Genomic DNA, 111,024 nt, shown 5'->3' on the forward strand with positions numbered 1-111,024 from the left:
GAACAGGGCCGAATAGGAATCGATGCCGGGGCGAAAGCCCTTGCGCACCACCAGGCTTGCCCGGGTGATCTCGAGCGCCTGGTGGAATTCGGCGCCGGACGTGCCCTGCACGCAATGGGATGGCCAGAGCACCTGGGGACCATAATCGAGCTCGATGGTCTGGAATGGCTGCCGCCCCGCATGGTTCGCCGCAAACGAGACATGGTCGCGCGGATGCCAGTCCTGGGTCAGCACCACATTGGCGAAATTTTGGGCGATACGGTTGATGGTCGGCACGACTCGCTCGCCGCCGGGGACGGCGAGCGCGCCGCCCGTGCAGAAGTCGTTCTGCACGTCGATCACGAGGAGCACGTCACGGTCGGACGCCTTCATCGCAGGCTCCATTGCATCGGCCCGGCGCAACGGGCGCCGGCCGCTTGCATGAATGTCGATCTTCCCGGGCTGCTTCGCAACCACCGACACTGCAGGGATGTCGCGCAAATCGTCCGACCTTCGTCCCCAGCATGCAACGCTTTGGCGCGGTCCGTGTTGACTAGCCTCATCCAAGGGCGGATTCTGCCATGTCCGCGACATGCGGATCGAAGGAGCGGAGGAAAAAGGCTCGCGCAGCCGGCAAGGCCGCGGTAGCCAGATGAGCATGAGTATCGGCAAGCCAGGAACGATTCTTCTCGCCGATATCGGCGGCACCAATGCGCGCTTCGCGCTGAGTGAGAGCGACCAGATCGGAGCAATCGACTATGTGAAGGTCGCCGACCACCTGACGGTCCAGGAAGCCATCACCGATGTGCTGCGACGGACCGCCGGCGAAAAGCCGGCCAGAGCCGTGCTGGCCGTCGCCGGTCCGGTCACGAACAATCGCTGCGTCATGACCAACAGCCCGTGGATCATCGACGGCAACGAGCTCCAGCCGGCGCTCGGCTTCGACAGCGTCCATGTGCTCAATGATTTCGAGGTGGTGGCCTGGTCCCTACCCGCCTTGCAGCCAAGCGACCTCATTCCGCTCGGCGGACAGGATGGCTTGCCGGGAGAGCCGTTGCTGGTGATCGGCCCCGGGACGGGCTTCGGGGTATCCTGCCTGGTCGAGCGCCATGGTGCGCGGCTGGCCGTCGTCACCGAGGCCGGCCACGCGACCCTGCCGGCGGAGAACGAACGCGAGGAACGCGTCATCGCCTGCCTGCGTCGGCGCCAGGGTCACGTCTCGATCGAGCGCGGCGCGCTGTCCGGCTCCGGCCTGCAAAGCCTTTACGAGGCGCTGGCGGAGGTCGATGGCGTGCAGATGCCGCAGCGCGACGCCGCCGGCATCACCAGAGCCGCGCTGGACGGCAGCTGCGAGCTCAGCCGCGCGACGCTCAGTATGTTTTGCGCGATCCTCGGCTCCGTCGCGGGCAATCTCGCGGTGACCTTTGGGGCCCGAGGCGGCGTTTACATCGGCGGCGGGATCGCCCCGCGCTTTCCCGACTTCCTCGCGGCCTCCGCGTTCCGGGCGCGCTTCGAGGCGAAGGGGCGTTTCCAGGACTATCTGCGCAACATCCCGACCCGACTGATCACCAAACCCGATGCCAGCTTCGTCGGCCTGAAGATGTTCGCCGACCACAATCTGGGTTGAAGCCCGCGCGCTTCTCGCGCGCCGCGGTTGAGCAATTCACAGCTGATTGCATCGAATGCACGTTTCCGCGCAGGATCGCGCTTGCCGGTTCGTGTGAGATGGGAAACAATCCAGCCGTGTGTACGGGGGCGTGACATGCGTAAACCAGATCTCGGCTTCGACTATCACCGCTACCACCGGCTGCTGACCGAGGCAGATGACGACGACAAGCGGCAGGCCTTGATCGAGCTCTTGATCGAGGAAAAAGCCAGGGAGCGGCTGGCTGCGCAACGCGCGTCGGATCGCGCCGCCATGACGGCCCATACCATTGCCAACGTGCTGAAGGCCGGCGCCCGCAACTGAGACTTGCAGAGCGTACGCTACTCACGCGATCGCGCGAGCGCTTGCGAGTCCGTTAACGATCCCTGGCAATCTCGCGTCAAACTTTGTGCTGTAGGAGTTCCCCATCACCTGATGCAATTCAGGGGTCAACAGGGGGAATGAACATGAGCATGATTTCACTCGCCGCGGTTCCGGCTGGCGTCGAAAGCCAATCCAGCGACTACTCCTTCAAGACCATTGTCGTGTTCTGCTGCACGGGTCTCTTCGCCTCGTTCAGCCTGATGGCGCACGGCATCGACCTCAGCGCCGGCCTGATGTGAGACGACCCGGACTTTGGATTGAGACGGCCGCCCCTTGGGCGGCCGTTTTCGTTACGCTATGGCAGAATGCCTGACCTAACGATTTACCTGCCCGATCAGTGCGGAACCTTGAGGGTGGCTTCCGGAAACAGCGACTCGATCATGGCCTTGAGGTCGTCGAGGGCGATCGGCTTGCGCAGGATCGGTCTCCGCCGGAGCAAGGACGGCAGCAGTTCCGGCCCGTAGCCCGTGGCGAACATGAACGGCTTTCCACGGCGCTCGATCAGGTCGGCGACGGGATCGACATAGAGGCCCATCAGATTGATATCGAGAATGGCGAGGTCGTACTGCGCGGTCATCGCGAAGGCGCTGGCGTCCCGCACATTGTCGGCTTCCGCGACGACGTGGTGGCCAAGCTCCTCCACCATGTCGGCGATCATCATTCGGATCAACGCCTCGTCTTCGACCAGGAAAACGGAGAGTCCGCCCGTCATGTCAACCCCGCAGCCAACGCACTAACCTAATCATACTCGAAGCTGCGGGAGGGGTCACGAATTCGTGGCGGGCGATGTTAATTCGGCTGCGCTCGTTCTGCTTCAACTTGATCAATCCAGGCCGCGCTCGTGGCTCAGGTGAACCATCTCCTGAATGAAGACCTGCTTCTGCTTGTCGTCCAGACTCGAATACAAGGGCTCGGCGGCGTCGGCGACATTGCGCTGATCGGCGGCGCGGTCGATCAGGAACTGCGCCTCGTTGCGCATCTGCTCGATGATGTCGTCGGGCGGATCCCGCTTGGCGCGCTCGACCCGAAGATTGAGCCGTTCCGCGCCATTGTGCCCCAGATAGTGCATCGAACTGGAGAAGCCGAACCAGTGCTTCTCCTGTTCAGGCGTGAGGTTGAGCTCGGTCTTGATGCGCTCGATATAGGCATCGCTGTTGGCGACGATCTGGTCGGGGGTCAATTGCGGCGCGCCGTTCTGGGTCAGGACCGTCACATCCTTGTCCTGCGGCTCATTCTTGGCTTCCTTGGTCGCCTTGGCGCCTTTGGCCGCCTTGGTGGTGTCCTTTGTGGTGTCCTTGGCGCTTTTGGGATCCCTGTCCTTGCCGGCGCCCTGCTGCTTTGCGTCCTTGCTCGTATCCTTGCCGGGATCCTTGCTCGCGTCCTTGGCAGCCGGCTGGCTGCCATTGTTGTTGTTGACGCCGAGCACACCGGTGAAGACACCGACCACGCCGCCGATCGCGCCGCCCAGGACGCCGCCAACGGGCCCCGCCGCCTTGTTCCCCGCCGCGGCCCCCTCCTGAACACCCTTGACCAGACCTTGTGCGTTCGCGACCGCCGCGGCGCCGAGCAGCAACGTGAGGACGGATCCGAGCGCGAGCCATCGTCGCAAGCGAAGCCGCGCAGGCGGCGCCGGGGTCATCATTCTGGTCTCCATCTCGATCTGCCAACCTTTCGAACGGCAGGCCTCCTGCCGGTTGCAACTCTATCGGTTTCCGCACGCGGAGGTCTAGGCGCGGACCGCCACCGTCCCCATGCGAAAGCTCTTTGCCGCGAAGCGGTTATGCAGGCTCATTCGGAACTGCGGCGTAATTGCGCACGGATCGTCCTTGATCCGGCCGGCTCCGTGTGTGCGTCGCAAAAAGAGCAGCCGCGGTTCATGGCCAATGCACGCGACCGCGTTTCATACGCAACGTTAGTTCTAGAGCGCGAGGCATTCGGCTTTCTCGACAGACGCAATCAATCATGATCTGATCGCGCTACCAATTTGCCGCATTTTTCGCGTGGTTTTCCAATCGGAAGGGCGGCTCCAACAAGAAACTTGCAAAGCAAAAACTGAAAAAAGCTGAACGAGGAAACTCCAACAACAAGTACCCAAGCGAGGAAACGAGATGTCACGCAAGAAACTGACGCGACGTCAATTTGTGACTGCCACTGCATTGTCCTCCGCGGCGCTGATCACGGCGCCCTATGTCCGAGGCGCCTACGCCGCCGGCAAGCTCTCGATCGGCTTCTGGGACCATTGGGTGCCCGGCGCCAACGACGCCTCCACCGCGCTCGTCAAGGAATGGGCCGACAAGGAGAAGGTCGAGGTCTCGATCGATTACATCACCAGCAACAACAAGAAGATCGAATTGACTGCCGCTGCCGAAGCGCAGGCCAAGTCCGGTCATGACATTCTTCAGATGCCGAGCTGGTGGCCGCATGCTTATTCCGAGAATCTCGAGCCGCTTAACGACGTCATGGAGCCGCTCATCAAGCAGAACGGCGAGGTGAACGGCACCGTCAAATACCTGGGACAGCTGGACGGCAAATGGCTTGCCGTGCCGGCCACGCCGGGGAGCCAGATCAAGGGACCCTGCTCCCGTATTGATCTCATGAAGAAACACGCCGGCATCGACGTTCAGGAGATGTATCCGGCCGGCAGCCCGCCGAAAGATGACAACTGGACGTTGGAGACGTTCTTGAAGGCCGCGGAAGCTTGTCAGAAGGCCGGCTTCCCCTTCGGCATCGGTCTCGGCGAGACCACCGACAGCGTCGACACGGCGGGTGCAATCTTCCAGTCGTTCGGCGCCGAGCTCGTCAATGCCAAGGGCGACGTCACCGTCAAGACCGACGCGGTGCGGCAGGCACTCGAGTTCTACAAGAAGCTGATCGCCGTATTGCCGACCGATGCGCCTTCCTGGGATGACGCCTCCAACAACAAATGGCTGATCTCGGGCCGCGGCGCGATGATCATGAACCCACCGAGCGCCTGGGCGGTCGCCAAGCGCGATGCGCCGCAGGTCGCCGAGCAATGCTGGACGCACGGCTTCCCGTCCGGTCCGAAGGGACGCTTCGCGCCGTTCCTGCCTTACTTCTGGGGCGTCTGGGCCTTTGGGAAGAACAAGGAAGCGGCCAAGAGCTTGCTCGTTCACCTGTCCTCGCCAGCTGCGATCGAGAAGTTCGTCGCGGCGAGCGGCGGGTATGATCTCCCGGCCTACGCGAATATGACGAAGTTCAAGACCTGGGCCGAGGAAGGGCCGCCGAAGGGCACGCTCTTCCACTATCCGGATCCCTACCATCGCCAAACCCTGTCGATCGCCGCGTCACCGGCGCCGCCGAAGATCGCCCAACAGATCTATTTCCAGGCGACGCTGACCAAGATGGCGTTGCGTTTTGCGCAGGGCGAGAAGCTGGACACGGCGCTCGCCTGGGCCGAGGGCGAGTGCGAGGGCTTCATGCGGACCTGAGCCGGGTGAGTGCCATGGCGGTTCACGCCTCTCGCGTGAGCCGCCGAGGCACCTCTCGATCAATCCGCGTGCCCAATGAAGCTGACCGTTGCGCCAGCTTCGCCGTTCCACATGTCCTGCAATGAGGCTAACGTCATGGCCGATGTCGTCGTTGAGCAAGGCCGTCTCGCTCGTGCTGCGAGCCCGCGCAAACGGGCGAGCCTGCGCAATGCAATGGGACGGAAATCGACCGTAGCGTTCTTCCTGACGCTGCCGCTGATCCTCCTGATCGCTCTGCTCGTGCTCTATCCAGCCTTCTATTCGGTCTACCTGGCGACGCTGAACAAGGCGATGACGAAGTTCGTCGGCCTCAGCAATTTCACCTTCCTGTTCAAGCGCGAGACGTTCTGGATGGTGGTGAGGCAGTCCTGCATTTTTGCGATTACCGCCGTGGTCTTCAAGGCTCTGATCGGCTTCATCGTCGCGCATTTCGTCCACAACATTCCCGGCAAAAAGCAACGTAAATGGCGCGGCATGCTGCTGGTGCCCTGGGTGATCCCGCCGGCGATGAGCACGCTGGCCTGGCTGTGGCTGTTCGACCCTTCCTACAGCGCCTTCAACTATACGCTCTCGTTCTTCGGGATCGGTCCGATTCCGTGGCTCGGTGATACCTTCTGGGCGCGTTTCTCCGTCATTCTCGTCAACGTCTGGTACGGCGCGCCATTCTTCCTGATCATGTACCTGGCTGCGCTGAAATCCGTGCCCGACCAGCTCTATGAAGCCGCAGCGATCGACGGCGCCAATTGGTGGCAGAAGATCTGGCACATCACCTTGCCGATGATGCGCAACATCATCGCCATCACCACGCTGTTCTCGCTGATCGTCACTTTCGCCAATTTCGACATCGTGCGCATCCTGACCTCCGGCGGTCCGCTCGACCGGACCCATCTGTTCGCCACCTGGGCGTTCCAGGTCGGCATCCAGAGCAGCGACATTCCGCTCGGCGCCTGCGTCTCACTGTTCATGGTGCCGATCCTCGCCGTCGCAGCGGTCTTCATCCTGCGTGATGTCTCCAAACGCGGGAACGAAGCCTGATGAGCACGATGGCAATCGACAAGGCGGGACCGAACCGCAAAGTCAAACTGCGCAGCATGAGTCGGGACCGCACCTGGGCGTTGCGTTGGTCCTACTTCTTCCTGGTGCTGTTTGCGATTTTCTTCCTGATACCACCGGTCTACATGCTGATCACCTCACTGAAGAGCAGCGCGGAGATTTCGGCGGCGACCAATCCGTGGTGGGTATTTCACCCGACGCTGTCGAACTATGTCGAGCTCCTGACATCGAACCAGTTCCTGCGCTTCTTCTGGAATTCCTCGATCATCTCGATCGTGGTCGTGATCGTGACGATGTTGATCAGCATCCCCGCGGCATTTGCGCTTGCGCGGATGAAGTTCTGGGGCTCGGCGACGCTCGCGACCGGCGTATTCCTCACCTATCTCATTCCGGACAGCCTTCTGTTCATTCCGCTGTTCAAGGTGCTCGCGACGGTCCAGGAGTTCACCGGCATCCCTCTGCTGAACCGGTGGTACGTGCTGGTGTTCATCTATCCGACGCTGACCGTGCCGTTCTGCACCTGGATCATGATCGGCTATTTCGCCTCGATCCCGAAGGAGCTTGACGAGGCTGCTCTCATCGACGGCGCCTCATGGCTCCAGACCCTGACACGGATATTCATCCCGGTCGCCCTGCCGGGGCTGATCGCTGCCACCATCTTCGCCTTCACCGTGTCCTGGGCCCAGTTTCTCTATCCGCTGGTCTTCACTACGTCGATCGACCAACTCGTGCTGCCCGTCGGTATTACGACGACGCTGATCAAGGGCGACGTTTTCAACTGGGGGCAGATCATGACCGGCGCGCTGCTTGGCGCCGCGCCGCCGCTGGTCATCTACGCCTTCCTGATGGACTATTACATTGCCGGCCTGACCGCCGGTGCGACAAAGGGTTGATGTCTTATGGCTGAAGTTGCATTGCGGAAGGTGGTCAAGCGTTACGACGAGGTCGAGGCGGTGCGCGGCATCGATCTCGACATCGCCGACCATGAGTTCATCGTGCTGGTGGGGCCCTCCGGCTGCGGCAAGTCGACGACGCTGCGCATGATCGCAGGGCTCGAGGACATCAGCGACGGCGACATCATGATCGGCGGCGACGTCGTCAACGACGTGCCGCCAAAGGATCGCGACATCGCGATGGTGTTCCAGAACTATGCGCTCTATCCGCACATGACGGTCGCGGAGAACATGTCGTTCGGGCTGCGGCTGAAGCACTATCCGAAGGCCGAGATCAAGGCGCGGGTGACGGAAGCCGCGCGGCTCCTCGACATCACCGACCTGATCGACCGCAAACCGAAGCAGCTGTCCGGCGGCCAGCGCCAGCGCGTCGCGATGGGCCGCGCCATCGTGCGCAATCCGAAGGTCTTCCTGTTCGACGAGCCGCTGTCCAATCTCGACGCCAAGCTGCGCGTGCAGATGCGGATCGAGATCAAGAAGGTGCACCAGAAGGTGCGCACCACGACGGTCTACGTCACCCACGACCAGGTCGAGGCGATGACGCTGGCCGATCGCGTGGTGGTGATGAACAAGGGGCGCATCGAGCAGATCGGCACGCCGAACGAGCTCTACCACAAGCCGGCGACGCGCTTCGTCGCGGGCTTCATCGGCTCGCCGGCGATGAACTTCATTCCGTGCCGGCTGGAAGAGTCAGGCGGCAAGCTCAACATCCGCCTGACCGACCGCATCGCCTTCCCGCTGCCACCGGCCCGTGCCGCCCGCTACAACGCGCTGCCGCGAACCGAAAACCTTCTGCTCGGCATTCGCCCCGAGCATCTCACGGAAGCGCATGCGCATCTGGAGCCCGGCGTCGAGACTTTCGATACCGCGCTCGACGTCACCGAGCCGATGGGGATGGAGACCCTGGTTTATTTCGGGCTCGAGGGCACGCCGATCTGCGGCCGTGTCGATCCCAATGCCGGCGCCAAGGACGGGGCACCCATGCGTTTGGCGATGGACCTCAACAATATGCACCTGCTAAACGAGGCGACCGGCGTCGTGCTGTGACCGCACGACCAGAAGCGCGAGCAGGCGGGGGACGATGGCGACCAACAAGAAGAAGATTTTCGTTACACAAACCTTGTCGCAAGGCGCGCGCGCTCTTCTCACCCAACGGGACGATATCGAGCTCGTCGAGTTTCCGAACCTGATCTCGACCAAGGACTTCGAGGCGCTGCTGAAGAGCCATGCGCCGGTCCATGGCGTGGCGCTGGGCGCCACCCCGTTCGGCGAGACCGAGCTCGAAGCCTCCAAGGACATGAAAGTGGTGACGCGGATCGGCGTCGGCTACGACGCCGTCGACGTGCCCGCCCTCTCGCGCCGCAAGGTGCCGCTGATGGTCGCAGGCAGCGCGAACTCTCCCTCCGTCGCCGAACAGGCGCTGTTCATGATGCTGACGCTAGCCAAGCGCGCGCAGGAGATGCACGCCTGCGTCAAGGATGGCAGATGGGCCGACCGCCTCGGCATGCTGCCATTCGATCTCTACGGCAAGACCGTGCTGATCGTCGGCTTCGGCCGCATCGGCACGCGCACCGCCAAGCGCTGCCTGGCGATGGAAATGAAGGTCCAGGTCTACGATCCCTACAAGGATGCCACCGAGGTCAAGGCCGCCGGCTGCGAACCCGTGGCCGACCTCGACGCCGCGCTGCCCAACGCCGATTTCGTCACCATCCATTGCCCGAAGACGCCGGAGACAATCGGGCTTTTCAACGCGGCACGTATCGGGCTGATGAAGCCGACATCCTATCTCATCAACACCGCGCGCGGCGGCATCGTGAAAGAAGCGGCGCTGTACGAAGCGCTGACCACGGGCAAGCTCGCCGGCGCCGGCATCGACGTGTTCGAGCAGGAGCCGCCGCCGGTCAGCCACGCGCTGCTCGCGCTGCCCAACGTCATCATCGCTCCGCATGTCGCCGGCGTCACCGTCGAGGCGGTGATCCGCATGAGCGAGCAGACCGCGCGCAACATCCTGAGTGTGCTCGACGGTGATCCGATCCGGCAGAACATCATCAATCAGGACGTGCTCGGCTGAAGAGAATCCAGGGCGGGTGGCCCATCCACCCGCCTTCGCAGCGCCAGAATGCGTCCCATTTTGGTGCAGATCGAGCCCCAACTCAGCCTTAATCAAACCCGCGTATAAGCCAGCCGCGCCGGCAGTGGGACCAATTTGCCGGCGGCGTCGAGCTGGAGGATGGACTCTTGTCAGAAATCGACCCGACCGACCAAGCGCTGGCGACCATCGCCAGCATTTTTGAGCACTCCGAGCCCCCGCTTGCCGTCCGGGACACCGAGTCCGAAACCGCGGTCAGCGATGAACATTCCATCGTCGACGAGCACGAGCACCCCGTGGTCGAGGAGCAGCCGCTGGTACCAGAGCCGGCCGACGCCGATGGCTACAGCAAGCTCGGCCCCGGGCCGATGGTCGCGATCCGCCTCAAATGGACGGTCCATCGCGGCGACGATGGCCAGTACTACGTGCACGAGACCATCGGCGAACAATCCGCGCCGGTGATCAGCGGCCCGATGACGAGCGAAGCCGCGGTGCATTTCGTCGATGCGCACCAGGACGAGGCGCATCGGCGCTTCGAAGAGCTGCGCAGCGAGATCGCAGGCCGCAGCTCGCTCGCAGATTACGAGCGCAAGGGCGAAGCGTAAGCTCATCGCCTCACTTCCGGGCGAGATAATCCTTCTTGACGAGCTCGACGCCTGCGTGCCGCAGCAGGTCGTAGGCCGTCGTCACGTGAAAGAAGAACTGCGGGACGCTGAACGTCAGCAGCAGCGTCCGCCCGGTGAAGGGCAGCTCGGTGCCGTTCTTCAGCCTGAAGAAGACATGCCGCTCCGCCGCCGCATCGATGTCGGCACGCGGCAGGCTTTCGATAAAATCGATCGAGGTTGCGATGCGCGCCTGAAGGCCGGCCATGTCGTGCTCCAGCGCCGGCAGCGCCACAGGCTCCTGCTGCGCCAGCAACGCCGGCGCGATCGTGGCGTGCCGGCAGGCTTCGCCGACCTGCTGCGCCAGATCGTACATGTTCGGCGACAGCCGTATCCCGAGCAGGACGGCCGGATTGAACTTGCGGGTCTCGGCATAGGCGACGCCCTTGTCGAGCAGTCCGGACAGATTGCGCAGATGCGGCACGAACAGGCCGACCGAGGCCTCGTACATCGAGATCGTCACCCTAAATTTCCTTTCGAATCCTGCTCGCTAGCAATTGCCATCTGGTCTAAATCCACATCAAGAGCGGCACAATGACAGCTCGGGGATCGGTGGAAAAGAGATGATCGTTCGAATCGTGGCGGCCCTGGCCGTGATGTTGCTGGCAAACCTTTCGGCCCAGGCGCAGCAGCCGGGACCCTCGCGCCTCGACGACATCGTCAAGCGCGGCACTTTGCGGGTCGGCATGACCGGCGACTACAAGCCCTTCACCTATCTCGACAAGGCCACGCAGCAGTTCTCTGGCTTCGATGTCGATATGGCGGAGGCATTGGGCAAGGCGCTCGGCGTCAAGGTCGAATATGTGCCAACGGCCTGGCCGAAGCTGATGAAGGATTTCGAGGCCGACCAGTTCGACATCGCGATGGGCGGCATCTCGGTCACGCTCGACCGGCAGAAGAAGGGCTACTTCTCCGTGCCGATCATGCGCGAGGGCAAGACGCCGATCGCGCGCTGCGCCGACGTCGGCAAGTACCAGACCATCGCCGATATCGACAAGAAGGGCACCCGCGTCATCGTCAATCCCGGCGGCACCAATGAGCGTTTTGCGCGCGCCAACGTCAAGGACGCGGAGATCAACGTCTTCCCGGACAACACCGTGATCTTCGACGAGATTGCCAAGGGCAATGCCGACCTGATGATGACGGACGCCTCCGAGACACGTTATCAGCAGAAGCAGCATGCCGGCGTGCTCTGCGCGGTGCACCCGGACAAGCCGTTCGACTTCTCCGAGAAAGCCTATTGGCTGCAGCGCGACATGGCGCTGAAGGCCTTCGTCGACCAGTGGCTGCACATCGCCATGGAGGACGGCAGCTACAAGAAGATCTACGCTGCCTGGTTCGACTAGCGCCCGCCCCTTTCGCTTGCCTCAGCCAAACTTTGGACCGGCTCCGCGCGTATTGAACCCGGACCGCCGGGAGGACGACTCATACCGAGAACAGTGATCTAGATCACTTTTTGCGATCGGGCCGGGGCGTAGGCGTCGGTGCGGGGACCACGTGTTTCAGGAGATTGAAATGAGGAAGCTGTTGGCGATGGCCGCATTCCTTTTGGCGAGTACCGCAGCGCAAGCGCAGTACACCTTCGATTACGGCGGGCGGACCATCCGCATCGACCCCGATCGCGGCACGGTGTCGATCCCCGGCGTCTACGACAACACCGGCCAGGGCAAGACCAAGAAGGCCAAAAAGAACGACGCGAAGCCGGAACAGGCTCCGCAACAGGCCAAGGTCGATCCGCAAGCGCCGGCCGCACCGGCCGCCGCTCCCGCCGCAGCGCCGCCCGCGGCCGAGCAGGCTCCGGCCGCGGCTCCTGCAGCTGCAGCGCCACCGCCCGCTCCGCCAGCACCTGCGTCGACAGCGACCGCCAACAATGCTCCGGCCGACACGGCCGTGCTGCCGCCGCCCGCGCCGCCGCCGGCCCCGACTGTAGCTGCCGCGCCCCCGGCGCCGCCTCCGCTCCCAGCGCCAGCGCCGGTTCAGTCGGCGGCCGTCAGCCCGGCTCCCGCCGCCGCACCGGCGCGTGATCTCAATTCACCGCTGGGCGTCTGGCTCACCGAGGAGAAGGAAGGCAAGGTCCGCATCGAACAGTGCGGCAACAATCTCTGCGGCTATTCGGTCGACAGCAAATCGAACCAGAACGGCGAGCAGGTCCTGATCAACATGAAGCCGACAAAGGACCAGAAATGGTCCGGCCGCATCCTCGATCCCAACAACGGCTCGACCTACGACTCGACGATCGCGCTGAAGGGCACCGATCGCTTGCGAGTGCAGGGCTGCGCCTTCGGCGGCATGTTCTGCGGCGGCCAGACCTGGACGCGGGTGAACTGAGCTGCGCGTACGGCGTTCCGACATCGAAAAGGGCCCCATGATGCGGGCCCTTTTTGTTTGCGCCGCGCTGCGGGGTGCGCCAGCTCACACAGCTCCCTGCGCGCGTGACTGTCATCACATCGCGTGTCCCCCGCGCCTGCCAGGATGCAAGCAGGTTCAACCACAGGGGCGTGTCATGAATTGCTTTCGCAAAGGGCTGTTCGTTTCCGTGTTCGCCTTGGTTCTGCCGGTCGCGCAAGCGAGCGCCAGCACGTTCGACGGCGCATGGAATGTTCGCATCGCGTCGTCGAGCGAGACCTGCGGCAACGGCGCAACCGTCGCGATCGGCATCAACAATGGTCAGATCGCATCGAGCAGCGCCGCCGTGACGGCCTCCGGCCATGTCGCCGACGCCGGCAGCATCAACGTCACCTTGAGCACCGGCCTCAAGCGCGCCGTTGGCTTCGGCCGGCTCAGCGGCACCTCCGGCTCCGGCACATGGCGCGGCGCCATGTGCACGGGAACGTGGACCGCTGAGCGGATATAGCTAGCCGACTGCCGCGCCGTAGTCGGCGTCGGTCACCGGCTCCAGCCAGGTCGAATAGACGCCGTCAAGCGCTTCCTGCATGGCGATGTGGGTCATCCCATTGGTCGGCGTCGCTCCGTGCCAATGCAGTTCGCCCGGCGGAATCCAGACGGTGTCGCCGGGACGGATCTCGCGGATCGGGCCGCCCTTGGCCTGGACCCGGCCGACGCCGGAGATGACGTACAGCGTCTGCCCGAGCGGATGATGATGCCAGTTGGTGCGCGCACCCGGCTCGAACGACACGCGCGAGCAGTTCAGCCGTGCCGGCGCGGGCGCCATGATCACGGGGTCCTGCAATACGGTGCCGGTGAAGTTTTCCTTGGGCGCGCGGCGGGTCGGCCGCGTGCCTGCGACAGTGATCTCCATGGTGGTACCTCGCTTGTTGTCGTTACTTCTTGCTTGCCGCGTAGCGCGCCTTGGTCTCGGCGTTCATGGGATAGAGGCCCGGCAGTACCGCGCCGTTGTTCACCTCGTTGACGATCCAGGCTTCCATGCGTTCCTGCTCGACACCTTCGGCCAGCACGTGATCGAGCATCGCCTGCGGGATCAGCACGCAGCCGTCCTGGTCGGCGACCACGATGTCGTTCGGGAACACCGCGACGCCGCCGCAGCCGATCGGCTCGCCCCAGCCGACGAAGGTGAGGCCGGCAACGGAGGGCGGCGCGGCATAGCCGTCGCACCACACCGGAAGATTGGTCCCGAGCACGCCCTCGACATCACGCACCACGCCGTCGGTGACGAGCGCGGTGACGCCGCGCTTCATCATGCGGGCGCAGAGGATGTCGCCAAAAATGCCGGCATCGGTGATGCCCATGGCATCGACCACGGCGATGCAGCCCTCGGGCATCGCCTCGATCGCGGTCCGGGTCGAGATCGGCGACGACCAGGATTCCGGCGTCGCCAGATCCTCGCGCGCCGGCACGAAGCGCAGCGTGAAGGCCGGTCCCACCAGGCGCGGCAGGCCCGGACGCAGCGGACGCGCGCCGCGCATCCAGATGTTGCGCAGGCCCTTCTTGAGCAGGACCGTGGTGATGGTGGCGGTGGTGATGCCGGCGAGGGTCTTGCGGGCTTCGGGGGATAGCGACATGGACGGCAACGAGCTCCGAAATAGGCGGGACAGGACGCCGCGCATCTTGCGAGGCGCCGCCTTCGCGTCAAGGGCCAAGAACGCAGACCCGCCGGGCTGTTATGCGCCGCGATAACAAGGCTTTATCGCTTGCCCTTGCATTAATTTATTGGACTTGCGGGCGCATTTACGCGAAGCAGGCGATGCGCAGCTCAAGGATGAGCCCGCGTTTTCCAGAAGCCCGATTTCGAGAGCCCTTCGACAGCTCATGACCGCGACGCTTCCCCCGCCCCGCCTTCTGCCCAGTGGCGACAGCGCCGTCACGGTCGAGTTCAGCCGCACCATCGACGAGACCGCCAACCAGCGCGTGCTGGCGCTCGACAAGGTGCTCGCCGCGGCGGCGATCGATGGGATCACCGAATCCGTCCCGACCTATCGCTCGCTGCTGGTCCATTACGATCCCGGCAAGATCGGCTTCGACGCCCTTGGCGACAAGCTGCTTGCGCTTGCGACCCAGCCGCTGCCGCCGGCTACGACAGCGCGGCGCTGGCGCATTCCCGTCGCCTATGGCGGCGAGCACGGCATCGACCTCGAGGATGTCGCCAAGGCGCTGAACACCACGCCCGACGACATCGTCGCCAGGCATGTCGCCGGCGACTACAAAGTCGCGATGATCGGCTTCACGCCGGGCTGGTCTTATCTCAGCGGGTTGGACAAATCCCTGCACATGTCGCGGCGGCAGAATCCGCGGTTGCTGACCCCCGCCGGCACGATTTCGATCGGGGGCATCCAGGCCGGAATCCAGTGCCTGGCTGCCCCGAGCGGCTGGCATCTGCTCGGCCGCACGCCGGTGCGGACCTATCAGCTCCACCGGAATCCGATCTTTCTGACCGAACCCGGTGATCGCGTGACGTTTTTCGCCATCGACCACAAGACCTTCGAGGAGCAGGATCGCGCCGCCGAGGCCGGCGAGATCATCGCCGAGCAGGTGGTCGCATGAGCCGACTGGTTGTCGTCAGCATCGGGCCTGCAAGCTCCGTCCAGGACGGCGGGCGTCCGGGTGCGCAGCGCTATGGCCTGACCCCAAGCGGCGCGATGGATCGCCTTGCGCTCGCGGCAGCGAATACGCTGGTCGGCAACGACCCGTTCGCCGCCGTTGTCGAGATCGGCCCGTTCGGCGCCGCCTTCACGGCGCGCGACGGCGCGGTGCGCGTCGCGGTTGCCGGCGCACCGCGCAACGCGGATATCGCCGGCCGACCGGTGGCCATGGAGACCTCGGTGACGCTGAAGGACGGTGAGACGCTGACGCTTGGTTTCGCCCGCGGCGGCGCGTTCACTTATCTCGCGATCGAAGGCGGCATCAAGGGTGAGCCAGTGTTCGGCAGTCTCGCGGTGAATGCACGCGCGGGCCTCGGCAGCCCCTACCCGCGCCCGCTGCAGTCCGGCGACGAATTCGACGTCGGTCCCGCGAGCGGCGCGCCTGAGCTGCGGATTGAATTGCCAAAGCCGATGAATGGTCCCATTCGCGTCCTGCTGGGACCACAGGACGACGAGTTCGACGACGCCAACAAGACGCTGTTCCTCAACAGTGAATGGAAGATCTCGGCGACGTCCGACCGTATGGGCTACCGGCTCGAGGGTCCCGCGATCAAGCACCTGCACGGCCACAACATCGTTTCCGACGGCACCGTCGACGGCAGCATCCAGGTGCCCGGCAACGGCGCGCCGATCGCCCTGATGATGGACCGCGGCACCTCCGGCGGTTATCCGAAGATCGCAACCGTGATCACGGCCGATGTCGGCCGCCTCGCGCAGACCTCGGCCGGCACGGTGTTCCGCTTCAAGGCCGTCAGCATGGCCGAGGCGCAGGACGAGGCCAAGACATTCGCGCAACTGATCCGCACCCTGCCCGATCGCTTGCGCGCCGCCGACGCCGTCGCGCTCAACATCGAAGCGCTCAGCGATGCCAACGTGGCGGGCTATGCTGTCAGTGCCGTCGACGCCGGGACCTGGCAAGTTGCGGCCGAGCCGTAAACGACAAGAGGACCAGAGACGGAGAGCACCCCATGAAGACGATCGATCTCAATTGCGATCTCGGTGAAGGTTTTGGCGCGTGGGAGATGGGCAACGACGCCGCGATGATCGAACTTGCGAGTTCGGTCAACGTCGCCTGTGGCTTCCATGCCGGCGATCCCGACATCATGCGCCGGACCGTCGAGCTGGCGAAGGCGCGCGGCGCCTCCGTCGGCGCGCATCCCGGCTACCGCGACCTCCACGGCTTTGGCCGCCACCCGATCGCGGGCCTGAAGGCCTCCGAGATCGAGAACCTCGTCGCCTACCAGATCGGCGCACTGCAGGCGATCGCGACCGCGGCCGGTCACAAAGTGACGCATGTGAAGGCGCATGGCGCGCTCTCCAACGTCGCCTGCGAGGACGACATGACGGCGAAGGCGATCGCCGCCGGCATCAAGGCCGTCGATCCGAGCCTGATCTTCGTCGTGCTCGCCAATTCGAAGCTGGTGAAGGCCGGCGAGGACGCCAATCTGCCGATGGTGCACGAGGTGTTCGCCGACCGCGCCTATGAGGACGACGGCAATCTCGTCTCGCGCAAGAAGCCGGGCGCGGTGTTGCACGATGCGAAAGTGATCGCCGACCGGGTGGTGCGGATGGTGCAGGATGGTGCGGTGGTCTCGGTCACCGGCAAGGTCATCAAGATGCGCACGGACACGGTCTGCATCCACGGCGATACGCCCGGTGCCGTCGAGATCGCGCGTGGCTTGCGTCAGGCGTTGAAGGATGCGGGGATCGAAGTGGCGCCGTTCAAGCGCGGGGCGTGAGGTTGGTCGTCATTCCGGGATGATGCGAAGCATCAGACCCGGAATCTCGAGGTTCCGGGTTCGGCTTCGCCGCCCCGGAACGACAACTCAGAACGGGTGCACCGAGAGCGTGCCGAACACGATGGCCGCGATGACCGCGACGGCGCTGTAGAGCCCGATGTGATGGACGCTGGCGCCGGTCCGCCGCGAGAGCGAGCGCGCGTAGAAATGCAGCCTGGCTTCCGCCGATAGCTCGCGCATTGTGGATCTCCAACGTCCCATTCCGGGGGATTATGAGGGATCAACCCCGGTGGGCCGCAAGGCGGCGACGGAAATAGCGATGCGGTTCTCCTGAAATACCGGCTTGGAGGTGCAAATTCTCCGCGGTGACCGGTTCCGAGAATCCTATTCGTTAAAATCCGCGCCGATTGGAACCGGCTCCTGTCGCGTTAGTACACATCCGCCTGGAACCTGCCCGTCTTCTTGAGCTCGGCGATAAAACTCACGGCGTCGTCGGTGGAGCGGGCACCGAACTGGGCGACGATGTCGACCAGCGCACGCTCGACGTCCTTGGCCATGCGCTTGGCATCGCCGCAGATGTAGAGATGCGCGCCTTCGGCAAGCCACGTCCACAGTTCGCGGCCGACCTCGCGCATGCGGTCCTGCACGTAAAACTTCTTCTCGCCGTCGCGCGACCACGCCAGCGACATGCGGGTCAGAAGTCCCGAGGTCTTCATCGCGTTGAGCTCGTCCTGATAAAAGAAATCGCAATCGCTGCGCTGGTGACCGAAGAACAGCCAGTTCTTGCCAGGCGCGCCGGTCGCCTTGCGATCGAGCAGGAAGGCGCGGAACGGCGCGATACCGGTGCCCGGGCCGATCATGATGATCGGCGTTTTGGGATCCTGCGGCAGGCCGAAGCCGTGCGCCTTCTGCACATAGACCTTGAGCTTCTCGCCTTCATTGATGCGCTCGCCGAGGAAGGTCGAGGCGACGCCGATACGCTTGCGCTTGCCGATGACGTAGCGCACGGAATCGACCGTCAACGACAGTTTTCCGGGGGTCGCATTGTGCGACGAGGAGATCGAATAGAGCCGCGGCTGGAGCGGCTCCAGCGCCTCGACGAAGGCCTCCGGATGCGGCCGGGTGCCGGAAAATTTCTGGAGCGCAGCCATGACGTCGAGCGTGGCGGCATCCCCATCGGGATCCTCGCCCTGTGCGAGCGCCCGCGCCTTTTCGCGCTGCGCGCCGCCGGTGATGAAGGAGAGCAATTCGAACAGCGTGTCCGGCGCCGGCGACAGCGAGACGTCCTGGATCAGCGCTTCGCGCAGCGTCTTGCCGTTGACCTTCGTGGTGTGAGAGGCGCCGAGCAGCGCGATGATCTGGTCGACCAGCCCGATATCGTTGCGCGCGAGCACGCCAAAGCTGTCGCCCACGACGTAGTCGAGCTTGCTCTCGGAGAGATCGAACTCGACGTGATAGGTTTCCTTCTCCGACTTACCCTTGTTGAGAAGGCGGCGCGACAGGAAGGTCGCTGCGATCGGGTTGTCGCGCGAGCGGCCGGGTTCGGCAATCGTGACCGTCACCGCCGGCGCCGCCACAGCATCGGCCTTGCTGGCCGCCGGCGCCTTGTCGAGCTCCTCGTACAGCGACTTCAGCATCCGCGCGGTTTCCTTGCCGCCGGGGACGCAGAGGTTGAGCCGCGCTTCGCTGCGGGTGGCGATCGCCTCCGAATAATCGTGGCAATTGTAGCCGCACTGGCCGCAATCCTGCTGCGCCATCGCCGCCATCATCTTGCGACGTAGGGGCCGGCCGTCAGCGAGCTTCATCCGGTCGGCGATCGGCATGGTCTGGTCGTGCCACGGCGCTTCGCCGTCGTCGCCGTCACCGGCTGCGCCTTGCATCACAGCCGCGCCCTGTTCAGCCGACAAAGGCGTAGCCGCATCAGGCGACAACAGTCCAGCAAAGAAGCCGTTTAGCCAAGAACGCTGCGCGTCGGAGAACGGCGCACTCGTTGGAATGATATCGAGTTTCGGCGGAGGGCTGATCTGGTTCATGCGGACACCTCTGCATCGGCAAGCTTGCGCAGCGTCTCGCCACCATGGCGGCGCGCAAACGACAGGAAGGTTTCGTCGGGAGACGAGCGATGGGCGATATAGGCTTTGAGCAGCGCCTCGACCGTCTTCGGCGCGTCCTCGGCCTTGAGGTCGTGATAGACCTCCTGCCCGACATCGGCATCGGGACCGAACCCGCCGCCGGTGAAGAGGTGATAGCCCTCGACCGTGTCCTCCTCGCCAACCGGCACGCGCGCCCCGATCAGTCCGATATCGCTGATGTAGTGCTGCGCACAGGAGTGGTGGCAGCCGGTGATATGGATGTTGACCGGCTTGTCCATCGCGATACGCGGCTCGCACCAGTCGCCGATCTCGGCGGCGTGGCGCTTGGTATTCGAAGCGGCGAAGCGGCAGCCGGCATTGCCAGTGCAGGCAATCAGGCCGGCGCGGATGTGGGAGGCCTCGACCGCCAGTCCGATCTGCTTGATCGCCGCAATCGCAAGCTCGACGCTATCGTCGCGCACGCCTGATATCAGCAAGTTCTGCCAGACGGTCAGGCGGATCTCGCCGTCGCCAAGATCCCGCGCGACCTTGGCCAGGCCCCGCATCTGTTCGCAGGTGATCTTGCCGAGCGGCACCGAGACGCCGATCCAGTTCAAGCCGTCCTGCTTCTGCTTGTGCACGCCGATATGCGCCATGCGGTCCGCCGCAGGCCGGGGCGCAAACGCCTCTTGCGGCACGCGCGCAAACGGCGTCTTCAGCCGCTCCTCGACGAGCTTGAGGAAGCCGTCATGGCCCATGGCGTCGAGCACATATTTCAGACGCGCCTTGTTGCGGTTGGTGCGGTCGCCATGCTCGATGAACACCCGCACGATGGCATCGGCGACCGCGGTCGCCTGCTCGGGCTTGACGATGATGCCGGAATATTTTGCGAAATCCTTGTGTCCGGTGATGCCGCCGAGACCAAGGCGAAACCAGATTCCGGGCTCGACGCCGAACCCGTCTTTCACCTCGAACGCCGTGAAGGCGATGTCGTTGGTCTCCTCAAGCACCGCGATCCTGCCGGCGCCGTCGAAGGCGACGTTGAACTTGCGTGGCAGGCCATAGAGCGAGCGATCGTTGAGGATATGATAGTGCCACTCGCGCGCATAGGGCCGCGTGTCGATGATCTCCTGCGGATCGATGCCGGCGGTCGGCGTTCCCGTCACGTTGCGGATGTTGTCGGCGCCGGAACCGCGCGAGCACAGGCCGAGATCCTGGATGCCCTCGATCAGCTTCACGGCGTGCTTCGGCGGGATCTCGCGAAGCTGCAGATTGGCGCGGGTCGTGACATGGCTGTAGGGCCCGCACAGATCATCAGCGAGATCGGCAAGGCCTGACAGCTGCCAGTGCTTCATGATGCCGTTGGGGATGCGCAGGCGGCACATGTAGGAGTCCTGCGTCGGCGCGACGTAGAAGATGCCGAAATAGCGCCAGCGGAAATTATCCGCGGGGCTCGGCGGCGCGTTGTCGAGCGCCTGCTGGCGCAGCCGCGGATAGGCGTCGAACGGATACTCGTCGCGCTTGAATTTTTCCTGGTCGGCGAGCTTCTTGCCCGACGCGACGACCCTGTCCTGCGCCTTGATGTGCACGGCATCGGGACCGGTGGACTCAGCGTTCGCCTTCCCGGCGGCGGCGCCGCCGCCGAGGCCGCGACCGACCCGGCTGATCTGCAGACCGGTCGTGAAGCCCTCGAGATAGCGTTTCTGGTCGTCGGTAAAGTCGACTGAGACTGTATCGATTTTCATAGTCTGTAACGAAGCTCCTGCGGCCACCTCGGTGGGATCGACGGAATGGTAAGACCGGCGAGGACCTCGGCTGGCTCTGGAGCCGGCTTTGCCACTCGACGGTCCAAGCAGCTTCGTTGCTGTGGGACTTGGCGCAGCAGGCGACTGTGACTGGCTGGCCGCACTGCAACATTCAAGTTGCGTGCCAGCTTTGCGAAAATGAAATATTGAGCCATTTCAAACAATTATGGTGAGGGTCAAGAGATCCCGGCTCCGGAACTCTCTCGAAATTCGAGCAGTCAGCTCAAAATTTGGACGATAATCCCGGCTGCCCAAGAACGCTGCAGGCCGAATCAGGCCTTCCAGCGACCGACCTCGAAGGCCTCGAGATGCCCCCGGATATTACCGGGATCGAAGGTGGGGCCGGCGAACGCGCCAAATGCCGCCGGCGCCTCTGCAGGCGGCCGCTGTCCGAGAGCCGCGTCGTAAAGATCCGGCCTGAACACGGCCATGGCCGTCTTGACGCCGTCGGGAGTCAGCGTCGCCTGACCCCAGCGCACCATCTGGGCATAGAGCCACGCCGCCTGGACCGGATCCGGGCGCCCTGCCCCTTCGCGCCCGACCAGAAGGTAGCGAGCACTTTCGCGGAAGGTATCGTCGGGCGAGATCTTCAGCCGCCCGTCGAGGGTGCGCTGGATCACTTCAGCATCGACGCCGATCCGTTCCGGCTGCGCAAGGATGCGCGCGGCCTCGGTCCGGTTTTCGGCGTGCTCGATGAACTCGGCCGCCTTCACTGCCGCGCGGGTGAGCGCGGCGACCACGTCCGGATTCTTGTCGGCCCAGACCTGGCGAACCGCCAATACCTTCTCCGCCGCGTGTACGAGAATATCGGAGACGAAGTGCAGGATATGGCCGACGCCGAGATCGACCGCGATCGAATTCCAGGGGGCGCCGACGCAGAACGCGTCGACATGGCCGCTCTTGAGACTATCTACCATGTAAGGCGGCGGCAGCACCACGAGGCGCACGTCCTCGTCGGGATCGACGCCGGCTGCCGCCATCCAGAACCGCAGCTGGTAATTGTGGGTCGAGAACGGAAAGGTCATGCCGAAGGTTAGCGGCTCGGCCCCGGCCTTGCGCCGCTTGGCGACCAGCTTCGCCAGCGCTTTTGCGGTCGCAAGCGGATCGAAACGGTCGCCGTCGATCCCTTGCATCAGCGCGGCATGCAGCGCCGGCGACACGGTGATCGCGTTGCCGTTGATGCCGAGATTGAAGGGCGCCGCGATCGGCACCTTGACATGGCCGAGCCCGAGCGAGGACGCGATCGCCACGGGCGCGAGCAGATGCGCGGCGTCGAACAGGCCGATATTGAGCTTGTCGCGGACATTGGACCAGGACACCTCCCGCACCAGCTCGACCTCGAGCCCCTCGGCGGCGGTGAACCCCTTGTCGACGGCGACGATCAGGGCGGCGGCATCGACCAGCGGGATGAAGCCGATGCGGAGCGGAGCGGTCATTTCAGCATCTCCGACGCGGTGATGATCGACTGCGCGATCTCGCCGATTTTCTTCTTCTCGCGCATGGCGGTGGAGCGCAGCAGCACATAGGCCTCGTCCTCGGTGAGGCCCTTGACCTTCATCAGGATCCCCTTGGCCTTCTCGATGACCTTGCGGTCCTCGAGCTGCGACTTGGTGCGCTCCAATTCCTCCTGAAGCTTTGCGAAGGCGTTGAAGCGGGACACGCAGAGGTCCAGGATCGGCTTGATGCGCTCCTTCTTCAAGCCGTCGACGATATAGGCGGACACGCCGGCCTCGACCGAGGCCTGGATCGAGGATGAATCGCTCTGATCGACGAACATCGCGATTGGGCGCCGCACGGCGCGGCTGACCTGGAACATCGCTTCCAGCACGTCGCGGCTGGGGTTTTCCAGATCGATCAAAATGATGTCGGGGTCGACCGCATAAATACGGGCGAGCAGGCTCTGCATCTCGCTGATATGGACGATCTGCGTGAATCCGGCCTCGCGCAACCCTTCCTCGAGGATCGCGGCCCGGATCGGGCTTTCGTCGACAATCACGATTTTAGGCGACTGTTCGGCGCTCATTGCTCACTCACGTCAGGCGATTCATCCATAGCACGCCCGAACGCCCTGCAAAGGGTTGTAATTAGTGGCAATTAGGACTAGCTCCTGCCGATCAATCAGGCAGATCTCCGGATATGGAACAGACGGCTGCGCCCAAGGTCAGCTTCGTGTCGCTCGGGTGTCCCAAGGCATTGGTGGATTCCGAACGCATCATCACGCGCCTGCGCGCCGAGGGCTACGAGCTCGCCCGCAAGCATGACGGGGCCGACATCGTCATCGTCAACACCTGCGGCTTCCTCGACAGCGCCAAGCAGGAATCGCTCTCGGCGATCGGCGAGGCCATGGCCGAGAACGGCAAGGTGATCGTGACCGGCTGCATGGGCGCCGAGCCGGAGCAGATCGAGCAGGCCTATCCCGGCGTCCTCTCCATCACCGGCCCGCAGCAATATGAGAGCGTGCTGGATGCCGTGCACCGCGCGCTGCCGCCGGCGCACAATCCGCATCTCGATCTGGTGCCGCCGCAAGGCATCAAGCTGACGCCGCGTCACTACGCCTATCTGAAGATCTCGGAAGGCTGCAACAATCGCTGCACCTTCTGCATCATCCCGAAACTGCGTGGCGACCTCGTCTCGCGCCCAGCCAATGACGTGCTGCGCGAAGCCGAGCGCCTGGTCGATGCCGGGGTCAAGGAGCTGCTGGTGATCTCGCAGGACACCTCGGCCTACGGTGTCGATCTCAAATATGCCGAGAGCCCGTGGAAGGACCGCCAGGTCCGCGCCAGATTTCTCGATCTCGCCCGCGAGCTCGGCGAGCTCGGGGCCTGGATCCGGCTGCAGTATGTTTACCCCTATCCGCATGTCGACGAAGTCATCGCGCTGATGATCCAAGGCAAGGTGCTGCCCTATCTCGACATCCCGTTTCAGCACGCGAGCCCCGAGGTGTTGAAGGCGATGAAGCGCCCGGCGGCGCAGGACAAGACGCTGGCGCGGATCAAGCGCTGGCGCGAGGAATGTCCTGATCTCACCTTGCGCTCGACCTTCATCGTCGGCTTCCCGGGCGAGACCGATGCCGACTTCGCCTATCTGCTCGACTGGCTCGATGAAGCCGAGATCGATCGCCTCGGCTGCTTCAAATACGAGCCGGTCGCCGGCGCCACGTCGAACGCGATCGCAAATCCCGTCCCCGCCGAGATCAAGCAGGAGCGCTATAACGCACTCATGGCGCGCCAGCAGAAGATCTCGGCGCGCAGGCTGAAGCGCAAGGTCGGCACGCGGCAGCAGATCATCATCGACGAGGTCGGCCCGACCGTCGCCAAAGGCCGCTCCAAGGCCGATGCGCCGGAGATCGACGGCGCGGTCTACCTCACCAGCCGCCGCCCGTTGCGCGTCGGCGAGATCGTCACGGCGAAGATCGAGCGCGCCGACCAATACGACCTGCACGGCAGCGTCGCGGGGTTTTGATCTTCCGCTGTTAGGATTGGTGCAGCCACGCAGTCGCTGCGACCTCTCCCGCTTGCGGGAGAGGTCGCGCCGAAGGCGCGGGTGAGGGCTTTCTCCTCATTGGGAGTCTCTCTGCGGAAGCACCCTCTCCCCATCCCTCTCCCGCAAGCGGGCGAGGGAGCGCATCGTCGCTTGGGGCTACAGCTCTGTTAGCCTAGCCAATTCGGCACCCAGCGCTCCGGCCTTGGCGCGCGGGCGAGATCGGCCCTGGCTTCGGAGAGCAGTGCCGACTCGCCGTCGATAGCCGGGCGCGCGTCGTAGTCGAACCGCGGCATGACCCGGCCGTCGGCATAAAGCCCAAAACTCATCGCGTACCACAGCCCGAGTTCGGGCTGTGCCCGGCGCATCTCCTCGCGCAATTCGCGCAACAGCGATTCGATCGAGGCGGCTTCCTCGAACGGCTGCGGTCCCTGCTTGAGAATCCGCGCCTGGTATTGCTTGCCCACGATCGCGACTTCGAAGCGGGTCTTATCCGAGGCCTTCTTGCCCTTGGGCAGATGCGCCGCAAGCCGCCAGCCGAGCTCGGCCATCATCCGGTGATTAGCCCAGTAGTCCTCGCGCTCGCGGCTCCACTTCTCGACGAAGCCGCGGAAGTCGGGCAGCTCCGACGATTGCTCCTCGGGCGCCATCCTTTCGCCGGGCGGCCGTCCGGCGAGCCACTGCGCAAGCTCGTCGGTCTGACACTCGACCTCGTCATCCGGCAGCAGATCGTGCCAGGCCTTGTCGAATTGCTGCGCGGTCAGCTTCGCGAGCAGACCGTCCAGCGTCGGCGCCAGCAGCTGATAGTCGCCCTCCGACCCCAGCCCCACCATCGGCGGGTCGTCGCGGTCGAGACCGGCGCCGTACCAACCACCGACGGCCGAACCGTCCGGCAAGCGCATGAACAGCGCGAAGCGGTCCCGCAACGAACTGCCGTCGAAGATCGGGGCCTGATCGGAGAACTGGCCTTGCAGCGAAAAGCAGCCGACGCTGCCCCAGGGACGCCCGTTCAGCCAACCGGCAAAATCAAGCAACAGGGGTGGCGCTTCGATGCCCGGCGGGAACGCGCCGCGAATGCTGTCGAGATCGATCGGGTAAGGCTTATCGGACAAGGCAAAAACTGTCTGGTTGATCCCGCCCCTCTTGGTCTCGCCGCTCGTGCGTCCGGTTCGAACCAATTCGCGCGGTCTGATCACAAACTCGCCAGAGGCTTGATAGTTTCGGCGTAGCAATCAATGACATACAATCACAAGATCAATATGCGGGCCGGGCTCTGCTAACTGATCGCGAGCAGTCGCTCAAGATGCGCGAGAACGATCCTTATACGCTTGATAGCCGCGCCCTCACCTACCTCAAGCTCAGCAATCTCGATGCAGCGATTGCCGACTACGGTCGCGCATTACGGCATGCCATGAGCAAGTCGCTGGACCAGACGGATGCACCCGGAGCGTGTTTTAGAAAACGCCTGCTTGACAAGCCCCGCCATTCGGCTGTACGGACCCGCCCCATGATCTCTTCCCGGACCCACCTGCGCCAAGCCATGCGTCGTCGCTCCCGCGACGATGATGGGTTGCGCCATGTCCGACGACGCCGCTGAAGCACTGAATTCAGCAGAGTTTTCGAGAAGGCCGCACCCCCAAGTGCGGCCTTCTTGCATTTCGCGTTCATTTTTCACCCCGCTCCAGAGGAGTTCGACATGCCCAACGCCACCCATCCGTATGATGCGCTGATGGACATCACAGCACGGCCCAAGGCCGTGTTCGTTCGCGGCGCCGGCTCCTACCTCTGGGACGACAGCCGCAAGCGCTATCTCGATTTCGTGCAGGGCTGGGCCGTCAATTGTCTCGGGCATTCGCCGCCCGCCATCGCCGACGCGCTGACAGCACAGGCCAAGCGGCTGCTGACACCGAGCCCGGCCTTCTACAACGAGCCGAGTCTCAAGCTTGCGCAGGCGCTGGTCGCCAACAGTGCCTTCGACCAGGTGTTCTTTGCCAATTCCGGCGCGGAGGCCAATGAGGGCGCGATCAAGCTCGCGCGCAAATATGGCAGCCTGCACAGGAACGGCGCGTTCGAGATCATCAGCTTCGAGGGCGGCTTTCACGGCCGGACGCTGGCCACGATGTCGGCCTCGGGCAAGAAAGCCTTTGAGCCGCTGTTCGAGCCGAAGATTGCCGGCTTCAAGAAGGCCAAGCTGAACGACATCGCCTCGGTCGAACAGCTCATCAACGACAACACGGTTGCAGTGATGCTCGAGCCGATCCAGGGCGAGTCCGGTGTGTGGCCGGCGAGCGACCAGTTCCTGAAGGATCTGCGCGCGCTCACGGAAGCGCACGGCCTGCTGCTGATCTTCGACGAGATCCAGACCGGCATGGGCCGGACCGGAAAGCTCTTCCACTATGAGCACACCGGGATTGCGCCTGACATCATGACGCTCGGCAAGGGCATCGGCGGCGGCGTGCCGCTGGCAGCCCTGCTTGCGACCGAACGCGCGTCCTGCTTCGAGCACGGCGACCAGGGCGGCACGTTCAACGGCAACCCGATCATGTGCGCGGCCGGCCTTGCCGTCCTGGAACAGGTCAGCAAGCCCGACTTCCTGAAGTCGGTCACCGAGACCGGCCTGCTGCTCGAAAGCGAGCTCCAGAAGGTCTCGGCCCGGCACGGGCTCGGTGAGGTGCGCGGCCGCGGCCTCTTGCTCGCGCTCGACCTGAGGCTGCCGATCGCACCTGGCATTGTCGCACAGGCGTTCGAGGCCGGCGTGCTCCTCAACGCACCGCAGGTCGACGCGTTGCGCTTCATGCCGGCGCTGAATGTCACGAAGGGAGAGATCGCGGAGATGATCGATTGTCTGGACGGGATCTTGACCAAGGCGGGTGCGGCGAGGCGCGTGGCGTAGCTGCACCGGGCAAGCTCGAGGCGGCCTGTCGTGACGGCTTTCCCCACGACGGCCCGCCCTGCGCCGGGTCGTTTCCCTACCCAAAGCGATGGTGATGATGAGGCATATCGCGAATGAGGCGAAACCGATCCCTCAGAATCCTTTCGCATTCGCAGGAATTCCGCCGCAGCCCTTCCAGATCGCGGATTCGAATGGCTCCGCGCGAACCGTCGATGACGCGCTTTGCATCGAGCTCCGAAAGCGCCTTCGAGACTCCCGGACGCCTCACGCCCAGAGCTGAGGCGATCATACTATGCGTAACAGGTACGCGGTCGCTTCCGATGCGATCTTGGGCCAGCAGAAGCCATCGGGCGACGCGTTCACCGATTTCATGCCTGCCATTGCAAAGCGCCATCTGCATATTGAGCGCCATCAGAACCTGGACGTATCTGAGCAGGTGTTCCCTGATCGTCGGGCTCCGCTGCAGGACATCCCGGAACGCATCGGCTTCGATGCGTAGTGCGCTTCCCGGCACCCGCACCACGCTTCGCTGGATCGTTTGCATCGTTCCGAGAACCAGCGACACCCCCACAAACCCGAACTTGCCGACCACCGCCACTTCGACCGGACCATCCCTGACCGTCCGAACGACCCGCGAAACCACACCGGACTCGATAAAGTAAGCCGCATCGGGGTAACGCAGCGCCTCCTGGAGAATCTCATTCCTCTTGAGCGGAACGGGCTTCAGGTGCGGTCGAAAGAGACCGAACTCGGCTTCCGGCAGCGTCGCAAGAATTGCATTCTGGACGGACGACGGCGCCTTGTCGAAGTGCTGAGTCGGATCGAATACCGCGGGATCAAGCATCGCCTTCCTTACGAGCCGCCGGGGTTCACGCGCCCACAAATGCGAACGACCGAGTGCAGTGCGAAATTAGCTCCAGAGCAAGGCGCCGTATCGTGACATATTAACGCAGTCGTGGGGTCGAGTCATGTTTTGGTCTTCGATCGGTGATCCCAGCCTGCTTGGGCAGCCCCGCGAACAGGTGGTTTGTCAAGCGACGGCATTTGTCTTGTGTTCGCTCTAACCGCCAGCAGCACCGCTGCTCGAGCGTGTCCGCCCGCTGGTCTCCGTCAAACCGAGAATCCGTTCGCGCGTTCGGCTCCGCGCTGCGTCCATCAGGATGGCTCCGGCCCAGCGATAAACGTTGTTCTCCTTCACTTGCTGGCGCATCAGCTTCATGCGTTCGACCTGCTCATCGACCGGCATCGTCATCGCAATCTCGAACGCGGCCGCCATTTCCTCCGTGTCGTAAGGATTGACGATCAGCGCTTCCGACATTTCACGCGAGGCACCCGTGAAGCTCGACAACACGAGCACGCCTGCATTGTCTTCGCGCGAACTGACAAATTCCTTGGCGACGAGATTCATCCCGTCGTGGAGGCTGCTCACGACACACACGTCGGCCGCACGAAACAGCTTGAACACGTCAGTCGGTTCGTAGTGCCGTGCAATCAGCCTGATCGGCGCCTGTTCGTCCAAATATTGCCCGTTGATCTGTGCTGCGAGCGCCTCCGCCTCTGACTGCAACTTCGAATAAGCGTCGAGCTTGCTCCGCGTCGGAGCCGCGACTTGAATGAAGACGAGCCGTCCCTTCCAGGACGGATTGCGGGTCAACAGCGCAGCCACCGCCCGCATGCGGTCGAGGATTCCCTTCGTGTAGTCGAACCGCTCCACTCCGACGATCAGCTTCGTCCCGGCCGCGAGTTCAAAGTGGGCAAAGACCTCGGCGCGGCACTTTTCACCCGCGGGCACCGTCTGGAGGGCGCTGGGAGGCCATTCGATCGAGATCGGATAGGCGCGGATTTTCGTCTCGTGGCCCGCTAGACTGACGGCCTGCACCTCGCGGTCGATCCGGCTCTCGACGAACCTGTCGACGCACTCGACGAAATTGTTGCAGTGGAACTGGGTGTGAAATCCGAGGATGGTGCTTCCGAGCATTCCCTCGATGATCTCCTCCTTCCAGGGGCAGATACTGAAGGTCTCTGCGTTCGGCCACGGGATGTGCCAGAACGAGATGATCGTCGCTTTCGGCAAGCGCTGTCGAATCATCTTTGGTGCCAGGGCAAAGTGGTAGTCCTGAACGAGGACGACAGGGTCTTCGGTGCGCGCCTCCGCCACCACCGCATCCGCGAAGCGCTGGTTGATTTCCCGATACATCCGCCAGTCACCGATCCGGAAAGCCGGGCGTACGAAGACGATGTGACACAGCGGCCAGAGCCCCTCATTGGCAAAGCCGTAGTAATAGCCATCCTGCTCATCTTCGGAGAGCCAGACGCGCCGTAGTGCATATGCAGGCGCCCCTTCTGGAACCCGGATCCTGTCATTCTCATCGACCGTGTCGCGATCCGCGCTTCCGCTGCCATGCGCGATCCAGGTGCCCCCGCAGGCGCGCATGATTGGCTCCAGCGCGGAGACAAGACCGCTCGCCGGTCTCTGCACGACGATCCCGCCGTTCGATCTGTTGTGGATGTACGGCTCGCGGTTGGAGACGACCAGCACTTCCGCACCCGGTAGTACGCCATGGAGCACTTCCTGAAGCGCCGTCGGGGTCCAGTCGATCTGTTTGGTGAGATTGAACTGTTCAGTCTGCCGCAGCAGCTTGTGAATTTCGCGGTCCATCGCCGACCCGCTCGCCGGAAGATGCGCGCCGGGGGTGCCCTTCCGGACCTCGTCAACCGCACGCCTGAGCGAATTCATCCAGTTCCGCAGCATCAGGAGTGCGAAGATGATGGTACCCACAGTCAGCACCAGCACGACGCCAGCCAGGGAAGCCAACAGATAGGCCAGCACCTGGCTTGACCGCGCGCTCGCAAAGCTCAAGTCGGTCAGGATCACGAGATACGACCGACCCTTGGTGGTGATCACCGGGAATGCGGCGACCAGAATGCGCGTGCCGGCGCTCGCAATATTTGCGAAGCTCTCGTTTTCAGACCGCGCGATCTTCTCGCAGTTGAAGCTCGCCGGCATTTCCGGGGTCGGCGCGACCAACTCGCCGGCCTGATTACAGAACCCGACGGCCAGGATCTTCTTGTCCAGCGCAACCCGCTTGAAGAGATCGGCTAGCCGATCCCAGGATTGATCTTCGACGTCGCGGTTGAGAAATGGTTGGATCGCATTGAAGACAAGCCTCGATCGGGTCTCTACGTCACTTCGGGACCATTGCTCGACGATTCCGCCCGTGAACGGCGAAATGCCGAACGCGACGATGAACGCAACAGCGAGACCGAACACCCCAAAGCGAAAGAAATCCCGAAATCTGATTGGCACCAAGTTATCCTTCGAAGATGGCCAGTTTCTCTGTGGCCAGATGCACTCCATAGGGGGCGTCAGCGCCCCCGGTTCTTCGTTGCAATTGCGGCGATGATCAGAGCAAACATCGCCAGCCTCAAGCAGTAGAAGGCCGGCTCCAATTCATTGGAGATATGCGTCAGCCCAAGCGTAAAACGCGTGACTGCGTCGATCGCAAAAGCAAGCCCGAACAGCAGGAAGAAGGTGTCCGAGGTCTGGCGCCAGAACTTGAGGAAGAACAGCGTCGCAGCGAATGACGCCATCGCCACCGCGCCTGATAAAAGCGCCGTAAGATTGGTCCCCATCATTCGGCGTCCCAGATCAATCCGTAAAGGAGAGTCACCATTGCAACCAGCGCGATCAGCAGCCGCCAAAGCGACAGGTCGACGTCGGGCAGCACGATCTTGTCGATGACGAGCACGACATTGTTCAGGGTCAGCCCCACGAAGCAGAGGCCACTCCAGAGCAACAGGCTGTACTTCTCCCGCCGATACGCGCCAAGCAGCATGCCTGCGCAGACCGCTGATGTCGCAGCACAAAGACCGTAGATGAAAGGGGACATCTTCACGAACCCTTTCGGAATTTAAAGGCATCGGCAAATGAGCCGATCCGGCGAGATTTCGAGTGAACGATGTTAGTCACCGGAATGAGGTGACGCGAGTATGCCCCCAGCAACTCTTCCAGCAACTCGAGATTCTGCGGCGGTATTCCGTCGACGCTGTAGTTTCCGTCGACGCAGATGAGAAGCTCGGTCGCGCAAAGTCGGTTCAGTGCTTCGGCCGCTTCCGATTCGGCGATGTAGAGGCGCTTCGCCAGCCCGGTCGCGTTCCAGTGAGACTGGGCGCCGGATCGAATGAGAAGAAGAGCCTCGATTTGGACCACGGAATCGATCCGCTTCAAGATGAAGCTGCGAAGCTCGTCAGAAACATACGGATCTGCCATTGCAAAGCACGAGTCACGGCGTTTGGTGACGGACGATCGCCGGCAAGGACACCGCTGCTTACCGGTCGTGGCTGCAGGTCGAACCTGCATCGCCTCCTCTGGGTCTCTCGGAGTTGCACGCAAGGCAAACGGACCGCACCACCATGCGGCCGGCAACTGCACGTCGTTCGTGTAAATGCGGCGTCCTCATCTCACAAGACTCGCAATGCGTCTGCGGATATTTGAATTCCAGCTTTTCCGTTTTCGACATCCCGCCCCCACGGTCCAACCATCAGCCGTCCCCTGCCGCAATCACGATCGAATCGTGGCGACTCTAAGAACTTGATGTGCAGCAAGCGGCGAAGCAATCGGCCTTAAGGCGCGATCTGTCCGATAGTGTACCGAGATTTTGCCGCGAACGGCATTCAGGGCTTCAGGATCGATGCGCCCGTGGTCTTGCGGCTTTCGAGATCGACGTGGGCCTTCGCGGCATCTTTCAGCGCGTAGGCGTGGTTGATCGGCACGTGCAGCTTGCCGCTGATGACCGCGGCGAACAGCGTGTCGGCACCTTCCAAGAGCTCCGAACGCTTGCCGATGTAGTCGTTGAGTTTCGGCCGCGTCGCAAACAGCGAGCCGTGATTGTTGAGCTCGGCGATCGAGAACGGCGGAACGGGACCCGATGCGTTGCCGAAAGAAACGAACATGCCGCGCGGCTTCAGGCAGGACAGCGAGCCCGGGAATGTCGCCTTGCCGACGCCGTCATAGACGACATCGCAGCCCTCGCTGCGGCTGATCTGTTTGACCCGCGCGACGAAATCCTCCTCGTTGTAGAGGATGACGTGGTCGCAGCCATTGGCCTCGGCGATCTCCGCTTTGGCGCGCGAGCCGACGGTGCCGATGACGTGAGCCCCGAGCGCCCTCGCCCACTGACATGCAAGCAGGCCGATGCCGCCGGCCGCGGCGTGGATCAGCACGCGATGATGCGGCTCGACCTTGAAGGTCTTGTGCAGGAGATACCAGACCGTCAGCCCTTTGAGCATCAGCACGGCGCCCTGCTCGTAGGTGATGTGGTCGGGCAGCTTGACCAGCTTCTCCCAGGGAATGTTGCGCTCGCCGGTATAGGCGCCGAGATTGTGGTAGTAGGCGACGCGGTCGCCGGGGTGGAAATTCGTCACGCCCGGTCCAACCGCGACAACTTCGCCCGCGGCCTCGTTGCCGGCGATGAAGGGCAGCCCCGGCGCCTTGTAGAGGCCGGTGCGGTAATAAACGTCGATGAAATTCAGCCCGACCGCATGCTGGCGGATGCGCACCTCGCCGGTCGCAGGCGCCGGCACCTCGACGCTTTCATAGACCAGCGCTTCGGGGCCTCCGACCTTGTGCACACGGACGGCTTTGGTCATCGCCTGAGCTCCTCGTCTTGCTCTCGGTCTTGTTGCGGATCAGCGAAAGACATCGCGCCCGTCTTGTCAACTCGACGCTAACCGGAACGCTTGACCGACGGCTTGCCGGTCTTCTTGCGGTTGCGCTTCGCGAGCACGTTGAAGAACTCGACCGCCGCCGAGAACGCAATTGCGAAATAGATGTAGCCGCGCGGGATGTGGAATTTGAATCCGTCCGCAACCAGCGCCACGCCGATCAGCACCAGAAATGCCAGCGCGAGCATTTTGGTGGTCGGATGCTCCGCGACGAATCGCGCCACGGGACCCGAGGAAATGTACATGATCAGGCAGGCGATCACGACGGCCGCGATCATGATCTCGATGTCCTGCGCCATGCCGATCGCGGTGATGATCGAGTCCAGCGAGAACACAATGTCGATGACGACGATCTGGGCGATCACCCAGACGAAAGCGTTACGGCCGGAGGCGCCCTCGCCGTCCGCGTTGTCCGCGTCGACTTCCGCATGAATCTCGTGGGTCGCCTTTGCGATCAGGAACAGGCCGCCGCCGATCAGGATGAGGTCGCGCCAGGAGAAGTCGTAACCCGAAAGCGAAAACACCGGCGCGGTCAGGCCGATCAGCCAGACCAGCAGGCTCAGCAGGATGATCCGGAACACCAGCGCCAGCGCCAGTCCGATCTGGCGGGCGCGCAGCGCCTGCTTCTCGGGAATGCGCGACACCATCACCGACAGGAAGATCACGTTGTCGATGCCGAGCACGATCTCGAGCGCGGTCAGGGTCAGCAGCGCGGCCCAGGCCTCGGGACTGGTCAACAGATGCATCATGCGAAGGATCTTGCCAGCCGGATCACGGCGTCGCTGAGACAGATCCAAAGCGCGATCGCGCAGAGTGCGATGGTCACGCCAGTGCCGACGTGAAAATCCATCTCCAGCGCATACAGCCCGAGCAGCGCCCAGATCACGATCAGCGACATCGTCAGCCAGCGCAGCCGCGCGACACGGACCGGATGCAGGACGTGGAACGGCACGAAGGTCAGCACCACCAGGGCTGCGACCAGCAGCGTCGACCACAGCGGCGGCCAATGCAGCAGGAACAGGTAGAACGCAGCCGCATTCCACAGCGCCGGAAAGCCGCGAAAATGATTGTCGTCGGCCTTCATGCGCAGATCGGCGAAATAGAGTGCGCTGGTGACGATGATGGCGATGCCGAGCAATGGGGCTGCCACCGGCAGCAACAGGCCGCTCGCAACGATGGCATACGCCGGCACGAACACATAGGTGACGAAGTCCACCACGAGATCGAGCACGTCGCCTGACCAGTTCGGCTGCACGTCCTTGACATTCAGCCGGCGCGCGATCGGACCGTCGATCGCATCGATGATCAGGGCTACGCCCAGCCATTGAAACATCGCCGCCCAATGCTCGCGCACGGCCTCCAGCATCGCCAGTAGCGCGATCGCCGCGCCGAAGGCGGTGAAGATGTGCACCGAGAAGGCCGCGGCACGGATCGCTGGCGTCGGCTTCAGGGATTCCTCCTGGCTGTCCATGGCTCGTGCTATCAGAATGAGAACGATTTGCACATCCGCCATTGCGGCGCTCGGTCGCACATTCGTCATAAAATCAAGGGAAATCAGCAGGAAGGCGGGTTGCGTCATTCCGGGGCAACGCGAAGCGTCGAGCCCGGAATCCATTTCACAACCAGCTCGGCGGCGCGATGGATTCCGGGTTCGCGCCAAGAGGCGCGCCACGGAACGACCGAGACGAGAGTTCGGCTTGAATTTGCCGCCGGGCATGTCAATTGTCGTTCCATGACAGACGCCTCGACACTCTTTGACGCAGCCGTGATCGGCGGCGGACCGGCAGGCCTTGCGGCGGCCATAGCACTGGCGCAAGCGGGTGCCCGAACTGCGCTGGTGGCACGGCGCGTACCCTATGCCGACAACCGCACCACCGCGCTGCTCGGCGCCTCCGTCGATCTGCTGGACGGCCTCGACGTCTGGCCACGCTGCAAGGACAAGGCCGCCGCGCTCGAAATCATGCGGCTCGTCGACGATACCGGCCGGCTGTTCCGCGCGCCGGAGGTCCGCTTCTCCTGTCACGAAATCGCCGTGGACGCCTTCGGCTACAATATCGACAACCGCTCCCTGATGCTGGCGCTGGAAGCGCGCGCGGCCGAGTTGCCCGATCTCGTCCGTTTCGATGACGAGGCCGAGAGCGTCGTCGTCGAAGCCGCCGACGTCGCGCTCCGCACCGCCTCCGCGCAATTCTTGATGGCACGGCTGGTGGTCGGCGCCGACGGCCGGCATTCGTTGTGCCGAGAGGCGGCCGGGATCGCCGTGACACGGCGCGACCTGACGCAGACCGCGCTCACCTTCAATGTCAGCCATGCGCGGCCGCATCGCAACGTCTCGACCGAGTTCCATACGCCGCACGGCCCTTGCGTGTTCGTGCCCTTGCCCGGCAACCGCTCCAGCGTCGTCTGGGTCGCAGCTCCCGCCGAAGCCGAGCGGCTTCGCGCCCTGAGCGACGACGAACTGTCCGCCGCGATCGAGAAGCAGGCGCATTCGATTTTGGGACTCATGACGGTCGAGCCCGGCCGCAACCTGTTCCCGTTGGCGATCGAGCGGCCAAAGTCCTTTGGCCGCGACCGCATCGCGCTGGTCGGCGAAGCCGCCCACGTGGTTCCTCCGATCGGCGCCCAGGGCCTCAATCTCGGCCTCAGGGATGCCGCCGATATTGCGAGGCTTGCTGGCCAAGCGATTGCGGCGGGCGACGATCCCGGGGTGCCCGAGGTGCTCAAGCGCTACGACCGCGCGCGGCGGCCGGATATCCTGAGCCGGACATTTGCGATCGACATCGCCAACCGTTCGTTGCTCAACGACTTCCTGCCGCTCCAGCCGGTCCGCGCAGTCGGGATGCACCTGCTCGGCGCCATCGGCCCGCTCAGGCGCTTCGCGATGCGCGAAGGCCTGACGCCGACCTGGCGAAAATAACGTTTTACGGAAACACCAGCCGTCCGGTCTGGAGCAGCCACATCACGCTGGTCAGCGTCACCACCGACGCAAACGTCCCGAGCAGCACCGCGACGGAGGCGGATTCGATCCAGGCATCGTTCTGCCGGGCGATGACGAACACGTTCAGCGCCGGCGGCAGCGAGGCCATCAGCACTGCCGTCGCGGCCCAGGGCTGCGCGAACGGTCCGAACGCCAGCATCAACGCGAAGGACGCGAGCGGATGCACCAGGAGTTTGACTGCGATCACGCCCGGCACCTCCCAGGGCACGCGATCGAACGGACGGAGCGCCACCGTCACGCCGAGCACGAACAGCGCCGTCGGAGCGGCTGCGTTCTGGAGAAAGGTGATGGTGCGATCGAGCGCGACCGGCAGCTCGATATGCAGCGCCGCGACCGCTGCGCCAAAGCAGGCCGACATGATCAGCGGGTTGAGAACGATCTGCTTCAGCACGACGCCAAAGGCATGCATTAGCGAGGGATGGTCCCGGTCGGAGAGTTCGATCAGCAGCGGCACGATCGAGAACAGGAAGATGCTGTCACAGCAGAAGATCAGCGCGGTCGGCGCCGACGCCTTCGGTCCCAGCACGGCAAGCGCCAGCCCCGGTCCCATATAGCCGATGTTGCCGTAGCCGCCGGACAGGCCCGCGAGCGTCGCCTCGCGCAGCGTCAGCCGTCCCAGAATCTTGCCGACGACGAGCGCGATGGTGAAGGCCGCAACCGTCGACAAGGTGGTCGCAACCAGGAACGGCGGGTTGTTCAATTCCGAGAACGGCGTCTTCGACATGATCGCGAACAGCAACGCCGGCAGCGACACGTAGAGCAGGAAGAAGTTCATCCAGGCGAGGCCCGATTCCGGCAGCGATTTGACCTTGCCGCAGGCGAAACCGACGAAGATCAAGCCAAAATATGGTAGCGCCAGATTGAGGATATTGACCATTGATGAAGTGTTTTCTGAAGATTTGGGGGCTATCCGCCCCTTACCGGCAGGTTAAATCCAGATGAGGCCACTAGCATCGGCCACAATCCTGGTCTATCGACGGAGAATGATTAAAGCGCGGACCGCCAAATTCCAGATCGGGCAGGTCGTTCGCCACCGGATCTTCTCGTTCCGGGGCGTGATTTTCGACATCGATCCGGAATTCAACAACACCGAGGAATGGTGGCAGTCGATTCCTGAAGAGGTGCGGCCTCACAAGGATCAGCCGTTCTACCATCTGCTCGCGGAGAACGCGGACTCGGAATACGTCGCCTATGTCTCCGAGCAGAACCTGTTGGCCGACGAGTCCGGCGAGCCGATCCGCCATTCCCAGGTCGCCGAGATCTTCGTCAAGGACAAGACCGGCGGCTACCGCCCGCGCAATCCATCGCTGAACTGAGTTTCGCCCGACCAAGCGGCCCAGCAAAAAAGGCGCTCGAGGTGAGCGCCTTTTTCATGTCCGGATTTGAGCCCGCTTACTTCTGTGCCGCCGGAGCCGCGCCAGGCGCAGCACCGCTCTGCTCGAGCTTCTTGCGCTGCTCGTCAGCCTTCTTCTGAAGCTCTTCCTGGAGCTTCTTCTGGGTTTCCTCAAACACCTTCGGATCGGTCGGCGGGCCGTCATAGGCCTTCTGGAATTCGCCGGCGAGCGGCAGCGGCAGGGTCAGCGGCGCGCCGTTGGCGTTGATCGCCTGAACAACGAGATTCTGGCCCTTCTTCATGTTGTTGATGAGCTCTGGCGTCGCCTCGTAGTCGGACATGCAGCCGTTCTGGAAGCAGATCACATAGGGGCTCTGCAACGGCGGATTGTTGTCCACGATGATGCGGGTGCCGTGCACGAGCTGCATGCCGAGCGGCAGCGTCACGCGCAGGATCTTCTTGGGCTCGCCTTCCGGCTCGATGATCACGGCCGCGATGACCGGCTGGCCCGATTCGATGCGGCCATCCTTGCCGGTGAAGCAGACCTGTTTGGCGTTGGCGTCCTGGCCCTTGAGGCAGAACTTGGTCCAGGGCGCGTAGATCAGCTGGATCTGCTGATCCGCCGGCTGGGCGCCCGGTTGTGCCGGAGCGCCCTGCGCGGGCGCTTGCTGGGCCTGAGGCGCAGGTGCGGGCGCCGGAGCTTTGGGGGCGGCCTTTGGCGCAGCCTTCGGAGCCGTCTTGGGCGCGGCCGGAGCGGCGGTCTGGGCTTCTGCGGCAAACGGAACGGCCAATGCCGTCGCCGTCAACAGGGCGAGTACTCGCCCGCGCGGCCGGACGGACGCGGCCAAATAACGGAAATTCATTGCGGAAAACCCTTTCTGAACGGGAAGCGCCCGAACCGCTCCGAAGCGCCGAACCGAGCCGCCAGGCGCGGCTCTCTCCCCGTCAATTGAGGCGGATAAGTGACGGGCTCGGCGCTCGTGCGCGATTGCCCGCCTTCTTAACGCGGTCGACGAAAAGATCAATGCCGACAAGCGTGTTTGACCGCGCTGGCGCCAGCGCCCCATCAAATTCCCTGTGATAAGATTGAGGCCCGGCTGTCCTCGAATCAACGTGTACCAATGTTCATGTTCCAGCACCTGCTCGAGGGCCCCGGTGTGCGCCTCTGCGTCGTCGCCTTTGCTCTGGCCGCCGGGCTCGCAGCAAGCGGCGTGCGAGCCGAGGAAGCGCATGCCATCGCGATGCACGGCAAGCCGGCACTAGCGGCCGATTTCACCCACATGCCCTATGCCAATCCGGAAGCGCCCAAGGGCGGGCGGCTGACCTGGGGGCTGCTCGGCACCTTCGACAGCCTCAATCCCTTCATTGTGCGGGGATTGGCCGTGCAGCAGATGCGGGGCTACGTGGTCGAGAGCCTGCTTGCGCGCGGGCAGGATGAGCCGTTCACGCTCTATGGCCTCCTCGCCAGAACCGTCGAAACTGACGACGAGCGGAGTTATGTCACATTCCGCCTCGATCCCCGCGCCCGCTTCTCCGACGGCAAGCAGGTCACCGCCGAGGACGTGCTGTTTTCCTGGCAGCTTCTGCGCGACCACGGCCGCCCGAACCTTCGGCAATACTATGGCAAGGTCGTCAAGGCCGACGCGCCAGATCCCCTCACCGTCCGCTTCGACCTCGCGGGCGCCAATGACCGCGAATTGCCACTGATCCTCGGCCTGATGCCGATCCTGCCGAAACATGCTGTCGACGTCGCGACGTTCGAGGAGACGACGCTGACCGGGCCGATCGGCTCGGGCCCCTACCGGGTCACGGTGGTGAAGCCCGGCGCCAGCGTCACGCTGACCCGCAATCCCGATTATTGGGGCCGCGACCTCCCAGTCAATCGCGGGCTCTACAATTTCGACGAGATCAGGCTCGACTATTTTCGCGAGGCGAACGGCCAGTTTGAAGCCTTAAAGCGCGGCCTCTATGATTTCCGTGTCGAGAACGAGCCGCTGCGATGGCACGACGGCTATGATTTTCCCGCGGCAAAGAGCGGCGATGTGATCCGCGACACCATCAAGCCCGGCGTACCGCAGCCGTCGGAATTCCTGGTGTTCAACACGCGGCGGCCGATCTTCGCCGACATCCGCGTGCGCCAGGCGCTGACGCTGCTGTTCGATTTCGAACTGGTCAACCGCAGCTATTTCTTCGGACTCTATTCGCGCGTTGCCGGCTATTTCGCCGGTTCGGAGCTGTCAGCCTACGGCCGGCCTGCGGATGCAAGCGAGCGCGAACTGCTCAAACCCTTTGCCGCGCGGATGCCGCCCGACATCATGGACGGCAGCTATCGCCTCCCCGTCACCGACGGCTCAGGGCGCGACCGCACCACGCTACGCGCCGCGCTAAAGCTGTTGTCGGAGGCCGGCTACGATCTCGAGGGCACAGTGCTGCGCAACCGCGCGACCAAAGCCCCCCTCACTTTCGAGATATTGGTGACCACCCGCGACCAGGAGCGCATCGCGCTGGCGTTCCAGCGCGACCTCAAGCGCGCCGGCATCGAGCCGAGCGTGCGATCGGTCGATCCCGTGCAGTTCGACCAGCGCCGGCTGGGTTACGAGTTCGATATGATCCAGAACCGCTGGGACCAGTCGCTCTCGCCCGGCAACGAGCAATATTTCTATTGGGGCAGCGCAGCCGCGGACAATCCGGGTACCCGCAACTACATGGGCGCCAGGGATCCCGCGGTCGATGCCATGATCGCGGCCCTCTTGGAGGCCCGTGATCATACGGACTTCGTCTCGGCGGTGCGGGCGCTCGACCGTGCCCTGATCGCAGGCTTCTACACAATCCCCCTGTTTAACGTCTCCGAGCAATGGATCGCGCGCTGGAATCGGATAGAACGACCATCGACCACCGCGCTGTCCGGGTATCTGCCGGAGACCTGGTGGTCGAAGGGTCCGTCTCCAGCGAAGTGATGCCGTGAACCAGCCAGCCGTATCGCCGACGCTCGACACGTTGTTCCAGCGCACGCTGTCCCGGCAGCCGCATGCGCCCGCCTTGTTCGATCCCCTCAACAAGGCACGCATCACCGGACACCAGCCGCGGCGGCTGACCTATGCCGAGGCCGACACGGCGATCGAGGCACTGTCGGCGCATTTCGTCGAGTCGGGCCTGCCCGCCAATTCCGTCATCGCGATCCAGTTGCCGAGCACGGTCGAGTTCGTGCTGACGGTGCTCGCCGCCCACCGCGCCGGCCTCGTCGTCGCCGTGCTGCCCCTGCTCTGGCGGCATGCGGAACTGACCGCCGCGCTCAACCGCACCGCGGCGCGCGCCATCGTCACCATGAGCAAGCTCGATGGCGTCAGCTATTCCGACCTCGCCATGCATGCCGCGGCGGAAGCCTTCTCGATCCGCCACGTGTTCGGTTTCGGCCCCGACCTGCCCGAGGGCATGGCCTCGCTCGACGACGTCCTGGCGCGCCCGCCCGGTACCACGCGCGCCGTGATCCAGGACGGCCGCAAGGCGGCGATGATCTCCTTTGATGTCACGGCAGAGGGCTTTCGCCCGGTGCCGCGGCCGCATTTCAGCCTGATCGCCGGCGGCCTCGCGATGTCGCTCGAAGCCGACATCAAGCAGGGCGCGACCGTGATGGCGGCGTTCTCGCCGATGTCGTTCGCGGGCCTCGCCTCATCGCTTGCGGTGTGGCTGCTCTGCGGCGGCACGCTGGCGCTGCATCATCCCTTCGAGAGCGAGGTGCTGGAGCAGCAGATCAACGCGCATGAATGCGACGTGCTGATCGCCCCGGCGCAGCTCGCCTTGCGGCTTGGCGATTCGGATCTTGCAGCGCGGATGCCGACCTTGCGCAACGTCGTCGGTTTGTGGCGTGCGCCCGAGCAGGTGGCGGCGAGCGAGGCATGGATCGCTCCGCATGCGCCGCTCACCGACGTTTATCTGTTCGGCGAGGCCGGATTGTTCGGCGCCCGGCGCGGCGAGGACGGCATGCCTCTGACCGTGATGCCCGGGCCGCATGGCGCCCCGCGCGAGCAGTCCGGATCCTCGATTGCAGGCGACATTCTGCTGACGCCGAAGGGCACGCTCGGGCTGCGCGGGCCGATGGTGCCGATCGCGGCCTACGCTCCGCCACAGCCGGTTGGCGATACGCTGATTGCGCAACCGCCGCGCGACTATGTCGACACCGGCTATGCCGCGCGGATCGACCGTGCCAGCGGCGCGATCTGCATCACCGCGCCGCCCTCCGGCATCATGGCGGTTGGCGGCTACCGCTTCCTCTCCAACGACCTGCAGGAATGGGCACGCCGGCTCGGCCAGGGCGCGCTCTTGACCGCGCTGCCCGACCGGCTCTCGGGGCACCGGCTGGCTGGCCGGGCCCAGGACAATGCCCGCGCCCGCGAAGCGCTCAGTGAACTCGGGCTTAACCCCCTGATGGTCGAAGCTTTTCGCGACCGCTCCGGGCCGACTTGAGCACAGTTTCGGCCCATTCGTTGACGCAGCATTAAGGCGGCCAAACTACATTGCGCAGCATCGATTGCGTGATCAGAGTTTGTGATGTCCCAGGCGGGCCCGATCCTTTTTGTGTCCAATGCCGAGCGCCCCGCCTTCATTGCGGCGCTGGACGAGGCTCGACTCTTTCCCGTCGTCGATACCGATTGGGCCAGCGCCGCGCGCGCCGTCGAGCAGATGCAGCCGGCGGCCGTCCTTGCCGCGATGCATGGCGGGCACGAACCGCATATTGCGCTGCTTGCGAAGAAGATCGCGGATCAGCCGCTCTATCTGCCACTGATCGCCCTCGATGCACGGAGTACGCTGCCTCCCAATGCCCTGCCCTTCTCCTCACGCGACAATGCCGACGCCCTGATCGCACGGCTTCGCGCCGCGATGCGCGTGCGCACGCTGCATGCCACGGTGCTGCGCCGGCTGCCGGAGCTGAGGGTCGCGCCGCCGGACGCTGATCCCGTGCGCGATGCCACCGTACTCCTGGTCGGCCGCGGCGCGGCTTACCCCGCGCTCTCCGTCGCGCTCGGCGAACGCATGGGCGTCATCGGCGCACTCTCGATCGAGGCGGCGGCAAAGCATCTCAACTCCCGCGACATCGACGGCGTCGTGCTCGCCGAAGGTTTTAGCCCGCGCGTCACCGATGCCTTCCTCACGGTGCTCGCGGAAGATACGCGCTTCCGCAACCTGCCCGTTGTCGTCACCGCGCACCAGCTCGTACAAAGCTATGATTTGCCCAATCTCGAGCTGATCTCGGGCGAGCCTTCGAAGGTCGCCGCCAATGCGCTGCCCCTGATCCGCCAGCACGCAATGGAAGCGCAACTCAGCCGCACCCTGCGCTCGATCGATGCCGGCGGTTGGCTCGACCCGCGCAGCGGCCTGCTGACGGTCGAAGCCTTCGCGCGCGATTTTTCCAGGGCGGTCGAGCAGACACTTGGCCGCGGCGGCGGCCTGTCAGTGGCGCGCTTTGCCTTCGATCCCGGCAATCCTCGCGCGCAATTGGACGCCGCGCGGATCCTGAGCCGCCTGATGCGACAGATGGATTTCGGTGCCGCCCAGAAAGACGGCTCCGTGATCGTGGTGTTCGCCGAAACCGACTTCCGCACCGCTCATATGATCGCGCGCCGCTTGTCGGCGGTGATGCGGCATACCTCGAACGGCAAGCACGAGATGCGCAGCGATCCCGTCGTCAGCGTGGATTCGCTGTCACCTTCGGATACGGCGCGATCGCTGCTCGCGCGGCTGTCGGCGGATGCATCAAGGGCTGCGTCGTAACTTTCTTCGGCAAACTGCCGCAACAAAACATCGTCATTGCGAGTGCAGCGAAGCAATCCAGAATCTCCCCGCGGGCAACAGTCTGGATTTGCTTCGCTGCGCTCGCAATGACGTGGTGAGACCTGAAGCCTTACGCCGCCTTCTTGCTCTGCGCGAGGTGTGCCAGCTGGCGCATGATCTCGGTGGTGCCGGCGAGACGCTCTTCCGGCGTCTCCCAGTCCTGGAAAAACACCACCTTCATGTCGGGCCGCACCTTGGCCGCCTGGCCGTGGCTGCGGATGAACGACACCAGGCGGTCGGGATGCGCGAATGAACTGTCGCGGAAGGCGATGACGGCGCCCTTCGGGCCGGCATCGATCTTCTCGACATTGGCCTGGCGGCAGAATGCCTTGATCGCGGCGACCTTGAACAGATAGCGCACCTCGTCCGGCAGCACGCCGAAACGATCGCGCATCTCGGCGCCAAAATTCTCGATCTCTTCCTCGGTGTCGAGGTCGGCGAGACGCCGGTAGAGCGACAGCCGCACCGAGAGATCACCGACGTAATCCTCAGGAATGAGAACCGGCATGCCGATCGTGATCGTCGGCGACCAGCGGTCGGCGGCAGGCTCGGAGACGCCGGCCTTGAGGTTGACGATCGCCTCCTCCAGCATCGACTGGTAGAGCTCGAAGCCGACCTCCTTGATGTGGCCGGACTGCTGCTCGCCCAGGATATTGCCGGCGCCGCGGATGTCGAGGTCGTGCGAGGCGAGCTGGAAGCCCGCGCCGAGCGTCTCCAGCGATTGCAGTACGGTGAGGCGGCGTTCGGCCTGCGCCGTGATCTTCTGCTGCGCCGGCAACGTGAACAGCGCATAGGCGCGCAGCTTGGAGCGACCGACCCGGCCGCGGAGCTGATAAAGCTGGGCAAGGCCAAACATGTCGGCGCGATGCACGATCAGCGTGTTGGCGTTGGGGATGTCGAGCCCCGATTCCACGATGGTGGTCGACAGCAGGATGTCGAATTTGCCGTCGTAGAACGCGGTCATGATGTCCTCGATCACGGCGGGGGGCATCTGGCCGTGGGCGACCGCGACCTTCATCTCCGGCACGTTCTTGTCGAGGAAGTCCTTGACCTCGGCGAGGTCGTCGATGCGCGGCACCACGTAGAAGGCCTGGCCGCCACGATAGCGCTCGCGCAGCAGTGCCTCGCGGATCATCAGCGGATCATGCGGAGCGACGAAGGTGCGCACCGCTAGGCGGTCGACCGGCGGCGACGCAATGATCGAGAGCTCGCGGACGCCGGTGAGTGCAAGCTGGAGCGTACGCGGGATCGGTGTCGCCGACAGCGTCAGCACATGCACCTCGGAGCGCAGTGCCTTCAGCCGCTCCTTGTGGGTGACTCCAAAATGCTGCTCCTCGTCGACGATGACCAGGCCAAGGTCGCGGAACTTGATCGCCTTGCCGAGCAGCGCATGGGTCCCGACGACGATGTCGACCGAGCCGTCGGCGATGCCCTTCTTGACTTGGTTGAGCTGCTTGGTCGGAACCAGGCGGGAAGCCTGCTCGACCTGCACCGGGAAGCCGCGGAAGCGCTCGGTGAAGGTCTTGTGGTGCTGGCGGGCGAGCAGCGTGGTCGGCACCACCACGGCGACCTGCTTGCCTTCGAGCGCGACGGCGAACGCGGCGCGCAGCGCGACCTCAGTCTTGCCGAAACCGACGTCGCCGCAGATCAGCCGGTCCATGGGACGGCCGAGTTCGAGATCCTTGAGGGTGGATTCGATCGCCCCTAACTGGTCCTCGGTCTCGTCATAGGGGAAGCGCGCGCAGAACTCGTCATAGAGGCCGGGTTGCACCGGCAGCCTGGGCGCCTCATGCAAATGACGCTCGGCCGCGATCTTGATCAGCTCGCCCGCGATCTCGCGGATGCGGTTCTTGAGTTTCGCCTTGCGGGTCTGCCAGCCAGAGCCGCCGAGGCGGTCGAGCTCGACCGTGGTCTGGTCGGAGCCGTAGCGCGACAGCAGCTCGATGTTCTCGACCGGCAGGAACAGCTTGGCGTCGGCGGCATAATGCAGCTCAAGGCAGTCATGCGGCGCGCCGGCGACGTCGAGCGTCTGCAGGCCGATGAACCGCCCGATGCCGTGGTCGGCGTGGACGACGATGTCGCCGGCGGCAAGGCTCGTGATCTCCGAGATGAAATTGTCGAGCTTGCGGCTCGCCTTACGCGGCCGCACCAGGCGGTCGCCCAGAATGTCCTGCTCGCTGATGACGGCGATCTCGTCGGTCTCGAACCCGCTTTCGAGGCCGAGCACCGCGAGAATGGTCTCGTTGCGCGGCGTTGCCTGCACCGTCCGCCAGCTATTGACGCTGGTGGTGTGGGTCAACTTGTGGTCGCGCAGCATCGAGGTCATGCGGTCGCGCGAGCCTTCGCTCCACAGCGCGATCACGACCTTCTTGCGCTGGGCCTGCAAGGCCATTACGTGGCTGACCACGGACTCGAACACGTTGACGGTGGTGTCGTTACGCTCCGGCGCGAAGTCGCGGCCCTTGCGCGCACCGGCGTCCACGACGTTGGTGCCATCGGCCGGAACGGAAAACTGCGTCAGCCGCGCCAGCGGGACATCGCCGAGACGCTTGGCCCACTCGTCCTCAGTCAGATAGAGCCGGTCCGGCGGCAATGGCTTGTAGATGGCGCCGCCGCCTGGATGCTCCATCGCATCGCGGCGGGCCTGGTAATAATCGAGGATCTGCTTGAAGCGCTCGCGCACGGCGTCCTCGGCCTGCGGCTCGATCGCGACCGCGGCGCCTTGCAGGTAATCGAACAGCGTGTCCATCCGGTCCTGGAACAGCGGCAGCCAGTGCTCCATGCCGGGATGGCGGCGGCCCTCGCTGACGGCCTCGTAGAGCGCATCGTCGCGCTCGGGCGCGCCGAATTCGGCGACATAGCCCATCCGGAAGCGCCGGATGGTGTCGGTGACGAGCTGGAATTCCGAGATGGGCACGAGATCGAGCGAGCGCATGTCGAGCATCGTGCGCTGGGTCTCGGCGTCGAAGGAGCGGATCGATTCCAGGCTGTCGCCGAAAAAGTCAAAACGGACGGGCTGGTCGAGGCCGGCCGGAAACAGGTCCAATATGCCGCCGCGAACGGCATATTCGCCGGGCTCGCGCACGGTCGAGGAGCGGTTGTAGCCGTTGTGCTCGAGCCAGGCGACAATGGTATCCATCGGCACCACATTGCCGGGTGCGACCGACAGCGCCTGCGCGGCGACGAGATCGCGCGAAGGCACGCGCTGCACGACGGCGTTCACAGTGGTCAGCACGATCAGCGGCTTGTCGCTGCCGGTCAGCGAGGCGAGCCGCGCCAGCGTGGTCAGGCGTTGCGCCAGGATACCGCCATGGGGCGAGACACGGTCATAAGGCTGGCAGTCCCAGGCCGGGAATGTCAGCACCGGCAAATCGGGCGCGAAGAATTGCAGCGCGCGTTCGAGCTGCTGCATCCGCGGCCCGTCGCGGCAGACGACCGCAAGACTGACAGCCGGCTTCTTCGGCCGCGCGGCAATGGCGCGCGCGAGGTCCGAAATGACGAGGCCTTCGGCACCTTCGGCGACATTGGCAAGCGTCAGCGCACGGCCCGGCGTCAGCAACTCGGCGGGCGATTTCGAACCCGATTTCATAAATTGCCGTCCGCGATCGGAAACGCCTTGATGCGGGCAAACAGCGCGCCGGTGACGTCAGCCGGCAGCACCTTGTCGCCGATGATGGCGGCATAGAGATCGGGATCAGACTCCTCGAGCAGGCGCTCGAGCTCCTCGAGGTCGTTTTCGGACAAATTGCCGATCTCGGCGTCGGCAAAGCGGCCGAGAATCAAATCCATCTCGCGCGTGCCGCGGTGCCAGCAGCGGAACAGAATCCGCTTGCGGCGGTCGTCCAGCCCGCCACTTGATCGTGTCGTTCCCGTCATGTCTCGATTCCAGTCAAACGCCGAAAGCCCGGACGTGCCGGGCCGGCGTGATATAGCCACTCGGACCGCCGGTGTCAGCCCTTTGTTGCGACCCTCAGGGCACTCGATTTGTCATGGCCCGCCACGCGCGCGAGGGACCGCGAAAAAAGACGTGGATGCCTGGCATAAAGCCGGGCATGACGGGTCGAAACGATCCTAGATTCACCCTGATGCGCCCCAGCCTGCTCAATCCGCTGTTTGCTCCCGTGACCAGCCTGCCCGGCGTCGGTCCGAAGCAGGACAAGCTGCTGCGCTATCTGCTCAGCCGCGATGAGACACCGCGGCTGGTCGATCTCCTGCTGCATTTGCCGAGCCAGGTCATCGACCGCCGGGCGCGGCCGAAGATCCGCGATGCCGTCCAGGGAACCTTGGTGACGCTGGAGGTCACCGTCGACCGCCACCGCCCGCCCCCGCCGCGCAATGCGCGCGCGCCGTATCTGGTCTATGCCAGCGACGAGACCGGCGACGTCGTCCTGACGTTCTTCCGGGCCAAGCCCGGCTACGTCGAAAAGCTGCTGCCGATGGGCGAGAAGCGCTACGTCTCCGGCACGCTGCAAATGTACGACGGCATCCCGCAGATCGTGCATCCCGACCGGGTGCTGGACGCGGAGGCGATTTCAAAGCTCTCGGGCATCGATCCCGTCTATCCCTTGACCGAAGGCCTTGCACTCGGCTCGCTGCGTCGCGCGGTCGCACAGGCGCTGCAAAAACTGCCGGCCCTGCCGGAATGGATCAGCCCGGAGGTGCTGCGCCGCTGCAACTTCCCGCCGGTCGCGGAGGCCCTCACCCGGGTCCACCAGCCGGTCGAGCTCACGGACATCTTGCCTGATCAACCCTTCTGGTCGCGCCTGGCCTTCGACGAACTGCTCGCGGGGCAGCTCGCGCTGGCCCTGATCCGCGCGCAGCTGCGCCGCCCGGCCGGTGTGCGCAATGCCGGCGACGGGCATTTGCGCAACAAGATCATCGATGCTCTGCCCTACGCGCTGACGTCCTCCCAGCGCGAGGCGGCGGCGGCGATCGCCAACGATCTGCAACAACCCGTGCGGATGCTGCGCCTGCTGCAGGGCGATGTCGGCTCGGGCAAGACCGTGGTGGCGCTGCTTGCCGCGGCGGCCGTGGCCGAAGTCGGCAAGCAGGCCGCGCTGATGGCCCCGACCGAAATTCTGGCGCGCCAGCACATCAAGACCATCGCGCCGCTGGCGGAACGCGCCGGGATGCGGGTCGCGATCCTCACCGGGCGCGAAAAAGGCAAGGAGCGGCGCGACATCATCGATCGGCTCGCCACGGGCGAGATCGACCTGCTGGTCGGCACCCACGCGCTGATCCAGGACGACGTGATCTTCAGCGATCTCGCGCTTGCCGTGGTCGACGAGCAGCATCGTTTTGGCGTCCGCGAACGTCTTGCGCTGACGTCAAAAGGCCAAGCGGTTGATGTTCTCGTGCTGAGCGCTACACCGATTCCGCGCACGCTGGTGCTGACCTATTTCGGCGACATGGACATTTCCGAGCTGCGCGAAAAACCCGCCGGCCGCCAGCCGATTGAAACCCGCACCGTCTCGATGAGCCGCCTCAACGAAGTCACCGAGAGCATCGGCCGCGCGCTTCAAGCGGGCAAGCTGGTCTATTGGATCTGTCCGTTGGTCGAGGAGTCCGAGGCCGAGGGTACCGAGCACCTGACCAACGCGACGACACGTTTCGGCAGCCTGCAAAAACGTTTCGGCGATCGCGTCGGCCTGGTCCACGGCCAGATGAAAGGCACCGAGAAGGACCAGGTCATGGCGCAGTTCGCGGCCCACGAGATCGGGCTCCTGGTCGCGACCACCGTGGTCGAGGTCGGTGTCGACGTGCCGGCCGCGACCATCATGGTGATCGAGAACGCCGAGCGTTTTGGCCTGGCCCAGCTGCACCAGCTGCGCGGTCGCATCGGGCGCGGCTCGGAGGCCTCGACGTGCCTGCTGCTGTACTCGGAACCGCTCGGCGAGATGTCGAAGGCGCGGCTGAAAGTGATCCGCGAGACCACCGACGGTTTTCGCATCGCCGAGGAGGATCTCAAACTGCGCGGCGAAGGCGACGTGCTCGGCGTGCGCCAGAGTGGCCTGCCCGGCTACCGCATTGCGCGCTCCGAGATCCACGGCCAGCTGATCACGCAAGCCCGTGACGAGGCGCTGCGCATCATGAAGGACGACCCCAAGCTGAAGGGCGAACGTGGCGAGGCGCTACGCTGCCTGCTGTATCTGTACGAACGGGACGAAGCGATCCCGCTGATCGGGGCGGGTTAGCCCGCAGCTCTCTGACGTCCAACCTCATAGGCCGCCACATGCGCCCGGGCGAGATCCAGCAAGGGCGTGTCGATGCCGAGTGCACGGGCGCGATTGGCCATGTCGCCGAGGATGTGCTCCGCCCCGGTGATCGAGCCGCGCTCGACGTCGCGCAGCATCGAGGCCTTGAGCGGGGAGTCCAGGGTCGTGAACACCTTCCGGTCAAACTCGATGAACGGGGCGCGCGGCTCAAAGCCCGAAGCGGTCGCAACGGAAGCTCCGTAATAGGCTCCAAGCGCTCCCGCGCCGATGACGAGTACTCTCATACGAATCCCATTGGGGAGGAATTGCTTCCGCAGAAACAATAACAGATCGGCCACGCGCCGTCTCCTCCTCGTCATTGCGAGCGCAGCGGCGCGACGAAGCATTCCAGAATCCCTCCACGGTGAGACTCTGGATTGCTTCGCTGCGCTCGCAATGACGACGCGGGAAGAGTCTGGCACATAGCGATCAGGTGGACTCGCGGCGACGCCCCTTACCTGGCATGCGCGCGCATGAACCTGCCGTGCTCGGACTCGGTCGCATCATTGGCCGGAAACATGCATTCGAGCCGCAGCTCTTCCGCCGTCACCGTTTGTGGCGTTCCGACCGTCGTGATCATGGAGAAATAGTCCAGCCTCACGCCGTCCTTGACGAAACTGAGCGGGATCATAGGCATCGCATCGGAGGCCGACGGCGCGCGCCATTCCGGCTTCACGCCGGGGTATTGCGACAGTTCCTCCAGCAGCGCCTTCGTCGTCAGATCGACGACGTGTCCGACCGCCTCGCGATGTACCCGTGCGAGCAATCCACGGGCGGTCTGCGGCCAGTTCGCGATGAAGGGACGCATGCCGTCCGGATCGAACATCAGGTGCAGCAGGTTGCGGGGAGCGGGTCGTGCCGACATGTCGATGAAACAATTGAACAGCCCCGGTGCGGCCTCGTTGGTCATCAGCACGTTCCAGTGGCGGTCCATAACGATGGCCGGAAACGGCTCGTGCTGACGCAGCATGCGGCGCAAGGCGCGATTGATGCTTGCCATGGCTGGCGTATCGAGCGCGGGATCGGAATAGGACGGCGCGTAGCCGGCGGCCAGCAGCAGCTCGTTTCGCTCGCGCAACGGGACGTCGAGGGCTTGCGCAAGGTCGAGCAGCATCTGGCGGCTCGGAACGCTGCGGCCACTCTCGACAAAACTGATGTGCTTCTGGGAGACGCCGGCATCGAACGACAGATCGAGCTGCGTCTTGGCGCGAATGTCCCGCCATTGCCGCAGCAGCGCGCCCGCAGAGCTGGCTCTCGTCTTGAGCTCACTGGCCGCAGCCTTCATCTCGACCGATCCTTGTTGTCGGAGCGCAATCTGCGCTTTTGGGCGGCGGAGGTGCCCCGGCGTCGGCGAGGCAGCTCCGCCGCCCGATGGGGGCAGAACGACGGTATCACCCGAAGGCCACCGGCCCCACGGCACCGACCCAGCGACGCACCCTCGTGTCGTCCTTCTCGTCCATGTAGAAAAAATGGGTCATCGTGGGATGCACCGTCGCCGCCGATCGGTCATCGGGGGTCATGTCGACGATGCCACAGAACACTTTGAGGGAGCCGGCATCCCAATATTCGGTGACGTGATGCAGGGCGGTGAACCCGGTATCGATGAAGGCCTTCAGATTGGCGCGGATCGCTTCGCGGCCTTTCCAGTCTGCCACGCCGAGGTTGCAGACGGCATCCTCGGCAAAACAGTCAAAGCCCTTTCCGAACGTCTTGTCGTCGATCTCTTTCCACATATCGAGAAGCCATTGCGGCGGCTCTCTCCTGGTAAACATGACTTGCATATCGCTCTCCTGATGCGGTGACACATGCGCCGGAAGGCTTCATCGAATGCTCCGCGGCGGTGGACGACCAGGACAGTAGTCGGACGGCGACTTGGCTCAATTACATCAGAGGTAATAAAGCGGGCATCGCGCCTCGACAGAGGCGGTGCCCTGATGTGGGAGCAGCTAGCCCTTCTTCTTGACGCTTTTTTCCGCAAACGCCTTCATCAGGTCGGTATCGATCCCGTCGCCCGTTGCGTGTTCAGCCAGATGCTCGAACCATCTCGCAAAACCCTCATAGATCTGGCTGGCCGGATGATCGGGCCCGAGGAAGCCGGAAATCTCCCGCATTTCCGCGACCCAGCGATAGGCCTTCGGGATCATGTCGGGCAACGCGACTTCGAGGCGCGCCAAAATTGCGGGTTGGCTCAGCGCGAGCTCGTTGCGGAGCGCGTCCGCTGCACCGGCTTTGGTGGCCGCGATCACCATCGCCGAGCCGATCCCGGCCAAGCCCTTGACGATGCCGGCGTAGGACATCTTGAGCGCGGACGCCGCGCCGACCGGACCTTCGACGATGCGTACGTCGAGGCCCAGGTCTTTCAGCACGGCAACGTCCCTGGCGTGCTCGCCGGACATATAGAATGCCGGACTCTTGCCGCCGGGCTGCGGCGGGAAGCCGATGATGCCGGCATCGACGAACGGCGCCTGCGCCGAGCCAATGATCTCCTCGATCCGCAGCACGGTGTCGACATTGACCGCGTTGCAGTCGACCACGACCGGCTTCTTCTCGCGCCGGACGATCAGGGAGGCCAGCCGCTCAGCCAGCGCAACCGCCTCGCCCGGCGGCACGATCGAAAGGATGATGTCAGCGTCTGCGATCGCCTCGTCCTCGGCGCCAATCATGCCGGCATCCGCCGCCCGTTTCAGCGTCGCCTCGCTCCGCCCCCTGAGCGACGTGAGCACGCGCGCGCCGTTCTCGTTGAGGCGGCGGGCGACCGCACTGCCCATGGCACCGGGCGCGAGGATCGCTATGGTTGGGGACATCGCAAACTCCAGTTCGAAAGCCGAGCCGTGCGCTCAGGTCGAGTGGAATCATAGCAGAGGACGGACGCGCCTGCGTGAACGCGGCCATCCCGCGGGGGAATGGCCCTACTCCGCCTTCGCAGGCTGGAGTGTAGAGGCCTGGGCAATACGCGCGGCGTTCGCCATGCCGGCGAGGGCCGCCGCCTTCTTCGGATCGGGCGCCGACCCCGGCTGCACCACGCCGGCCGACATGATCAGCGTCGCGGCGTCCTCGGTGCTCATGTCGACCTCGACGATCTTGCTCTTCGGCACGTAGAAGAAAAAGCCGGTGGTCGGGTTCGGCGAGCACGGCAGAAACACCGAGACATGCTCCTCCTGCCCCGGCAGGCTGCGCGCGACGTCCTCGTTGGGTGCCTGCGAGATCAGCACGATCGACCACATGCCCGGCGATGGAAACTCGACCAGGCCTACTCTGCGAAAGCTCGAGCCCTTGCCCGAAAACAGCGTTTCGAACACCTGCTTCAGGCCACGGTAGACGGCGCGCACCGCCGGAATACGGCCGACGAAAGTCTCGCCGAGATCGACCAAGGTGCGGCCGATCAAATTGGCGGTCAGGAAGCCCAGCAGTGTCAGCGCGAAAACTGCGACAATCAGACCCCAGCCGGGAACAACGTAGGGCATATAGGTTTCGGGCCGATAGGCCAGCGGCACGAACGGCCGCACCACGCCATCGACCCAGGTGACGAACCACCAGACCAGATACAGGGTGATCGCGATCGGCCCGGTCACCACGAGGCCAGTCAGGAAATAGTTGCGGAAACGGCCGATCAGGCCGGTATGCGGTTCCGGGGCCGCATCCACAGGCGCAGGCGTGTCGTCGCGGGTGGTCATTCGGGTTCCAGGTCGGTCGCTTCGTTCAAGCTAGGGTCTTCTAGCAGGTTTTTGAAGACCACCTAGCGTCCCGGCCCGTTCCCTTTCGCCTATTCCACCGTCACCGATTTGGCGAGATTGCGCGGCTGGTCGACATCGGTGCCCATCACCACCGCCGTATGGTAGGCGAGGAGCTGAACCGGGACGGCATAGACCATTGGGGTGAAGGCGGCCGCCATGTCGGGCATGACGATGGTGACGAGCGACTCCACCGTTGCCTCTGCCGCGCCCTTCGCGTCCGTCATCAGGATGATGTTGCCGCCGCGCGCGGCGACCTCCTGCATGTTGGACACCGTCTTCTCGAACACCTGGTCATAGGGCGCGATGACGACGACCGGCATGGTCTCGTCGATCAGCGCGATCGGCCCGTGCTTGAGCTCGCCGGCGGCATAGCCCTCGGCATGGATATAGGAGATCTCCTTCAGCTTCAGCGCGCCTTCGAGCGCAAGCGGAAAGCTGGTGCCGCGGCCGAGATAGAGCACATCGCGGGACTTGGCGATCCTGTGCGCCAGCTTTTCGATCTGGAGCTCGGTGGTCAGCGCATCGGCCATCAGACGCGGAATCTCGACCAGGCCGTGAACCAGCTTGGTCTCGTCCTCGTCGGACAATTCGCCGCGGGCCTTGCCGGCCGCGATCGCAAGGTTTGCGAGCACCATCAGCTGGCAGGTGAAGGCTTTGGTCGATGCGACGCCGATCTCCGGCCCGGCCAGCGTTGGCATCACGGTCTCGCTCTCGCGTGCGATCGTCGAAGTCGGCACGTTGACGACGGCAATGGTGTGCGCGCCCTCGGCTTTGGCATAACGCAGCGCGGCCAGGGTGTCGGCGGTCTCGCCGGATTGCGAGATGAAGATCGCCAGATCGCCCTTGCGCAACGGCGCTTCGCGGTAGCGGAATTCGGAGGCGACATCGACCTCGACCGGCACCCGCGCAAAACGCTCGAACCAGTATTTTGCGACGATGCCGGCGTAGCTGGCGGTGCCGCAGGCCGTGATATTGATGCGCTGGATGTCCTTGAAGTCGAACGGCAGCTTGACCGGCAGCGAGACGCGCTCGGTTGCCATGTCGACATAGCGCGCCAGCGTGTGGCCGACCACCTCCGGCTGCTCGTGGATTTCCTTCGCCATGAAGTGGCGATAATTGGCCTTGTCGACCAGCGAGGTCGAAGCTGCGTGCTTGATCTTGTCGCGCTGGACGGCATGGCCGTCCTTGTCGAAAATCGCAGCGCTCGTGTGGGTCAGGACGACCCAGTCGCCGTCCTCGAGATAGCTGATCGTGTCGGTAAACGGGCCGAGCGCGATGGCGTCGGAGCCGAGATACATCTCGCCGTCGCCATAGCCGATCGCGAGCGGGGGCCCATTGCGAGCGCCGATCATGAGATCGTCGTCGCCGGCGAAGATGAAGCCGAGCGCGAAGGCGCCGCGCAGCCGCGCCAGCGTGAGCTTCACCGCTTCCACCGGCTTGTTGCCGCGCGTCAAGAGATCGTCGACCAGGTGCAGAACGATTTCGGTGTCGGTCTGGGTGTGGAACACCGTGCCCTTGTGCTCGAGCTCCTCGCGCAGTTCGCGGAAATTCTCGATGATGCCGTTGTGGACGACGGCGACGCGCTCGGTTGCGTGCGGATGCGCGTTGTTGACGGTCGGCTTGCCGTGCGTGGCCCAGCGGGTGTGACCGATGCCGGTCGTGCCCTTCAGCGGCTCGGCCTCCAGCCGCTTCTCCAGATTCTTCAGCTTGCCCTCGGCACGGCGGCGCTCGATATGCCTGCCTTCGAGCGTGGCGACGCCGGCGGAATCGTAGCCGCGATACTCAAGACGTTTGAGCGAATCCACCAATTGCTCTGCAACCGGCTCGCGCCCGAGAATGCCGACAATCCCGCACATGCGGATCAATATCCCCCAAATCGTCGAAAAATCGCCTAAACGACGCGCTCGGTTTTTAGCGAAGTTCCTAAGGAACCAGATACTCAATAATTATGACGGATTACGACAGCATCGGTGACGGCACGCCTTCACGTGCGTCGATGTGGCCGGCCTTTAACCGCGCGCGTTAACTCGTTGTCAACAAGTTTGGCCAACGATTCACGCCCGGGAGATCAAGGCCATGAAAGCCTCATCCGACCGCAAAGGTCTGTCATCGATGTCCGTGCGCGCCAGCGAGACCACGGGCACGCACCTTGCACATTGGCCACCGCCGCAGCGCGGCAACGAAAGCAAGCCCGTCTTCGTCAAGCATGCGGCCGGCGAGCCCGCGAAACGTGCCAAGCCGCGCGGCTGGCGCCTCACGCGCGCGATCTTCTCCGAATTCGCCGACGACGAATAACGCCGCTCACGCCTCCGGCTTCTTTTCGCTCTTCTTGCCGCCCGTCTTCATCTCGCGGTAGCGCGCAGCGCCGCCTTCTCGGATGGTCTGCTGGTTGCGCTCCAGCGCCATCGCATCGTCGGGCACGTCGCGCGTGATCACCGAGCCCGAGCCGATATAGGCGCCCTTGCCGATTTTCACCGGCGCGACAAGCGAAGAGTTGGTGCCGATGAAGGCGCCCTCGCCGATGATGGTCTTGTGCTTCTTGAAGCCATCATAGTTGCAGGTGATGGTGCCGGCGCCGATGTTGGAATTGGCGCCGATCGTGGCGTCACCGATGTAGGAGAGATGGTTGACCTTGACGCCGGCCTCCAGCGTCGCGGCCTTGGTCTCCACAAAATTGCCGATGCGCGCGCCATCGCCGAGCGTGGTGCCGGGCCTCAACCGCGCATAGGGACCGATCGAGACGTTCTTGCCGAGCGTGGTCTGCACAATGTGCGAGAAGGAGTGGATCACCGCGCCGTCGGCAATCGACACGCCGGGGCCGATCACCACGAATGGCTCGATGGTCACGTCCTTGCCGAATACGGTGTCAGCGGCGAGATAGACGGTCTCCGGCGCGACCAGCGTGACGCCGGCCTCCATCGCGGCCTTGCGCAGCCGCCCCTGCATCACCGCTTCCGCTTCCGCAAGCTGCGCCTTGGTGTTGATGCCGCGTACTTCGTCCTCACTGGTCTCGATCACCACGGACTCCCATCCCTGTTCGCGGACGATTTCGACCGCGTCCGTCAGATAATACTCGCCCTTCGAATTGATATTGCCGATTTTGTCCAGGATCGCGAGTGCACGGCGCCCGTCGATCGCCATCACGCCGGCATTGCACAGATTGATCTTGCGCTCTTCGGGGCTGGCGTCGGCCTGCTCGCGGATCGCGACCAGGCGATTGCCCTCGACGATGAAGCGGCCGTAGCCGGTAGGATCTGCGGCGCGAAAACCCAGCGCGGCGATGGCCGCGCCTTTGGCGAGCGGCGCGCGCAGCCGTCCGAACGTCTCGGCCGAGATCAGCGGCGTGTCGCCGAACGCGATCAGGAGATCATCCACGCCCCGCAAGATGGCTTCGCGCGCCGCCAGCACTGCATGCGCGGTGCCGAGCCGATCGGACTGCACGAAGATCAGGGCGTCGGGGCGAATCCGCCTGGCCGCGTCCGTCACCGCGTGATGGTCGGGACCGATCACCACAGCGAGCGTGGCGCCGGTTCCCTGCGGCGCGGCGGCGAGCACATGGGCCAGCAGGCTCTCGCCTGCGACCGGATGCAGCACTTTCGGCAGGCGTGAGCGCATGCGCGTGCCTTCACCGGCGGCGAGCACGATCGTGAGGCTGGAGCGGGCGGTCATCAAAATCCTGTCAGATGCGGCCGAATCGATCTGCGGCGGCAGGGCGTGCCGTCATGAGCTATCGCCTTGCTACCCCCGCAAACGCCCGGAGTTCAAGTGCGGGACGCTTTTCCTGTTAATGTTCCCTGATTGATTCGGGGAAGCCAGACAGGGCTGGGCACTTAAAACTTCATGGCGAAAGATTCCGACCCACTGGCGGACGCCTTCGGCACCAAGGAGACCGGCGGGCTGTTCTCCGGACTTTTGGCCGAGGAAAGCACGTTCAACCGCGGCATGATGTGGCGGCTGGGCTCGTGGGCCGTGGCGGCCGTGGGCGCCGTCGTGCTCGCCGTCCTGGCCAACCAGGCCCAGCTCGGCTGGCGACGCGACCAGGTCGCCTCGCTCGATCTGTCCCGCCAGGCCGACCGGCTGCAGATCCTGACGAAGGAGAGCCAGAACGAAGCGCGTCGCCTGGCCTCCGCCATCGAGACGTTGAACAGTGATCGCGACCGGCTCTATTCCCGCGTCACCGTGCTGGAGCAAGGGCTGGAGTCCGTGACCGGCGCCATCGCCAAGCAGACCCCCACATTGCCGCAGGCGCCCGCCTCGAAGCCGCAGGACGCGCCGATGGCCGCCGCGCCGCCGGCGGCGTCCGCACCGGAGGTCGCGCCGGTCACCTCCACGGCAGCATCGCTGGTCGACAGACCGCGCGCGGGTGCCGCCAGAGACCCCAAGGAAAGCCAGAAGGATACCTCGAAGGAAATTTCGAAGGACACTTCGAAAGAAGTTGCGAAGGACCAGCCAAGCCTGCCGCCGCGGACCGCCGCTGCGGCCTCGCTCGTACCGCAATCGCCGGCGACGACCTCGGCCCAGCCGATGCTTCCGCTGGTGCCATCAAAGTCGATGATGGCGCCGCCCGATCCTGCTGCATCGAAATTGATTCAGGCCGAGACAACTGAGAAGGCGGCAGAAAACAAGCCCGAGCCCGCCCCCGCCCCGACCGAAGTCGCGGCAGCATCGGCCAAGCCACCGGAAGCAGCCGAGAGCGAGGCTCCTGCGATCGCGGTTCAGCAGACGCGCTTCGCGATCGATCTCGGCGGCGCGAACTCGATCGACGGCCTGCGCGCGCTGTGGCGCGGGCTCAGCAAGTCGAACCCGGAGATCGCAGTGCTGCGGCCGATCATCATGATCAAGGAAGGCAACACCGGACTGGGCATGCAGCTTCGCCTAGGCGCCGGTCCGCTCATCAACGCCGCCGCCGCCGCAAAGCTCTGCGCAGGTCTCGCCGAGAACGACCGGCACTGCGAGACGACCGTGTTCGACGGCCAGCGGCTGTCGATGCGCGGCGGCTCGGAAAAACCGGACAGGGGATCGGAGAAGAACACCGAGAAGAGCCAGGACGCCGTGCCCCAAGCCGATACCGCGCCTGCCCCCGCAGTCAAGCCCGACAAGCACCGCCGCAGCTATTCCTCGAAGCGCAGCTCAAAGCGCGAGGAGCCCGCGCCGGCACCTGCGCCACAGCCGGCCGCTCAGGCCAAGCCTGAGACGACGTCGGCGAGTTCGACCATATCGTCGTTCTTCAGACGGTAGGATTGTCAGGGATTGTGATCTGCTCGCCGCAGCCTATCGCCTGAGACTGCGCCGCTCAAAAAGTGGCCGCCAACTGGCTGATCTTGATGACCGCATTGGGCACAAAAAATCCGCCCGACACTGTTGCCCGCTCTCCCCTTCCCGACCATATTGCCCCCATGAAGAAAAAGCCCTTTCGCCTCACGCCCTACCAGGTGCAGTTCCTGATCGTGGTGGGTTTCGTCACCGTCGGCTGGGCGCTTTACGTGCGCTATTTCGCGGTCGAGTTCTCGCAAGTGGCGCTCGCGTGCGATGCCGGCTTGCAGACCCTGATCTGCAAGGCGCGCGCGGTCTCCACGTCGCTGTTCAAGAATTCGGTGTTCGGCATCGTCGCGCTTGTGATCGCGACGCTGAACCTGATGCGGCCTTCGATCGTGCTCTTGACCCTGGGCGTGATCGCCGCCGGCCTCGGCATCGTGCTCTACAACATCGTGCTGGCGGGGCTGGCGATCGGCCTGCTCATCCTTGGCTTTGCGCGGCCCGCGCCCGCCACAGCGTGAGCGCGAACAACAGGTAGATCGCGCAGGTCCAGAGCGACTGCCAATTCTCGCGACCTTCGTTCAGAAGCGTATAGGCTGCACACAGCGCCAGCAGCCCGGCGAATGCAGCCTCCGCGATCGGACGCACGCCGATCTGGGCGCGGTTAAGCATCAGAAGCGCGAACGGCACCACCGCCATCGTCAGCGAGGCATAGGGGAAGTCGCGGTAGCGCGGATCGAATACGAATCCGAGCGCGGTCTCGGCCGCGATCACGGCCGTCACCGCCAGCGTCAGGCCGAGCACGGCCGTGAGCTTCGACCATTTCCGTTCCTCGCGCGGACCGAGAATATCGAGGAAGGTCGGCAGGCTGCGGCCAATCACCAGCGCCTGCGCGCAGAAGATCGGCGACAGGATGCCGGCGGCGAGCAGCAGGCCCCATTGCAGCCAGCCGCCCCAGCCATAGCTCTCATAAAACATCTTGTCGGCGGCGATCCCGAGCAGGATGCCGGCCGACGTCGCGGAGATGCCGACGCCGAGCCAGGCCGAGAAGCGCGGCGTCCAGGGCCTGCGCCGCAGCGTGAGGCCGGCGACCGCGAACACCAGCACGCTTAACCCCATGCCGGCGCCCATGTACCATTTCCAGAACGGGAAATTGCTGATCGGCTCGCCCGGCGGATATTTCAGCTGTCGGCGCACGGAATCAATCAGGCCCCAATAGCCGCCGACGGTGCCTTCGAGCCGGCGCTTCCACGGCTGGTCATAGGCCTCGATCAGATTGACGCGAAATTTCTGCGCCTTTGCAAGGCCGAGGATCTCCGAGACCACGCGTGCCTGGTTGGTGCGGGACGGCAGCGCGCCGTCGCGCATGCGGCCTTCGCTCGGCCAGCCGGTCTCGCCGATCAAGATCTCCTTGCCGGGAAACGCGACAGCCATCCGCTCGCGGATCGACTCGACATGGGCGGCAGCGAATTTCGCCCGCACCGGCATGTCTTCCCAATAAGGCAGGATGTGAATCGTGACGAAGTCGACGGCGTCGTAGACCTCGCGGTTCTTCAGCCAGTATTCCCACACGTCGGCATAGGTGACGGGCACGGTGACCTGCGCCTTCACCGAGCGGATGATGGCCGTGAGATCGGACGTCGTCATCTCGCCGCGCAGCAACACCTCGTTGCCGACGACGAGCGCGGAGATGGTGCCGGGGAATTCCTTGGTGAGGCGGACGGCGGTCGCCACTTGCGCAAAATTCTTGGCGCGGTTGCTGCCGAGCCAGATGCCCTGGATCACCTTCAGCCCGCCGATCTTCGTCGCGACCGCCGGCACCTGGTCGAGCCCGTTCTCGATCGAATAGGTGCGCACACAGTCGGTGATCTGCTTGAGCTGGCGCAGATCCTGCTCGAGCTGGTCGGCCTCGATATGGGTCCATTCGTTCAGCGGCGTCTGATCGCCGCGGAACGGCGCATAGGAGACGCATTGGACCTTGTCATTGGGATCGATCGGCGCGCGCGCGAGGGTGATCGGCGTGGCCAGCCACCACCACACGGCAGCAATCGTACAGAGGGAGACGAGCAGGAGCGCCAATGGCGTACGAAGTGAAATCGGTTCCGTCCTCCGCGAAGGGCCCGTCGATTACCTGCTCGCACGCCATCTGCCAAGGGGGGACGGTGCGATGGATCCTTCGCTCCCCCGGGGAATTGGCCTGCGGCCGTTCGACCGAGGCTCAGGACGGTGACTTTGCTGGACAAAAATCCAAATACAGGCCATCAGATTTTGCGGGACTTTTCCGCCGCATTGGAGACCCATTTGGACGCCATCACCATTGCGTCCGCGATGTCCTCCGCGCGGGCGGTCAGCTGAGACATTGGGGAATTCATGCGGCGACGGGTGTTCGAGTTACGAAATGCGGCCCTGCGGCAGTTCGCCGCCATCTTGGCCGTGTCCTCCGTGGTTTTCCTGACCGGCCTCGGTGGCGCCTCCGCCCAGAGCGGCTCGCCGGCCCCCGACCAGGGCAAGGCCGCGACCCAGCCCGCCGACGCCGCCAAGGATGCGGCCCAGAACCAGCGCCGCACCGACGAGTTCGCGGAAGCCGCCCAAGTCATCAACGGTCCCGCCGGTAACCCGGAATGCGTCTGGCTCGGCCGGCGCGTGGTGCGGCTGATGTGGCGGGATGACCTCGATACCGCCTTCCGCCACCTCGATCTCTACGACCGCTTCGGCTGCCCCGGCGGCCACATCCAGGCGGCGTTTCGCTGCCTGACCCGCTTCGGCGCCCAGATCGATCCGAAGGTCGCCGAGACCCTGGACAGCCGTGTGCACGCTTGCTGGATCAACCCGGCCTCCCAGCCGCAGCAGGCGGCGGCCGCGGCCTCCCAACCGGCGGCGCCGACCGCCGGCAGCGCGCAGCCGCAGCCGGCCGCAAGCCCGTCACCCGCGGCCAGCCCCTCGCCCGCGCCCCAGAAATAGCCGCGATCGTTTCAGCCTTCGTTCAGGAACGATCGGCGATAGCGATTGTTGGCACTGCCGCGCTTCTGTGAAAAAGGCGTGCCCTCGTATGGACATGAGGGCATGACAGTTGTGAAACCGCGCGGCAGAGATATGCTCCACTTGCCGCGGACTTGGTCGGATCTCGGGGTCGGATCCGCTTCCCTGCCATTTCAGCCCCGTTTGGTTTAGCCGCGATGCGCGTTGTCGCCGCCGTTCTGTTGCTTGTGTCCGTGCTTCACGCCGGCATCTGGGGAGTCATGCGCGACAGGGAACCCGCGCCCGACTTCAGGGGCCTGTTGCCCAGCCTGTCTTATACGCCGTTCGAGCCGGGACATGTTGTCGACGACAATGTCGACCCCGACAAGATTCGTGCCGATCTGAAAAAGCTCTCGACCCTCACGCGTGCCATCCGATCTTACTCCGCGACGGAAGGCAACGAACTGGTGCCGCCGATCGCCGCCGAGTTCGGGCTCAAGGTCACGGTCGGCGCCTGGATCGGCAAGGACCCGGACCGCAACGAGCGGGAGATCAAGGCCGCCATCGAACTCGCCCGCAAGAACAGCAACGTTAACGGGCTCGTCGTCGGCAACGAAGTGATCTACCGCGGCGAGCAGAAGGTCGAAGACCTCATCGAGATGATCAAGAGGGTGAAGAGCGCGGTCCGCGTGCCCGTCACCACCGGCGAGATCTGGAACATCTGGCGCGACAATCCCGACCTCGCCTCCAACGTCGATTTCATCGCCGCCCACGTACTGCCCTACTGGGAAAACTTCCGCTCGGACCAGGCCGTCGACCAAGCGGTCGACCGCTACAATTTGTTGCGCAACCTGTTCCCCGGCAAGCGCATCGTGATCGCCGAGTTCGGCTGGCCGAGCGCGGGCTATAATTTACGCAACGCCGACCCCGGCCCGTTCCAGCAGGCGCTGACCTTGCGCAACTTCGTCAGCCGTGCCGAAGGCCTCGGCATGGAGTACAACATCGTCGAAGCCATCGATCAGCCCTGGAAGTATTTCGAAGGCGGCGTCGGTCCGTACTGGGGCATCCTCAACGCCAACCGTGAGCCGAAATTCGCCTGGACCGGCCCGGTCGAGAATCTCGACTACTGGAAGCTGATGGGAATAGCACTTCTGGTCGGCATCCTGCTGTCGCTGCCGATCCTGCGGCTGCAGCAGCCGACCGCGCGGCAGGCGTTTCTGCTGTCGGCTGCCGCGAACGGTGTCGGCGCCTGGGCCGCCACCGTGTTCGCGTTCTGGAACGGGCATTATTTCATCTTCGGCTCGGCGTTTGCGCTGACGCTCGGCATGATTCTTCTTGTTCCCCTCGTCCTGATCGCGATGGCGCGCATCGACGAGATCGCAGCCGTCGCGTTCGGCCGGCCGCCGCAACGGCTGCTGACCAAGGGCAAGCCGGTCGACAACGTCGCGGAGACCTACTTCCCAAAAGTCTCGATCCACATCCCGGCATATTTCGAGCCGGTCGAGATGCTCAAGCAGACGCTCGATGCGTTGTCGCGGCTCGACTATCCGAACTACGAATGCGTCGTCATCATCAACAACACGCCTGATCCCGCCTTCTGGCAGCCGATCCAGGACCATTGCCGCGCGCTCGGCGAACGCTTCAAGTTCATCAACGCCGAGAAGGTGAAGGGTTTTAAAGCCGGCGCTCTGCGGATTGCGATGGATCGGACCGCTGCGGACGCCGAGATCATCGGCATTCTCGATGCCGACTATGTCGTCGATCCCGATTGGCTGAAGGACCTCGTGCCGGCCTTCGCCGACCCGCGCGTTGGCCTGGTGCAGGCGCCGCAGGAGCATCGCGACGGCGATCTGTCGATCATGCACTACATCATGAACGGCGAGTATGCCGGCTTCTTCGACATCGGCATGGTTCAGCGCAACGAGGTCAGCGCCATCATCGTGCACGGCACGATGTGCCTGATCCGCCGCGCCGCGATGGACATGGCCGGCGGCTGGTCGAGCGACACGATCTGCGAGGACAGTGATCTCGGCCTCGCGATCCAGGAGCTCGGCTGGGTGACCCACTACACCAACCACCGCTACGGCCGTGGCCTGCTCCCCGACACCTACGAGGCCTTCAAGAAGCAGCGTCACCGCTGGGCCTATGGCGGCCTCCAGATCGTGAAGAAGCACTGGCGGCGCTTCCTGCCCGGCGCAAGCCGGCTGACGCCCGACCAGAGGCGCGAATACGGTTTAGGCTGGTTGAACTGGCTCGGGGCCGAAAGCCTCGGTGTGGTCGTGGCGCTGCTCAACCTCGTCTGGGTGCCGATCGTCGCCTTTGCCGACATCGCCATCCCGGACAAAATTTTGACCTTGCCGATCATCGCCGCCTTCATCGTCTCGCTGGCGCACTTCCTGTCGATGTACCGCGCGCGCGTTGCGATCAAACCCGGCCAGATGCTGGGCGCCATGATCGCGGCGATGAGCGTGCAGTGGACCGTGTCGCGCGCGGTCGCCCAAGGCCTGATCACCGAGCACATTGCGTTCGCGCGCACCTCCAAGGGCGGGCTGTCGCGGATGTCGATCGAGTTCCAGGCATTCTGGGAAGCGGTGATCGGCGCCCTGCTCCTGATCGGCGCCGGCGTGCTGATTGCGTCGAACAGTTTCCGCCAGATCACCGAGATCTACATTTTCGCAGGCGTCCTGGTGCTGCAAAGCCTGCCGTTCCTGGCCGCGGTCGCCATCGCGATCCTCGAGCTCAGCCGCATCAACTCGTTCCAGTTCTGGCGCGACAGCGCGATCCGCAGCGCCGAGCTGATCGGGCTCCGCCCGGTGGCGCTGCCGACCCCTGCCGGCAACCCGCAGCCGGTGCCGAGCGAGGTGCGGCGGGAGGCGAATTGACGCGCCAATCGCCGGCCAAGGCCGCGTGATGAAAAGTCAGGTGGCCTTCGGCGTAGATGCGGGTGGTCAATCGGGATGAAAATCCTGCTCTAAGCGACGGAAAAATTGTCCGAATCCCCGTCTCTGCCGCCATCTTCGGCAGCCTCCTGCGCTATTGACCTCAGCGCCCCGTCCCCCTACACAGCGCGAGCCGAAAGCATGATCCGGCAAGACATGCTTTTCGAAATGACCGAAGACGATGGCCATCAATCTCGAAGCCATCCAGCGGCCATGGGAGCGCGTAGCTCAGCCGGTAGAGCACGTGACTTTTAATCACGGGGTCCTGGGTTCGAGCCCCAGCGCGCTCACCAAACACCAAGCGCTTAGCCGGAAAACCACCTCCAACCTCTGTGTCGGTACTGCATGGGCAAATCGATTGCCGCGACCTCTGTCAACTTGCCGACCGTTGCCGTCTGCACCTTGACCCGTGATGGGACGATCTTAACCTTTGTTGACGTTGCGTCGGACTATAGTTGATAGGATGGCGATGCTCGGGGGCATGGGAAGCATATGGTTGACCGTCTGAAGGACGCTCTGGAGCATCTTGAAACTCCAATCTGTCTCGACTGCCATGTCGGGATGCGCTGGTTCCGCTCTGAGCTGGTCGCGGATAACCCGATCTCAAGGATCGCGCATCTTTTCGTCTGCCCAAACTGCAAGCGTGCGGAGCGGACAGACACGAAATTCACTCCCGCCGGCGTGCCGTCTGCAAAAGCTTCTGCCCCGCGTTTTCGCGGCGTGGCATCCGAAATCGGTGGCATAGCCAGTCGGGCTGTCTGACCGAAGCGGCTGGGCGCCTAGCGCCGACACAAACTCCAGTGATTTGCCCGACTTATCTTCAGCTTTCCGGAGCTGCAGCCGGCACACTCAGCGGAGCTCCTCCAACCGAGACGGGCCCTACGGATTTCAATTGCCGGGCCATCCGTTTGCGCATCGCCGCGGAAATTCCATAGCGTGCATGCGCTCTTCGGACGGAGGACGTCACGTCCGACATCATTGCGCTTTGCAGCGAGTCAATCTTTGCGATCAGCGTCGAAAGCTGTGACGATATCTTCTTCACATCGAACCGTTCGTCCGTGATGCTCTGTCGCAGAGAAAGCAGCACCATTGAATCCTGCTGCAGCAGATCTGCGTTTTGCTGCAATGCATGATTATTCTCCTGCAGCGAAGCCGTATGTTGTTGCTGGGACGACTGAATATCCTTCAGTGCAGCGACAACCGGATCCGGTTTTGGCGCGGAAGCTTCCCAGCGCGGAAGCAGTTCAGCCAAACTGCCGACATTCGGCGCGCGAAAATCAAGCGGCGATGTATAGATGGCCGCCGAGCCGTTGATGGCGAGAGCACAGACCGACAGGACCAGGATCGATTTCCGGCTGGACTGCTTGATCGGTGCTGAACTTTCCGGGGCTGCGGGTTCGAGTGCTGCGGCAGCAAGCGCGAGCGCCACAGGGTCGAATTGTTCGGCGAGGACTTGCGTTTCGGATGTCGTGGTCACGTGCGTCGACCTCAAAGGAGCCAGCGAAAGGCACCGTCGCCGGAACGCCGTCGTGACGCCTCCTGTACGCAGCACCCACCTACAACTGCCTAAAATTGTGGGCTTTTCGGATTAATTCCACGTTAGCAACGGGGTCCCGTCCCGTGCCCAGCCACCCCGGCAGATTACGGGGGGCGATGCGATGGTTTGCCCGGGTGGCGTGTCCCGGCTCTCGTCCAAGCAAACTGTTGTGCTCCCCTGAGGAATGGGGCAGCCTGCTTCGAAGCGCGACAAAACGGGAGGAACGGCATGTTTGAAATCAGCGGTTTCGACACGGCAGGCGTGGTGAGCCTCAAGCGGCCGTCACTCGCCGCCGCCCTCAAGAAAGCCAGAGAGCTTGTCGAGGACGGATGCTGGGACGTTCAGATCGTTGATCCAAATGGTCGCGTTTACCTCTCGTTCGAGGAACAGGCCGCGTAGCCACCCCGCCCCGCACCGTTGCCAATCAACTCGTTTCGGAGCACGCTCTCTTCAGGCGCGCAGACGCTGCATTGGGAGAGAGACATGAAGGAGACCGGCCTGGATGGTCGCCATCGGGACAAGGATGGCGCGATCAGCAAGAAGCACGGCAACACGCTGGTGGGTACGTTGCGCAAGATCTACGGCAAGGGATTTGCAGCCGGTTATCCGGATACGACCCTGCTGAGTGACGTCCTGCTTCAATTGAACGAGACCTCCCTGAGCCAATTGCGTCGCGATCACGACACCGGGCATTTGGGGCACAAGATCGACCACGTCCCTAAGTAACGGACGTTACGCGGTCCACTTCACGTCATCGGAACGGGCCTGCCGAGAGGCCCGGCAATGTGGCCTGGACAGGCGCGAGATCGGTTGTCCCAAGCCAACCGCTGAGCCGGCGCAGCCCCGGTTGGCGACACCTCAACGCACGGGCGGACGCAGATACCGGCGGGCTCTCATTGACGGTTTGAGCGTTCGGACACTCAGCGCTAGGATGGGCCTTTTACGGAGGCTCATTTGAAGTCGATCATTATCATCGCCGCCATCGCAATTGTTGCCACAGGGCCCGCACGGTCACAGGCGCTGGTCGATCCCGCCAAGGTTGCTCCCGAATATCGCGAGGCTGCGGAAAAACGCCGGGCGGAGCAGATCCGCCAGCGCGAATGCGCGATGAAGGCGGATCTCGAGAAAGTGCTCCCGAGGGATCGGACCGTCTACCTGAACCATTGCCTGGACGCATTGGCCGCCAAGCAATAGCCGCTTGATCGGGCTGTTTTGAAGAACTGGACGGCCCTCGTGTTTCCACGGCGGCTGCGCCTTCCGCGCGACGGGGTGCGACCGCCCTTCAACCTTTGTTCAGACCTTTGGGCTCAGCTAATCGCCTATTTCCATTGGTGATTGCTGTCCGCACATGAGCTCGGTCCAGGTCCAGTGCACGCGCTGCAAGACGATGTTCCGCGATCGCGCAGCGCGATTGCAGGATGGCTATTCCAGGCAATGTCCCGGCTGCGAGGTGGTGCTGTTCTTTGCCGAGGATGCACAACACCCCTTCGTCAAGCGCGCGATGAGAGAGGCGCGGAAGGTCCGTAAGGAAATCCGCGACGCCGATGCCGCCAGGATCTCCGCGCCGAGCGCCGGTGCGGCCTCCTCAAGGTCGTCCTTCCGGCGAACGCGGGTGTCAGAGCGATCGGAGTAAGGACCGCTCGGGCTCGCGGGCTCGCCGGCAAAGCCGTCTAGTTTGCGTCCATCCAGATCCCGGCATCGGAATGCGCGCGGATGTGGTCGACCAAAAAATCCGAGAACACCCTGATTTTCGCCGGCAGCCGGACCCGGTTCTGGTAGGCCACGTTCATCGTGAGCAGCGGCAGCTCCCACTGCATCAGCACCGGCACGAGCTTGCCGGCCGCGATGTCGCCCTGCACGATGTAAAGCGGCTGGATCAGGACGCCGAGGCCCGCCAGCGCCGCACCGCGGATGATTTGGCCGTCATTGCTGTCCAGCGCCGGCGCGATGCGCACGGTCTGCGCGGCATTGCCTTGCTGAAGCCGCAGCGAATAGGGGTCGTTGGCAAGATTGTAGATCAGCATGTCGTGACGCGCGAGATCGGCGGGATGCTCGGGCCGGCCGTGCGTGGCGAGATAGGAAGGCGCTGCCGCCAGCACCCGGCGCATCTGCCCGATCCGGCGAATGATAATGTTGGAGTCGGGCTCCTGCTCCCTTGTGCGGATCGCGACGTCGATGCCGGCCTCGATGAAGTCGGGATAGCGGTTGGCCGCGATGATCTGGACATCGAGCTTCGGGTAGAGCTTGCGAAACGCCGGCAGCATCGGCGCCATGTAGATCATCGCAAACGACAGCGAGCTGGTGACGCGCAGCATGCCCTTGGGCGACAGCGCGCGGTCGCTGACGGCGTCCTCGGCTTCGGCGAGCTCGTTCAGCAGCGGGCTGCAACGCTGCAACAGCTCCTGCCCTGCCTCGGTCAGCCATTGCCGGCGCGTGTTGCGCTCGATCAGCCGCACCGCGAGCCGCTCCTCCAGCGCGCTCAGGTGCCGGCTCGCGGCCGCGTTCGACATCCGCAAAACGTCCGCAGCCTTGGACAGGCTGCCGAGCTCGGCGGTCCTGGCGAAAACCTCTAGCTGGAGCAGCCGGTCCATTTTTGCGCATATTGGAAAAGAGACTTACGAAATTTGACCTTTATTTCCGATTTCTGCAAGGCAAAATGGGGCAACAAACAAGATGACAGGCGAGGAAATCCGGGAATGTCGGGCCCGATCAAGCACATCGTGATGTGGCGGCTGCGCGGCGAGACGCCTGCGGAGCGCACGGCGGCCAGGTCCAAGGTCAAAACCTTGTTCGAAGGCCTCAGGGGCCGGATCGACGGCCTTACCCATATCGAGGTCGGCGTCGACGTCAGCGATGTCGATTACGCCTGCGACGTGGTCCTGGTCTCGGAGTTTACCGACAGTGCGGCCCTGAAGGCCTACGCCATCCATCCGGAACATCTGCGGGTACGGGAGGAGCTTGGCGACTTGCGGATCGGCCGTTTCCAGGTCGATTATCCCAGCAAAGAGACCGGCGCATGATCGGTTCGTTCACCTTTGAAAATCTGCCCTGCCGCGTCGTGTTCGGCAGCGGAACGCTTGCCTCGGCCAAGGCCGAGGTCGAGCGTCTCGGCGGCACACGCGCGCTGGTCCTGACCACGCCGCAGCAGGAGGCGCAGGGCGCCAGGCTCGGCGCCGCGCTGGGCCCGCTTTATGCCGGCATCTTCGCAGGCGCCACGATGCACACGCCGGTCGAGGTGACCGAGCGGGCGATCGCGGCGATGAGGGCGTGCGATGCCGACTGCGTGGTTGCGCTCGGCGGCGGCTCGACGACCGGGCTCGGCAAGGCGCTCGCCTTGCGTACCGGAATCAACCAGCTCTGCATTCCCACCACTTATGCCGGCTCGGAGATGACGCCGATCGTCGGCCAGACCGAGAACGGCCTGAAGACCACGGTACGCGATGCGGCCGTGTTGCCAGAGACTGTGATCTACGACGTCGACCTGACGATGACGCTGCCCGTCGGCCTCGCCGCCACCTCCGGCATCAACGCCATCGCACACGCGGTGGAAGCGCTCTACGCCCGCGACACCAATCCCGTGACCTCGCTGATGGCGGAAGAAGGCATCCGCGCGCTGGCGCGCGCCCTGCCAGCCATTGCCGCCAAACCTGACGACCGCGAGGCCCGCAGCGAAGCGCTCTATGGCGCCTGGCTCTGCGGCGTGTGCCTCGGCACCGTCGGCATGGCGCTGCATCACAAGCTCTGCCACACCCTCGGCGGCACCTTCGACCTGCCGCATGCCGAGACTCACACCATCGTGCTGCCGCATGCGCTGGCCTACAACGCGCCCGCAGTGCCCGAGGCGATGGTGCGGATTTCGCGCGCGATCGGTGCGGCCAATGCGGCGCAAGGCCTGTACGATCTCGCCCGCCGCCTCGGAGCAAAGCTGGCGCTGCGCGACATCGGCATGCCCGAAAGCGGAATCCACAAGGCGGCCGACCTCGCCGTGACCAACGCCTACTGGAATCCGCGCCCGCTCGAGCGCAACGCCATCCGCGACCTGATCGCGCGTGCCTGGGCGGGCGAGCCGCCGGTCGCAGCCAAAGCCGTGACGTGACCGACATGCGGCGCATCCTGATCAAATCGGCAACAATCATCAGCATGGACGAGCGCATCGGCGATCTCCGTGCCGGCGACGTACTGGTCGAGAATGAGCGGATCGCAGCGGTCCGTCCCGACATCGATCTCGGCAGCGGCGCTGCAGAGACCGAGATCGTCGACGGCCGCGGCCGCATCGTCATCCCCGGGCTCATCAATGCGCATATGCACACCTGGCAGACGGCGCTGCGCGGATATGCGGCGAACTGGACGCTGCTGGAATATTTCCGCCGGATGCATGCCGGGCTCGCGACGGTGTTCGCGCCGGACGATATCTACATCGCCACTCTCGTCGGCGCGCTGAACCAGATCAATTGCGGCGCCACCACGCTGGTCGATTGGTGCCACAACAATCCGACTCCTGATCATACCGACGCCGCCGTGCGCGGCCTGATCGAGAGCGGCATCCGCGCCGCCTTCTTCCATGGCTCGCCCAAGCCGGAGCCGAAGCCGGGCGAGCCGCATTTCTCGGAAGTGCCGCATCCGCGCCGCGAAGTCGAGCGCCTGCTCGCCGGCCCCCTGGCCGATCGCAACGGCCTCGTCACACTCGGGCTCGCCGTCCTCGGCCCGCATTATTCGACACTCGATGTATCCTTCCATGATTTCCGTCTGGCGCGGGAATTCAACCTGATTGCCTCGATGCATCAGGGCGGCGGCCCGGCCAAGACTCCAGGCGGCTGGGAAAAATTGATCGACGCCGGCCTGGTCGGTCCCGGCGTCAACATCGTCCATGGCAACGACCTGCCCGACGAACTCCTGCAAAAGCTGATCGATCTCGGCGCATCGTTCTCGGTCACGCCGGAGAACGAGATGATCCAGGGCCACGGCTTTCCCATCACGGGACGGCTGCTCAAACGCGGCGTCCGTCCCACCATCGGCATCGATCTGGAATCCGTGTTGCCCGGCGATCTCTTCTCCGCAGCACGCGTCGCGCTGTCGATGCAGCGCGCGCTGGACAACGCGGAGATGCGCAAGAGCGAGGGCACCATTCCAGCGACGACCACGATCCCGGCGCGCGAAGCGCTGCGCTGGATCACCACCGAAGGCGCGCGCATGCTCGGCCGCGACAACCAGATCGGCTCGCTGAGCCCGGGAAAACTCGCCGATCTCGTCGTGATCAACGCCGATGATCTCAACCTCGTTCCGGTCCACGATCCCGTCTCCACCGTTGTGATGCAGACGAGCCTCGCCAATATCGAGGCGGTCATGATCGGAGGCCGCTGGAAGAAACGAGATGGGATATTGTTGGTCGACGGGCTCGCTCGCAAGAAGGAGCTGCTCGCGCAGTCAGGCCAGCGGCTGGTGAGGGATATCGAGCGACAAGGGCGCAGCGCATGATGCGGCCAACGGACAGCAAGCCATGACTGATACGACAAGACACATCGCGTTCATCGGTATCGGCAAGATGGGCCTGCCGATGTCGCTGCTCATCGCCAAGGCGGGCTACCGCGTCGCCGCCTTCGATCAGAGCGCAGCGCGGCTCAATGAGGCGCGTGAAAACGGTCTTGCGGTCGCAAGCTCGCCGGCCGAGGCTGTCGCTAGCCGCGCCGTGGCCATCACCTCGCTCCCCGACGACGACGCATTGCGCGCCGTGATGCTTGGCCCGACCGGCCTCGTCAGTGCGATGGCGCCGAAGTCGGTCCTGATCGAGACCAGCACGGTCAGTGCCGAAGCCTCGGCCGAGGTCGGCGCCGCCGCGCAGGCGCGCGGGATCGCCTATCTGCGGGCGCCAGTCTCCGGCAATGCCAGCATCGTCCACACCGGCGCTTTGAGCTGCTTTGTGTCCGGTCCCAGGGACGCTTTCGAAAGCGTCAGGCCGCTGTTCGCGAGCTTCACTCGTTCGCAGACCTATCTCGGCCCCGGCGAGGAAGCACGTTACGCCAAGCTCGCGGTCAATCTCATGATCGCGGTCTCGGCGGCGATGATGGCGGAAAGCCTCGCGCTGGCGCGCAAGGGCGGCATCGGCTGGCACGACATTTTGAAGGTGCTGGACGACAGCGCGGTCGCCTCCCCGATGGTGAAGTACAAGACCGCGCCGCTACGGACGCGCGATTTCGAGTCGACCTTCTCCTGCAAGCAGATGGCCAAGGATCTGGACCTCATCCTCGGTGCCGGCCACACCGTCGGCGTGCCGCTGCAGCTGGCGGCGCAGGTCCGCGAGACCTACGGCGCGCTGGTGGCGCAAGGCGACGGCGAGACCGACTTCATCGCGACCGTCAAGCATCTCGAACGGCTGTCGGGCCTTGGCGAGCCCAAACTCTGATCGACGAAGGCAGAATTGCGGAACTTCAACGAACACACGATCATCGACGCGGTGCTGGAGCGCATGGCCGGCGCGACGCGAACAACGCACAGCCGGCGTACAGCCGGATACAGCGGACTGACAAAGCGTCCGCATAGAACGGAAGACGGGAAGAGACGATGGGACCGCGGATGAGCATAGCCGCACTGGCTGAACGCCTCACAGGCGTGATCGGTCCGCGCGCCAGCATCGCGCGCGGCGTGCTCGATCAGCATGGCCAGAGTGAATCCTACTATCGTGCATTGCCGCCCGACATCGTGGTGTTTCCGGAGACGACGCAAGAGGTGGTCGAGATCGTCAAGCTCTGCGCCGGCGCGGGCGTGCCGATCGTGCCGTTCGGCGCCGGCACCTCGCTCGAGGGCAACGCGTCCTCGGTCGCGGGCGGCGCCTGCATCGACTTCGCACGCATGAACAAGGTGCTGACGGTGCACGACAGCGACATGAATGTCGTGGTGCAGCCCGGCATCACCCGCAAACAGCTCAATGCTGAGCTCCGCGGCACCGGCTTGTTCTTTCCGATCGATCCCGGCGCCGATGCTTCGATCGGCGGCATGACCTCCACGCGCGCCTCCGGCACCATGGCAGTACGTTACGGCACCATGAAGGACAACGTCATGGCGCTCGAAGTCGTGCTGGCGGACGGTCGCGTGATCCGCACCGCCAGGCGCGCCCGCAAATCGGCAGCCGGCTACGACCTGACGCGGCTGTTCGTCGGCGCGGAGGGCACGCTGGGCGTCATCACCGAGATCACGCTGAAGCTGCACGCCCTGCCCCAGGCGATCTCGGCGGCGGTGTGCAGCTTCGACACTCTGCACGACGCGGTCGATACCGCGATCGGAATCATCCAGGCTGCCATTCCGGTCGCGCGCGTCGAACTGCTCGACGACGTCATGATGCGCGGCATCAACGCCTACGCCAAGCTCGGCTATCGCGAGGCGCCGACGCTGTTCTTTGAATTCCACGGCTCCGAGACCGCCGTTGCCGAACAGGCTGAGCTGGCGCAAGCCATCGCCGCTGAACATGGCGGACGCGGATTCGAATGGGCCAAGGCGCCGGAGGACCGCAGCCGGCTCTGGCACGCCCGCGACAACACGCTCTACGCCGGCCTCGGCTTGCGGCCCGGTGCGCGCGCCATCATCACCGATGTCTGCGTGCCGATCTCGCGGCTTGCGGAATGCCTGATCGAGACCCGCCGGGACGCCGACGAGCACGGCTTCACCGCCCCGATCGTCGGCCATGTCGGTGACGGCAATTTCCACATGCTGATCCTGATCGACCCGGCAAAGCCCGATGAGGTCGACAGCGCCAAGGCGCTCCAGGCCCGCATGGTCGCACGCGCCATCGCCATGGACGGCACCTGCACGGGCGAGCACGGCATCGGGCTCGGCAAGATCGATTACCTCACTGATGAGCTCGGTGGAGCCGTCGACGTGATGCGGTCGATCAAGACCGCGCTCGATCCGGATGGATTGATGAATCCCGGCAAGATCTTTGCGGGAGCGCGCGCATGAGCACCGCGGCGTTGGCCATCGAGCCCGCCTCGCCGACGCCGTTGCTCGAGCTGCGCGGCATCAGCAAGGATTTTCCGGGCGTCAAGGCGCTGGACGACGTCTCCTTCGCGCTTTACCCGGGCCAAGTGCACATGCTGCTGGGCGAGAACGGCGCCGGCAAGTCGAGCCTGATGAAAGTGCTGTGCGGCGCCTATCAGGCTGACGCCGGCGAGTTCTTCCACAAGGGCGAGAAAGTCACGATCACCTCCACCGCGGACGCGCAGAGGCTCGGGATCGCCGTGATCTTCCAGGAGTTCTCGCTCGTCCCCTATCTCGACATCGCGCAGAACATCTTCCTCGGCCGCGAGCCGAAGGGCCGCATCCCCGGCACCATCGACCGCAGGAAGATTCTGGCCGATGCGAAGCGCCTGCTGGACACGATCGGCTTCGACATCGATCCGTCCGTCACCGTCAACACGCTCGGCGTCGCCCAGCAGCAGATGGTCGAGATCGCGAAAGCGATCAGCCAGAATGCGCGCATTCTCGTGATGGACGAGCCCACCGCCGCGCTCTCCGACCGCGAGACCGAGCTGCTATTCGCGCTGATCGCGCGGCTGAAGGCCGACGGCGTCTCTATCGTCTACATCTCGCACCGCATGGCCGAGGTGTTCGCGCTCGGCGACCGCATCACGGTGTTGCGCGACGGCCGCCGCATCGACGGCGTTCGCCCCGCCGACGTCACGCCCGACCAGCTCGTGCGCATGATGGTCGGCCGCCCCGTCGACATGACCTATCCGCGCAATTTCGCCGACAAACCGGGCGAGGTCCTGCTTGAGGTCAAGGGCCTGACCTCGCCGAGCGGAATCTCCGACATCAACATCGAGGTGCGCCGGGGCGAGATCGTCGGCCTGTGCGGCCTGGTTGGATCCGGCCGCAGCGAGGTGGCGCGCGCCATTTTCGGTGCCGATCCCACCACATCAGGCGAGATCATCTTCGACGGCAAGCCGATGTCGGGCGAACCCGACGTCGCCGCCCGCCGCGGCATCGCTCTGATCCCGGAGAACCGCAAGAGCGAGGGACTCGCTTTGCTCCGCTCGGTCGGCGACAACCTGGTAGTGTCGGCGCTGCGAAAACTGTTTCCGAGCGGGCTGTTCGATCCGCGCAGCGGCCAGCGCACCGCCGACGGGTTGATACGGCAGCTCCGCATCGCCACCCCGAGCGCGCGCCAGACCGTCGGGCTTTTGTCAGGCGGCAACCAGCAGAAGGTCGTGATCGGCAAATGGCTCGCCGCCGGCGCCAGGCTCTTCATCTTCGACGAGCCGACCCGCGGCATCGATGTCGGCGCCAAGTCGGAGATTTTTGCCCTGATCGACCGGCTGGTCGCCGAAGGCGCCGCGGCCCTGATGATCTCCTCCGAGCAGGTCGAGATCTGCCATGTCTGCGACCGCGCCTATGTGATGCGCGAGGGCCGCATCGCCGGGCACCTCGCACGCCACGAACTGACCGAGGAGAACATCGTGCGATTGGGGATGCATCATGCGTGAGGCCGCGATCGTATCACAGCCCAATCCGCTTCAGCGCATCCCGGGCGTCGCCATCGTGTTGGGAGCGCTGGTCGTGCTGTTCGGCGCAATCGCGCCCGGCTTCCTTTCGGCGGCGAACCTGTCCAACGTGCTGGTGCAGTCGACCATCCTGACCATGCTGGCGCTGCCGATGACGCTGATCATCATGACCGAGGGCCTCGACCTCTCGATGGGCGCGGTCCTGACCTTGACCTCGCTCTGCGTGGCCATCGTCTCGCTCGCGACGAAGTCGATGCTGCTTGGGCTGTGCGCCGGCATTGCCGTCGGCGCGGCCTTCGGGACGGTCAACGGCTGGCTGGTCGCGATCGTCGGCATTCCGCCGTTCGTGGCGACGCTCGGCACCCTCGGCATGGCGCAAGGCTTGTCGCTGATCGTCTCCGACGGCCAGAGCGTGGTCGGCATTCCCCACACGGTCCGCGATATCTATTCGGCGTCGTTGCTGGGCATCCCCGTGCCGATCGTGATGGCGCTCGTCACCTATGCGGCCTTTCACGGCCTGCTCTATCACACCCGTTTCGGCAGCTACGTTTTCGCGCTCGGCGGCAACCGCGAGGCGCTCAGATATGCCGGCCTCTCGCCCAACCGGCTCTTGATCGTGGTCTACGCCATCGGCGGCACCATGGCCGGCATCGCCGGCCTGCTGATGACGGCCCGGATGAATTCGGGGCATCCGACCGCGGGTCTCGGGCTTGAATTCGACGCGATTGCGGCAGTTGCGGTCGGCGGCACCTCGTTCGAACGCGGCAATGGCTGGCTGCCCGGCACTTTGCTCGGCGTGATCGCGGTCGGCGTGCTGCGCAACGGCCTCAATTTGATCTCGATGCCGTCCTCGGTGCAGGTCGCAAGCATCGGCGTCCTTGTCATCGTCGCGCTCTTCCTCGATGGCCTGCGGAGCCGGGCATGACCGACATCTCCAAGGAAGCCTTGTCGCCGCCGCGCTCCTTCCTGTCCCAGGACGCGATCCAGCTGTTCTATCGTCTGCTCGCCGTGCTCCTGATCTGCGCCGTGCTGGCGGTGCTGAACGATTCATTCCTCAGCCTCGGCAACATTCTCAATGTGCTGCGGCAGGCGAGCCTCACCTTCTTCATCGCCTCGGGCCTGACGCTGGTGGTGCTCACCGCCGGCCTCGATCTCTCGGTCGGCGCCAATGTCGCGCTGTCCGCCTGTATCGCCGGGACCGTGATCCACGCGACCGGTTCGCCAGTGCTGGGAATCCTCACGGGGCTCGCCTGCGGCGGCATCGTCGGGCTCCTCAACGGCATCATGGTGACGGCGCTCCGCATTCCCTCCTTCATCGCCACCTACGGCATGCTCTGGGTCCTGAACGGGCTGACCTACTGGTACATGGCCGGCGAAACCCTTCACGGTTTCCCCGCCGGCTTCCGCCAGATCGGCAGCGGCTATTTGCTGGGCCTGCCGATCCCAGTCTATCTGCTGCTGGTGTTCCTCGGCATCGGGACGCTGTTTGCCCAGCGCACCATCTGGGGCCAGCAGATCTACGCCATCGGCGCCAATCCGGTCGCCGCGCGCCTCTCCGGCATTCCGGTCGCGCGGCGCCTGCTGCTGGTCTACGCCGTCTCCGGCACCATGGCGGGACTTGCCTCGATCATCTTCCTGTCGCGGCTCAATTCGGCGGAGGCCGATATCGGCGAGAGCCTGACCTTGCCGGCGATCGCGGCCGTTCTGATCGGCGGCACCTCGCTGTTCGGTGGCGTCGGCACGGTGTTCGGCACCTTCATCGGCGCGCTGATCCTGACACTGGTCCTGAACGGCATGAACCTGCTCTCGGTCAGCGCCAACTGGCAACCGCTGGTCACCGGCATCATCGTCATTCTCGCGGTCTGGCTCGACATGAAGACGCGCCGCCGGACCTAATGAGTTTTCACGCAATCCAACAAACCAAAATGGGGATGGAGACGACATGAAACAGAGACTGGGCTATCTCGCACTGCCGCTTGTCATGGCGGCCGCGTTCACAACGCAGGCGCGCGCCGACGGCGAGACCATCGCCGTGTTCACGAAAAATCAGACCAATCCGTTCTTCCAGACCGTGCGGGTCGGCGCTGACAACATGGCCAAGACGCTGAACGCCAAGACGCTGCAATACATCCCGACCAAGCCCGACTCGATTCCGGAACAGCTCAGCCAGATCGAAGACGTCGTCGTGAAGAAGCCGAGCGCGATCGTCTTCACGCCGGTCGACTACAAGGCGATGGTGCCCGGGGTGGAGAAAATCAACGACGCCAAAATCCCCGTCGTAAATATCACCGATCGCTCCGCCGGCGGCAAATTCGTCTCGTTCATCGGCGCCGACGATTACAGCCTCGGGCTCGAAACCGCGCGCTTCCTGCTCAAGACGCTGGGCGGCAAGGGCAACATCGTCATCATCGAGGGCGTCAAGGGCTCGCTGACCAATGTCGACCGCGTCCGCGGCTTCAACGACGCGCTGAAGGAGAATGCCGGTGCAAAACTGCTGGCCTCGCAGCCCGGCAACTACCAGCGGCTCCAGGCGCTCCAGGTGATGGAGAATCTGATGCAGTCGAACGCGCAGATCGACGGCGTGCTCGCCGCCAACGACGCCATGGCGGTCGGCGCGCTCGAGGCGCTCGACGGCGCCAACCGCAAGGCCCAGGTGATCGGCATCAACGGCACCAAGGAAGCCATCGACGCCATCAAGTCAGGCAAGCTGCTCGCAAGTGGCGACTACAACGGCTTTGCCCAAGGCTGCCTCGGCACCATGATGGCGATCCGAAGCTTGCGCGATCAGCCCGTCGTCAAGGAGATCGTGCTGAAGCCCACCGTCATCACCAAGGACAATTACCAGCCGTTCGACACACCGCTGGAGCAGCGCACCTGCCCGACCTTCGAGGAAGCTAGCAAGCTCGGCGCCAAGTAGACGCGGCCTGTTCTGACGAAGCGCCGGACGGCTGACATCACAGCCGTCCCCCAAAGCCCTGGAGAGATCATGCTGTTTGCCATCCATGCCCTCGACCGTAGCGGCGCACTGCCGACGCGGCTTGCCAATTACGACGCCCACAAGGCGTTTCTCGGCGACACCTCGCGCTTCGGCGTCAAGATCGTGATGTCGGGACCGCTGGTGTCCGATGACGGCGGCACCATGATCGGCAGCCTGTTCCTGATCGAGGCTCCGGGCCGCGCCGAGGTCGAGGCCTTCAATCGCGCCGACCCCTTCGCGGCGGCCGGCATCTGGGAGAAGGTCACGATCACCGGGTTCTTGCGCCGGCAGGGCTGACGCACGGAGCCGACGCGAAAAACCCCAGTGCTTGGAGACACTGGGGCGTTTCAACGGAAATCAATTGGTACGGCAATGGCGCCTTGATAGCAGCGAACTCGGCGACGGTATGTGAACTGCTTCACATCCCACGGCGGCCGGTGACCGGTCCATTTGTCACACCCCAAGCAACGTCGCGCTCAGCTCCGCCGCCGCTGCTTCCGCGGGAACAGCCGATCGCGCACGTAGCGCGAGGTCGCAGTCAGGCGGATTCCGCGCGGCTTGTGCCAGGCGGCGCGGTCGATCTCCTTCTTGTCGCCGATCGCGAGCCTGCCCTTGGCGCTCTTGGCAATGAAGATCGCGTCGCTCATCTTGCGGCCGGAACGCTTGTTCTTGGCCTTCACTTCCTTCCAGAGGCTGATCCGGCCGAGCTTCAGCTTCGGCAGCTCCTCGCGGATCTCGCGCCGCAGGCAGTCCTTCTCGGATTCGCGCGCGCGTTTGCGGCCCCCTGGAAACATCCAGAGGCCGTCGGAGCGCCGCCTGACCAGCAGAACCTTACCGCGCCTGGCCGCAACCAATTTGGAAGACTTCGCCATTGCCGTCGCAAACCAAAAACAGAATCGGTCTATGGTAACTTGTCTAGTTGGTTAGACAAGTTAGTTGGCCATTGCGGTGACCGGCGCCGGCCGCAATTGTCCGGACTTGCGAGATCCGGCAAACCCGCGCCTCTTCCGCGAGACGCGTGCAGCCCTATTGAGCCTCGTCAACCGCCGGCGACTCCACTTTCCGTTTCCCCGCGCCTGTCCCGATCCACGCCGCCGCCATTTCCCACGCCACCGACAGGATGATCGGCCCGATGAACAGGCCGACGATGCCGTGGGCCAGCGTGCCGCCGATCACGCCGACGAAGATCACGACGGTCGGCGTGTTGAGGCCGCGCCCCATCACGAGCGGTTTCAGCATGGTGTCCAGGAAGCCGACAACGACGAGAAACACCGTGAGCACGAGCGCCGTGGTAACGTCCTTGGCGGTCCAGATCCAGATGATCACCGGCAGCAGCACCAGGAAGGCCCCGATCTGCACGATCGACAGCAGCAGAACGATGAAGGCGAGCAGGCCGGCGCTCGGCACGGCGGCGAGCTTGAAGCCGATTCCGGCAAGCAGCGCCTGCACGATGGCGACGCCGATCACGCCCTGCGCCACGGCGCGGATGGTGGCACCGCCGAGCTCGAGAAAATGCTCGCTGTGCTCGGGCACGATGCGAGACAGGAAACCGCGCCCGGCCGCAACCAGCCGCGGCCCGTGCGGAAACAGGAATCCGGCCACGAACACCGAGACCAGAAACTGGAGTGTTCCAAGGCTCGCATCGCCCGCGAGCAACAACAGCGGTCCCGCCAGCGGCTGGAGATAGGGCGCCACCTCGCGCAGCACCGCGCGGATGTTGGTGTAGGCCTGATCCCAGACTTCGTAGAGCGTCGGGCCGATGATCGGCCACGACTTGATCTGCTCCGGCGCCGATTTGAGCGCAAGGTCGCCGGTGCCGAGCTGGTGCGCGAGCTCCTTCACCCCGTCCACGGCGCTGAGGCCGAGCCAGGTCGCGGGGCCGAGCACGATGCCGAGCGTGATCAGGGTGAGAATGGCGGCCGCGGTCTTGGGGCGGCCGCCGAGGATCTTGGCGACCCAGCTGAAAGCCGGATAGAACGCCACCGCGAGCACGGCGCTCCAGGCCAGGATCGGCACGAACGGCCGGATGATAATGAATGTCCAGATGATCAGCAGCGCCAGCAGGCCGAGCCGGATCACGAGCTGGATGACGTCCTCACCCGTCAGGAGCTGACGCAGACTTTTCACAGGCACGGCTTTCCTTGCGGCATCAACGCGGGTTCCGGCACTTGCGCGGCCATGCGTTATTGCCAGCAACGGACCGGACGTCAAGGTAACCGAGCCCGGGCGCGCGGGCTCCAACCTGGAAGTGATAGTTCACGCCCGGCGGCGATCTGGACTGATGGGCGGTCCGAACACCGGTAACCCTTGCAACGCCGCGCCCGAGCCGGGTTTGGCTAACGATGATTAACCGGATTTGCGACGGCCGGTTTACGCCGATGCAAACCCTCGCACCTACGCTTTGGCTCAAGGTCCCAAAAAACAAACTCGGTGCAATGGCCAACAGCATCTGGACGATCGAGGAATTCACCTGCCCCGGCTGCGGCATGAACTACACCGCGACCCGGGAGGAGCACGCCGAGCCGCACGCCGGCAGCTTCAAATGCAGCATCTGCAGCGGCGTGGTGCACAGCTGGTCCGGCAAGCATCATTTCTTCGGCTGGCAGGCGGTCAAGACGAAGCCCGCCGTGTTCGGAAGACGCTGGGCGGGCGCCGGCTGGTAGGCTAAGGGCAGCGTTCTCGGTGCTGTAGCCCGGATGGAGCGAAGCGCAATCCGCGACGAGCGTCGGATCATGTTGCGCGTGCCCACCGGCTTGCGCTCCGCTCTCGTCCACACTCCGTCATTGCGAGCGCAGCGAAGCAATCCAGTCTGCCGCCGCGGAGGGATTCTGGATTGCTTCGCTGCGCTCGCAATGACGAGTTCGTTGAACCAGCGGCCCGCCTCTCCGGCGTCGTTGTCCCGGCGAACCGCGATGACCTAACTCCCAGGTCAGCATTGGGAGTGAATCGCGGCTTCTGCTATGCCGCGACGCCCGTTAAACTCCGGCTCCCTGCAACCGAAGTCAACACGCCATGACCGCGCCCTTCGTTCCCCAGATCGCCCTCTACCGCAACTGGCTCGCCGAGCAGCGCGGCCTCACCTTCGCGAATTATGAGGAGATGCGGCAATGGTCGGTGCGCGATCTCGACGGCTTCTGGCGCAGCATCTGGGACTACTATGATCTGCAATCGCCGACGCCGTTTGCGGCCGTGATCACCGAGCGCAAGATGCCGGGTGCGGTCTGGTTTCCCGGCGCGCAGGTCAACTATGCCCGCCAGGTGTTCCGCCATGTCGAGGCGGCCGATGCAGCCCGCCTGCCCGCGATCATCAGCGGCGGCGAAGACGGCAGGCTCGCGGAGACGAGCTGGCCTGAGCTTAAGCGCAAGGCGACCGCACTCGCGCTGCATCTCAAGGACCAGGGCATCGGGCCCGGTGACCGCGTAGCTGCCTATCTGCCCAACATTCCCGAGACCATCATCGCGTTTCTGGCGAGCGCCAGCATCGGCGCGGTCTGGAGCGTCTGCGCGCCCGACATGGCCGCGCCCGCGGTGATTGACCGCTTCAAGCAGATCGAGCCAAAGGTGCTGATCGCCTGCGACGCGGTCACCTATGCCGGCCGGCGGCATGACCGGCGCGACGTCGTCAGTGAGCTCCGGCGATCGCTACCGACGCTCGAGCATGTCATCCTGCACAGCGAGGCTGGCGCGGCCGCATCGCCCGATGCCTTGCTCTCGGACATCGTCGCCAGCACAGGTGCTGCGGTCGACGCGTTCGAGCCGGTCTGGCTGCCATTCGATCATCCGCTCTGGATCGTGTACTCCAGCGGCACCACCGGCCCGCCCAAGCCGATCGTGCACGGCCATGGCGGCATCATCGTCGTGGTGCTGGCGCTGCTCGGGTTGCACAACGACATCGGCTGCTCCTACCACGAGAACTCGTTCGGCGAGCGCTATCATTGGTACAGTTCGACCGGCTGGATCATGTGGAATTCGCAGGTCGGCGGCCTGCTCGGCGGTACCACCTGCTGCATCTTCGACGGCAGCCCGGGAGGCGCGAAGGACAAGCCGGACTGGGCCACGCTGTGGCGTTTCGTCGCCCAATCGAAATCGACTTTCTTCGGGGCCGGTGCGGCGTTCTTCGCCAATTGCGCCAAGGCCGAATTGGATCTCGCCACCGCGGGCGATCTCTCGCAGCTGCGCTGCCTCGGCTCGACGGGGTCGCCGCTCAGCGCCGACACACAAGCCTGGTTCAACGCGCGCTTCGCGGCACTGTCGAAGACCAACGGCAGCCAGGCGCAGGCAGACATCTGGTGGGCGAACATCTCCGGCGGCACCGATTTCGCCGGCGCCTTCATCGGCGGTAACCGCGAGCTACCGCAGACGCCGGGCGCGATGCAGTGCCGGCTACTGGGCGCCGCCGTCGAAGCCTTCAGCGAGCAGGGTCGCGCCGTCATCGACGAGGTCGGCGAGCTCGTCTGCACCGAGCCAATGCCGTCGATGCCGCTCTACTTCTGGAACGACAACGGCAACGCCCGTTATCGCGCCAGCTACTTCGAGACCTACCCGGACAATTTCGACGGCAGCGGCCGCGGACCGGTGTGGCGGCACGGCGACTGGCTCAAGGTCAATCCGGACGGCTCCTGCATCATTTACGGCCGCAGCGATGCGACCATCAACCGCCACGGCCTGCGCATGGGCACCAGCGAGCTTTATTCCGCGATCGAGGCGCTGCCGGAAGTGCTGGACTCGCTCGTGGTCGACCTCGAATATCTCGGGCGCGACAGCTACATGCCGCTGTTCGTCGTGCTTCGTGAGGGCGTCGCGTTGGACGGCGCGATGCGGGCGAAGATCAACAAGGCGATCGAGGCCGGCCTGTCACGCCGTTTCCTGCCGAACGAGATGTTTGCGGTCGCCGAGATTCCGCGCACGCTGTCCGGCAAGAAGCAGGAGCTGCCGATCAAGAAGCTCCTGCTCGGCCAGCCCGTGGAGAAGGTCATCAACAAGGAGGCCATGGCCAATCCGGCCTGCCTCGACTGGTATCTCGGATTCGCGCGCGACTATCTGGCGCGGACCGCCACCTGAGCGGCAGATCGGGCCAATTGCATCAATGGCCTTTGCATTCCGTTCACCGATGATCGCTAGATCAGGATGGATCCTGCGCAACGAACACCTGACATGCCCGACCTCAACGCCGTCCTCACCAGGCTGAACGACCGCCTGCTCCGCCTCGAGGGCGAGTTGTTCGTGCTGCGCTCGCTGGCACGCGCGACGCTGACAGCCGGCGACGATCACGCCACGCGAATGCGCAAGCTGGTCGAAGCCGCCAAGATCGCGCTCGAGGACGAAGCCAGGCGTCCGCTCGACAAGCCGACCCGCAAATATGTCGATGCGGCAACCGCGTTGGTGGAGGAACTCCTGGTCGAACCCACCCCGGCGCGTCCGCTGTTCACCGTCATCGACGGCGGCAAGCGCGACTAGTCTCCTTCGATGGTCCGGGTTGCAGCGGGATCAGCCAAATCCGCTTTCAACCGGCTCAGCCCGGCCTCGATGATCGCGATCTCCTCGTCGATCTGGCCGATCGGCAGGCTAAAATCGTAACCGGATTTGCTCTTCAGATCGACTGCGAGGCGCTGCCTGTGCATCATCAGCTGGTCGAGGCCACGGCGGTTTTTCAGTCGCACATAGGTGTCGACGATCTGCTCAATCGCGCTCGGCATGAAATCGGTCCCGGCAAAAAAGCCCGCGGCGCGCCCGCGCCGCCGGGACATTTTTGGTGTCGCGGTACGCAATACTCATCCGCGACGGATTCGTCGATACGACAGCCAGGTTGAGAACAAGTTACGTTGGACGATCCTGCGACGGCAGGGCTAATCGGTGACGCAGAAATACGTCCGCGGCAGCTTGCGGTAGGCGGTGTAGCGGTAATGCGGCCGATAGGCATAACCACGATAGAGCGCCGGCGGCTCTTCGCCGTAATAGGCACCGTGATAGAAATTGTAGACCGGCCCTTGGGCGCACCGATAGGTGTCCCAGCTCGGGCCGATGAACGGCGGTACCCCGATCTCGGGTGGCACGACCGGGTATGGCGGCCCGCCGGCGTGCGCAGGAGCCGTCAGCATCAATCCGGCGACAAGGATCAGCCACACGCGTCGCATTCGCTCGCTCCGAGCTGGTGGAATATACCCATGGAAGCACCGGAGCGGGCGGCCGCGCAATCGCAGAGTTCAACGCACCCGCCTCCGGCGCATTGTTGATAACCGGCGCAAACGCGCCGCGGCTGGTGACAGCACCGCCTGACGTGTTATCGGGGAATAACGCAGTTGCGAGACGGATCAGACAGCCATGCGCATTACCCTCGTCGGCTCCCGCCATTTCGGCGTCGCCACCCTGAACATGCTCCGGGAGCACGGGGTTTCGATCGCGCGGGTCGTGGTGACCGACCCCGAGGATCGGCTGGCCGCGACCGCGAACGCGGCAGGCATCGAGGTGGTGGTCCAGGCCGATCCGAAGCTCGTGGTCGCCTCCGAGATTGCTCCTGATACCGACCTGATCATCACGGCGCACAGCCATGCCCGGATCGGCAAGGACGCGCTGGCTGCCGCGAAGCTCGGCGGCATCGGCTATCACCCCTCCCTGTTGCCGCGCCATCGCGGCAAGGCCGCTGTGGAATGGACCATCAAGGAAGGCGATCCGATCGCCGGGGGCACGATCTACCATCTGGCCGACCGCATGGACGCCGGCGCCATCGCCGCCCAGGATTGGTGCTTTGTCAGGAAGGGCGAGACGGCGCGAGAGCTGTGGGAGCGCTCACTCGCCCCACTCGGCCTCAAATTGCTGGCCGATGTGATCGATTATGCCAAGGTTCACAAGGCGCTGCCGTCCAAGATCCAGGACGAGCAGTTTGCAACGTCAGCGCCGAGTCTCTCCTGACGTTTACCCTTAACGTGAGGCGGCATTGATTTCGCTGCAAAAATTGCATCCGAAAACGCAAATAAACCATTGTTTCCACAGGAACAATTTTCGATTTGGCATTGCACCAAATTTCCGTCACATTTCGCCTGAATAAGGGTCATCATCTCAGACATATTCAAGGACGAAATTCATGCGTTTTGGTCGCATTGCGGCGTTCTGTGCCGCGTCAGTTTTCACCCTCGCCGCACCCGCCTTTGCCCAGACCCCCTATGACGGCAACTGGCAGGTCACCATCGTTACCAAGAGCGGCACCTGCGAGCCGACCGCAAGCTCCTTGCTGACGGTTGCGGACGGCAAGATCACCGCGCCCGGTGCTAACGTTTCCGGCACCATCGGCAGCGGGGGACTTGTGAAAGTTTCGATCAATGGTGCATATGCCAACGGTCAACTCAGCGGCAACGCCGGATCGGGGAAGTGGAATGGAGCATCTGCAGGCATACCGTGCAGCGGGCGGTGGGAAGCATCGCGCCAGTAAGCAATTCGGAACCGGTGTCCTGAACCGGCGGCTGATGACGGCGGCCGCCGTTTTGTTTGTTGCGACTGTCGCCAGCTCCGAAAGCAAGGCCCAGTCCGGTCCCTTCGCGCCGATGGCGGGAACCTGGAGCGGCGGAGGCACCGTCATCCTCGATGACGGCTCGACCGAGCGAATCCGGTGCCGGGCCAAATACGCCCCGATCGGACCGACCATGGAGATGTCGCTGACTTGTGCCAGCGACGCCTACAAGTTCAACCTCGGCGCCAACGTCCGCGCCGAAGGCAGCGCCATCACCGGCAGCTGGAGCGAAGCCAGCCGCAATATCAGCGGCTCGTTAGAGGGCCGCGGCAATGGCGGAAACTTCGAGGTGGTCGCTTCGGCCGCAGGCTTCAACGCCAATATCGGGCTGAAGACGAGCGGCAACAAGCAGATCGTCACCATCCGCGCGGACAGCCAGTTCCGCGGCGCCAACATCTCGATGTCGCGGTAAGCCAAAGTCAGACCTGACGACAATCGATCCGGCGCCCCGCGCCGGATCGATTTTTTTATGTGCCCGGGACGAACGCGGTCACCTCGATCTCGACCTTGGCGCGATCATCCACGAGACCGCCGATGTAGAGCAGCGTCGAGGGCGGGAAATTGCGCCCGAGCGTCTCCTTCCAGGCGGCACCGATGCCAGCGCCTGCGGCCTCATATTCGCTTCGGCTGGTCAGATACCAGGTCAGGCGGACGATGTGCTCGGGGCCGGCGCCCGCCTCAGCCAGCAGTTTGACGATCCGCTTCAAAGCGCTCGCGACCTGGGCGGCCATGTCAGGCGCGTAATTGCCGGTTTCGTCTCCGCCGGTCTGGCCGGCAAGCACGACCCAGCGGCCCGGCCCCTCCACCGCCACACCATGTGAAAAACCGCGCGGTTTCGACCATTCAGCCGGCTGCAAGATGCGCATGAGCGAAGTCTCCCGATTTTCTCGTTGATCGGCGCTGATCTAGCACGCTGCCCTGCATCGCTGCACCCGCAGATTTGGCCGTTGCAAACCGCTGTGATGTCGCCGATACCGGCGTCCCCTCAGAGTCAATTCTCCCGCGCCCTGCCCCAATGACCACGACACCGTCCAAAACGATGGCTGCATTCTGGATGGCCGGCTGGCTGTCCCTGATGCTGATCATGGCCGTGGCCGGACGCGAGACCACGCGCGAGCTGAACGTCTTCCAAATCATGGAAGTGAGGTCGCTGGCCGGGTTCCTGCTGCTCTCCCCCATCATTTACCGCGCCGGCGGCTTCAGGGTACTCAGGACCTCGCGCCTGCCGCAGCACATCGGGCGTAATCTGGTGCACTACGTCGCCCAGCTCGGCTGGTTCTTCGCGCTGACGCTGATCCCGATCGGCCAGGTGGTCGCGATCGAGTTCACCATGCCGATCTGGACAGCCATTCTGGCGGCAAGCTTCCTCTCCGAGCGCATGACGCCGTGGAAGATCGCCGCCATCGCGCTCGGCCTTGTCGGCGTGGTCGTGATCGTCCGGCCAGCCACCGGCGAGATCAATCCGGGCCAGCTCATCGCGCTGGGCGCGGCCATGGGCTTTGGCGTGTCGATGGCGCTGGTCAAATCGTTGACCCGCACTGAAAGCGCGCTGTCGATCCTGTTCTGGATGCTGGTGGTACAATCCGTCGCAGGCTTCGTTCCGACCCTGTTCGTCTGGACCTGGCCATCCGCCCATGCCTGGGCTTGGGTCGGCGTGATCGCCGTCTGCGGCACGTTTTCACATTACTGTCTCGCCAGCGCGATGCGTTATGCGGATGCGACGATCGTCGTTCCCATGGATTTCCTGCGGGTACCGCTGACCGCGACGGCGGGCTGGCTGCTGTATTCGGAGCGGCTCGACGCCTGGACGGTGCTGGGTGCCGCACTGATCTTGTGCGGCAATCTGCTGAATTTGAAACCAGCCGCGCCGGTTGCCGCCCGCGCCCAGTGAACCGCGCGCCATCTCGCGCGACAAAACGGAGTGGTCGAGCGTGATTTGGATCACGTTGGGCGGGCCGTCCATCGTGCACGTTCGACCGCAAGGCAACGGGTCGGGCGACCTGTCGTTTTGGTGGCGCGAAACCGGGCGTTTTCGTGTAAGTTCGCGACCAATTTGTTGCTGCCGATTATTCGATTCTGTTGGGGATTTCAGATGCGCACTCTCACCATCCTCGTCTCGTTGATCTGCATGGCGCTGACGGTCAGCGCCGCAAAGGCCGACCGCCGCGTCGCCTTCGTCGTCGGCAACGGCGCCTACAAGAACGTCGCACAGTTGCCGAACCCGCCGATCGACGCGAAGGCGATGGCGGCCACGCTGCGCAATGTCGGCTTCGAGGTGATCGAAGGTTCGAACCTGACCCGCGACCAGATGACGGAGAAGCTTCTGGACTTCGGCCGCAAGGCGCAGGGCTCCGACGTCGCGGTGTTCTATTACGCCGGTCACGGCATCGCCGTCGGCGGTTCAAACTACCTGCTGCCAATCGACGCCGACATCAAGTCGGAGATGGACGTCAAGCTCGGCGCCGCCATCAATATCGACCTGACGCTCGACCAGACCATGGGCGACGCCAAGGTCAAGCTCGTCTTCCTCGACGCCTGCCGCGACAATCCCTTCGCGGCCAAGATCAAGTCGAACTCGGCGACCCGCAGTGTCAATGTGCAGAGCGGTCTCGCCGAGATGAAGTCCGGCGAAGGCACGCTGATCGCGTTCGCCACCGGCCCGGGCCAGACTGCGCTCGACGGCCAGGAGGGCAACAACAGCCCGTTCACCCGTGCGCTGATCGACAACATCACGAAGCCCGGCGTCGAGATCCAGCAGGCGATGACGTCGGTGCGCGCTCAGGTCAACGAGGAAACCCATAAGGGTCAGCTTCCCTGGGGCCATACCAACCTGATCGGTGCCGTCTACCTCAATCCGGCTCAGCAGACCCAGGTCGCCAACGCCGCACCGACCGCTGCTTCCGGCAGTGCGCCCGTTGCCGCGACTGGCGCCAGCTCGGACGGCGTGGAGCTCGAGTACTGGCGTTCGGTGAAGGAGACCAACAAGCCGGAAGAGCTCAACGCCTATCTCTCCACCTATCCGAACGGCCAGTTCAAGGCGCTGGCGCTGGCGCGGCTCGCGGCGATCCAGAACGGACCGTCGACCACGACGCGCAACCTCAACGCCGGCGTGGACCCCGCGACCTTCACCGATGACGCCAGCCAGCTCACCGAGGACCAGATCGGCCTCGACAAGGGCCAGCGTCGCGACGTGCAGCGCCGCCTCAACGGGCTCGGCTTCGACACCAAGGTGACCGGTGCGTTCAGCGACGAGACCCGGACCGTGCTCAAGCGCTGGCAGGCGGCCCGTGGCTATCCGTCGACGGGCTATCTCAACAAGCTCCAGCACAAGGCCCTGCTCTCGGAGATCGTTGCCTCGACGCCGACCGCCAGTGATGACAGTGCGAAGCCGGCTCGGCGTGCCAACAGCGCTCCCACCAACAACGGCGGCGGCCATCGTGGCGGCGGCGATGCGGGCGCGGCCTTCGTGGGCGGCGTCGTCGGCGGAATGATGGGCGGCATGTTCCGCCACTGAGAGGCATACTCCGTCATCGCGAGCGCAGCGAAGCAATCCAAAATTCCTCCACGGCGGCAGCCTGGATTGCTTCGTCGGTCCTCAAGGCCGGTCCCAACTCACAATGACGAGTTGTCTACTTCCCCGCCGCCTTCCGCAGCGCCTCGTTGATGCGGTCCTGCCAGCCGGGACCTCCCTCCTGGAAGAACTCGAGCACATCCTGGTCGATGCGCAGGCTGACCTGCTCCTTGATACCCGGCGCCACGTTCGGCTTCGGCGGCGCTACGGCGACCTTGGCGGTCACCTTCTTGAACGCCGCCTCGGCTTCGCTCCGCGCATCGCCCAATGTCCGCGGCCGCCTCGGGGGTTGCTCCGCCATCTGCTAGATTCCTTCAAACAATGCTGTCGAAAGATAACGTTCCGAGAACGACGGCACCACTGCAACAATGGTTTTTCCCGCAGCTTCCGGCCGTTTGCCGATCTGGAGGGCTGCGGCGACCGCAGCACCTGAAGAGATGCCGCCCGGGATTCCCTCGTGCCGCGCCAAGGCCCGCGAAGTCTCGATCGCCGTGGTCGAGTTGATCTTCACGATCTCGTCGATCACGGAGCGGTCGAGAATGTCGGGCACGAATCCGGCGCCGATGCCCTGGATCTTGTGCGGCGCGTGCTGACCGCCCGACAGCACCGGACTCTCCTCGGGTTCGACCGCGACCACACGCAACGACGGTTTGCGCGGCTTGAGCACCTGGCCGACACCGGTGATCGTGCCGCCGGTGCCGACGCCGGCTACGAAGAAATCGATGTTGCCGCCGGTGTCGTTCCAGATTTCCTCGGCCGTGGTGCGGCGATGCACCTCGGGATTGGCGAGGTTCTTGAACTGCTGCGGCATCACGGAATTCGGCGTCGTCTTCAGAAGCTCTTCGGCAGTGGCGATCGCGCCCTTCATGCCCTGGGCTGCCGGCGTCAGCACCAGCTCGGCGCCGAGAAAGGCGAGCATCTTGCGCCGCTCGATCGACATCGATTCCGGCATCACCAGCTTCAGCCGGTATCCGCGCGAGGCGGCGACGAAGGCGAGCGCGATGCCGGTATTGCCGGAGGTCGGCTCGATCAGCACGGTGTCCGGCTTGATAATTCCGGCCTTCTCCATGGCGATGATCATGGCCGCGCCGATGCGATCCTTCACGCTCCCGGCCGGATTGAAATATTCAAGTTTTGCCAAAATGGTCGCGTTCACGCCGTGCATGCCCGGCAGCCGGCGCAAACGCACGATCGGCGTGTCGCCAAAAGCCTCGACGATCGAGTCATAGATCCGGCCCCGGCCAGCTTGGTGCGCTGCACCCGTTTTTGCAGCCTTCTCCGACGATGCGTCCATGATGAACTCCCTGTGGCACGATTGCGCTCTGCCGCAGCCCTAGCGCAGTTAGAGATGGCCTGTGACGACACGCAAGCGACAATGCGGCACATGTTAAGTACGCTGCATCGCAAAATCGCGTGAGATGTAATTAGCAGAAAACCAACGCATTTGTGTTGCGACCTCGTCAACTGATTCTGTTTATGTTAGACTTAGGTCTCAAAGCAGGGAGGTCACCACGATGTCAGCGTTTGCTGAAGTGTTGTCGACCGTCGTCACGTCAAGCCGCGATCCACGTTGCAGCGCGTTGCCGACCTGTCCCGTCTGCGCCGACTCCATGGTCGCAGCCGAAGCTTCCGCCTATGTCTCGGACCACGTGATCAGCTATCTCTGGACCTGCGACACCTGCGGCTATGGCTTCGTGACCAAGCACGCCGTCAAGCAGCGGCTCGTCTGCAATTGACGCTGCAATGCTCTAGCGCGGGGCGATGTCGCCCCTCGCCCAGTCCTCGCGCGTACGCTGGTAGAACTCCTCGAACGTCCCGTGTGCGATCGCGTCCCTGATGCCCTGCATCAGCAACTGGTAATAGGCAATATTGATCTCGGATAGCAGCATCGCCCCCAGCGTCTCGCCCGCCTTGACGAGATGGTGCAGGTACGCGCGCGCATAATTGCGCGCCGACGGCCATGAACTCTCTTCATCGAGGGGACGCGGATCGTCGGCGTGGCGCGCATTGCGCAGGTTCACCTGGCCAAAGCGCGTGAACGCGACGCCATGCCGGCCATTGCGCGTCGGCATCACGCAATCGAACATGTCGATACCGCGCTTCACCGCCTCGAGCATATCGTCCGGTGTGCCCACACCCATCAGATAGCGCGGCCGGTCCGGCGGCAGCGCCGGCGCGGTCTCGTCGATCATCGCCAGCATCACGGCCTGCGGCTCGCCGACGGCGAGGCCGCCGATCGCATAGCCGTGGAATCCGATCTCGACCAGGCCCTCGGCACTTGCATGACGAAGCTGCGGCAGGTCGCCGCCCTGCACGATACCGAACAGCATGTAGCCGTCCGGCGCGCTTTCGAAGGCGCGCTTGCTGCGTTCGGCCCAGCGCAGCGACAGCCGCATCGCGCGCTCGATGTCGTCGCGTTCGGCCGGCAGCCGCACGCATTCGTCCATCTGCATGGCAATGTCGGAGCCGAGGAAACGCTGGACCTCGATCGAGCGCTCCGGCGACAGTTCGACCTTGGCGCCGTCGATATGCGAACGGAACGTGACGGCGTTCTCGGTGACCTTGCGCAGATCCGACAGCGACATCACCTGGAAGCCACCGGAATCCGTGAGCATCGGTCCGTTCCAGCCGGTGAATGTCTGCAAGCCCCCGAGCGCATGGATGCGCTCCGCGCCCGGACGCAGCATCAGATGATAGGTATTGCCGAGCACGATGTCGGCGCCGGCGTCGCGGACCTCGCGCCAGTGCATGCCCTTCATGGCGCCGGCGGTGCCGACCGGCATGAAGGCCGGGGTTCGCACCACACCGTGCGGCGTGGTCAGGCGGCCGGTGCGCGCGGCGCCGTCGGTGGCGAGCAGTTCGAAATGATTGGGAACGGTCATGGCGGTGCTTATTGCGTGTCGGGCGGGGCCGATCAACCGCCCAGTTCGTTGCCCGCCGGCGCCCTGCTCGCCCGCGGCCGGACACAATCCGGCCGCGGCAACACCGCTTGTAAAACAAAACGACACCGTATAGTTCTAGCTGCGGGGCAGGATGGGAATGTCGACGCGGGCGCGAACGCCGGCGGCGGCGCGTAGCGTGTGCGGTGACTGACGGCGAATGCCTTCCCCTTTTGTTGAGACTCGATCGATCCCCTTCCTCAGCCGGATGGGGCGAACAGGCCTTCGCCTGTTCGGAGCGGCTGCCCTCGCGTGCAGCTTCACGCTCGGCGCCTGCACGTCGCTGCCCCGCACGCCCTACACCGCGGCCGATGCCAGCAGTTCGCGCGTGCTCGATATCGATGGCTTGAGGCGCTACACCGACGAGCCCATCACCAGATTCAGCTTCCCTGTGATCCGGAGCTATCTGGCGCTCTCCGGCGGCGGCGCCGACGGGGCCTACGGTGCCGGCGTGCTCAATGGCTGGAGCGCGGCCGGCACGCGCCCCGCCTTCTCGGTCGTCTCGGGCGTGAGCACCGGCGGTCTGATCGCGCCGTTTGCATTTCTCGGGTCGCAATATGACGACACGCTGAAGGAGGTCTACACCAGCGGCATCGCCGAAAGCCTTCTGAACGATCCCAGCATCATGCGCGTGCTGTTCGGCTCCGGCCTGTTCGGCAACAAGCGGTTGCGCGAGCTGGTGGCGCGCTATGTCGGGCCGGAGATCCTGGAGCAGGTCGCCCGCGAAAATGCCAAGGGGCGACGATTGCTGGTGGTGACGACCGACCTCGACACCCAGCGAACCGCCATCTGGGACATGGGCAAGATCGCCGCGGTCGGCACGCCGGAGGCGCTCAAACTGTTTCGCGACGTGATGGCGGCGTCCGCCAGCATTCCGCTGGTGTTTCCCCCGATCCTGATCGAAGCCGAAGGCCAGGGCCACCGGTTTCAGGAGATGCATGTCGACGGCGGCGTGACGGCGCCCGTTCTGACGCTGCCGGAGGCCCTGCTCTTCCAGGGCCGCCTGCCCGGCACCGCGAAGATGGATATCTACATTCTCGTCAACAAAAAGATCGAGCGAAATTTCGAGCTCGTCGCCAACAGCACGATCGATGTCGCGTCACGCAGCCTGTCCTCGATCACCCAGTCGCAGACCCGCTCGATCATCTTCTCGACCTACGATTTCGCCAGGCGCAACCGGCTCGGCTTCCATCTCTCCTATATCGAGCGCGACTATCCGGCACCGCCATCCGAAGGCTTCGACACCGCCTATATGCGGGCGCTTTACCAGTACGGCTACGAGAAAGCGGCGGCCGGCCAAGCCTGGACCTCGACGCTGCCTTAGGACCGCGGCGCTGCCTTGGGACCGCGGTGCGGAACGGGCTCCTAGGGAGACCGTTGACGATACGGCCTGTTCGGCCAGATTCGCGATGACGCCCCGGCTGCTGCGCGTTATAGAGCAATGACCATTGTCGGGAACGCGCAGGAATCATTGGGCATGGGATTGGCTGCGACCAAGGCAAGAACGGCAACGCCAGGGCGCGAGGCATCGAAATCCCGCGGCGGTCGGCCGACCAAAACCGCAGCGATCGAGCGCGATCAGCGGCTGATCGAAGTCGCCACCCGGCTGTTCCTGGACCGCGGGTTCGACGCGACCTCGCTCGACGCGGTTGCGGAAGCAGCCCGGGTCAGCAAGCCCACCGTTTATGCCCGCTATGGCGACAAGCGCGGTCTGTTCCGGGCCGTGCTGCGGCGGGAAATCTCGCGCTGGCTTGCGCCCCTGTCCGCAGCGGCCGAGACCCAGCTCGGCAGTTCGTCGGACATCTCGGTCGAGCAGCGCCTGGTCGAGATCGGCCGAGAGATGCTGATCTTCACCTGCGGCCCCGATGCCATGGCCTTCAGCCGCATGATGACGTCGCAGGCCATCAACTTTCCCGACATCGCCAAGCTCGGCAAGGAGGAAGGCTGGCTCAAGGCCGTCGCCACGACCGCGCGCTTCTTCGATCACCTCGCCGCCCAAGGCGCGCTCGATGTCGACGACACCACCATTGCGGCCGAGGTATTCCTCGACGTCGTCGTCGGCCACACCCACCGCATGGCGACGTTCGGAACGCCGATGGAGCTCAAATCCGCCGAAAAGCGGATGCGCGCGGCGATCAAGCTGTTCCTGGCCGGAGCGTTAGGGCCGGCTGACCGTGTCCAGAGCCCCGCCAAAAGCACGCAACGGCGCCGCCCGTCCCGCTGACATTTCCGTGAGCCAGGCGATCTACCCGCCGAGCGCGACGGCCTTTCCGTTGACCGAAACAAAACGATACCGTATGGTTTTGTTCGGTTCGGGCCTGTTTTTCACCAGCCCCAAATGGGTTCGGACCGACTTTCAGACGATGATCGTCGTGGCGGGTACAGCCCCGTGGCGACAATCGGCGGCCGGCCGCTGCCCGCGGTCGGCCGCGACTTCTTTACGATTGTCCGGCACACTCGCTGGCCGAGGGTTTCGAGCATGACGACAGCACGACGACGCACCTGGCGGTTGACCGCGATCGCCCTGTCGGGGCTGCTCATCGCAGCGCCGGCGCAGGCGATCGGCACGACGAATGGCACTCCCACCGCCCTCCACGGCGAGACGGATGGTGATGCCGCGGCCGACCGCCAGGCCGTCAGCCGCGAGATCGAGCGCTTCCGCAGCTCGTCGATCTCGATCGGCCAGGCGATGGCGATCGCCGAGGCCCGCCATGCCGGCGCCACCACCGCGGACGTCAGCTTCGACGGCGGCTCCGGCGTCCCGGTGTTTCGGGTGAAAACCTTGCACAATGACCGGGTCTGGCGGCACACCATCAACGCCGCAACGGGCGAGCTCATCGGCGGCGAAGCCGCCCTGCCCCTCGCCCAGCTTGACCAGGAAGATCGCAACAATCTCGCAGCGCTCGGCACCATCCGGCATCGTCTGGCGGAAGCGGTCCGTGTCGCCGAGCAGGCCGCCTCCGGCAAGGCCATCAGCGGCGGGTTGGTGCGCGAACGCGGCCGGCTCAATTTCGCGATCGTCGTCATCAGCGGCGACGACCTCAAGGAGGTCCTCCTCGAGCCGCCGGGGGCGCGCGTGAAATAGCAGCGGCCACAATCACGCCGAAAAGCCATTGACGGGCGCAGAACACTCCCGCATAAGTCGCCGCCATGTTCACGACCACCAAACGCACCACCAAAACCACCGCGGCCTTCGGGGCCCGGGGAGGCGTGCGCGCATAGTCGTCGACTAGAACGCAATCAGCTCTACCGAAGCCCCGCCCATGATGGTCCGGGGCTTTTTTGTTGTCTGTGATCAACTGATATGGAGGAGAATGTGAGTAACGATCCCGTCGTCGCGATTGTCGGCGTCACCGGTGCGGTGGGCGCCGAATTCATCGCCACCATGGACAAGCGCGGCTTTCGCGTCGGCAAGCTCAAGGCGCTCGCAAGCGCCCGCTCGGCCGGCAAGACGGTGTCGTTCCGCGGGCAAAACATGGTGATCGAGGAGCTCACCGAGCGCGCCTTCGACGGCGTCGACATCGCCCTGTTCTCCGCCGGCGGCGGCATCTCGAAGAAGTACGCGCCACTGGCGGTCAAGGCCGGCGCGGTCGTCGTCGACAACTCCTCCGCTTTCCGCATGGATCCGAACGTGCCGCTGGTGATCCCCGAGATCAATGCCAACCGCATCCGCGACCACAAGGGCATCATCGCCAATCCGAACTGCGCGGCCATCACCGCGCTGGTGCCGCTCTGGCCGATCCATCAGAACAACCGCATCAAGCGCGTGATCATCTCGACCTACCAGGCGGCTTCCGGCGCCGGCGCGGCTGCGATGGACGAACTCGTCGAGTCCACCCGCGCCAATCTCAACGGGCAGGTCTATACGCCGAAGGTGATGCCGCACCCCTATGCCTTCAATCTCTTCAACCACAACACGGCGGTCGATCCCGAGACCGGCTACAACGACGAAGAGACCAAGGTCATCAACGAAACCCGCAAGATCTTTGAGGACGAGAACATCGCCATCGGTGTCACCTGCGTCCGCGTGCCGGTGCTGCGCGCCCATTGCGAGGCCATCACCTTCGAATGCGAGAAGCCGATCAGCGAGGACCAGGTCCGTGCCATCATGGCGCAGGCGCCCGGGGTGAAGGTCGTCGACGACCGCGTGAAGAACTACTTCCCGATGCCGATCGATGCCTCGGGCCAGGACGACGTCCTGGTCGGCCGCATCCGCAGGGACCTCAGCGATCCCTCAGGCCATTCGATCTCGATGTTCGTGGCGGCCGATCAGTTGCTCAAGGGCGCCGCGCTGAACGCGGTGCAGATCGCGGAGCTGCTGCCGCAGCGGGTGATGGCCTAACCGCTATCGTAAGGTGGGCAAAGGCGCGCAAGCGCCGTGCCCACCATTTCTTTCCCACATTTAAAGAAGGGCTCTGCTCCCCTCGCGGAGCCGGATTCACCGCAAAATCTGGCTCAGGAACAACTTCGAACGCGCATGCTGCGGGTTGGCAAAGAACTCGTGCGGCGTGTTGGCCTCGATGATCTGGCCGGCATCCATGAACACCACGCGGTTGGCGACCTCCTTCGCAAAGCCCATTTCGTGCGTGACGACCAGCATGGTCATGCCCTCTTTCGCAAGATCGACCATGGTGTCGAGGACCTCCTTGACCATTTCGGGGTCAAGCGCCGAGGTCGGCTCGTCGAACAGCATCACCTTCGGGTTCATCGTCAGCGCGCGGGCAATGGCGACGCGCTGCTGCTGGCCACCCGACATCTGTCCCGGAAACTTGTTGGCCTGGTGCGGGATCTTGACCCGCTCCAAAAATTTCATCGCGGTCGCTTCGGCGTCCTTTTTGGGGATGTTGCGCACCCAGATCGGCGCCAGCGTGCAATTGTCCAGCACCGTGAGATGCGGGAACAGATTGAAGCTCTGGAACACCATGCCGACCTCGCGCCGCACCGCGTCGACATGCTTGAGGTTCGGCCCGAGCTCGATGCCGTCGACGACGATCTCGCCCTCCTGGAATTCCTCGAGCGCGTTGATGCAGCGGATCAGGGTCGACTTGCCCGAGCCCGACGGGCCGCAAATCACGATGCGCTCGCCCTTCTCGACCTCGAGGTCGATGTCGCGCAGCACGTGAAAGTCGCCGTACCATTTGTTCAGGCCGGAAATGTTGACGATCGGTTTGGCTGACATGGTGAGCTCGATCAGTTGCGACGGTGAGCGTTGAGGCGGCGCTCGACGAAGAGCGAGTATCGCGACATTCCAAAGCAGAACAGAAAATAGATGATCCCGGCAAAGGCAAAACCGGTGAACGCGGTCGACGGCGTCGACCATTTCGGATCCGAGAATGACGCCCGCAGCGAACCCAGCAAGTCGAACAGCGCCACGATCGAGACCAGCGAGGTATCCTTGAACAGCGAGATGAAGCTGTTGACGAGGTTCGGAATGACGTGGCGGAGCGCCTGCGGCAGCACGATCAGCGACGTCGTCTTCCACCAGGACAGCCCCAGGGCCGCGGCCGCCTCGCCCTGCCCGCGCGGGATCGCCGCGAGCCCGCCACGGACGTTCTCGGCCTGGTAGGCACCCGTGAACAGGGCGATGCCGATCAACGCGCGCACGAGGCCATCGACCGAAAAATTGCCCGGCAGGAACAGAGGCAGCATGTAAGTGGCGAAGAACAGCACGGTGATCAACGGCACGCCGCGCCAAAACTCGATGAAGGCGATCGAGAAGATCCGGATCAGCGGGATCGAGGCGCGGCGGCCGAGCGCCAGCGCAATGCCGATCGGCAGCGAGGTGACGATGCCGGTCACGGAGACCACCAGCGTCACCAGCAGGCCGCCCCACAGATTGGTGGCGACGATCGGAAACCCGCCGTGATCCAGCCCCATCAGCTTGATGACGATCGCGATGACGGCAAAGACGGCGATGCTCCACGTGAGAGCGCGGCCGCCGCTGCGCATGCCGCCGCCGAGCAAGAAGGCGAGCAGCGAGACAAAACCGGCGGTGATGGCGAAATCGACCCAGACCGACTGGCCCGTCGCGTGGATCTGGTCGCGCAGCCAGGTCAGCGGAAAGATCAGCCAATGGACGGCGGTGCCGACCAGCAAGACGAGCTTGCCGACCACCCAGAGCAGCGGACCGATGGCCGATGTCTTGCCGAGGCTGAGCAGGACCTGTCCGGCGCTGATGACGCTGTCCTCGAACAACTCCAGCAGCCCGGCCGTCCAGCTCAGGCCGAACCCACTGATGCCGCCGCCATGCAGCAGGAAGAATGCGACGATCGGGAAAGCAAAGAAGAACAGGCCGGCATTGAGGCCCTTCGCCGGCAGGCGCGGGATCAGCAGCGGCAGCAACAGGATCACTGCCAGGATGAGGGCGAGATTGACCCGCCAGCGCTCGGCGTCCGGATAGAAGCCATAGATCAGTTGCGGCAGCTTCGCCTGGATGTAGGGCCAGCAGGCGCCGACCGTAAATCCTGCATTCTCGGCCAGGCAGGCGGCGCGGTCGTTGCCGGTCCAGACCGCATCGACGATCAGGAATCTGACCGACGGAATGACGGTGTACCAGAGCAGCAAGGCGCCCAGGATCGTCAGCAGGATGTTGGTCGGTGAATTGAACAGGCGGGTGCGCAACAGGCCGACGAACCCCGTGGTCTTCACCGGCGCTGCACGCTCGGCAACGAGGTCCTCACGCACGAATGATGACGCGGTGATGTCGGTCATGCGCCCAGGCTCCGGCTGATGCGCCATCCGTAGATGCTCATGACACCACTGGTGATCAGTGAGATCAAGAGATAGACGCCCATCGTCATGGCGATGATCTCGATCGCCTGCCCGGTCTGGCTCAGCGAGGTGCCGGCGAACACCGAGACCAGGTCCGGATAGCCGATCGCGACCGCCAGCGAGGAATTCTTGGTGAGGTTGAGATACTGGTTGGTCAGCGGTGGAACGATGACGCGCATCGCCTGCGGCACGACGATCAGCCGCAGTGTGGCGCCGCGGCTCAGTCCCAGCGAAGCGCCCGCCTCCATCTGCCCCTGGTGAACGGATAGGATGCCGGCGCGCACGATCTCGGCGATGAAGCTGGCAGTATAGGTGGATAGCGCCAGTGTCAGCGCCACGAACTCCGGAATGACCCGCGAACCGCCGGCAAAATTGAAGCCCTTGAGCTGCGGAAATTCGAAGATGAACGGCAGTCCGAACACAAGCATCGTAACCAGCGGCAAACCGACGATGAACGTCAGCACGTAGGGCCAAATACGGATCAACCGGCCGCTCTCGAACAGGGCGCGTCGTGCATAGGAGCGCAACGCCAACGACGCGACAATGCCAAGGCCAAGCATCGTCAGAAACGGGGCGAGGCCAGGCTCGCCCACCGGGGACGGGACGATCAGGCCGCGGTTGTTGATAAAGGCTGCACCGAAGAGCGAAATGCTCTGCCGCGGATTGGGCAATGCCGCGAGCACTGCGAGGTACCAGAACAGGATCTGGAACAGGAGCGGCAGGTTGCGGATGATTTCGACATAGATCTCACCGACGCGCGCCACCAGCCAATTGGGCGACAGACGGCACAGCGCGATGATGAAACCGATCACGGTGGCGAAGACAATGCCCACCACCGAGACCACGAGCGTATTCAAAAGCCCGACCACGAACACGCGGAAGAACGTGTCAGACCCGGTATAGGAGATCAGGGTCTGATTGACGTCGAAGCCGGCATTGTTCCTGAGGAAGCCGAAGCCAGCGGCAATGTGCTGGTTTTCGAGGTTGGCGCGGGCGTTGGAGATGATTTCGTAGGCGATCCAGCCCAACACCACCGCGAAGGCGAACTGGACGGCGATGCCGTTCCAGCCCCCCTTGCCACCCAGAATCCGCCTGATCTTCAGCGCGATCTGGAGCGGCGGTTTACGAGCCTCGATGCTCATGCCGCTGGCCTGTGGATCAAATCAATCAGCGGATCGGCGGCGCGTACTGGAGACCGCCTTTATTCCAGAGATTGTTCAGACCGCGATTGATGCCGAGCGGCGAGCCCGCGCCGACGTTGCGATCAAACACCTCACCGTAATTGCCGACGGCCTTGACGATCCGGATGACCCAGTCCTTGGTCACGCCAAGCTGTTCACCGAAATTGCCATCGCTGCCGAGGACGCGTTTCAGCTCCGGATTTTCCATTTTGGCCTTCTCATCGACGTTCTTCGACGTCACGCCGAGCTCTTCGGCGGTGACCATGGCGAACAACGTCCATTTGACGAGATCGAACCACTGGTCATCGCCGTGGCGCACCATCGGTCCGAGCGGCTCCTTCGAGATGATCTCCGGGAGCACCATGTGATCGTTGGGATTGGCCAGCTTCAGGCGATTGGCGTACAGGCCCGACTGGTCGGTGGTGAAGACGTCGCAACGCCCGGCTTCATAGGCCTTGACCGTCTCGTCGTTGGTGCCGAAAGCGATCACCTCGTACTTCATGTTGTTGGCCTTGAAGTAGTCGGCGAGATTCTGCTCGGTGGTCGTGCCGGTTTGGACGCAGACCGAGGCGCTGTTGAGCTCCAGCGCCGAATTCACCTTGAGCGACTTCTTCACCATGAAGCCCTGCCCGTCATAATAGGTCACGCCGGTGAAATTGGCGCCGAGCGAGGTGTCGCGCGAGATGGTCCAGGTGGTGTTGCGCGAGAGCACGTCGATCTCGCCGGATTGCAGCGCCGTAAAGCGGTCCTTGGCGGAGGTCGGCACGAATTTGACCTTGGTCGGATCGTTGAAGATCGCGGCCGCAATCGCGCGGCAGACGTCGACGTCGAGCCCGGTCCAGTTGCCCTTGTCGTCGGGCGCCGAGAAGCCCGGCAGGCCCTGGCTGACGCCACAGGACAGCACGCCCCGGTCCTTGACGGTCTTGAGCGTTTGCGCGTCGGCGGCTTGGGCGGACAGGCCGGCGGCGAGAGCGAGAGTGAGAGCCAGGGTTACGCGTTTCATGGGCTTAAGGCCTTTCAAAGTCGTCTCAAGGTCAAGAATGTTGTCTCAGGATCGCCTCTGCGAGGGCTAGCCGTATCAAGACCTGCCTTGCAAGAGTCATGCTGGAAACCTTGCCGAACACCCGCCCATCCATCGAGGCCATTACCTTGATCCCCGCCGCAGGCGCCCGCCATTGTGGCTGTAGCGCAAAGTCCGGTCAGACGATGGATCGAAGATCGCGGCAGGCCCCTCAACATGCGGCGACTGAATAGCACCTGCGCATCTGAGAGCGGCTGGCGAGCCGGGTCAAGGGGTTGACGGGACTCTTCTGTGTTCTGTTATTAACATCTGCCGCCTCCGGTCGGCCCATCGGTGCGATCCGCGCCCGGCGGAAACGCGGTTTTGAAAGCAGACGCATGGATTCCTCGCACCCCTCCGAACAGCACGCCGAGACCCGGCTGGTCACCTCCGGCCGCGACACCAAGGCGCAGAAGGGGTTCGTTAATCCGCCGGTCTTTCACGGCTCGACCGTGCTCTATCCGACCGCCGAGGACCTGCACGCCCATCGCGGCGAGTTCCAGTACGGCCGCCATGGCACCCCCACCACGCGGGCGTTCCAGGAGACGATGATGGCGCTGGAGGGTCCGCAATGCGCCGGCGTCGGCATCGCACCGTCCGGCCTGGCGGCGATCTCCACCACCCTGCTCTCGGTCCTGAAGGCCGGCGACCATCTCCTGGTCTGCGACAACGTCTACCGGCCGTCGCGCAATTTCTGCAACGGCCTGCTCGCCCGCTACGGGGTCGAGACCTCCTATTTCGATCCGATGATCGGCGCCGGTATTGAACAGCTATTCAAGCCCAACACGCGCGCGGTGCTGGTCGAAGCGCCGGGATCGCAATCCTTCGAGATGCCGGATATTCGCGCCATCGCCGATGTCGCGCATGCGCGCGGCGCGCTCGTGATCGACGACAACACCTGGGCCACGCCGTTCTATCACCGCTCGCTCGAACAGGGCGTCGACATCAGCATGCAGGCTGCCACCAAGTATATCGGCGGCCATTCCGACATCATGTTCGGCACCATCTCGGCCAACGCCAAGGCCTGGCCGCAGATCGCCGAAGGCGTCCGCCTGCTCGGCGTCTGCGCCGGCCCCGACGACGTCTTCCTCGCGCTGCGCGGCTTGCGCACATTGTCGGTGCGGCTTGCGCAGCATCATCGCTCGGGACTGGACGTGGCGCGCTGGCTCGCAACACGGCCCGAGGTGGCGCGCGTGCTGCATCCGGCGCTGGAGAGCGATCCCGGCCACGCCATCTGGAAACGCGACTTCACGGGAGCCTCCGGCCTGTTCAGCATCGTGCTGAAGCCGGCGCCGCAGAAAGCGGTCGATGCCATGCTCGACACGCTCAAGCTGTTCGGCATGGGCTTCTCCTGGGGCGGGTTCGAGAGCCTGGTGATTCCCTTCGATTGCGACAGCTATCGCACCGCGACAAAGTGGGCGCCGGGCGGGCCGACGCTGCGGCTGCATATCGGGCTCGAGAGCGTCGATGATCTCAAGGCCGATCTCGATCGCGGCTTCGCTGCGTTGAAGGCCGCATCGGGTTCCTGACCCGGCCGACTGCAACGATCCGGCGGCTATCGACGGTTCGCCGGGCTTGACGTATAAGCCAATGGTTATTGCGCCTTGTCCATACTAGTTGCCGGCTGCAAATGGATTTGAAAGCATGAACGTCCGGGTCGACCGCCGTCTGGCAGCTATCCTTGCCGCCGACGTCGCCGGCTACAGCCGCCTGATGGGCGAGGACGAGGAAGGCACGCTCGCACGCCTCAAGAGCTGCCGACATGGGCTCATCGATCCCAAGATCGCTGAACATCGCGGACGCATCGTGAAGACGACCGGGGACGGCATGCTGGTCGAGTTCGGCAGCGCAGTTGACGCCGTCCGTTGCGCGGTCGAAATCCAGCGCGCCATGGCCAGCGGCTTTGTCGACATGCCCGCCGAAAAGCACATCCAGTTTCGGATTGGCATTCACGTCGGCGACATCATCATCGACAGCGACGATATCTTCGGCGACGGCGTCAACATCGCAGCGCGCCTGGAGGGGATTGCCGAGCCCGGCGGCATTTGCATCTCGGACGATGCCTATCGCCAGATCAGGGGCAAGACCGAGATCGTCTATGATGACATGGGACAGCAGTCGCTCAAAAACATCTCCGAGCCGATGCGCGCGTGGCGAGCCCGCCCGGCAGCGGGGGCGACGTCCTCGATGAGGACGTCCGATCGACCGGTTGCCCTGATGCTGCCTGAGAAGCCCTCGATTGCGGTCCTGCCGTTTACCAATATGAGCGGCGATCCGGAGCAGGAATATTTCGCTGACGGCGTGGTCGAAGACATCATCACGGCCTTGTCGCGCATGAACTGGCTGTTCGTCATCGCGCGCAATTCGAGCTTCACCTACAAGGGGAAGGCCGTCGACATCAAGCAGGTCGGCCGCGAACTCGGCGTCCGCTATGTGCTGGAAGGCAGCGTGCGCAAAGCCGGCAACAAGGTGCGCATTACCGGGCAGCTCATCGACGCCTCGAACGGAGCGCATTTGTGGGCAGACCGGTTCGATGGCGCGCTCGAAGACGTCTTCGAACTCCAGGACGAGGTGACAACAAGCGTCATCGGCGCCATTGCGCCGAAGCTCGAGCAGGCCGAGATCGAGCGCGCCAGGCGCAAGCCGACGGACAAGCTCGCTGCGTACGACTATTATCTGCACGGGATGGCGAACATCTATCAGGGGACGAAAGACGCCAATCTCGACGCCCTGCAGAACTTCCAGCGTGCCACGGAAATCGATCCCAACTTCGCAACCGCTCACGGCATGAGCGCATATTGCTATGTGTGGCGCAAGGCGAATGGCTGGGTCACAGAAACCAAGCAGGAAACCGCCGCGGCCGAAGTCGCGGCAAGAAAAGCCGCCAGGCTGGGTCTCGATGACGCGATCGCGCTCGCCCAGGCGGGCTTCGCCCTGGCATTCGTTGCCGCCAATCTTGACGATGGCGCCGCGCTCATCGATCGGGCGCTGAACCTCAACCCAAATCTTGCGGCGGCCTGGCGCTTCAGCGGATATGTCCGGGTGTTTCTTGGGAACCCCGATCTCGCGATCGAGCATCTCGAACGCGCGATACGGCTGAGCCCGCTCGACCCATTGATCTTCATCGTCCAGAACGGGATCGTGCTGGCCCACTTCTTTGCCGGACGCTACGAGGAGGCGCTGGACTGGGCTCAGCGCGCGCTTCGGCAGAATCCGAACTACGCCGCAGCGCTGATCATGGCGGCGGTCAGCGGCGCGCTGGCCGGACGCAACGAGGATCGGGACAAAGCCGTCGCCCGGCTGCGCGAGCTCGACCCGCAGGTCCGGATCGCCAATTTCGCAAACGTGTGGCCTTTGCGACGCGCTGGGGACCATGCCGCCTTCGAACAAGGCCTACGTCTGACGGGTCTGCCTTCATAACCGGCATGCATGCCTCCGGCACGGGCACGCTGAAACTTCTTCCGAAGAAAATGATTGATCGCCAGTCGTTTGGCGCTAGCCTGACCCCTCGACTCCAATCTGGACACGGAGCATGGGAACGTTGGTTCTGCTCGATCTGATGGGCGGCGTGGCGCTGTTGCTGTGGGGCCTTCACATGGTCCACAGCGGGATTCTGCGCGCCTTCGGCCCTGACCTCCGTCGCCTCCTTGGCAAGGCGTTGAGCAACCGCTTCAGCGCCTTTGCCGCCGGTCTCGGGCTCACGGCGCTGCTCCAGAGCAGCACGGCGACCGCGCTGCTCACCAGCTCTTTCGCCGCGGAGGGCCTGCTGAGCCTCGTTGCCGCGCTCGCCATCATGCTCGGCGCCAATGTCGGCACCACGCTGATCGTGCAGGTGCTGTCATTCAACATCGCAGCCGTCGCGCCGGTGCTGTTCGTGCTTGGGCTCGTCGCCTTCCGCTCGGGCGCGCGTTCGCGGATCAAGGATATCGGCCGAGTCTGCATCGGCCTCGGCCTGATGCTGCTGTCGCTGCACATCCTGCTCGACACGCTGGCGCCCGCGGAGAACGCGCCCGGCGTCCGCGTCGTCATGGCGGCGATCACCGGCGATCCGGTTCTGTGCATCGTCATTGCCGCGCTCGTCACCTGGGCCGTGCATTCGAGCGTCGCCAGCGTGCTGCTGATCATGTCGCTGGCCTATTCGCAGTTCATCACCCCCTACGCGGCTCTCGCATTGGTGCTCGGCGCCAATCTCGGCAGCGCCATCAACCCTGTGTTCGAAGGCGCCAGGCGCGACGATCCCGCCAGCTATCGGCTGCCGCTCGGCAACCTCATCAATCGCGTGGTCGGGATCGTGCTCGTGCTGCCGTTCCTGAGCGGGATCGCCGCCCACATGCAGGCCTGGCAGCCGGATCTCGCCAGGATGACAGCGGCCTTCCACATCGCGTTCAATGTCGGCACGGCCGTCGTCTTCATCGGTCTGCTCGACGCCATGTCGCGACTGTTGACGAGACTGCTGCCCGATCGCGTGCAGGAGACCGATCCGGCCCGTCCACGCTATCTCGACGAGACCGCGCTGGACACGCCGTCACTGGCGCTGGCCGATGCCGCCCGCGAGGCGTTGCGCATGGGCGACCTCGTCGAGGTCATGCTGCGCAAGGTGATGGCCGCGATGATGACGGGCGACCGCACCCTCGTCGACCAGGTCTCGCGGATGGACAATGTCGTCGACAGTCTCGACGAGGCGATCAAGCTCTATTTGACGAAGCTGACGCGGGGCAGCCTCGACGAGAGCGAGGGCCGCCGCGCGATGGAGATCATCTCCTTTGCCATCAACCTCGAGCATATCGGCGACATCATCGACAAGAATCTGAGCGAGCTTGCGACCAAGAAGATCAAGCGCCGCTTCCAGTTCTCACCGGAAGGCGCCGAAGAACTTGCCGCCTTCCACAAGCGCACGATGGATTCGCTGCGGATCGCCTTCGGCGTGTTCATGTCGGGCGATGCCAACGAGGCCCGCAAGCTGCTGGTGGAGAAGACCGCGCTGAAGAACACCGAGCTTGCCGCAGTCGAGCGCCATCTCGACCGCCTGCGCGAGGGTCGGCCCGAAACCATCGAAACCACCTCGCTGCATCTGGACGTGCTGCGAGATTTGCGCCGCATCCACTCGCACATCTGCTCGGTCGCCTATCCGGTACTGGATGCGGCGGGCGAGCCCTATCGCAGGCCCGAGGCGGAGGCGACCGCCCTGCCCGCACCCGGCGCGGCCTCGGCGCTGCCGCGCTAATCAGTCAGATGCAGTGGTCGTCGCGGTCACCCTGCCTGATGATCGTATCATGCCAGTGTTTTGCCCGACGCGTCAAACTGATTTCGTAAAATCAGCAACACCATTGCCAGCCCGGGGCTACTGTGCATGGGGTTGTTTTCGACATTTTTTGTCGATCGCCATCCAAGCCTCGGTCCAACCCGGGATCAGCGCTCCAGCGTCTTCGAGGCGCGGCTGCGGTTCTTGACGATCAGCATGATGTTCCGAATATAGATGATGGTCGCCAGCGCCTGCCCGAGAATGATGACGGGCTCGCGCTTGACGATGCCGTAGACCAGCGTCATCAGCCCGCCGCCCATCGAGCAGAACCAGAACGCCATCGGCACCACGCTGTTGCCGGCGCGCTCGCTCGCAATCCACTGCACCAGGAAGCGCGCGGTGAAGAACAGCTGTGCGACCAGGCCGAACGCAAGCCAGAAGTCGAATTTGGCGACGAAGACATCGTAGAGATAATTGTTCAGCGCCTGACCGTATTGGATGATCACGCATTCACCTCGCTCACGTCCGGTGTCGGCTTCTTGCGGCGGATCAGCCACCACACGCCGGCGAGATCCATGATTCCGATCCAGAGCCGGTCGAAGAAGCCGTAATTCGACACGCCGGAATGGCGCGGCCGGTCGATCACGTCGACATAGGCGATCTCGTAGCCCTCGCGACGCACCAGCGCCGGCAGAAACCGATGCAGCCCGTCGAAATAGGGCAGCATCAGGAACACCTCGCGCCGGAACGCCTTCAGGCCGCAGCCGGTGTCGCGGGTGCCGTCCTTCAGGATCGCCCCGCGCACGCCATTGGCGATGCGCGACTGGAACTTCTTGAAGCCGGTGTCCTTGCGTCCGATCCGCTGGCCGGCGGCGAGCCCGACGCGGGCTCCGTTCTCGACCGCCGCAATGAGGTCCGGCAGGAAGGCCGGGTTGTTCTGGCCGTCGCCGTCGAGCGTCGCCACGATCGCGCCGCGCGCCGCCCGCACGCCGCTGCGTACCGCCGCCGACTGACCGCTCGATCTGGCGTGGCGCAGCTGCCGCAGATTGTCGCGTTGCTTCATGATGGCCGCGAGCCGTTCACCGGTCGCGTCGGTCGAGCCGTCATTGACGTAGATGATTTCATAGGCCCAGCGGCCATCGAGCGCCGCGCTGATCTCTGCGATCAGTGGCGCGATGTTGTCGGCTTCGTTGCGCACGGGAACGACGATGGAAACCGAAGGCTGGGACGTCGACAAATCGAAGCTCGTGGTTGGAATTGGCCCGCCCTTCAGGAACCGGCGGCCCCGGCAGGCAGCCGCTTTTATGGGGCGGATGCCCCGCGGGCAACCCTTTTGAGGCGGCCGCCGACCGCCTCGGGAAGCGGCACAATGGTGCCGTCGGCGCGGATCGCAAAACCGAGCCGGCGCGCCGCAAACCAGTAGCGGACCGCCATGGCGCTGACGATGCCGACCAGGGCGCCGGCCACGACGTCGCTAGGGTGGTGCGCGAGCAACACCAGTCGCGTCAGCAGGATCACGATCGCGTAAGTGAACATGAACACGCGCAGCCGCGGCCAGAGCGCGGAGACCGCAAAGGCCAGCGCGAACGCCGTGACCGCGTGCGCGGACGGCAGGCTGAAATAGGCCTCCGTTCCCTGGAATGGAACGAAGTTGAACGGGTTGGCCTTGCCGCCCACGAACGGCCGGCCGCGCCCGATGGCGAGTTTCAGGATTTCGGCTGTGAACACCGCCACGGCAACGGACAGAAACAGGAACTGCAGCCGCGTGCCGAGCCCCAGCAGCACCGCACGGCGGGTGCCGTGCAGCCCCGCCGCAACAAGCGCCACGATCACGAGCGCCGCAGCCAACACCACGAGCACATACTCGTCCTTGCCGAAATCGGTGAGGATCCGGATCGGCCACAGGCCGGGCGTGCCGCGCGCCGGCATCAACTCGATCTCGGTCAGGTCGAAGGCGAGCATGAGCGCGATGACCAGGGCGGCGCCGGCCACGCTGAGCCAGAGCGAATGCCGCGCCAGTTTTCGCGCAGCCTCGGAGCGGCGCGAATGCGAGGGCGCGCGCACGAGCTGCGCCAGCGCGCCGCCCGCGACGGCGAGCAGTTGCGCGGGGTAGCGCGCGCGCGGAGCGATCTCGGTGGGAGCCGGCATCCTACTCGGTGCCTTCGGAGCGGAAGATCGAGATCGAGATCGCGCGCCCTTGCGAGAAATTATAGCCGTCGATGCGCGCGCCGACCTTGTAGCGCAGCCCGATCGCCTCGGCGCGCTGCACGAAGCTGCGCTCGGAACGCTGCTCGATCAGTGCGAAACGGCAGCTCCCCTGCCGCAGGAAGTCGGCCGCGCCAGAACCGTCGGTGAGCAGCGTCGAGGTGCCGGTCAGGAACACCAGGCTTGGCTCGTGATAGCCGGCCGCGGCCGCCTTCGGCCCGACACAGGTGACGTTGCGCAGGGCGCGCGCGATCTCGATGCTCGGAAACAATGGCGTCAGCGACGGCAGCACGATGCCGTAGACCACGACCGCCAGCATCAGCGCCGCCACCAGCGCGTTGAGCACCGAGCGCTCGGCGCGGTTGTTGTCGTAGAGCCACCAGGCGAACAGGCCGAAGATCAGCGAGGCCGCGATGAACGGCCATGCCACGAAGGCCGGCTGCCGCGTCAGCATGACCGCGCCGACCACCGCGATGATCGAGGCCGCCGCGGGAATCGCGAACCACCAGGCCGAGCCGCGCATTAGCCACGACCGCGACAGCACGCGCCGCTCCAGCGCGCCGACGGTGAGGATCGCGATCGCGGGGTACAGCGGCAGCACATAATGCGGCAGCTTGGTCAGCACCGCCTCGAACACGATCCAGGACGGGATCAGCCAGGCCAGCAGGAATTGCGCACCAGGCTCGCGCCGGGCCCGCCACACCGCCGGCGCCGCCATGGCCGCGAGCGGCGCGCCCGGCCAGAACGTGATCCAGAACAGCGCCAGGTATACGCCTGGCGGGGCGCCATGGGATTCCTGCGCGCCGATCTTGCTCAGCATGTCGCCGCCGACGGAATCGGCGAAAAAGGCGTCGCCCGCGCGCCAGAAGATCGCGATGAACCAGGGCAGCACCAGCACCAGCATCCACATCAGGCCCCAGACCGGACGTAGCCGCCACAGCCAGGAGGCATCGCGGTCCTGGATCGCGAGCACGACGATGGTGAGCCCCGCGAACATCAGGATCAGCGGCCCCTTGATCAGGATGCCGACGGCAAGCGCCGTCCAGAAGATCGCGGGCCAGCTCCAGGGCGGACGCGCCTCGTCTTCGGCGCGCTGCCAGGACAGATAGGCCCGTGCCATCGCGCCCATCGCCGCGGTGACGCAGAACAGCAGCATCGCGTCGGTTTTCGCGAGCCGCGCCTCGACGCCGAGCAGCACGGAGGCGCACATCAGCAGCGCGGCAAGGACCGCGGCGCGGCGCGTGACGAAGCCAAGTGCGGTCCAATAGGTCATGAGCACGGCGCCGATCGCGCCGATCAGCGATGGCAGCCGATAGACCCAGATCCGCAATTCGGCTTTCGGCAGTTTGAGCGCCGAGGCGATTTCGACCGCGGCGGATTGCAGCCAATAGATGCCGACCGGCTTCTTGTAGCGGACGTCCTCCTGGAAGCGGATGTCGACATAGTCGCCGCTCTCGACCATCTGCTTGGTGGCCTGGGCAAAGCGCGCCTCGTCGCGGTCAACGGGCGGGATGGTGAAGAAGCCCGGCAGGAACAGCAGCAACGCGCACAGCACAAGAAACGCAACCGCGCGGGCGTGGCTTGCGGTCGCGATGTCGAGCATCAGCAGGAGCCGGCTGCCCGGATTTACGGGCGATTTCGGCTCGCGCGGCGCTCCAAAACGGGGGCTGGGATAGGTCTCGGCCATTGGTTCCGCTTACGATGAAACCGCCATGGCCACAACCGCTTAAGGCAAGGTCATTGAATTCGAATGACAACTGTGTCCGCAGCGCCCGTGGCGTCGATCACGGTCAGCCGTGCAAAGCCTGGACCAGGCGGATCGATCAGGCGCTGCCGCCGTCCGTCGATTTCGCCGAGCGCCGTGCCGTTGACCAGGACCGTCATCGGCAAGACCCCGCCGGCGACCTTCACGGGCATGGCTGCGGCCTCCGGCCCGCTGGAGCGATCCACATCGATCCGCGAGCCGTTCAGCGGGAACTGGATGTGCGGTGCCTGCTCGCCCCCGGTCCGAACGAGCTCCCCGACCGGGCGGAACCGCTTCAACGGCAGCGGCAGTTTGGCGTTACTGGCGACCAGGGTTCCCTTTGGTGGCTTCGGCAATGGGGTCAGCGTCTTGCCGGTCCGTGCAAAGGCGTCGAACAGGATGGGAGCTGCGGCCACGCGGCCGATCAGGCCGGGCACCGGCGCGCCGTCCGGGCGGCCAACCCAGACGCCGATAGTCA

General features: G+C 64.3%; 110 protein-coding genes, 1 tRNA gene and 1 pseudogene (2 of these 112 running past the window's edge). 61 read left to right on the plus strand and 51 right to left on the minus strand.

All coding sequences use genetic code 11. The features are described from left to right. On the minus strand, positions 1-384 hold the 5' portion of the coding sequence (pncA, locus tag AC0L2O_RS21315) for a bifunctional nicotinamidase/pyrazinamidase (protein ID WP_473371076.1). The gene continues 255 nt to the left of window position 1, outside the view; only the first 384 of its 639 coding nucleotides appear in the window; the start codon lies at positions 382-384; its stop codon lies beyond the left edge, outside the window. 253 nt (positions 385-637) lie between these two features. Here pncA and glk point away from each other — a divergent pair, with 253 nt between their 5' ends. From glk to AC0L2O_RS21330, 3 genes are all read left to right on the plus strand, one after another. Further along, positions 638-1,606 (plus strand): glucokinase, encoded by a 969-nt coding sequence (gene glk, locus AC0L2O_RS21320; protein WP_473371137.1) that lies wholly within the window; start codon positions 638-640, stop codon positions 1,604-1,606. A 135-nt stretch (positions 1,607-1,741) separates the two neighbouring features. After that, the gene (locus tag AC0L2O_RS21325) at positions 1,742-1,948 is read left to right on the plus strand and encodes a hypothetical protein (RefSeq protein WP_369723589.1); all 207 of its coding nucleotides are present in this window, start codon (positions 1,742-1,744) and stop codon (positions 1,946-1,948) included. Positions 1,949-2,091: 143 nt separating this feature from the next. After that, entirely contained in the window at positions 2,092-2,247 is a 156-nt protein-coding gene (locus tag AC0L2O_RS21330; RefSeq protein ID WP_369723590.1) for a hypothetical protein, read from the plus strand. Positions 2,248-2,342: 95 nt separating this feature from the next. Here AC0L2O_RS21330 and AC0L2O_RS21335 read toward each other — a convergent pair whose 3' ends face one another. After that, a complete protein-coding gene (locus AC0L2O_RS21335; protein ID WP_473371077.1) occupies positions 2,343-2,720 on the minus strand; it encodes a response regulator in 378 nt (125 codons plus the stop codon). A 111-nt stretch (positions 2,721-2,831) separates the two neighbouring features. Further along, positions 2,832-3,650: a Spy/CpxP family protein refolding chaperone gene (locus tag AC0L2O_RS21340; protein ID WP_473371078.1), complete on the minus strand. Its 819-nt coding sequence runs from the start codon at positions 3,648-3,650 to the stop codon at positions 2,832-2,834. A gap of 466 nt (positions 3,651-4,116) precedes the next feature. On the opposite strand from AC0L2O_RS21340, the gene AC0L2O_RS21345 reads away from it, so the two are divergent. The 6 genes from AC0L2O_RS21345 (at position 4,117) to AC0L2O_RS21370 (ending at position 10,196) form a co-directional block, all read left to right on the plus strand. Further along, entirely contained in the window at positions 4,117-5,457 is a 1,341-nt protein-coding gene (locus AC0L2O_RS21345) for an ABC transporter substrate-binding protein (RefSeq protein ID WP_473371079.1), read from the plus strand. Positions 5,458-5,592: 135 nt separating this feature from the next. Further along, positions 5,593-6,531, plus strand: a complete 939-nt coding sequence (locus tag AC0L2O_RS21350; RefSeq protein ID WP_369726757.1) for a carbohydrate ABC transporter permease — start codon at positions 5,593-5,595, stop codon at positions 6,529-6,531. Next, the gene (locus tag AC0L2O_RS21355) at positions 6,531-7,442 is read left to right on the plus strand and encodes a carbohydrate ABC transporter permease (RefSeq protein ID WP_369723594.1); all 912 of its coding nucleotides are present in this window, start codon (positions 6,531-6,533) and stop codon (positions 7,440-7,442) included. The genes AC0L2O_RS21350 and AC0L2O_RS21355 overlap by 1 nt, the downstream gene beginning before the upstream one ends. A gap of 6 nt (positions 7,443-7,448) precedes the next feature. Beyond that, entirely contained in the window at positions 7,449-8,549 is a 1,101-nt protein-coding gene (locus AC0L2O_RS21360; protein ID WP_473371080.1) for an ABC transporter ATP-binding protein, read from the plus strand. Between the two features lie 34 nt (positions 8,550-8,583). Then, positions 8,584-9,573, plus strand: a complete 990-nt coding sequence (locus tag AC0L2O_RS21365; protein ID WP_473371081.1) for a hydroxyacid dehydrogenase — start codon at positions 8,584-8,586, stop codon at positions 9,571-9,573. A 167-nt stretch (positions 9,574-9,740) separates the two neighbouring features. Then, complete coding sequence (locus AC0L2O_RS21370) at positions 9,741-10,196, plus strand: hypothetical protein (protein ID WP_369723597.1); 456 nt, start codon at positions 9,741-9,743, stop codon at positions 10,194-10,196. A gap of 10 nt (positions 10,197-10,206) precedes the next feature. Here AC0L2O_RS21370 and AC0L2O_RS21375 read toward each other — a convergent pair whose 3' ends face one another. Further along, positions 10,207-10,704, minus strand: a complete 498-nt coding sequence (locus AC0L2O_RS21375) for a DUF1993 domain-containing protein (RefSeq protein ID WP_473371138.1) — start codon at positions 10,702-10,704, stop codon at positions 10,207-10,209. A gap of 112 nt (positions 10,705-10,816) precedes the next feature. On the opposite strand from AC0L2O_RS21375, the gene AC0L2O_RS21380 reads away from it, so the two are divergent. The 3 genes from AC0L2O_RS21380 to AC0L2O_RS21390 all read left to right on the plus strand — a co-directional run bounded on the left by AC0L2O_RS21380 (position 10,817) and on the right by AC0L2O_RS21390 (position 13,107). Beyond that, the gene (locus AC0L2O_RS21380) at positions 10,817-11,599 is read left to right on the plus strand and encodes a transporter substrate-binding domain-containing protein (protein WP_473371082.1); all 783 of its coding nucleotides are present in this window, start codon (positions 10,817-10,819) and stop codon (positions 11,597-11,599) included. A 169-nt stretch (positions 11,600-11,768) separates the two neighbouring features. Then, the gene (locus AC0L2O_RS21385) at positions 11,769-12,581 is read left to right on the plus strand and encodes a DUF2147 domain-containing protein (protein ID WP_473371083.1); all 813 of its coding nucleotides are present in this window, start codon (positions 11,769-11,771) and stop codon (positions 12,579-12,581) included. A 175-nt stretch (positions 12,582-12,756) separates the two neighbouring features. Next, positions 12,757-13,107 (plus strand): hypothetical protein, encoded by a 351-nt coding sequence (locus AC0L2O_RS21390; RefSeq protein WP_473371084.1) that lies wholly within the window; start codon positions 12,757-12,759, stop codon positions 13,105-13,107. Here the strand turns inward: AC0L2O_RS21390 and AC0L2O_RS21395 are convergent, their stop codons facing one another. Both AC0L2O_RS21395 and AC0L2O_RS21400 read right to left on the minus strand, forming a co-directional pair. Next, positions 13,108-13,512, minus strand: coding sequence for a (R)-mandelonitrile lyase (locus tag AC0L2O_RS21395; protein WP_473371085.1), 405 nt, complete (start codon positions 13,510-13,512; stop codon positions 13,108-13,110). Between the two features lie 22 nt (positions 13,513-13,534). Then, a complete protein-coding gene (locus tag AC0L2O_RS21400; protein ID WP_211386428.1) occupies positions 13,535-14,233 on the minus strand; it encodes a ribonuclease activity regulator RraA in 699 nt (232 codons plus the stop codon). A gap of 247 nt (positions 14,234-14,480) precedes the next feature. Between AC0L2O_RS21400 and pxpB the strand changes: the two genes are divergently transcribed. Genes pxpB through AC0L2O_RS21415 form a run of 3 tightly spaced genes read left to right on the plus strand, consistent with a single transcriptional unit; the run spans position 14,481 to position 17,049 of the window. Continuing rightward, positions 14,481-15,212, plus strand: a complete 732-nt coding sequence (gene pxpB, locus AC0L2O_RS21405; protein WP_473371086.1) for a 5-oxoprolinase subunit PxpB — start codon at positions 14,481-14,483, stop codon at positions 15,210-15,212. Beyond that, the gene (locus AC0L2O_RS21410) at positions 15,209-16,246 is read left to right on the plus strand and encodes a 5-oxoprolinase subunit C family protein (protein WP_473371087.1); all 1,038 of its coding nucleotides are present in this window, start codon (positions 15,209-15,211) and stop codon (positions 16,244-16,246) included. The genes pxpB and AC0L2O_RS21410 overlap by 4 nt, the downstream gene beginning before the upstream one ends. A gap of 32 nt (positions 16,247-16,278) precedes the next feature. Beyond that, positions 16,279-17,049: a LamB/YcsF family protein gene (locus tag AC0L2O_RS21415; protein ID WP_473371088.1), complete on the plus strand. Its 771-nt coding sequence runs from the start codon at positions 16,279-16,281 to the stop codon at positions 17,047-17,049. An 87-nt stretch (positions 17,050-17,136) separates the two neighbouring features. Here the strand turns inward: AC0L2O_RS21415 and AC0L2O_RS21420 are convergent, their stop codons facing one another. From AC0L2O_RS21420 to AC0L2O_RS21440, 5 genes are all read right to left on the minus strand, one after another. After that, a complete protein-coding gene (locus tag AC0L2O_RS21420; RefSeq protein WP_369723603.1) occupies positions 17,137-17,289 on the minus strand; it encodes a hypothetical protein in 153 nt (50 codons plus the stop codon). 188 nt (positions 17,290-17,477) lie between these two features. Further along, on the minus strand, positions 17,478-19,082 hold the full coding sequence (locus AC0L2O_RS21425) for a sulfite reductase subunit alpha (protein ID WP_473371089.1): 1,605 nt from the start codon (positions 19,080-19,082) through the stop codon (positions 17,478-17,480). Then, complete coding sequence (locus AC0L2O_RS21430) at positions 19,079-20,866, minus strand: NirA family protein (RefSeq protein WP_473371090.1); 1,788 nt, start codon at positions 20,864-20,866, stop codon at positions 19,079-19,081. The genes AC0L2O_RS21425 and AC0L2O_RS21430 overlap by 4 nt, the downstream gene beginning before the upstream one ends. A gap of 332 nt (positions 20,867-21,198) precedes the next feature. After that, positions 21,199-22,362: a CmpA/NrtA family ABC transporter substrate-binding protein gene (locus tag AC0L2O_RS21435; RefSeq protein ID WP_473371091.1), complete on the minus strand. Its 1,164-nt coding sequence runs from the start codon at positions 22,360-22,362 to the stop codon at positions 21,199-21,201. Further along, positions 22,359-22,949, minus strand: a complete 591-nt coding sequence (locus AC0L2O_RS21440; RefSeq protein WP_369723606.1) for an ANTAR domain-containing response regulator — start codon at positions 22,947-22,949, stop codon at positions 22,359-22,361. The genes AC0L2O_RS21435 and AC0L2O_RS21440 overlap by 4 nt, the downstream gene beginning before the upstream one ends. 113 nt (positions 22,950-23,062) lie before the next feature. Between AC0L2O_RS21440 and rimO the strand changes: the two genes are divergently transcribed. After that, a complete protein-coding gene (gene rimO / locus AC0L2O_RS21445; protein WP_473371092.1) occupies positions 23,063-24,388 on the plus strand; it encodes a 30S ribosomal protein S12 methylthiotransferase RimO in 1,326 nt (441 codons plus the stop codon). A 188-nt stretch (positions 24,389-24,576) separates the two neighbouring features. Here the strand turns inward: rimO and AC0L2O_RS21450 are convergent, their stop codons facing one another. Next, complete coding sequence (locus AC0L2O_RS21450; RefSeq protein WP_473371093.1) at positions 24,577-25,518, minus strand: hypothetical protein; 942 nt, start codon at positions 25,516-25,518, stop codon at positions 24,577-24,579. Between the two features lie 191 nt (positions 25,519-25,709). On the opposite strand from AC0L2O_RS21450, the gene AC0L2O_RS21455 reads away from it, so the two are divergent. Both AC0L2O_RS21455 and AC0L2O_RS21460 read left to right on the plus strand, forming a co-directional pair. Next, positions 25,710-26,003: a tetratricopeptide repeat protein gene (locus AC0L2O_RS21455; protein ID WP_473371094.1), complete on the plus strand. Its 294-nt coding sequence runs from the start codon at positions 25,710-25,712 to the stop codon at positions 26,001-26,003. Positions 26,004-26,102: 99 nt separating this feature from the next. Beyond that, complete coding sequence (locus AC0L2O_RS21460) at positions 26,103-27,299, plus strand: acetylornithine transaminase (protein WP_473371095.1); 1,197 nt, start codon at positions 26,103-26,105, stop codon at positions 27,297-27,299. Positions 27,300-27,375: 76 nt separating this feature from the next. On the opposite strand, the gene AC0L2O_RS21465 is transcribed toward AC0L2O_RS21460, so the two are convergent. Next, positions 27,376-28,143 (minus strand): Crp/Fnr family transcriptional regulator, encoded by a 768-nt coding sequence (locus AC0L2O_RS21465; RefSeq protein ID WP_369723611.1) that lies wholly within the window; start codon positions 28,141-28,143, stop codon positions 27,376-27,378. Between the two features lie 216 nt (positions 28,144-28,359). Next, a complete protein-coding gene (locus AC0L2O_RS21470) occupies positions 28,360-30,129 on the minus strand; it encodes an alpha,alpha-trehalose-phosphate synthase (UDP-forming) (RefSeq protein WP_473371096.1) in 1,770 nt (589 codons plus the stop codon). A 61-nt stretch (positions 30,130-30,190) separates the two neighbouring features. On the opposite strand from AC0L2O_RS21470, the gene AC0L2O_RS21475 reads away from it, so the two are divergent. Continuing rightward, a complete protein-coding gene (locus AC0L2O_RS21475) occupies positions 30,191-30,340 on the plus strand; it encodes a hypothetical protein (RefSeq protein WP_369723613.1) in 150 nt (49 codons plus the stop codon). A gap of 325 nt (positions 30,341-30,665) precedes the next feature. Here the strand turns inward: AC0L2O_RS21475 and AC0L2O_RS21480 are convergent, their stop codons facing one another. The 6 genes from AC0L2O_RS21480 to pcsA form a co-directional block, all read right to left on the minus strand. Beyond that, on the minus strand, positions 30,666-30,935 hold the full coding sequence (locus tag AC0L2O_RS21480) for a DUF5985 family protein (RefSeq protein ID WP_473371097.1): 270 nt from the start codon (positions 30,933-30,935) through the stop codon (positions 30,666-30,668). Continuing rightward, a complete protein-coding gene (locus AC0L2O_RS21485) occupies positions 30,932-31,189 on the minus strand; it encodes a DUF5985 family protein (protein WP_369726759.1) in 258 nt (85 codons plus the stop codon). The genes AC0L2O_RS21480 and AC0L2O_RS21485 overlap by 4 nt, the downstream gene beginning before the upstream one ends. Before the next feature lie 2 nt (positions 31,190-31,191). Then, the gene (locus AC0L2O_RS21490; protein WP_369723615.1) at positions 31,192-31,569 is read right to left on the minus strand and encodes a hypothetical protein; all 378 of its coding nucleotides are present in this window, start codon (positions 31,567-31,569) and stop codon (positions 31,192-31,194) included. Between the two features lie 404 nt (positions 31,570-31,973). Further along, positions 31,974-32,948 (minus strand): quinone oxidoreductase family protein, encoded by a 975-nt coding sequence (locus tag AC0L2O_RS21495; protein ID WP_473371098.1) that lies wholly within the window; start codon positions 32,946-32,948, stop codon positions 31,974-31,976. A gap of 77 nt (positions 32,949-33,025) precedes the next feature. Beyond that, positions 33,026-33,772: a TerC family protein gene (locus AC0L2O_RS21500; RefSeq protein WP_369723617.1), complete on the minus strand. Its 747-nt coding sequence runs from the start codon at positions 33,770-33,772 to the stop codon at positions 33,026-33,028. Then, positions 33,769-34,536 carry a phosphatidylcholine synthase gene (pcsA, locus tag AC0L2O_RS21505; protein WP_369723618.1) on the minus strand — a complete coding sequence of 256 codons (768 nt, stop codon included), beginning with the start codon at positions 34,534-34,536 and terminating at the stop codon, positions 33,769-33,771. The genes AC0L2O_RS21500 and pcsA overlap by 4 nt, the downstream gene beginning before the upstream one ends. Positions 34,537-34,755: 219 nt before the next feature. Here pcsA and AC0L2O_RS21510 point away from each other — a divergent pair, with 219 nt between their 5' ends. Then, a complete protein-coding gene (locus tag AC0L2O_RS21510) occupies positions 34,756-35,940 on the plus strand; it encodes a UbiH/UbiF family hydroxylase (RefSeq protein WP_473371099.1) in 1,185 nt (394 codons plus the stop codon). A 4-nt stretch (positions 35,941-35,944) separates the two neighbouring features. On the opposite strand, the gene AC0L2O_RS21515 is transcribed toward AC0L2O_RS21510, so the two are convergent. Beyond that, positions 35,945-36,898 (minus strand): AEC family transporter, encoded by a 954-nt coding sequence (locus AC0L2O_RS21515; protein ID WP_473371100.1) that lies wholly within the window; start codon positions 36,896-36,898, stop codon positions 35,945-35,947. Positions 36,899-37,004: 106 nt separating this feature from the next. On the opposite strand from AC0L2O_RS21515, the gene hspQ reads away from it, so the two are divergent. Then, positions 37,005-37,337 (plus strand): heat shock protein HspQ, encoded by a 333-nt coding sequence (hspQ, locus tag AC0L2O_RS21520; RefSeq protein WP_369723621.1) that lies wholly within the window; start codon positions 37,005-37,007, stop codon positions 37,335-37,337. Positions 37,338-37,413: 76 nt separating this feature from the next. On the opposite strand, the gene AC0L2O_RS21525 is transcribed toward hspQ, so the two are convergent. Then, positions 37,414-38,217, minus strand: a complete 804-nt coding sequence (locus AC0L2O_RS21525) for an invasion associated locus B family protein (protein WP_369723622.1) — start codon at positions 38,215-38,217, stop codon at positions 37,414-37,416. A 258-nt stretch (positions 38,218-38,475) separates the two neighbouring features. Between AC0L2O_RS21525 and AC0L2O_RS21530 the strand changes: the two genes are divergently transcribed. The 3 genes from AC0L2O_RS21530 (at position 38,476) to AC0L2O_RS21540 (ending at position 43,123) form a co-directional block, all read left to right on the plus strand. Beyond that, on the plus strand, positions 38,476-40,311 hold the full coding sequence (locus AC0L2O_RS21530; RefSeq protein WP_473371101.1) for an extracellular solute-binding protein: 1,836 nt from the start codon (positions 38,476-38,478) through the stop codon (positions 40,309-40,311). Between the two features lie 4 nt (positions 40,312-40,315). Then, a complete protein-coding gene (locus AC0L2O_RS21535) occupies positions 40,316-41,818 on the plus strand; it encodes an AMP-binding protein (protein ID WP_369723624.1) in 1,503 nt (500 codons plus the stop codon). 84 nt (positions 41,819-41,902) lie between these two features. After that, the gene (locus AC0L2O_RS21540; protein ID WP_473371102.1) at positions 41,903-43,123 is read left to right on the plus strand and encodes a GGDEF domain-containing protein; all 1,221 of its coding nucleotides are present in this window, start codon (positions 41,903-41,905) and stop codon (positions 43,121-43,123) included. A 130-nt stretch (positions 43,124-43,253) separates the two neighbouring features. Here AC0L2O_RS21540 and mfd read toward each other — a convergent pair whose 3' ends face one another. Together mfd and AC0L2O_RS21550 are read right to left on the minus strand one after the other, a co-directional pair. Then, on the minus strand, positions 43,254-46,772 hold the full coding sequence (gene mfd / locus AC0L2O_RS21545; protein WP_473371103.1) for a transcription-repair coupling factor: 3,519 nt from the start codon (positions 46,770-46,772) through the stop codon (positions 43,254-43,256). Continuing rightward, positions 46,769-47,059 (minus strand): FAD assembly factor SdhE, encoded by a 291-nt coding sequence (locus AC0L2O_RS21550; RefSeq protein WP_369723627.1) that lies wholly within the window; start codon positions 47,057-47,059, stop codon positions 46,769-46,771. The genes mfd and AC0L2O_RS21550 overlap by 4 nt, the downstream gene beginning before the upstream one ends. A gap of 209 nt (positions 47,060-47,268) precedes the next feature. On the opposite strand from AC0L2O_RS21550, the gene recG reads away from it, so the two are divergent. Continuing rightward, on the plus strand, positions 47,269-49,377 hold the full coding sequence (gene recG / locus AC0L2O_RS21555) for an ATP-dependent DNA helicase RecG (protein WP_473371104.1): 2,109 nt from the start codon (positions 47,269-47,271) through the stop codon (positions 49,375-49,377). Here recG and AC0L2O_RS21560 read toward each other — a convergent pair. The 6 genes and pseudogenes from AC0L2O_RS21560 to glmS form a co-directional block, all read right to left on the minus strand. Then, positions 49,374-49,631: pseudogene (locus AC0L2O_RS21560) on the minus strand (ketopantoate reductase family protein); the annotation flags it as partial. The gene recG and the pseudogene AC0L2O_RS21560 overlap by 4 nt on opposite strands. Before the next feature lie 260 nt (positions 49,632-49,891). Next, positions 49,892-50,722: a helix-turn-helix domain-containing protein gene (locus tag AC0L2O_RS21565; RefSeq protein ID WP_369723629.1), complete on the minus strand. Its 831-nt coding sequence runs from the start codon at positions 50,720-50,722 to the stop codon at positions 49,892-49,894. A 106-nt stretch (positions 50,723-50,828) separates the two neighbouring features. After that, positions 50,829-51,218, minus strand: a complete 390-nt coding sequence (locus tag AC0L2O_RS21570; RefSeq protein WP_473371105.1) for a nuclear transport factor 2 family protein — start codon at positions 51,216-51,218, stop codon at positions 50,829-50,831. A 165-nt stretch (positions 51,219-51,383) separates the two neighbouring features. Then, positions 51,384-52,241: an NAD(P)-dependent oxidoreductase gene (locus tag AC0L2O_RS21575; RefSeq protein WP_473371106.1), complete on the minus strand. Its 858-nt coding sequence runs from the start codon at positions 52,239-52,241 to the stop codon at positions 51,384-51,386. Between the two features lie 105 nt (positions 52,242-52,346). After that, entirely contained in the window at positions 52,347-53,111 is a 765-nt protein-coding gene (locus tag AC0L2O_RS21580) for a DUF502 domain-containing protein (RefSeq protein WP_369723632.1), read from the minus strand. An 89-nt stretch (positions 53,112-53,200) separates the two neighbouring features. Further along, the gene (gene glmS / locus AC0L2O_RS21585; protein WP_473371107.1) at positions 53,201-55,027 is read right to left on the minus strand and encodes a glutamine--fructose-6-phosphate transaminase (isomerizing); all 1,827 of its coding nucleotides are present in this window, start codon (positions 55,025-55,027) and stop codon (positions 53,201-53,203) included. A 220-nt stretch (positions 55,028-55,247) separates the two neighbouring features. Between glmS and AC0L2O_RS21590 the strand changes: the two genes are divergently transcribed. After that, positions 55,248-55,466, plus strand: a complete 219-nt coding sequence (locus tag AC0L2O_RS21590) for a hypothetical protein (RefSeq protein WP_369723633.1) — start codon at positions 55,248-55,250, stop codon at positions 55,464-55,466. 6 nt (positions 55,467-55,472) lie between these two features. Here AC0L2O_RS21590 and glmU read toward each other — a convergent pair whose 3' ends face one another. Continuing rightward, positions 55,473-56,840, minus strand: coding sequence for a bifunctional UDP-N-acetylglucosamine diphosphorylase/glucosamine-1-phosphate N-acetyltransferase GlmU (gene glmU / locus AC0L2O_RS21595; protein WP_473371108.1), 1,368 nt, complete (start codon positions 56,838-56,840; stop codon positions 55,473-55,475). A 171-nt stretch (positions 56,841-57,011) separates the two neighbouring features. On the opposite strand from glmU, the gene AC0L2O_RS21600 reads away from it, so the two are divergent. Together AC0L2O_RS21600 and AC0L2O_RS21605 are read left to right on the plus strand one after the other, a co-directional pair. Beyond that, positions 57,012-58,409: a hypothetical protein gene (locus AC0L2O_RS21600; RefSeq protein ID WP_473371109.1), complete on the plus strand. Its 1,398-nt coding sequence runs from the start codon at positions 57,012-57,014 to the stop codon at positions 58,407-58,409. A 158-nt stretch (positions 58,410-58,567) separates the two neighbouring features. Then, positions 58,568-58,948: a hypothetical protein gene (locus tag AC0L2O_RS21605; RefSeq protein WP_369723636.1), complete on the plus strand. Its 381-nt coding sequence runs from the start codon at positions 58,568-58,570 to the stop codon at positions 58,946-58,948. Here AC0L2O_RS21605 and AC0L2O_RS21610 read toward each other — a convergent pair. Further along, complete coding sequence (locus AC0L2O_RS21610) at positions 58,908-60,467, minus strand: glycoside hydrolase family 17 protein (RefSeq protein WP_369723637.1); 1,560 nt, start codon at positions 60,465-60,467, stop codon at positions 58,908-58,910. The two genes, AC0L2O_RS21605 and AC0L2O_RS21610, sit on opposite strands and share 41 nt — an antisense overlap. A 330-nt stretch (positions 60,468-60,797) precedes the next feature. On the opposite strand from AC0L2O_RS21610, the gene AC0L2O_RS21615 reads away from it, so the two are divergent. The 4 genes from AC0L2O_RS21615 to AC0L2O_RS21630 all read left to right on the plus strand — a co-directional run bounded on the left by AC0L2O_RS21615 (position 60,798) and on the right by AC0L2O_RS21630 (position 65,086). Next, a complete protein-coding gene (locus AC0L2O_RS21615) occupies positions 60,798-61,388 on the plus strand; it encodes a beta-1-3, beta-1-6-glucan biosynthesis protein (RefSeq protein ID WP_409188832.1) in 591 nt (196 codons plus the stop codon). 215 nt (positions 61,389-61,603) lie between these two features. Beyond that, positions 61,604-64,267 carry a glycosyltransferase gene (locus tag AC0L2O_RS21620; RefSeq protein WP_473371110.1) on the plus strand — a complete coding sequence of 888 codons (2,664 nt, stop codon included), beginning with the start codon at positions 61,604-61,606 and terminating at the stop codon, positions 64,265-64,267. 274 nt (positions 64,268-64,541) lie between these two features. Next, positions 64,542-64,617, plus strand: a tRNA-Lys gene (locus tag AC0L2O_RS21625). 199 nt (positions 64,618-64,816) lie between these two features. Continuing rightward, entirely contained in the window at positions 64,817-65,086 is a 270-nt protein-coding gene (locus AC0L2O_RS21630) for a hypothetical protein (RefSeq protein WP_473371111.1), read from the plus strand. A gap of 58 nt (positions 65,087-65,144) precedes the next feature. Here AC0L2O_RS21630 and AC0L2O_RS21635 read toward each other — a convergent pair whose 3' ends face one another. After that, positions 65,145-65,801, minus strand: coding sequence for a hypothetical protein (locus AC0L2O_RS21635; protein ID WP_473371112.1), 657 nt, complete (start codon positions 65,799-65,801; stop codon positions 65,145-65,147). 288 nt (positions 65,802-66,089) lie between these two features. Here AC0L2O_RS21635 and AC0L2O_RS21640 point away from each other — a divergent pair, with 288 nt between their 5' ends. From AC0L2O_RS21640 to AC0L2O_RS21650, 3 genes are all read left to right on the plus strand, one after another. Next, positions 66,090-66,260, plus strand: coding sequence for a hypothetical protein (locus AC0L2O_RS21640; protein ID WP_369723695.1), 171 nt, complete (start codon positions 66,090-66,092; stop codon positions 66,258-66,260). Positions 66,261-66,344: 84 nt separating this feature from the next. Beyond that, a complete protein-coding gene (locus tag AC0L2O_RS21645) occupies positions 66,345-66,587 on the plus strand; it encodes a hypothetical protein (protein ID WP_369723697.1) in 243 nt (80 codons plus the stop codon). A gap of 228 nt (positions 66,588-66,815) precedes the next feature. Continuing rightward, entirely contained in the window at positions 66,816-67,055 is a 240-nt protein-coding gene (locus AC0L2O_RS21650; protein ID WP_369723699.1) for a hypothetical protein, read from the plus strand. 476 nt (positions 67,056-67,531) lie between these two features. Here AC0L2O_RS21650 and AC0L2O_RS21655 read toward each other — a convergent pair whose 3' ends face one another. Next, on the minus strand, positions 67,532-68,452 hold the full coding sequence (locus AC0L2O_RS21655; RefSeq protein WP_473371113.1) for a LysR family transcriptional regulator: 921 nt from the start codon (positions 68,450-68,452) through the stop codon (positions 67,532-67,534). A gap of 105 nt (positions 68,453-68,557) precedes the next feature. Between AC0L2O_RS21655 and AC0L2O_RS21660 the strand changes: the two genes are divergently transcribed. The 10 genes from AC0L2O_RS21660 (at position 68,558) to AC0L2O_RS21705 (ending at position 78,626) form a co-directional block, all read left to right on the plus strand. Continuing rightward, entirely contained in the window at positions 68,558-68,881 is a 324-nt protein-coding gene (locus AC0L2O_RS21660; protein WP_369723703.1) for a Dabb family protein, read from the plus strand. Next, on the plus strand, positions 68,878-69,957 hold the full coding sequence (locus AC0L2O_RS21665; RefSeq protein ID WP_473371114.1) for a maleylacetate reductase: 1,080 nt from the start codon (positions 68,878-68,880) through the stop codon (positions 69,955-69,957). Before AC0L2O_RS21660 ends, AC0L2O_RS21665 begins: the two co-directional genes overlap by 4 nt. Positions 69,958-69,962: 5 nt before the next feature. Further along, positions 69,963-71,336 carry an amidohydrolase family protein gene (locus AC0L2O_RS21670; RefSeq protein WP_473371139.1) on the plus strand — a complete coding sequence of 458 codons (1,374 nt, stop codon included), beginning with the start codon at positions 69,963-69,965 and terminating at the stop codon, positions 71,334-71,336. Positions 71,337-71,358: 22 nt separating this feature from the next. Then, a complete protein-coding gene (locus tag AC0L2O_RS21675; protein ID WP_473371115.1) occupies positions 71,359-72,261 on the plus strand; it encodes an NAD(P)-dependent oxidoreductase in 903 nt (300 codons plus the stop codon). 158 nt (positions 72,262-72,419) lie between these two features. Next, entirely contained in the window at positions 72,420-73,811 is a 1,392-nt protein-coding gene (locus tag AC0L2O_RS21680; protein ID WP_473371116.1) for an FAD-linked oxidase C-terminal domain-containing protein, read from the plus strand. Next, positions 73,808-75,334, plus strand: coding sequence for a sugar ABC transporter ATP-binding protein (locus AC0L2O_RS21685; protein ID WP_473371117.1), 1,527 nt, complete (start codon positions 73,808-73,810; stop codon positions 75,332-75,334). The genes AC0L2O_RS21680 and AC0L2O_RS21685 overlap by 4 nt, the downstream gene beginning before the upstream one ends. Further along, positions 75,327-76,277, plus strand: a complete 951-nt coding sequence (locus AC0L2O_RS21690; protein WP_473371118.1) for an ABC transporter permease — start codon at positions 75,327-75,329, stop codon at positions 76,275-76,277. Before AC0L2O_RS21685 ends, AC0L2O_RS21690 begins: the two co-directional genes overlap by 8 nt. Next, positions 76,274-77,248: an ABC transporter permease gene (locus AC0L2O_RS21695; protein WP_409188859.1), complete on the plus strand. Its 975-nt coding sequence runs from the start codon at positions 76,274-76,276 to the stop codon at positions 77,246-77,248. Before AC0L2O_RS21690 ends, AC0L2O_RS21695 begins: the two co-directional genes overlap by 4 nt. Before the next feature lie 46 nt (positions 77,249-77,294). Beyond that, the gene (locus AC0L2O_RS21700) at positions 77,295-78,269 is read left to right on the plus strand and encodes a sugar ABC transporter substrate-binding protein (RefSeq protein WP_473371119.1); all 975 of its coding nucleotides are present in this window, start codon (positions 77,295-77,297) and stop codon (positions 78,267-78,269) included. A 69-nt stretch (positions 78,270-78,338) separates the two neighbouring features. Further along, positions 78,339-78,626, plus strand: a complete 288-nt coding sequence (locus AC0L2O_RS21705) for a YciI family protein (protein ID WP_369723718.1) — start codon at positions 78,339-78,341, stop codon at positions 78,624-78,626. Positions 78,627-78,805: 179 nt separating this feature from the next. On the opposite strand, the gene AC0L2O_RS21710 is transcribed toward AC0L2O_RS21705, so the two are convergent. Both AC0L2O_RS21710 and AC0L2O_RS21715 read right to left on the minus strand, forming a co-directional pair. Continuing rightward, the gene (locus AC0L2O_RS21710) at positions 78,806-79,201 is read right to left on the minus strand and encodes an NUDIX hydrolase (RefSeq protein ID WP_369723720.1); all 396 of its coding nucleotides are present in this window, start codon (positions 79,199-79,201) and stop codon (positions 78,806-78,808) included. 154 nt (positions 79,202-79,355) lie between these two features. Further along, positions 79,356-80,456, minus strand: a complete 1,101-nt coding sequence (locus AC0L2O_RS21715) for an AI-2E family transporter (protein WP_369723723.1) — start codon at positions 80,454-80,456, stop codon at positions 79,356-79,358. A gap of 308 nt (positions 80,457-80,764) precedes the next feature. Between AC0L2O_RS21715 and AC0L2O_RS21720 the strand changes: the two genes are divergently transcribed. From AC0L2O_RS21720 to AC0L2O_RS21730, 3 genes are all read left to right on the plus strand, one after another. Beyond that, a complete protein-coding gene (locus AC0L2O_RS21720; RefSeq protein ID WP_369723725.1) occupies positions 80,765-80,992 on the plus strand; it encodes a hypothetical protein in 228 nt (75 codons plus the stop codon). Between the two features lie 349 nt (positions 80,993-81,341). After that, entirely contained in the window at positions 81,342-83,390 is a 2,049-nt protein-coding gene (locus AC0L2O_RS21725; RefSeq protein ID WP_473371120.1) for an acetoacetate--CoA ligase, read from the plus strand. Between the two features lie 93 nt (positions 83,391-83,483). Then, positions 83,484-83,786 (plus strand): hypothetical protein, encoded by a 303-nt coding sequence (locus AC0L2O_RS21730; protein WP_409188861.1) that lies wholly within the window; start codon positions 83,484-83,486, stop codon positions 83,784-83,786. On the opposite strand, the gene AC0L2O_RS21735 is transcribed toward AC0L2O_RS21730, so the two are convergent. Further along, positions 83,783-84,025: a hypothetical protein gene (locus tag AC0L2O_RS21735; protein WP_369723728.1), complete on the minus strand. Its 243-nt coding sequence runs from the start codon at positions 84,023-84,025 to the stop codon at positions 83,783-83,785. The two genes, AC0L2O_RS21730 and AC0L2O_RS21735, sit on opposite strands and share 4 nt — an antisense overlap. A 150-nt stretch (positions 84,026-84,175) precedes the next feature. Further along, complete coding sequence (locus AC0L2O_RS21740; protein ID WP_409188862.1) at positions 84,176-84,463, minus strand: hypothetical protein; 288 nt, start codon at positions 84,461-84,463, stop codon at positions 84,176-84,178. 187 nt (positions 84,464-84,650) lie between these two features. On the opposite strand from AC0L2O_RS21740, the gene AC0L2O_RS21745 reads away from it, so the two are divergent. The 3 genes from AC0L2O_RS21745 to AC0L2O_RS21755 all read left to right on the plus strand — a co-directional run bounded on the left by AC0L2O_RS21745 (position 84,651) and on the right by AC0L2O_RS21755 (position 86,245). Then, positions 84,651-85,238: a formyltransferase family protein gene (locus AC0L2O_RS21745; RefSeq protein ID WP_409188863.1), complete on the plus strand. Its 588-nt coding sequence runs from the start codon at positions 84,651-84,653 to the stop codon at positions 85,236-85,238. Positions 85,239-85,410: 172 nt separating this feature from the next. Next, complete coding sequence (locus AC0L2O_RS21750) at positions 85,411-85,755, plus strand: hypothetical protein (protein WP_369723730.1); 345 nt, start codon at positions 85,411-85,413, stop codon at positions 85,753-85,755. Beyond that, positions 85,700-86,245, plus strand: a complete 546-nt coding sequence (locus tag AC0L2O_RS21755; protein ID WP_369723731.1) for a hypothetical protein — start codon at positions 85,700-85,702, stop codon at positions 86,243-86,245. Before AC0L2O_RS21750 ends, AC0L2O_RS21755 begins: the two co-directional genes overlap by 56 nt. 55 nt (positions 86,246-86,300) lie before the next feature. On the opposite strand, the gene AC0L2O_RS21760 is transcribed toward AC0L2O_RS21755, so the two are convergent. Continuing rightward, positions 86,301-86,699: a RidA family protein gene (locus tag AC0L2O_RS21760; protein ID WP_369723733.1), complete on the minus strand. Its 399-nt coding sequence runs from the start codon at positions 86,697-86,699 to the stop codon at positions 86,301-86,303. A 149-nt stretch (positions 86,700-86,848) separates the two neighbouring features. On the opposite strand from AC0L2O_RS21760, the gene AC0L2O_RS21765 reads away from it, so the two are divergent. Further along, complete coding sequence (locus tag AC0L2O_RS21765) at positions 86,849-87,724, plus strand: DMT family transporter (RefSeq protein WP_369723735.1); 876 nt, start codon at positions 86,849-86,851, stop codon at positions 87,722-87,724. Between the two features lie 201 nt (positions 87,725-87,925). Beyond that, positions 87,926-89,347: a caspase family protein gene (locus AC0L2O_RS21770; protein ID WP_473371121.1), complete on the plus strand. Its 1,422-nt coding sequence runs from the start codon at positions 87,926-87,928 to the stop codon at positions 89,345-89,347. Positions 89,348-89,462: 115 nt separating this feature from the next. Here the strand turns inward: AC0L2O_RS21770 and AC0L2O_RS21775 are convergent, their stop codons facing one another. Together AC0L2O_RS21775 and cysK are read right to left on the minus strand one after the other, a co-directional pair. Further along, a complete protein-coding gene (locus tag AC0L2O_RS21775) occupies positions 89,463-89,705 on the minus strand; it encodes a BrnA antitoxin family protein (RefSeq protein WP_473371122.1) in 243 nt (80 codons plus the stop codon). Between the two features lie 3 nt (positions 89,706-89,708). Further along, positions 89,709-90,698 (minus strand): cysteine synthase A, encoded by a 990-nt coding sequence (cysK, locus tag AC0L2O_RS21780; protein WP_473371123.1) that lies wholly within the window; start codon positions 90,696-90,698, stop codon positions 89,709-89,711. Between the two features lie 220 nt (positions 90,699-90,918). On the opposite strand from cysK, the gene AC0L2O_RS21785 reads away from it, so the two are divergent. After that, the gene (locus AC0L2O_RS21785; protein WP_369723743.1) at positions 90,919-91,140 is read left to right on the plus strand and encodes a hypothetical protein; all 222 of its coding nucleotides are present in this window, start codon (positions 90,919-90,921) and stop codon (positions 91,138-91,140) included. Positions 91,141-91,152: 12 nt separating this feature from the next. On the opposite strand, the gene tgt is transcribed toward AC0L2O_RS21785, so the two are convergent. After that, positions 91,153-92,286 carry a tRNA guanosine(34) transglycosylase Tgt gene (gene tgt / locus AC0L2O_RS21790; protein ID WP_473371124.1) on the minus strand — a complete coding sequence of 378 codons (1,134 nt, stop codon included), beginning with the start codon at positions 92,284-92,286 and terminating at the stop codon, positions 91,153-91,155. Positions 92,287-92,551: 265 nt separating this feature from the next. Between tgt and AC0L2O_RS21795 the strand changes: the two genes are divergently transcribed. From AC0L2O_RS21795 to AC0L2O_RS21810, 4 genes are all read left to right on the plus strand, one after another. Beyond that, entirely contained in the window at positions 92,552-93,667 is a 1,116-nt protein-coding gene (locus AC0L2O_RS21795) for a patatin-like phospholipase family protein (protein WP_473371140.1), read from the plus strand. A gap of 153 nt (positions 93,668-93,820) precedes the next feature. After that, positions 93,821-94,567, plus strand: a complete 747-nt coding sequence (locus AC0L2O_RS21800) for a TetR/AcrR family transcriptional regulator (protein ID WP_369723746.1) — start codon at positions 93,821-93,823, stop codon at positions 94,565-94,567. 255 nt (positions 94,568-94,822) lie between these two features. Further along, positions 94,823-95,428: a PepSY domain-containing protein gene (locus tag AC0L2O_RS21805; protein WP_473371141.1), complete on the plus strand. Its 606-nt coding sequence runs from the start codon at positions 94,823-94,825 to the stop codon at positions 95,426-95,428. A 219-nt stretch (positions 95,429-95,647) separates the two neighbouring features. Then, a complete protein-coding gene (locus tag AC0L2O_RS21810; protein ID WP_473371125.1) occupies positions 95,648-96,685 on the plus strand; it encodes an aspartate-semialdehyde dehydrogenase in 1,038 nt (345 codons plus the stop codon). 96 nt (positions 96,686-96,781) lie between these two features. Here the strand turns inward: AC0L2O_RS21810 and AC0L2O_RS21815 are convergent, their stop codons facing one another. From AC0L2O_RS21815 to AC0L2O_RS21830, 4 genes are read right to left on the minus strand one after another with little or no spacing between them, the layout of a single operon-like run. Next, entirely contained in the window at positions 96,782-97,522 is a 741-nt protein-coding gene (locus AC0L2O_RS21815) for an amino acid ABC transporter ATP-binding protein (RefSeq protein WP_369723752.1), read from the minus strand. Between the two features lie 11 nt (positions 97,523-97,533). After that, positions 97,534-99,054 carry an amino acid ABC transporter permease gene (locus AC0L2O_RS21820; protein WP_473371126.1) on the minus strand — a complete coding sequence of 507 codons (1,521 nt, stop codon included), beginning with the start codon at positions 99,052-99,054 and terminating at the stop codon, positions 97,534-97,536. After that, positions 99,051-100,256, minus strand: a complete 1,206-nt coding sequence (locus tag AC0L2O_RS21825; protein WP_473371127.1) for an amino acid ABC transporter permease — start codon at positions 100,254-100,256, stop codon at positions 99,051-99,053. Before AC0L2O_RS21825 ends, AC0L2O_RS21820 begins: the two co-directional genes overlap by 4 nt. 25 nt (positions 100,257-100,281) lie before the next feature. After that, the gene (locus tag AC0L2O_RS21830; RefSeq protein WP_369723757.1) at positions 100,282-101,298 is read right to left on the minus strand and encodes an amino acid ABC transporter substrate-binding protein; all 1,017 of its coding nucleotides are present in this window, start codon (positions 101,296-101,298) and stop codon (positions 100,282-100,284) included. A gap of 395 nt (positions 101,299-101,693) precedes the next feature. Between AC0L2O_RS21830 and metC the strand changes: the two genes are divergently transcribed. From metC to AC0L2O_RS21845, 3 genes are all read left to right on the plus strand, one after another. Next, positions 101,694-102,884, plus strand: coding sequence for a cystathionine beta-lyase (metC, locus tag AC0L2O_RS21835; RefSeq protein ID WP_473371128.1), 1,191 nt, complete (start codon positions 101,694-101,696; stop codon positions 102,882-102,884). A gap of 115 nt (positions 102,885-102,999) precedes the next feature. Beyond that, on the plus strand, positions 103,000-104,775 hold the full coding sequence (locus AC0L2O_RS21840; RefSeq protein ID WP_473371129.1) for an adenylate/guanylate cyclase domain-containing protein: 1,776 nt from the start codon (positions 103,000-103,002) through the stop codon (positions 104,773-104,775). 112 nt (positions 104,776-104,887) lie between these two features. Next, a complete protein-coding gene (locus tag AC0L2O_RS21845) occupies positions 104,888-106,579 on the plus strand; it encodes a Na/Pi cotransporter family protein (RefSeq protein ID WP_473371130.1) in 1,692 nt (563 codons plus the stop codon). Between the two features lie 185 nt (positions 106,580-106,764). Here AC0L2O_RS21845 and AC0L2O_RS21850 read toward each other — a convergent pair whose 3' ends face one another. The 5 genes from AC0L2O_RS21850 to pbpC all read right to left on the minus strand — a co-directional run. Then, positions 106,765-107,103, minus strand: coding sequence for a lipid-A-disaccharide synthase N-terminal domain-containing protein (locus AC0L2O_RS21850; RefSeq protein ID WP_369723761.1), 339 nt, complete (start codon positions 107,101-107,103; stop codon positions 106,765-106,767). After that, positions 107,100-107,834, minus strand: a complete 735-nt coding sequence (locus AC0L2O_RS21855; protein WP_369723763.1) for a glycosyltransferase family 2 protein — start codon at positions 107,832-107,834, stop codon at positions 107,100-107,102. The genes AC0L2O_RS21850 and AC0L2O_RS21855 overlap by 4 nt, the downstream gene beginning before the upstream one ends. A 65-nt stretch (positions 107,835-107,899) precedes the next feature. Continuing rightward, positions 107,900-108,745, minus strand: a complete 846-nt coding sequence (locus tag AC0L2O_RS21860; protein WP_409188869.1) for a phosphatase PAP2 family protein — start codon at positions 108,743-108,745, stop codon at positions 107,900-107,902. Position 108,746: 1 nt separating this feature from the next. Next, entirely contained in the window at positions 108,747-110,489 is a 1,743-nt protein-coding gene (locus AC0L2O_RS21865; RefSeq protein ID WP_369723767.1) for an ArnT family glycosyltransferase, read from the minus strand. Between the two features lie 50 nt (positions 110,490-110,539). Then, positions 110,540-111,024, minus strand: the end of a protein-coding gene (pbpC, locus tag AC0L2O_RS21870; RefSeq protein ID WP_473371131.1) for a penicillin-binding protein 1C. 1,666 nt of this gene lie beyond the right edge of the window; 485 of the gene's 2,151 nt are visible here — the last part of the coding sequence; its start codon lies beyond the right edge, outside the window — the gene reads right to left on this strand; it ends in the stop codon at positions 110,540-110,542.

The organism is Bradyrhizobium sp. Kon10 (assembly GCF_055807395.1).

Bases quoted from the DNA above. Each gene is read 5' to 3' on its own strand.
- AC0L2O_RS21360 (WP_473371080.1), top strand. From the start codon at position 7,449: ATGGCTGAAGTTGCATTGCGGAAGGTGGTCAAGCGTTACGACGAGGTC.
- AC0L2O_RS21675 (WP_473371115.1), top strand. From the start codon at position 71,359: ATGACTGATACGACAAGACACATCGCGTTCATCGGTATCGGCAAGATG.
- AC0L2O_RS21810 (WP_473371125.1), top strand. From the start codon at position 95,648: ATGGAGGAGAATGTGAGTAACGATCCCGTCGTCGCGATTGTCGGCGTC.
- AC0L2O_RS21495 (WP_473371098.1), bottom strand. From the start codon at position 32,948: ATGACCAAAGCCGTCCGTGTGCACAAGGTCGGAGGCCCCGAAGCGCTG.
- AC0L2O_RS21330 (WP_369723590.1), top strand. From the start codon at position 2,092: ATGAGCATGATTTCACTCGCCGCGGTTCCGGCTGGCGTCGAAAGCCAA.
- tgt (WP_473371124.1), bottom strand. From the start codon at position 92,286: ATGACCGTTCCCAATCATTTCGAACTGCTCGCCACCGACGGCGCCGCG.
- metC (WP_473371128.1), top strand. From the start codon at position 101,694: ATGGATTCCTCGCACCCCTCCGAACAGCACGCCGAGACCCGGCTGGTC.
- mfd (WP_473371103.1), bottom strand. From the start codon at position 46,772: ATGAAATCGGGTTCGAAATCGCCCGCCGAGTTGCTGACGCCGGGCCGT.
- AC0L2O_RS21510 (WP_473371099.1), top strand. From the start codon at position 34,756: ATGACAGACGCCTCGACACTCTTTGACGCAGCCGTGATCGGCGGCGGA.
- AC0L2O_RS21400 (WP_211386428.1), bottom strand. From the start codon at position 14,233: ATGTCGCTATCCCCCGAAGCCCGCAAGACCCTCGCCGGCATCACCACC.
- AC0L2O_RS21550 (WP_369723627.1), bottom strand. From the start codon at position 47,059: ATGACGGGAACGACACGATCAAGTGGCGGGCTGGACGACCGCCGCAAG.
- AC0L2O_RS21530 (WP_473371101.1), top strand. From the start codon at position 38,476: ATGTTCATGTTCCAGCACCTGCTCGAGGGCCCCGGTGTGCGCCTCTGC.
- AC0L2O_RS21760 (WP_369723733.1), bottom strand. From the start codon at position 86,699: ATGCGCATCTTGCAGCCGGCTGAATGGTCGAAACCGCGCGGTTTTTCA.
- AC0L2O_RS21725 (WP_473371120.1), top strand. From the start codon at position 81,342: ATGACCGCGCCCTTCGTTCCCCAGATCGCCCTCTACCGCAACTGGCTC.
- AC0L2O_RS21425 (WP_473371089.1), bottom strand. From the start codon at position 19,082: ATGAACCAGATCAGCCCTCCGCCGAAACTCGATATCATTCCAACGAGT.
- AC0L2O_RS21750 (WP_369723730.1), top strand. From the start codon at position 85,411: ATGCGTTTTGGTCGCATTGCGGCGTTCTGTGCCGCGTCAGTTTTCACC.
- AC0L2O_RS21355 (WP_369723594.1), top strand. From the start codon at position 6,531: ATGAGCACGATGGCAATCGACAAGGCGGGACCGAACCGCAAAGTCAAA.
- AC0L2O_RS21500 (WP_369723617.1), bottom strand. From the start codon at position 33,772: ATGATGCATCTGTTGACCAGTCCCGAGGCCTGGGCCGCGCTGCTGACC.
- AC0L2O_RS21455 (WP_473371094.1), top strand. From the start codon at position 25,710: ATGCGCGAGAACGATCCTTATACGCTTGATAGCCGCGCCCTCACCTAC.
- AC0L2O_RS21485 (WP_369726759.1), bottom strand. From the start codon at position 31,189: ATGTCCCCTTTCATCTACGGTCTTTGTGCTGCGACATCAGCGGTCTGC.
- pxpB (WP_473371086.1), top strand. From the start codon at position 14,481: ATGACCGCGACGCTTCCCCCGCCCCGCCTTCTGCCCAGTGGCGACAGC.
- AC0L2O_RS21710 (WP_369723720.1), bottom strand. From the start codon at position 79,201: ATGGCGAAGTCTTCCAAATTGGTTGCGGCCAGGCGCGGTAAGGTTCTG.
- AC0L2O_RS21680 (WP_473371116.1), top strand. From the start codon at position 72,420: ATGGGACCGCGGATGAGCATAGCCGCACTGGCTGAACGCCTCACAGGC.
- AC0L2O_RS21465 (WP_369723611.1), bottom strand. From the start codon at position 28,143: ATGCTTGATCCCGCGGTATTCGATCCGACTCAGCACTTCGACAAGGCG.
- AC0L2O_RS21490 (WP_369723615.1), bottom strand. From the start codon at position 31,569: ATGGCAGATCCGTATGTTTCTGACGAGCTTCGCAGCTTCATCTTGAAG.
- AC0L2O_RS21720 (WP_369723725.1), top strand. From the start codon at position 80,765: ATGGCCAACAGCATCTGGACGATCGAGGAATTCACCTGCCCCGGCTGC.
- AC0L2O_RS21615 (WP_409188832.1), top strand. From the start codon at position 60,798: ATGCGGCGACGGGTGTTCGAGTTACGAAATGCGGCCCTGCGGCAGTTC.
- AC0L2O_RS21620 (WP_473371110.1), top strand. From the start codon at position 61,604: ATGCGCGTTGTCGCCGCCGTTCTGTTGCTTGTGTCCGTGCTTCACGCC.
- AC0L2O_RS21420 (WP_369723603.1), bottom strand. From the start codon at position 17,289: ATGCGCGAGCTATCGGCGGAAGCCAGGCTGCATTTCTACGCGCGCTCG.
- AC0L2O_RS21395 (WP_473371085.1), bottom strand. From the start codon at position 13,512: ATGGAGATCACTGTCGCAGGCACGCGGCCGACCCGCCGCGCGCCCAAG.
- AC0L2O_RS21660 (WP_369723703.1), top strand. From the start codon at position 68,558: ATGTCGGGCCCGATCAAGCACATCGTGATGTGGCGGCTGCGCGGCGAG.
- AC0L2O_RS21695 (WP_409188859.1), top strand. From the start codon at position 76,274: ATGACCGACATCTCCAAGGAAGCCTTGTCGCCGCCGCGCTCCTTCCTG.
- AC0L2O_RS21580 (WP_369723632.1), bottom strand. From the start codon at position 53,111: ATGACCACCCGCGACGACACGCCTGCGCCTGTGGATGCGGCCCCGGAA.
- pcsA (WP_369723618.1), bottom strand. From the start codon at position 34,536: ATGGCGGATGTGCAAATCGTTCTCATTCTGATAGCACGAGCCATGGAC.
- AC0L2O_RS21410 (WP_473371087.1), top strand. From the start codon at position 15,209: ATGAGCCGACTGGTTGTCGTCAGCATCGGGCCTGCAAGCTCCGTCCAG.
- AC0L2O_RS21540 (WP_473371102.1), top strand. From the start codon at position 41,903: ATGTCCCAGGCGGGCCCGATCCTTTTTGTGTCCAATGCCGAGCGCCCC.
- glk (WP_473371137.1), top strand. From the start codon at position 638: ATGAGTATCGGCAAGCCAGGAACGATTCTTCTCGCCGATATCGGCGGC.
- AC0L2O_RS21665 (WP_473371114.1), top strand. From the start codon at position 68,878: ATGATCGGTTCGTTCACCTTTGAAAATCTGCCCTGCCGCGTCGTGTTC.
- AC0L2O_RS21350 (WP_369726757.1), top strand. From the start codon at position 5,593: ATGGCCGATGTCGTCGTTGAGCAAGGCCGTCTCGCTCGTGCTGCGAGC.
- AC0L2O_RS21515 (WP_473371100.1), bottom strand. From the start codon at position 36,898: ATGGTCAATATCCTCAATCTGGCGCTACCATATTTTGGCTTGATCTTC.
- AC0L2O_RS21525 (WP_369723622.1), bottom strand. From the start codon at position 38,217: ATGAATTTCCGTTATTTGGCCGCGTCCGTCCGGCCGCGCGGGCGAGTA.
- AC0L2O_RS21575 (WP_473371106.1), bottom strand. From the start codon at position 52,241: ATGTCCCCAACCATAGCGATCCTCGCGCCCGGTGCCATGGGCAGTGCG.
- rimO (WP_473371092.1), top strand. From the start codon at position 23,063: ATGGAACAGACGGCTGCGCCCAAGGTCAGCTTCGTGTCGCTCGGGTGT.
- AC0L2O_RS21785 (WP_369723743.1), top strand. From the start codon at position 90,919: ATGTCAGCGTTTGCTGAAGTGTTGTCGACCGTCGTCACGTCAAGCCGC.
- AC0L2O_RS21640 (WP_369723695.1), top strand. From the start codon at position 66,090: ATGTTTGAAATCAGCGGTTTCGACACGGCAGGCGTGGTGAGCCTCAAG.
- AC0L2O_RS21340 (WP_473371078.1), bottom strand. From the start codon at position 3,650: ATGATGACCCCGGCGCCGCCTGCGCGGCTTCGCTTGCGACGATGGCTC.
- AC0L2O_RS21325 (WP_369723589.1), top strand. From the start codon at position 1,742: ATGCGTAAACCAGATCTCGGCTTCGACTATCACCGCTACCACCGGCTG.
- AC0L2O_RS21375 (WP_473371138.1), bottom strand. From the start codon at position 10,704: ATGTACGAGGCCTCGGTCGGCCTGTTCGTGCCGCATCTGCGCAATCTG.
- AC0L2O_RS21685 (WP_473371117.1), top strand. From the start codon at position 73,808: ATGAGCACCGCGGCGTTGGCCATCGAGCCCGCCTCGCCGACGCCGTTG.
- AC0L2O_RS21820 (WP_473371126.1), bottom strand. From the start codon at position 99,054: ATGACCGACATCACCGCGTCATCATTCGTGCGTGAGGACCTCGTTGCC.
- AC0L2O_RS21755 (WP_369723731.1), top strand. From the start codon at position 85,700: ATGGAGCATCTGCAGGCATACCGTGCAGCGGGCGGTGGGAAGCATCGC.
- AC0L2O_RS21865 (WP_369723767.1), bottom strand. From the start codon at position 110,489: ATGGCCGAGACCTATCCCAGCCCCCGTTTTGGAGCGCCGCGCGAGCCG.
- AC0L2O_RS21365 (WP_473371081.1), top strand. From the start codon at position 8,584: ATGGCGACCAACAAGAAGAAGATTTTCGTTACACAAACCTTGTCGCAA.
- AC0L2O_RS21670 (WP_473371139.1), top strand. From the start codon at position 69,963: ATGCGGCGCATCCTGATCAAATCGGCAACAATCATCAGCATGGACGAG.
- AC0L2O_RS21480 (WP_473371097.1), bottom strand. From the start codon at position 30,935: ATGATGGGGACCAATCTTACGGCGCTTTTATCAGGCGCGGTGGCGATG.
- AC0L2O_RS21690 (WP_473371118.1), top strand. From the start codon at position 75,327: ATGCGTGAGGCCGCGATCGTATCACAGCCCAATCCGCTTCAGCGCATC.
- AC0L2O_RS21845 (WP_473371130.1), top strand. From the start codon at position 104,888: ATGGGAACGTTGGTTCTGCTCGATCTGATGGGCGGCGTGGCGCTGTTG.
- AC0L2O_RS21460 (WP_473371095.1), top strand. From the start codon at position 26,103: ATGCCCAACGCCACCCATCCGTATGATGCGCTGATGGACATCACAGCA.
- glmU (WP_473371108.1), bottom strand. From the start codon at position 56,840: ATGACCGCCCGCTCCAGCCTCACGATCGTGCTCGCCGCCGGTGAAGGC.
- AC0L2O_RS21385 (WP_473371083.1), top strand. From the start codon at position 11,769: ATGAGGAAGCTGTTGGCGATGGCCGCATTCCTTTTGGCGAGTACCGCA.
- glmS (WP_473371107.1), bottom strand. From the start codon at position 55,027: ATGTGCGGGATTGTCGGCATTCTCGGGCGCGAGCCGGTTGCAGAGCAA.
- AC0L2O_RS21655 (WP_473371113.1), bottom strand. From the start codon at position 68,452: ATGGACCGGCTGCTCCAGCTAGAGGTTTTCGCCAGGACCGCCGAGCTC.
- AC0L2O_RS21565 (WP_369723629.1), bottom strand. From the start codon at position 50,722: ATGAAGGCTGCGGCCAGTGAGCTCAAGACGAGAGCCAGCTCTGCGGGC.
- AC0L2O_RS21840 (WP_473371129.1), top strand. From the start codon at position 103,000: ATGAACGTCCGGGTCGACCGCCGTCTGGCAGCTATCCTTGCCGCCGAC.
- AC0L2O_RS21415 (WP_473371088.1), top strand. From the start codon at position 16,279: ATGAAGACGATCGATCTCAATTGCGATCTCGGTGAAGGTTTTGGCGCG.
- AC0L2O_RS21590 (WP_369723633.1), top strand. From the start codon at position 55,248: ATGAAAGCCTCATCCGACCGCAAAGGTCTGTCATCGATGTCCGTGCGC.
- AC0L2O_RS21830 (WP_369723757.1), bottom strand. From the start codon at position 101,298: ATGAAACGCGTAACCCTGGCTCTCACTCTCGCTCTCGCCGCCGGCCTG.
- AC0L2O_RS21800 (WP_369723746.1), top strand. From the start codon at position 93,821: ATGGGATTGGCTGCGACCAAGGCAAGAACGGCAACGCCAGGGCGCGAG.
- AC0L2O_RS21825 (WP_473371127.1), bottom strand. From the start codon at position 100,256: ATGAGCATCGAGGCTCGTAAACCGCCGCTCCAGATCGCGCTGAAGATC.
- AC0L2O_RS21440 (WP_369723606.1), bottom strand. From the start codon at position 22,949: ATGAGCGCCGAACAGTCGCCTAAAATCGTGATTGTCGACGAAAGCCCG.
- AC0L2O_RS21735 (WP_369723728.1), bottom strand. From the start codon at position 84,025: ATGCCGAGCGCGATTGAGCAGATCGTCGACACCTATGTGCGACTGAAA.
- AC0L2O_RS21860 (WP_409188869.1), bottom strand. From the start codon at position 108,745: ATGCCGGCTCCCACCGAGATCGCTCCGCGCGCGCGCTACCCCGCGCAA.
- AC0L2O_RS21345 (WP_473371079.1), top strand. From the start codon at position 4,117: ATGTCACGCAAGAAACTGACGCGACGTCAATTTGTGACTGCCACTGCA.
- AC0L2O_RS21795 (WP_473371140.1), top strand. From the start codon at position 92,552: ATGGGGCGAACAGGCCTTCGCCTGTTCGGAGCGGCTGCCCTCGCGTGC.
- AC0L2O_RS21700 (WP_473371119.1), top strand. From the start codon at position 77,295: ATGAAACAGAGACTGGGCTATCTCGCACTGCCGCTTGTCATGGCGGCC.
- AC0L2O_RS21600 (WP_473371109.1), top strand. From the start codon at position 57,012: ATGGCGAAAGATTCCGACCCACTGGCGGACGCCTTCGGCACCAAGGAG.
- AC0L2O_RS21815 (WP_369723752.1), bottom strand. From the start codon at position 97,522: ATGTCAGCCAAACCGATCGTCAACATTTCCGGCCTGAACAAATGGTAC.
- AC0L2O_RS21705 (WP_369723718.1), top strand. From the start codon at position 78,339: ATGCTGTTTGCCATCCATGCCCTCGACCGTAGCGGCGCACTGCCGACG.
- AC0L2O_RS21730 (WP_409188861.1), top strand. From the start codon at position 83,484: ATGCCCGACCTCAACGCCGTCCTCACCAGGCTGAACGACCGCCTGCTC.
- AC0L2O_RS21430 (WP_473371090.1), bottom strand. From the start codon at position 20,866: ATGAAAATCGATACAGTCTCAGTCGACTTTACCGACGACCAGAAACGC.
- AC0L2O_RS21570 (WP_473371105.1), bottom strand. From the start codon at position 51,218: ATGCAAGTCATGTTTACCAGGAGAGAGCCGCCGCAATGGCTTCTCGAT.
- hspQ (WP_369723621.1), top strand. From the start codon at position 37,005: ATGATTAAAGCGCGGACCGCCAAATTCCAGATCGGGCAGGTCGTTCGC.
- cysK (WP_473371123.1), bottom strand. From the start codon at position 90,698: ATGGACGCATCGTCGGAGAAGGCTGCAAAAACGGGTGCAGCGCACCAA.
- AC0L2O_RS21775 (WP_473371122.1), bottom strand. From the start codon at position 89,705: ATGGCGGAGCAACCCCCGAGGCGGCCGCGGACATTGGGCGATGCGCGG.
- AC0L2O_RS21645 (WP_369723697.1), top strand. From the start codon at position 66,345: ATGAAGGAGACCGGCCTGGATGGTCGCCATCGGGACAAGGATGGCGCG.
- AC0L2O_RS21435 (WP_473371091.1), bottom strand. From the start codon at position 22,362: ATGACCGCTCCGCTCCGCATCGGCTTCATCCCGCTGGTCGATGCCGCC.
- AC0L2O_RS21805 (WP_473371141.1), top strand. From the start codon at position 94,823: ATGACGACAGCACGACGACGCACCTGGCGGTTGACCGCGATCGCCCTG.
- recG (WP_473371104.1), top strand. From the start codon at position 47,269: ATGCGCCCCAGCCTGCTCAATCCGCTGTTTGCTCCCGTGACCAGCCTG.
- AC0L2O_RS21605 (WP_369723636.1), top strand. From the start codon at position 58,568: ATGAAGAAAAAGCCCTTTCGCCTCACGCCCTACCAGGTGCAGTTCCTG.
- AC0L2O_RS21745 (WP_409188863.1), top strand. From the start codon at position 84,651: ATGCGCATTACCCTCGTCGGCTCCCGCCATTTCGGCGTCGCCACCCTG.
- AC0L2O_RS21765 (WP_369723735.1), top strand. From the start codon at position 86,849: ATGACCACGACACCGTCCAAAACGATGGCTGCATTCTGGATGGCCGGC.
- AC0L2O_RS21740 (WP_409188862.1), bottom strand. From the start codon at position 84,463: ATGCGACGCGTGTGGCTGATCCTTGTCGCCGGATTGATGCTGACGGCT.
- AC0L2O_RS21390 (WP_473371084.1), top strand. From the start codon at position 12,757: ATGAATTGCTTTCGCAAAGGGCTGTTCGTTTCCGTGTTCGCCTTGGTT.
- AC0L2O_RS21335 (WP_473371077.1), bottom strand. From the start codon at position 2,720: ATGACGGGCGGACTCTCCGTTTTCCTGGTCGAAGACGAGGCGTTGATC.
- AC0L2O_RS21770 (WP_473371121.1), top strand. From the start codon at position 87,926: ATGCGCACTCTCACCATCCTCGTCTCGTTGATCTGCATGGCGCTGACG.
- AC0L2O_RS21630 (WP_473371111.1), top strand. From the start codon at position 64,817: ATGGTTGACCGTCTGAAGGACGCTCTGGAGCATCTTGAAACTCCAATC.
- AC0L2O_RS21380 (WP_473371082.1), top strand. From the start codon at position 10,817: ATGATCGTTCGAATCGTGGCGGCCCTGGCCGTGATGTTGCTGGCAAAC.